Raw genomic sequence first — 102,130 nt, 5'->3', positions numbered from 1 at the left:
CGCCGTTACCATCAACACCCACTTGGTGCGCTGTATCGGTATAAACCACTTCGTCGATCAAAACACGTGCTTTAAGATCGATAGACACACCAGACTGACCAGTCATGTCTGACAGTACTGAATCATCCAAAGACTCAAGTGCGTGAACGGAAGTTAACGGGGCAGCGATTGCAGCTACTAGAGCCAGCTTTTTGAAACCTTTCATGGAAGAACCTCTTTTATTTTTTTAGTTATGAAGTACCAACTTCTATACATACTATACGGGACATTCCGTTCCAAATAACCCAACAATCAGCAAACATTCAATTAAGCTCTAACAAAACACACACCAACCGAAAGTATGGTTTTATCCAGCAACAAGACTTATCAGCCAATAAAATTTGCCAATAAAACAAAACAGGCAATAAAGTAACAACAACTGGAAGGTTTGTAACAAAAAAGCCACCTATTGAAGGTGGCTTTTTTAAATCATTAGCAATACATCAACTAAGAAACTTTCTGAAATGCCTGAACCGCTTTCAGCGCCTGAGTTCGATTCTTAACCCCCAATTTATCGTAAACATTATGCAAGTGCCATTTCACAGTACCAAGTGAGACAAAAATCTTATCGCTGATCTCCTGGTTCGACATACCTTCCGCCGCCAGTTCAAGAATTTGCTTTTCACGCGCCGTTAATGATATTTGCTGATCATCCAATTCCAGCTGACCATTCATTTGTTTAGCATGAATCGCTTTCTCAAGTTTCTCTACGTAAGCAACCAAATCTGAGTCGTGAAAAAGTCCTGAGTTTTTAGATGCATCAATAAACACAATCAATGCTTCTGGCAATTCTGCCAACGCCCGAAGGTAACCTTGTTCGCTGGCCGCTATGATTGCATTTCTGAAAAAAGTAAGTGCGGTATCCTTGTTATCATCCAACCAGTGATACATAGCCATTAAAAGATTTTCTGTGCCCGAACGACTGACTCCGTCATCCCGCTGTACATCATGACCAATTAAATCGAAAATGGCTTTAAGCTCACCAATGGATTGTTTATGCCATGCAACACGAGACCTAGCAGTAATCACCCAGCCATAACCAGAAAGGTACGGAGAAATTCCGATTTGAGGAAGCACCCCCTCTTGAGCCAGACACCATTCAGCTCGATCAAAACGACCATGATCCATCAGCAATTGCGCCTGAGCTGCACGACAAATTCGCCAAGCCCTTTGTTGACCTCGCTGTTTATAATGATTCAGCAGGCGTTCCAACTCATCCAACCCGGACTCTTCATCCCTAAACCAGGAAACAAGTCGGCTTCGTACCGCATATAAACGCGCCTGTAAAAAGCTGGACTGAACCATCCCTTCAGCAACAGGTTTACGATCCTGAAGCATATCCCAGGCATTTTGAAGTTTATTCCCTTCAAAATTTAAAAGCGCATTCACAAGGCGATACCACTCAGTAATCCCCTCTACCTCTTTAACCGATTCCAAAGCAGTAATTTCAGCCCTTGCCGCCTTTAGCATTCCGGTTTCATAAAAGTGATACGCCCGAATGGCCTTAATTAAGCTCTTGGTGAAATCTCCTTTTAGCTCCGCAGCAAAACGCTCAGCAGAACTGATATTATCCCCGCACTCTCCGGGGCGCCCTTGCAACATCAAAATAACAGCAGCCAACACATTAAAATGCGCAGCTAACCAAGGATCAATTTCATCAAAGTAAGGCTGCACTTTATTAATGCTGACATGAGCACTGTCCAAATCATCATTTCGTAAATTAATGAGAATGGACAACAAATAACAAATTGCCTCACGCTCAGATATTCCCACGGGCTGATGGCGCTCATCTTGCTGCATTAAACGCAGCAAAGCCCGCTCGGCCTCTTGATCATAACCATCCCGAATTAATATCCAAATACGCACCAACTGCAGCCTGGGATATTGAAGCGTAATATCGCGCGGAATCTGTTTAACCCAAGCAAATACTTCAGATGCAGAGGACTGATTCAGTAAATCAAAGATACACGCACTGATGAGGCTGGCGGCCATCTCAAAATCTCTGGCAGCAAAAGCATGCTCAATGGCAGATACGCTGTGGTTATGCGTGCTGTACCACATACTTGCGGAAAAATGCAGCTGGATCAAACTTTCAGGCTCATCAACCATGAGACGCTGATGCAGGAACCGGCGATACAATGGATGGAAACGATGTTCACCCAAGCCAACAGGCTCAATATAGAGCTGCTGAGCATTTAACCGCTCAAGTAGAGCATCACTTTCTGTATTACCACTCAGTGTCGAATACAGTTGACTGGTAAACTTCTCAACAATGGAAAGTTGTTTGGCTGCCCGACGAATAGGCTCTTCAAGATGTTGGTAGGCATCATCAGAAAAGTAGCTGAGAAAATCCTGATGATTACCAAAATATTCCTCAAAGCTATCAATCTTCATTTGTTCTTCAGAAGAGATATGATCCAGCGCATTAGAAGCCAGCACCAAGCCTGATATCCAACCATCCAGCGCCGAAATCAACGCATCCCGTTTTTGCACCTTTACAGGAGCATCAATGGCTTCAAGCAACAACCGGCTATCACCCGAAGACAACTTCAAATCATGGTATTTGTATTCAGCAAGTTTTCCCTTTGATCGATAACGACCCACACTGATCTGAGGCTGATGACGACTGGACAAACACAAATGCACATTACTCGGCATGTGCGCTAAAAACAGCGAAATCGCTGCCGTCAAAATAGGGCTATCAAGTAGATGAAAATCATCAATAAAACAATAAATGGGGTCTTCAAACTCTTCCAGGTCAGCGATCAGCTGCTCAGCCAGGCGAAGAAAATTTACGTTGGGCTCATCCTCGAAACGTCGATAAGAAGCATCCAAATCAGGCCAGATTACAGGTTCCGTTCGTTGCAAAGATTCGATGATGTAAGAAAAAAACCGAACAGGATCATTATCATCACGAGAGAGGTTCAACCAGCAAACTTTTTCATCTTTAGCTACCAGCTCATGATACCACTGACTCAGTAAAACAGACTTCCCCGTTCCTGCAGGCGCCGTTACCAACGCAAGTGAGGTATGAGGTTTATTAAATGGATTATCGATCGTACTTCGCTGAATAAAATAAGACTCAAGCGCAGAAGCCTTAATCTTAGATTCAATCAAAGGAATTTGTGTAATAGACTTTCTCAGCTCTTGTAAACTGAAAACAGACTCTGGGCTACCAACCATTCGCCACCCTTAACTCGTTTGAGCATGATGTGCCTTATATATCCAAGGCACTTTAATTATTATTTTTATTCAGCCAACTATTCTGACTAAGCCGCATCTTAGCACAAGGAAAAATGCGACATGAGGTCAATTAATTACCAAATGTAATTTAGCGGTTAACTTCACACTTTAAACTTAACCAGCTTCACTGCAAACACATAAGAATTCATTAAGTTGCGGGAGCCATCAAACCAGCACTTACAAATTTGGCAAGGTATGAAATCATATCCTTAAACTGACTATCTACGGACAAGTCACTTGCAGCCATCGCCTGCAGTGAGTCTACGCTGGACATAGTAAATGCAAGGGTTCCAAGTACGAAGTGAATTCGCCAGAACCACTCGATCGGAGTCATTTCTGGACAAGCCGTCTTCATGGTTCTCATGAAAGGCTTAAACACATCGGAGTAATGCTCTTTTAAATATTCTCTCAAATGACTTTGGGCCTGAGCGTAAGCCAGCCCCATAAGCCTCATAAATACAGCAACACTTTGATCATTCCGTACTGCGACCACTTGAGCAGAGGAAGCAAGAACAGCAATCATATGTGCAATATCAATGTTATCTTCACCGACTTGCTGAATATAGGCATTCAATTGATCACGAAACTCTCGGCTGAACGGGGTTAAAAATCGCGAGAAAGTCGCCTGAATCAAAGCTTCTTTAGAACCAAAGTGGTAATTTACAGCAGCAAGGTTAACTCCCGCCTTACTTGTTATCATACGCAATGAAGTTTCTGCAAAACCTCTTTCGGCAAATAACTCCTGCGCCGCATCCAAAATTTTATCGACCGTATTTCCATTGGCCATCATTGCGTCTCCACATAAAAAAACAACTGTTTGAAACATACGTTTGAAAACTATTTATGTCAAGAAAAGCAAAAATTTAACGTATTGTTGATTAGAGTGTTCAACCTAAAATAGACAAAGAGCCTCCAAAATACCAGATTTCCAAAACAAATCACAAGACAACCAATCGAAACAGGCGTTAAAAATAAACCAGTAAACTCAATACATTATATAGAAGAGTGACACTGCCCCTGCTCTAAAATAAAGTTCATTGGTTCGTAGTTTATCAACACCAGCGAACAACGAATAAAAAGATCCAGATAATACGACTCCGCAAATTATTGAGGCTGAATCCCCCTCAGCCGGGTTTACTCCAACAAGCAAATACTGTATACATATACAAAACTGTATAAAAGGTCAGGTCATGATTAAACTAACCAAACGCCAACAAGAAGTACTTGATGTGATCAAAAACCACATCGATGATACTGGCTACCCCCCTACTCGCGCAGAAATTGCAAAAACGCTGGGCTTCCGATCCGCGAATGCCGCAGAAGAACATTTAAAAGCCCTGGCAAAAAAAGGTGCCATAGAAATGATGCCAGGCACATCCAGAGGTTTAAGAATCCCTGATTACGAACCAAATACACATAACTCTGCAAACGATGATTTAAGTAACGAGCCTCAAGGGCTTCCGGTCATTGGCCGTGTAGCCGCTGGCTCACCGGTATTAGCAGAAGAGCACGTCGATCACATATGTCCGGTTCAACCAGAGTTTTTTAATCCTAAAGCGGATTATCTACTGCGAGTCCAGGGATTGAGCATGAAAAATATCGGCATCCTGGATGGCGACCTGCTCGCTGTGCATAAAACTGAAAATGTGCAGAACGGTCAAATTGTCGTTGCTCGCATCGGTGATGATGTCACAGTGAAACGACTGGACAAACAAGGCAGCATTGTGCGCTTACTGCCTGAAAATGAAGATCTAGAGCCCATTGAAATTGATACTAATCTTGAGCCTGTCTTCATCGAAGGACTGGGGGTTGGCGTCATCCGAAACGAAGGTCTTTAGCCTGACAAACTGAACCAGGTGAGTTGAATCTGACGACGCAAACCTTTAAAAACCACGAAGCAAGCTCACTTACCTTGCTTGCTTCCGTTTTCATATTGATGTCGCTGAGATTGAGTAAGCTTGATTGACAAAAAGCTCACCTGAGATGCCATCTTTTGCTTAACGAAACACTCAGTATGCTCGGTAATGCATCAAATCTCCCGAAATAGGACAAGTAAAATCCAGCTCAACCAATCCGAGTTGCATGACGTCTCGGTCTGTATTTCCTCCAATATACTCATCCCCCAAAACAGGGTAACCTCGCTCCATAAAATAACTGCAGATATCTTTAGATTCACCTTGGTTCAGGTAAAGGTCAACCACGGTACTGTGCGTATGCTCCACGTAACGAACGGGTTCTAACTTCCCTTTTAATGTAAAGTCTTCATCATCAAAATCCAGCTCAGTACTGTCTTCAAACTGACCAGAAACTTCTACCCGATATTTAAATCGAATTTCATTATTTTCCAACATGGCGGTAAACGTCGCGGCTGAGCGACGATGATGAACAATCAACAAAACACCTTTGGAGTCATCTGCCAGCTCATACAACAAGTAGGCATCACGCTCTGAATCATAAGACTGATCAGCCACTCTTAATAACGAAAGGTGATCACCAAACAACTCCCCCTCCAGTGGCATGCCTGCAGGTTTCAACCAAATACTGTATTGTATTTGATCCGTCAGCAATTCAGCTTTCTGGGGTTTCATATTGAGGTAATCCTGATCGTAATACACCTCAACTTTATCCCCGATCTTCAGAGGCGTTTGTGCTTTTCTCAGTGACGAGCGTTCGCCTTTTCGCTCTAAAAAGACTGCGCCTTTTTTCATCGCATCTTTAATACGAGACTTCGAAAGTTGATCAAAGTGACTCCATAAAAAATCAACAGCCACTAAAGAATCCAATTCAGTAACGTCCAGCTCAACCTCAAAGTGCATAAAGTATCCATTTAACTCATTAATAAAGTGACAATTCTATCGAATTTTTAAAACAGAACGAAGAAAACTAAATCGTATTTTTTAAGTTAATGCTTTCATGTATAGATTATCCTCTTTAAAAAAGAAATCTTTACTGTTATTGCTATACTCTGTTCAAAAACAACCAAAGAAGACATTCAATTTTATGAGCCCAATGAAACAAGTGATTAACTACTGGTTTGGTACTCTAGATGAAGACGGGTTTGCACACCAAGAAGAAAAGCAGAAGTGGTGGTCTGCCTCCGATGAAATCGACTTGGAAATAAGTCATAAATTTGGTGACTTAGTCAAACAGGCTCTGAACCACCAGCTCAAGGACTGGCGAGAGTCCACGACAGGAAAACTGGCTTCCATCATTCTGTTGGATCAGTTCACGCGCAACATTTATCGTGGTACAGAACAAGCATTTTCGGGTGACAACAAAGCTTTGAAAATCTGCAAGATGGGCCTCTCATCTGGCGAGGATCTGGATTTAACAGCCGAACAACAAGTTTTCTTTTATATGCCCCTTGAGCACTCTGAAGACCTGGAAGATCAGGAACTGTGCATCCGCCTTCTGGAAGGGCTTAAAAAACGAAGCCCACACCACAAAGAAGAAACCATTGATGGCTACATACGTTTTGCCAAGCATCACAGAGATATCATCGCAGAGTTTGGGCGTTTCCCCCATCGAAACAAGGTTCTGCAAAGAAAGAATACGCCGGAAGAAGAACGCTATCTTGATGGAGAACACACCAGTTTCGGACAATAGTGGAACCTTATGAGTTATAACACCATTAATGACCAGCAACGGCTTGCTGGTTCGTTTTCACACGATACACCGGATAAGGCGCCATTTTACGGACATTATCAGGAAACTTACCTAACACATCATGCAGCGCACTGCAGGTAATATATAAATACCCTTGCGGCCCAAAACTGAATCCATCCGGCCAACGCAGCTTGTCCGTTTTTAATAAGGTAACTCTCTCACCATTCGAATTCATGCGAACCACAGCAGAGTGTTCAATGTCGGTCAGGTAAACATTATCATTTTGATCCGTTGTCATCCCGTCAGTCATCGTTTTGCGACCAACAGGTTCAACAAACCCGGCCAGCACACGATCATTTGCCTGAGCATATTTGAGATGCCGTGTGGGAATCTTATACAACATGTCACCAGACACAGACGCATAAAAGAGGGTTTCGCCATCGCGACTCAAAGCAATGCCATCGACCCCCGGATTAATGGTAAAAATACCGGCAATCGTCATCGGGCGACCCTGCACCACTGGCTCATATTGACCCGCACGCACGGAAATATCACTCTCCAAGATACGACGAGCACTTTGCTTTTCAACACTGTAAACAACCAAAGCGGGGGTTTGCGCAAAAATACTGGCATCTGATATAAAAACGTACAAGCCATCTGGGCTTACCTGAAAATCATTTGCATGCGAGCCAACACCAAACGTTTCAGAACCAAAATCAAACTCATGAACTAACGCTCCGGTATCCAAATCAAACGCCAGGAGTCTCGGCTGACCAACACCATGGGTACCGGCATCCAATGTCCATAGCCTGTTTTGCTGATCCACCCGAAGAGAAAGCACTTGTTGAAATGCCTTGGGTTCCGGCCCACCTGGCTGCCAGCTTCGACCAGGAAACGGTCGAACCTCTCCATCTACCAGCTCAACAACGTTAAACTCAGGCCCGGCATCCGGATGAAACGTTATAAAAATCCGGCCATCAGGAGCAACAGCAATGTTCCCCGGAGGCATGGGTAACTCTGCCACAAGCTCCAGTCTATCTTCTGTCCACAGAGGTGAAGAAGTTAAGTCGGGAAAACGTTCTGTCTCAGCGTATCGCCACCAAATAAACACAACAAAAAGTACAAAAATAGAAATTAATACCGCTAGCTTTTTCATTGTCCGTTCTCATTATAATTTTATAAATAAAAACCCAACATCTTCATCCTGCTCGAAAATGAATTGAGCAACGCCTAAATCTTTGGCCAACAAAACAAGGCCGGATCACCGATCTCTTTTAGTTTGTTAATCAAACCGGGATGAAGAAACCAACGCCCCTGCTTTGGTAATGCGCTTACCGCAATTTCATTCCCTTGATACACAAAATTCAAAGCCCAAGCATGAAGATAGCCCCGGTCTTCATCCGTCTGAGAGCTGGAATAACGTTCATCCCCCAAAACCCCTGATCCTATACTTTTAAGCGCAACCCTAAGCTGATGAGTTTTGCCAGTATGAGGTTTAAGAACAAACAAACGTAAGCCCTTACTTACCTCATCCGTCAGGCTGAATGAGAAGAATTGAGTAATTGCAGGATTGGTGTAAGTCTTCACTAACCGCCAATTCCCACCTCTTGAGGTTTCCATATCCCCTTTAATCAAACCTTGCTTTTTCTTCGGTTTTTGATCTGACAATGCAAGATAGTATTTTGATACAGAACGCCTTTCAAACATACCACTAAGTAAGCGATTACTACGGCTATTCTTAGCAAGAATCAATAACCCGGAAGTCATTTTATCCAAGCGATGAACCAAATACAGTTTCTGATAACCTAAAGCGCGGGCAACAATGTCCACCAGCCCTAACGCTTGATCGTCTTTATGAACACTGATGCCCGCCGATTTATTGATAATCACAAAATCGTCATGATCAAAAACCACATCAAAGCTATCCTCAGCTGTCGTTACATCACTCATACGACTTTGCTAATTTAGCTAACACAGCAACCAGTAGATCCCAGAACCGAGCTACAGAAGCGATATCTACCCGTTCATCCGGTGAGTGTGCTCCTGTAATGGTTGGCCCAAAAGAAATCATATCCCACTCAGGATATATGTCCCCGAGAATACCGCACTCCAGACCCGCGTGAATAACCTGAACACCCGCCTCTTTACCCATTAAGCGTTTATACACCGACTTTGTCAGATTCAATAATTTCGGTTCATCAGAAGGCGTCCATCCGGGATAGGCACCTTCCGCTTTAACTTCTGCATCCACCATTTCAAAACAACTGCGAATACGCTGAACCGTGTTGTCTCGTGCATGGTTTTTCAAACTTCGGGTCATGAACAACAACGAAACAACTTCATCATCAGATGTAATAACCCCAAAATTGCTGGACGTTTCAACCACGCCATCAAACTTGATGCTGTTTCTCATCACGCCATTCGGGCACACGACAATCGCATTCAATAAACCAACGAAGGCCTCTTGCACCATGACCTGTTCTGGCAAATCAACCGACTCAGATTTGATCATCAGATCCGACTCAACCGCTTCGTATTCATCAGAAATATCATCAATCACATCCGACAATATTTGATTAAACTGATCACGGTCAGATTCATGGATCACTAACGTAGAAAACGCCTCTCGAGGAATTGCATTCCTCAACGACCCACCCTCAATGCTGGCTACAGATAACTCAAGGTGCCTGGAAAGCTCAAGCAACGTCCGACAGAGTAACTTGTTTGCATTGCCTCGGCCTTTGTGGATATCAATACCGGAATGCCCGCCCTTAAGGCCAGTAACACTCAGGCTTACGGCACAATATCCAACATCAGGCACAGCCTCATATTCCACAGGCCAACGAACATTTACATCCACACCGCCGGCACAGCCCACATACAGTTCACCTTCTTCTTCGGTATCGAGATTAAGTAAAACCTTGCCCTCAAACCAACCCGGTTTCAGGCCAAAAGCACCACTCATGCCCGCCTCTTCGTCGGCGGTTAACAGCGCTTCCAACGGGCCATGCTCCAGATCACGGTTGAACATAACCGCCAAAATTGCCGCCATACCAATGCCATTATCTGCACCAAGGGTGGTGCCATCGGCAGTCACCCAACTCCCGTCAACGTAAGGCTTAATCGGGTCTGTCAAAAAGTCATGATTCGTAGCAGCATTTTTTTGGGGCACCATATCCATGTGACTTTGCAAAACCACAGGCACTGAATGTTCATACCCTTTTGTCGCTGGTTTACTTAAACGAATGTTACCTAACTCATCCGTTTCAGCGTCAACCCCATGCTTTTCAGCTTCGGCCAAAATGTAGGCAATCAACTCTGCTTCGTGTTTTGAAGGATGCGGAATAGCACAAATATCCGAAAAATATTGCCACAAGCGTTGTGGTTGTAGATGCGATATAGACATGAGAACTCCAACAGAAAACAGCACTTTAGAATGATCAGTACAAATTATTTCCGATTATAAAGAGAAGAAGACTGAAAGCGAGCAATATAAAAGCCAATTCCCCCGCCAAAAGCCTCCACGCCATATTATTTATCAAAATAATGCGCTTCAGCAAAATTCTGCGGCTTGGCCATAGAACCTTAGGTTGCAACACATGAGCGCCTATTCTTTGGATAATGTGAAAAAACAACAACGAAGCCTAAGGATTATTATGACGACATTAGTTCACATCGATTACCCGTTTAAAGGCCCATTCGGCCCAGCACTGACTGAAAAATTTAAATCGCTCGCAGAAGAAACTTCAAACGAACCAGGGCTACTCTGGAAGATATGGACGGAAAATCCGCAACAGGAAGAAGCCGGAGGCGTCTATCTCTTCCAAAACGAGTCTCAGGCTCAAAAGTATCTGGAAAAATACCTCGGAAAAATGATTTCTAACGGAATTACCGAAGTAAGAGCCCGCATTGTTAAGGTGCATTCGGAATTATCTGACATCACCAACGCACCTTTGAGCGGCCAAACTACTATTCAGTCAAGCCAGTAACCAATCAAATCAGGCCTGATCAGCTCAACTGAAAAAATCACTGCCATGAAACATCACAAAAAGTTGCAATTTTTTTGATGCTTTCAACCATACTTCAAGATACAAACGAAGAATGGGTTACACCTCCCTTTCCGGACAATCCTCGGAAAGGTTTTGAGGCTAACCCTAATTCTCGGAGAAGAAAACTTTTCTCCGGTAAACAGCGTTATTAACACCCTATTCTGACTCTTAAGATGGGTTTCAACACCATCATCAGGAATTTTAACGAGGTGGCATATGTTAATCGGCGTTCCTAAAGAAATTAAAAACCATGAATACCGTGTTGGGATGACACCTGAAAGTGTCTCAGAAGCAATTCACCACGGACACTCGGTCATCATTGAGCGCAGTGCCGGACTCGGCATAGGCGCCAGCGATGAGCATTACCAAAACGCAGGGGCGGAAATCGTCGACACTGCCGACGATGTGTTCGACCGCGCTGAAATGATCGTTAAAGTCAAAGAACCGCAAGCTTCAGAAAGAGCCAGATTAAGAGAAGGTCAACTGCTCTTCACGTATTTACACCTTGCCCCTGACCCAAGTCAAACCAAGGACCTGATTGATTCCGGAGCCACATGCATTGCTTATGAAACCATCACTGATCCACATGGAACCTTACCTTTATTAAAACCCATGAGCCAAGTGGCTGGCAGAATGTCCATTCAAGCGGGCGCAACGGCTCTGGAAAAATCCCATCAAGGTAAAGGCTTGTTACTAGGAGGCGTGCCCGGTGTTACGCCTGCCAACGTAGTGATTCTTGGCGGAGGTGTGGTCGGGTTCAATGCGGCGCAAATGGCCGTTGGCCTTCAGGCGAATGTCACCATCATTGATAAAAACCCAGCTGTACTTGAGTCGCTGTCGCACTACTTTGGCAGTAAAGCCAAAACACTGTATTCGACACAATCAGCGCTCCACGAGGCGGTTCTGGCGGCAGATTTAATCATCGGTGCGGTACTCATTCCAGGGGCCGCCGCGCCAAAGCTCATCTCTCAGGCCATGGTTCAGACTATGGAAGCCGGTACGGTCTTAGTGGATGTGGCCATTGATCAGGGGGGCTGTTTCGAAACCTCCAAAGCCACAACCCACGCAGACCCAACGTATGTGGTCGATGAGGTAGTGCACTATTGCGTGGCGAACATGCCAGGCGGAGTCGCCAAAACATCCACCTACGCCCTGAATAATGCCACCCTCCCCTTCATTCTCAAGTTGGCAAACCATGGCTGGAAGAAAGCGTGTCAGCAGGACTCACATCTGTTAAACGGGTTGAATGTCTGGCAAGGAAAAATAACCAACCAACCCGTAGCCGAGTCATTAGGCTATGCTTTTTTCCCGCCATCAAAAGCCATTCAATAATCCACTGTTTGAGCGCTGATGACCACGATGTTCAGCGCTTACTCTTCCTCATCAGGGCAATGTCCCTGTATAACAGCAAATAATATAATAACGTTCCAAAAGCCCGCCAAACGGTAATCTCTGTAAAAAGCTATTGCAACTGCCGGAAACTGAGCCAATACTTCATTTCAAATAAACAATACCTCAACCTTTAGTCATAACTCTTTTTTCAGGAACACATCATGAAAACACGCGCAGCCGTAGCCTGGCAGGCAGGGAAACCTTTAACCATTGAAGAAGTTGACCTTCAGGGTCCGAAAGCCGGCGAAGTATTAGTCAAACTGGTCGCTACAGGCGTCTGCCACACGGATGCTTTTACATTGAGCGGCGAAGATCCTGAAGGCGTCTTCCCGGCGATACTTGGCCACGAAGGTGCAGGCGTAGTAGTTGAGGTTGGTGACGGTGTGACCTCCGTTGAAGTCGGCGACCATGTCATCCCACTTTATACCCCTGAGTGCGGCCAATGTCGTTTTTGCCTGTCCGGTAAAACCAATTTATGCCAGGCCATCCGGGCAACTCAAGGACAAGGCTTAATGCCAGACGGCACCAGCCGTTTTTCTCTGGACGGCAAGCCCATCATGCACTTCATGGGGACATCCACCTTTTCGGAATATACCGTATTGCCTGAAATTGCACTGGCCAAAGTCAATAAAGCCGCGCCTCTTGATAAAGTTTGTCTTCTGGGGTGTGGCGTGACCACCGGCATCGGAGCGGTATTGAATACCGCTAAAGTCGAGCCAGGTTCCACCGTCGCTGTATTCGGCTTAGGCGGCGTAGGTTTGAGTGTTATTCAGGGCGCTGTACTGGCTAAAGCTGAACGCATTATTGCCATCGACATCAATGAAGACAAATTTGAAATGGCCAAACAGCTGGGCGCCACCGATTGCGTTAACCCAAAGAACTTTGATGCCCCTATTCAGAATGTCATCGTCGATATGACCGACGGCGGCGTAGACTACTCCTTCGAAGCCATAGGGCATACTCAAACCATGAGAGCGGCACTTGAGTGTTGCCATAAAGGCTGGGGCGAATCCACGATCATTGGCGTTGCCGGAGCCGGACAGGAAATTACCACCCGTCCGTTTCAGTTGGTTACAGGCCGCGTTTGGCGGGGCAGCGCATTTGGCGGAGTCAAAGGCCGAACCGAATTACCTGGCTACGTTGAGCAATATATGAAAGGTGAGATCAAAATTGATGAATTTGTAACGCACACTATGCCTCTTGAGGACATCAATAAGGCGTTTGATTTGATGCATGAAGGTAAGAGCATTCGCTCAGTAATTTTATTTTAAGCGAAGCGCACCCACTGAATCATCCAACAAATTAATTAAGTGAGATAACTGTGTTAAAAGAAATGACTGAATTGACTGAAATCGGCCGGGTACGCTGTTTTGATGGTTGGCAATTGCGCTACCGTCACCACTCGCCGGTACTGGGGTGCGACATGGTGTTTTCCGTTTACTTGCCTCCACAAGCGGAAAACACTCACCTCCCTCACCTGTACTGGCTTTCCGGGTTAACTTGTGACGACCAGAACTTTGTCACCAAAGCAGGCGCACAACGCTATGCAGCTGAACATGGCGTCATCATCATCGCGCCGGATACCAGCCCGAGAGGAGACGGGGTACCCGATACCGAAGCATGGGACTTTGCCCAAGGCGCCGGTTTCTATTTGAATGCAACTCAGCAACCCTGGTCGAAAAACTACCAAATGGAGAGTTATCTTCTGAATGAGTTGATTCCGCTGATTAATGAAACCCAGCCCGTTATTATCCATAAACGAGGGATTTTTGGTCATTCCATGGGAGGACATGGGGCACTGACTTTGGCGTTAAAGAACCACACGCTGTTTCAGTCTGTTTCTGCATTCGCCCCCATCTGCACGCCCATTCACTGCCCGTGGGGTCAACAGGCGTTCGAGCGTTACCTGGGGGCGGATCAAGAAAAGTGGAAGGATTACGACAGCTGTGAGTTAATAAAGCAGCATGGTTTGCCTTGGCCAATTCGGGTCGATCAGGGACTGGACGATAATTTTCTAGGCGAACAACTGATGACTGAATCTTTGGTCATTGCCTGTGAAAATCAATCGCATAAGCTGACATTAAAAATGCGCGAAGGGTACGATCACAGTTACTTTTTCATTGCATCCTTTATCGGCGAACACATTGCTTACCACGCTCAGCAGCTTGAAGGATAAAAAGTAAATACTGAAACACAGAAACGGATTGATGATACTGGCGGTGCAGAGTGTGACTGGGTACAGAGTGTGGCTGAAAACAAGCTCTTATCCTGCAAACGAGTGCTGGATAACAACTTTCTTAGCCACCAGTTGGTATCATTCCCTAAAAGATAATAAAAAAGGCAAGCATCATGGATTGGATGGAGTTTATTATTGGCTTACTGAATGCCATCAGTTGGCCAATCGTGGTATTAATCACAGTCTTGAGTTTTCGTAAGAACCTGACCAAACTCATGCCGTTCACTCGTAAGCTTAAGTTTAAAGACTTTGAAGTGGAATTCAGCGACGAAATTGATGAGCTGGTTCAAAATGCCCAAACGGCTTTTCCGGATCTAAAATCCGACCCTAAGACACACCTTACTGCAGCCGCCCGTCATCTCCCGAACAGCTGCGTACTCGAAGCCTGGGGATTGCTCAACGTTCAGGCGCAAACCTTGGTAAAGAAACACTTTCCGGAAGCGACCATTAACGAAGATACCCCCTACAAAGACATAGGTTATGTGCTGACAAAGCATGAGGTGCTGGATCTGAAAAAGAGCAAACTCTTTAACGAACTTCGCAGACTGAGAAATAAAGTCGCACACGCTGAGAGTTATGAAGTGGGCGGTTCAGAAGCGATCCAATATGTAGATTTGTGTTTTCGGTTAATTGATTACTTTCAAGAATTAAACAACACCATGGATGACTTGGATAAAGCCCTGGCCGCTCAGACCTAAAACCATGTTAATCCTTGAGTCTGGAGTAAACGCGTTATCACTAACGTTTATGAGATCACATTCAAACAGCTACACTGAGTAACAACAGGCACCTAAGGAGTATTCAAATGCAGCTCGTCATAGGAAATAAAAATTATTCTTCATGGTCACTTCGACCTTGGCTGTTAATGAAACACGCAGGCTTAAAATTTGAAGAAATTCGTATCCCGCTGAATACAGCTACAACTAAAGCTGACCTTGCAGAATACTCACCCACCTTAAAAGTGCCTGTGCTGATTGATCAGGGCAACACCATCTGGGACTCTCTGGCCATCCTCGAATACATTTCTGAAAAGTACATGGACCACAAAGGCTGGCCACAAGATGCCTCTACCAGAGCCGTTGGCCGATCCGCTGCTGCTGAAATGCATTCCGGGTTTCCTGCCATTCGTAATGAGCTCCCGATGAACTGCAAAATCGACATCAAACTGCCGCTTTCGCCTGCGGTACGAGAAGAAGTAGATCGAGTGGAAGCGCTTTGGACCGAACTCAGAGAAGAATTCGCCTCCTATGGCCCCTGGTTATTAGGTGAGTTCAGTATACTGGATTGTATGTTTGCCCCTATGGCCATTCGCTTTTCAGGCTACCAGGTTGATATGAATTCCATCTGCCAAAGTTACATAGATTATCTGCTGTCAGACCCGTATATGGAGCAATGGACCCACGAAGGAAAGAAAGAATCAGAGGTGATTCTTGCCAGTGAAATTTCATATCGGTAGTTTTCAAAATATGATTATTTTATGAATTTTGCTTCACAAGCCAGCAAAATCTGAAAAGCCGTCTAGAGTATATCTATCAAGTTCAAGCCAATGAGCTTGTAGGTGTTTTCCTTGGTGCCCCTTCGGGGGCACTCCCTCCTGAATTTACAGCTAGGTTTCCTGTTTATAGATCTTAAAGCCTCTCGCCTGATAGTTAGCCAAAGCTGAAGGATGATCCAAAGAGCAAGTATGAACCCAAACCCGGCGAATGGTTTCATCATCGTTTAACAGCGTACGAGGCCATGCCCAAGCGGAGCGTATAGCCCGAGTTAACAAGTCACCACCGAAACCCTGACCAATGAACTCAGGCGATAAGCCGAAATACAATATCTCCACATCCAGGCCTTCACGATAAAGTTCATAATAACCTGCAATCGCACCTTGAAAGTAAGCCACCCAGGTTTGGTGCTTATCTGAATTAACCAATGTCAGCCATTGTTCATCAGTCCACTTCAATTTATCAGTCCAGCCCCATTGCTCACCCACCAGCTGGTATAAAAAGCGATTCAATTGAAACTGTTTGATTTCACATCGCTTAACCTCCAGCAGAGGGTTTTCAGGCTTGGCGCACAACTCAGAGGACGCCATCATCTCCAAATAAAAAGTAGTAACAGAATCAACGGACATTTTAAAACTCTAGTCATCGAAATCGGCCATTTTACTGACTAAATACTCAAGAAACAAAATAGATTCACTAAAAGCTCAAACACTCTAGTGCACTCATCTTCACTTATGAGTCTACACTGAAGAGTATGATGATCAGTGTTTTTGATTTATTTAAAATCGGCGTAGGCCCGTCAAGTTCCCATACGGTTGGGCCAATGGTGGCTGCCCGCCGATTCTTGCTACACCTGAAACAACACAACCTGTTTGATAGCACGACCAAAGTGTCGGTCGAACTGCATGGCTCACTCGCTTTAACAGGAAAAGGGCACGCAACAGGAACAGCCATTCTGATGGGACTTCAAGGTGAACAACCTCATTTGATAGAAGCCAGCCTTATCCCGGAAAAACTGAAATCCATCATTAAGTCGCAAACGTTGAAACTGTTAGGGGAGAAAGAAATCCCCTTCAAGAGAAGGCAACAGCTTAAATTCAACATGCAATCAACATTGCCAGAACATCCGAACGGAATAACATTCTCAGCATTCGATCAACACGGCATTGCTTTAAAAGTTCGAAACTACTTTTCGGTCGGTGGCGGTTTTGTTCTCTCTGAAAATGAAATCTCCCAACCGAATAAAAACAAGACCTCATCGGCGCCTTATCAGTTTTCATCCTGCGAACAACTTTTAAACTTATGCGACCAACATCACTTAACCATACCGCAACTGGTCTTGTGCAATGAAAATGCACTGCGCTCAGAATCCGAAACCAGCCAAGGTATTCTTAAATTATGGCAAGTGATGGACGAGTGTATTAGCTCAGGATGCAGTGCATCGGGTTACTTACCTGGGGGCTTACAGGTTCCCAGAAGAGGTAAAAATTTATACCAAAAATTAACGCAGGCGAAGATCTCCGATAACCTGGCATTAATGGATTGGATTAATTTATTTGCGCTGGCCGTGAATGAAGAAAATGCTGCAGGCGGCAGAGTCGTCACTGCCCCCACCAACGGCGCAGCGGGCGTTATTCCTGCGGTGTTAGCCTACTACGTTAAATTCGTTAACCCGGATCAGCCCTTATCCGAAGCACGCGGTATTTGTAAGTTTATGCTTACCGCAACGGCCATCGGGACTCTATTTAAAGAAAATGCTTCCATTTCCGCCGCTGAAGTCGGTTGTCAGGGCGAAGTCGGCGTCGCTTGTTCGATGGCAGCCGCCGGACTCACCGCCGTGCTGGGTGGCTCCAATCAACAAATCGAAAATGCCGCCGAAATTGGCATGGAGCACAACCTCGGCCTGACTTGCGACCCTATAAAAGGGCTGGTGCAGATTCCCTGTATTGAACGAAATACCATGGGTGCCGTCCAAGCCATTAACGCTTCCCGTTTGGCAATGCTCGGCGACGGCAGTCACAAAGTATCACTCGATCAGGTCATTGAAACCATGCGTCAAACCGGCAAAGACATGCAGGAAAAATACAAAGAAACCTCTCAAGGCGGCTTGGCCGTGAACGTGGTTGAGTGCTAATAAATATCCATGAATATCTCCGAAAGCATTTCTTTTTAGATCTTGGCCGCATACCATAAAACATAAATGACTCAAAAACCGGTATCCATTATGAAGCTGCCAGCCCTTATTGATCGAATGTCCACATTGATTGCCTTACCCAGCGTCAGTTGCACACACCCTGACATGGACATGAGTAATTTGCCCGTCATTGAGGCACTGGCAGACTGGTTTGAACGCATGGGATTTGCCATTGAAATACAACATGTGCCCAATCAACCCGGTAAAGCCAATTTAATTGCTACTCTTGGGTCTGGGCCCGGCGGGCTGGTATTGTCAGGCCACACAGACACAGTGCCCTTCAATGAAAACCGTTGGAACAGCAACCCCTTAAAACTCGACCAAAGAGACAACAAACTTTACGGATTAGGCACCTGCGACATGAAAGGGTTTTTCTCGGTCGTGATTGAAGCGGTACTGCCATATTTAGACAAACCACTTCAACAACCTCTGATTGTGCTGGCCACCGCCGACGAAGAAAGTTCAATGAGTGGAGCCCGGGCTCTGGCACAGCAAGGTTACCCTAAAGCGCGATACGCCGTCATTGGAGAACCCACCAGCCTGAAGCCCATTCACATGCACAAAGGCATAATGATGGAGGTTGTCCGAATTCAGGGAAAAGCCGGTCACAGTTCCAACCCGGACCTTGGGAATAACGCATTAGAGGCCATGCACTCGGTCATGGGCGAATTAATCAGTTTCCGGCAAGAGCTGGCCAGCAATTACCAGAACGCAGACTTTCAGGTATCTGTGCCTACCCTAAATCTGGGCTGTATTCACGGTGGCGACAACCCTAACCGAATCTGCGGCCACTGCGAACTTCAATACGACCTAAGAGCCCTGCCCGGGATGAGTAACGATGACTTGCGAGAGTCCATTCGACAGCGACTGATTCCGTTGGGAGAGCAATTTAATGTCAAATTAACGTCTGAGGCCCTCTTTGACGGCGTGCCATCCTTCGCTTCTGAAAAAACCAGTGAAATGGTGCAACTGGCAGAAAAACTTACCGGCCACGATTCTGAGGCCGTTGCGTTTGCAACCGAAGCGCCCTTCCTTCAACAAATGGGCATGGACACCATCGTCTTAGGGCCTGGCTCTATCGATCAGGCACACCAGCCGGACGAATTCATGGCGCTTGATCAAATCAACCCTATGGTTGACGTTCTGAGAGGCATGATTGAAAACTTTTGCCTGCAAAAAACCTAAAGAGTCCGATCAGACAATCAGTCCAGATCGAAAAGAACTAATCTGTGGAACTGGCAGCCACTTGTTCAAACAACCATTGAAAAAAAGCCTGAATTTTAGGTTCCACCAACCGTTCCGGGCGAACCCGGACGGTATACACAAACGAACTTTTTACACGCCAGTCAAACGGAACGATCAAGTGGCCTGCTTCAATCTCTTCCTTCACCAACATATAGTCCGCCACCGTTATGCCGTATCCAGCAACCACAGCTGTAATCGCCATATCCAGAGTTTCAAACTCAGCACCTTTGTTGGCCTCACTTTCGGTCATTCCCACCCGGTCGTAGCCGATGCTCGATAACCATAGGGACCAATCCTGATGCTCCAAAGTAGGATGCACCAAAGTGTGATTCCTGAGTAATTTCGGGTTTGCTATCAGGGCATCAACCCCTTCCAGATTGGGTGAGCATACAGGCACCAGCATTTCATCCCGTAAAAAATGAGAGTAAGCACTCTGTATCGGAAGTTCACCACAATGCACCACTAAGTCGTACATATTCAGGTCTAGCTCTCGGTCACTTGACTCACACTGCCAGGCACTGGTGATATGCAGGGGGACGTCTGGATGAGCTTCTTTGAACCGATTGAGTCTTGGAAACAACCAACGAATCGCAAACGTAGGAGAAACCTTAACCCGCACTTCCGACCGATTCGAAAGCTGAATTTGCTGACTGACCATAACCAATTCATCAAAAATTTGAGTGAGTTTTGGTAATAGCTGAAGCCCCGCCTCCGTCAAAACAAGCTCTCGGTGCTTACGCACAAACAAAGGCATGCCGTAATACTCCTCGAGCACCTTAATTTGCTTACTAACTGCACCTTGCGTGATGAACATTTCTTCGGCAGCTTTAGTAAAGCTCATGTGTCGGGCAGCGGACTCAAACGCTCTAAGGGCATTCAACGGGGGTAACTTACGATTCATCGCGGTATTCCAATCATCTGAATGCTTGATCAAAGCATTACTTTTTCTCATTCAAGACAGAATATAACTCGTTTGAGTCAGGTTTGTCTTCTTCATAAAGTGCACCACTCAATACATCCATCAACATTCGGACATCGAAGGTAATGAGTTCTTTTCAACAAATCATCAAACTGTCACTGCCACTGATTGGCGCCCAACTCGCACAAAGCTCCCTGATGTTCACAGATGCGATATTGATGGGAATGCTGGGCATTTCTGAGTTGGCCGGAGGCGGCCTTGGCGTTGCCGTTTTCCACTTTATCTTCATTGTTGCGACAGGAATACTGGCCGCCACCATTAACTTAGTGGCCTTTGCAAAAGGACAAGATAACCAGGATGAAATCCACCAGACGTTACTGGCCGGTATTTTCTTAGCGGTCATCTTAACCCTTATTACCGGTACCATCATCTGGAATATAGCGCCACTTCTGAGCATTTTGGGGCAGTCTGCTGAAAATACTCAACTTGCCACGATTTACTTACAGGCAGTGGTTTGGTCTTTACTCCCTTCATTTGCCCTGACCGTGCTCAGAAACTTCTCATTAGGAATGAGCAATGCCGGGTCGATTCTTAAAATCAGCCTGATTGGGGCTGTACTGAACTTGCCCGTCAGTTACGTATTAATGAACGGGCTTCTGGAGCCCTGGACAGGTATTCCCGCTTTGGGCCTGGCCGGTATCGGATATGGAACCAGCATCGTTCTTTGCTGTATGTTTACTGCGTTTGCGATAGACCTATACAGAAAACCCGAGTATAAGCGCTTCTACTTTTGGCATGGCTGGAACAGATTTGATATTAATCAACTCACCTGCACCTTAAAACTGGGCATTCCTATTTCAGTCGCTTACGCCATGGAAAGCGGTTTGTTCGCAGCTGCCGCAATTTTTGCTGGCTGGCTTGGGTCCCTGGAACTCGCCACACATCAGATTGCCTTACAAACCATTGTATTAGCCTTCATGTTACCCACGGGTATTTCACAGGCAACATCCGTATTCGTCGGCAACCATTTCGCAAAGAACGACATTGAACAGGTTAAGCGTTATGCCAAGTCCGGCTTAATTCTAGGAGCCATGTTCACTGCAACTTCAGCAGCCATTATGGTGCTGTTCCCAGAGTTTATTATTAACCTGTTTATTAGTGCAGATCATGCAGAACACAAACCTCTAGTGGTGGAAATGGGGATTAAACTGCTGGTGGTCGCTGCGATTTTCCAACTGGTTGATGGCACGCAAGTCATCGCTATGGGCATACTCAGAGGATTAAAAATGTCTACTGCGCCCACCCTGATCACGGCGGTGGGCTATTGGCTGATCGGTTTCCCAAGCGCCTATGTACTCATGGAAACTTACGGGCTGGTTGGGGTTTGGTCTGGTTTGGGCATTGGACTGGCCGCAACGGCTGCAATGCTAATGGTATTATTCAGAAATAAACTGCAAAAAGAGCAAAGAACCGTCGAGACGGTTCCTTGCTCGATCATGCAAAATCAAATAAATCAGGAAGCCTGATTAAGCACAGGAAACCCCTGTTTTTGAATATTTCGTACCCGGGCTTTCACCGAAGCGGCTTCGTCTTCCGAAGCCGCTTCAAACATGACTTCAACTTCAGGCTGCAGATCAGGAAACTGACAAGCCAACTCGAACATGGCGTTATAGGCCCAGGCGCGAACAAACTTATTTATTTCGGTCAAACAGCTGCGAACAAATTCTTCAACGGTATTCCTGTGCTCCAGTGGTACAGCAATATAGGTAAGGCATTGCAGTATATGCAGCTTTGCTTCCCAGTTTTTGAGCAACGGCAACTGATCAAGCACCTCTGAGACCTGAGCATCGGTAAGTGCATGTCTATGCTCCAAGTGATGCTTCAAAAGCCAGCTAGCGCCCCGGTGAATTTCCTCATCGCCCGCTAAAGCAGATACCAGCCGGTCTTCAAAATCCGGCTGATCCACAAGTGCAGTGTAGAGGCTTTCAATATCTTCTGACGACTTCCCATTCCAGCGTCGAATAGCGATAAAAAAATCCATTAGCCAGCTCCTATTCAGCTTTATAATCCAACTGTCGAAAGCAACCATAACTAATATCAAAGGTAGTAAAAATTTCGACTGCGTCACACTTTTAATTTGTTATTGTTTAGTAACTGATCGACTGTCGGCTACCTCTTTAGACGGCAGCTATAGTAGCCGATCACCTCATAACAATATGTAAGAGATCTCTTGAAAACGACAGTAGAAAATCCCTATCGACCTTACATATGGAGAAAAAAATCTCTATTTGTATATACGACAAATTTAACTAGCGGCCAATTCAGAGCCAACAAAAAAGGCCAAGCTACAACTACTTGGCCTTTATTTCTAAACCAGCAAATGAACGTTACTGTTTTACTTGGTGCTCGATGTTTGCAATCACCCGACGGTTCTTTTGACGCCCTTCGGCTGTATTATTATCTGCAACAGGCTGTTCCTCACCATAGCCTACGGCTTTGGCTCGGCTGGCATCGACACCAAATTCACTTGTCAAAACCTGCATCACTGAATCAGCGCGGCGTTGAGAAAGTCGTTTATTATAGCCAGCGTTTCCACGATCATCGGTGTGACCTTCAATGACTACCGTTGTCTTTGGGTAACGATTCATGAAGTCAGCTACACGCTGAATTTCACGATAAGACGACTGAGGAACCACATCCGAATTATTAGCGAAATTCACCGCCAGATTTATGGACTCAGTTTTCATGACCACCAATTCACAACCGGAAGAATCTACCTTGGCACCTTGAGGGCTGTTCGGGCATTTATCCTGATAGTCCGGCACACCGTCGCCATCAGAGTCTAAAGGACAGCCATTTTGAGAAATCGCCACACCTCTTGGAGTGCCCGGACATTTATCCTTATAGTCAGCAACGCCATCACCGTCAGAATCCAACGCACAACCTTTCGAGTCTACCTGAACGCCCTTCGGCGTCGTTGGGCACTGATCTTTCGAATCCATCACACCGTCACCGTCAGAGTCTTTCTCAACCGGTGCTGCAACTACGACAGGGGCAGGCTCTTGGTACACTGCTTTCTTTGGTTCCTGACCGCCAAACGCATAACTGATACCAATACTGACTAACGCATCCCAATCCTCTTCATCCAGACTGTTAATTGCACGCGCTTCCAGGCGCCCTGACCAATCCTTTGAAAATGAATAACGGGCACCGCCACCAAGGTGAAGCTGAGTTTCTTCGTGCTCGGACGAGTCAAAATCAAATTCAGCATGGGTCAGGCCAGCCCCTAAAAACGGCTTCCATTGGCCGGACTCCGGTAAATAATAAAGCGCGCCCAACCGATATTGATCCAGATCCACATCACCGTTGCCATCATCGATATCCGGTGAAGACATCATATACGTCACTTCTGCACCAAACTTAGGCGTTAACACATACTCGCCACCAATAATGGCCGTAAAAGCCTCGTCCAAATTACGGTCGTCATCAAAAGTCTGATAACCAACGGCAGGGTTAATATAAAAACGCCCTTCCTGTTCCGCGCTGGCAGTTTGCACCATGGCTGGCAAAATCAAGGCGGCTAAACCCGTTTGTAACGCTTTAATCTTCATCCTGACCCCTTATACCCTATTTAAAAACCCATTAGATTCGTACCCTTTGTACTAATGTTAACCATCGTTAATGAAATTACCATGATGAATTTTTATAAAATATCTAGGATAATCAAAAAAAATTATCCAGATCCAACATAGAGTTATTTGCATGAGCCAGTTTTGGAGTTCAATTGTTAACACCCTCACCCCTTATGTACCGGGTGAGCAACCTAAAATATCTAATCTGATCAAATTGAACACCAATGAAAACCCTTATGGGCCATCACCCAAGGTGCTGGAGGCGATCAAAGCCCATACGGACGAGAGTCTCAGACTTTATCCCGACCCGAATGCGGATGAAATCAAAGACGCAATTTCAGCGTATTTTACAGCTAAAGGCACCCCGGTTCAGCGTGACCAGGTATTCGTCGGCAACGGCTCTGATGAAGTACTGGCACATACCTTTCAGGCCCTTTTAAAACAAGACGAACCCATACTTTTTCCTGATATCAGCTACAGTTTCTATCCGGTCTACTGCGGACTGTATCAGGTGGAATATAAAAACATTCCTCTGACCGACACATTTGAGATCAACCCTAAAGACTATCGTCAAAGCAACGGTGGCATTATCTTCCCCAACCCTAACGCTCCGACAGGCCGTTTGTTAGCACTGGAAGCAGTGGAAGATATTTTGAAAAACAACAGCAAGTCAGTAGTAGTGGTAGACGAAGCCTACATTGATTTTGGTGGTCAAAGCGCTGTTTCACTGGTAAACCAATACAACAACCTGCTGGTTATCCAAACCCTGTCTAAATCCCGCTCCCTGGCCGGCATACGACTTGGCTATGCCATTGGTCACCCAGCGTTAATTGAAGGACTTGAGCGCGTTAAAAACAGTTTCAACTCATACCCCATTGATAAACTGGCAATCAAAGCGACTGTCGCCTCCTTCGCTGATGAAGTTTATTTTGAGCAGACCTGCGCTCGAATCGTCCGCAGCCGAGACCTGCTTTCGGAGCAATTAACGGCCTTTGGCTTTGAGGTCATTCCTTCTTCCGCAAACTTTGTTTTTGCCAAACATCCTGAGCACAATGCTGAGGCCCTGGCATTGGCGCTACGCGATCGCTCCATCATTGTTCGCTATTTTAATAAGCCCAACATCGATCAACATTTACGAATCAGTATTGGCACAGAAGACGAATGCCAAGCCCTGATACAAGCGCTACGAGAAATCCTCACGCCCTCTTAAATTTACCGTCGAACTAAAAACCGGACGAACAGAGAAGCAATTTCTACCATTGATATTAAACTCAAAGATATCAATGGTTAGGAATTCGCTTGATGCCTAAAGTACCTACCGAAGAACAATACCGTCAACAAAGTCTGTCCAGCATTCGTTATACAGACAATATGACCAGTCAAAACAGCATCAGGCGTTACAACCGTCTTATGGAGTTGTTACTGACCCATGCCCCTTTGCCTTACATTCTTAACGAACTGGTGTTGTTCATCGAGAAGGAAAAGCCTGGCATCATCGGCTCCATCTTACTGCTCAGTGATGATAAAAATCACCTGATTGAAGGCTCGGCCCCTAACTTGCCAGATTTTTACAACCAAGCCATTGATGGTATGGCCATTGGGATTAAAGCCGGCTCCTGTGGCACGTCTGCCTACTTAGGGAAGCGAGTCATTGTCGCCGACATTGAGAGTCACGAGTACTGGACGGACTTTAAAGCCGTCGCGTTACAGGCCGGCTTAAAAGCGTGCTGGTCGGAGCCCATCATAGGTTCAGAAAACTCGGTTCTCGGCACGTTTGCAATGTATTACAAGAGCGTAAAAGTACCCGACGACAGCGACATCAGTCTCATTCTTGAAGCCGCTCGACTGGCCGGTATCGCCATTGAACGTACCAGAGCTGAAAAACATCAGCAGTTAACCAACAACATCTTTGATAACCTGCCCTATGCAATCGCGATCACCGATTGCAACTTTCAGATATTACAAACCAATACCGCATTTGAACGCATTACCGGTTACTCTTTTAATGACATCGAAGGTCTTGAAGCCTTCATGCTGATGGCACCTGGAAAGTCCTCAGAATACTATCGCGAAGAATTAAGTGCCCTGGATGAAACCTCCAGCCGAAAAGAAGAAATCACTTCCCAAAGAAAGAACGGCGAAGATTTTCTCATCGAGCAGACCATCACCGTCCTGAGGGATTCGAGCGGCAAAATTGATCGCTACATTTGGCTGTTTGATGACATCAGTGAACGAAAACAAGCCGAAAGCGTCATTCATCATCAAGCCAATTACGACCTGTTAACCGACCTGCCCAACCGTAATTTTTTACTGGAACGCCTTAACTGGGCCATCAGGCTTTGTAAACGCAGCCAAAGTAAATTTGGGTTATTAGTGTTGGACTTGGATCACTTTAAAGAAATCAACGACTCTTTGGGCCATGAGCTGGGAGACAAACTTCTGATTCATGCCGCCGAGCGGCTTAAATCCCACATTAAAGGTTCAGACACCATTTCCCGGCTTGGAGGCGATGAATTTGCCATCATGATTCCAACCTTAGCAGACCGCAAAAATCTCGAAGTCATAGCCAAAGGCGTTATCCAGGACATAGGTAAACCCTACAACTTAATAGATCAGGAAAACCTCAGCTACACCACCGCAAGTGTAGGCATTGCGGTGTATCCTGATGATGGAGACACCATTGAAGCACTGTTTCGTTCGGCCGACCAAGCCATGTACTCAGCAAAAGAACAAGGCCGAAACTGCTACTGTTTCTTCACCCAGGGCTTGCAACAAAAGGCAGATTCACAAGCAAAGCTGCATCAAGACTTAAAAGTCGCATTAAAAGAAGACCAACTAGAGCTTTATTACCAACCGATACTAAACCTGGAAACCAATCAACTGGACAAAGCCGAGTGTTTAATCCGCTGGAACCATCCTGAACGCGGCATTATTTCACCAGGACTGTTTATTCCCATTGCAGAGAAAACCGGCATCATCAAAGAACTCGGATGCTGGATTCGGGATCAGGCCTGCAGCCAAGTCAAACAGCTCATCAATAACGGCCTGAACATTCGGCTGTCGGTAAACGTTTCCAGGTTGGAGTTTTGGTCCGGAGAGCTGGTTTCCTCGTTTTTGGACAATATGGAAAAATACAGCGTAATCGCCGATTTCTTAACCGTAGAAATCACCGAGAGCCTGTTTTTAAAGAACCAAAAAGAAATGACCCTGGCCCTGAGTAACCTGAGAACTTTGGGCGTAAAAATATCCATCGACGACTTTGGCACCGGTTATTCATCCCTCTCTTATTTGGGCAACTTTCCGTTAGATGAACTGAAAATTGACCGAAGCTTCATTAACGGCATAGAGGGGGAAGAACGGAAGCAATCCTTAGTCGAAGCGATCATCACCCTTTCTCATAAACTCGGGATGAAAGTGGTGGCGGAAGGCATAGAAACAAAAGGACAATTTGAACTTCTGAAATCCAAGGGCTGTGATTACGCTCAAGGTTTTTATTACGCGAAGCCCATGCCTGCCAAAGCCTTTACCGAATTTGCCACCCAGCACTGGATTGAAGCAAACTCAAAATACGCCAAACCACAGAAAGACTGACCATTAGAAACCCTATTCAAAGGGCATTTTTTCAAACACCAAAGTCCACAACGAAAACGCAATTGCCCACATCATGGCACACACTAATATATCCAGCACTCGCCAAGCCATCGGGCGCTCAAACAGTGGCGCCAATTTAGCCGCACCAAAGCTCAGACTGAAAAACCAAATCACAGATGCCAAGGTAGCGCCTACTGCAAATAACCAGCGATCAGGCGCCCCATACTGACCACCAACGCTTCCGATTAAAACCACCGTATCCAGATACACATGAGGGTTTAACAAGGTAATGGACACAGTAATCGCCAACGCCTTTCCCACCGTTTGAATACCCTGAGATTCAGCGACCATTTTTTGCTCAGAAAAAGCAGACATAAAAGCTTTTAGCCCATACCCCGTTAGGAAAACGGCACCAAACACGGCAATGCACCACATCAATATTGGGCTGGAAGAAATCAAAAGTCCCATCCCTGCAATACCGGCAAATATAAGAAGGGCATCAATCGAGCAACAAGTCATGGCAATTTCAAAATTAAACTTCTTTTTAATTCCCTGAGATAACACAAACGCATTTTGCGCCCCTATCGCCATGATCAGACTGATACTGGTGATAAAGCCCGACGTCATCACAGTTAAACTCTCACTCATACCCCATTCCTTAATACCATGTCATTTGCAATCAATGGAGGAAATGATAGGCTGACCAAGATAAGAAGTTAAATTAATAGATCTTATCCATCATTAATTAATTTAATACAAGAATTCTATGAATTTCGATCAAAAACAACTGGCCACGCTGGCGGCAATTATTGAAGAAGAGAGTTTTGACGCAGCCGCCACTAAGTTGTTCATCACCCAATCGGCCGTTTCACAAAGGCTCAGACAACTTGAATCCAGTGTAGGACAAACACTGATAATACGATCCAGCCCTCCAAAACTGACGGACGCTGGTCACGCCGTCTTGCGCTTTTATCAACAAACCACGTTATTACAAAAAGAGTTATTGAACTCGTTAAATCAAAATGCCGATTTCGATCGACAAACCCTGTCCATCGGGGTGAATGCAGACAGTTTGGCCACTTGGTTATTTGATGCCCTGAAACCCTTGCTGGATTCCAATAAACTTCTGATTGATATCAAAGTGGACGACCAGGACAACACAAGGGAACTGCTTACCAAGGGAGAAGTGATTGGTTGCATTACATCCGACAGCGCGCCCATTCAGGGCTGCAACTCTTTTTCACTGGGCGTGATGCGTTATCGCTGCCTGGTTTCACCTGACTTTAAGCATCAGTTTTTCAAAGACGGCGTCACACAGCAAGCCATGCTTGAAGCGCCTGCCGTACAATTTAATAACAAAGATGAGCTGCAAAGCCTTTATATGAAGACTCTGTTTCAAGACAGAAATATTGGTCTCAGACACCGAATACCCTCTACAGAATCCTATTTAGAATTCATTCGAAGAGGTTACGCCTGGGGAATGGTGCCCGATGTACAAAGTCAGCCCCTGCTAACTACGCAGCAAGTGACCGAGCTTATTCCGGGCCAGTACCTGGATATCCCTCTGTACTGGCATATCTGGAACCTGAAAACCGAGCTCAACAAAGAACTGACGGATCGAATTATTCACCATGCGCACAGTGTTCTTAACTAAGTCAATCAACTACTGACTGTCTAAACCATTTCCATAGACATGCGTTTGCTTAAGTTGAATTTGCTGAACGATACGCTGATTATCAAAATTAGTTTTGATCGACCTCACTTCGGAATGGCTATCAATGTCCTCTTGCAGCTCTTCTTCAAAACCAAATTGAGCGTCATAGACTTCCATTTCAGTTTCCGAAAGTTCAACCATTTTTGACATGAATTTTGAGTCAGACTGCTCTTTTGAAACAACTGAGCAACTTAAACTGACAGATAAAAGTGCTATTCCTACCTTGTACACTAGAAGCTTCCTTTATTTTTATAATTATCATTTTTTGGGAATATAACCATACCTAACCAGAGATTTCCATACTGCTGTAATAGATACCAAAGAAAAAGCCCCTATTTGCATAGAGGCTTTTAATATTGGTCTTAAAGTCTAAGGCCAGAAACCTGACGCACTGACCTGATTAAATAATATAACCACGCTCATCGTGCTCATTGATATCCAAACCTTCGGTTTCAATATCTTTATTTACTCGAAGGCCAATCATCGCATCGATTAATTTAAGTAAGATGTAGGAAATCACAGCGGTATACACAAACGTAGCCACGATACCCACAAGCTGAACACCCACTTGCTGACCCATAGAAGTAATACCATCCGCGAAGCCTTGACCACTGAACACGCCTAACTCAGTCGAAGCAAATATACCTGCAAGGAAAGTACCCAGAATGCCACCTACGCCATGAACCGGAAATACGTCCAATGAATCGTCAATCTTAAGACCATTCTTAATCCAGGCCGTCATGAAGTAACACACGATGCCCGCAGTAAAGCCAATGATGACCGCGCCGCCAGGCCCTACAAATCCTGAAGCAGGCGTGATTGTTCCTAGACCGGCCACCATACCGGTAACAATGCCCAATACTGACGGCTTACCGTGTCTGATCCACTCAATGGTCATCCAAGCTAACGAACCACAAGCAGCAGAAATATGCGTTACTAACATCGCCATACCGGCATCACCATTAGCACCCAATGCACTGCCGGCATTAAACCCAAACCAACCGACCCAAAGCATACCGGCACCGGTCACAGTCATCGTCAGATTATGCGGTGGCATGGCGGTTTTACCGTAACCGTTACGATTACCCAGTACGATAGCGGCAACCAATGCCCCAACACCCGCTGTAATATGAACAACAGTACCACCGGCAAAATCCAGTAAGCCCATTTCTTGCAGCCAACCGCCGCCCCACACCCAATGAGTGACCGGTACATACACCAACAGCAACCAAACCGCACTGAACAACAGCATCGCGGAGAACTTCATACGCTCCGCAAAGGCACCAACCATCAGTGCCGGTGTGATGATCGCAAAGGTCATCTGAAACATAACAAACACGGATTCAGGAATGTCTCCGGATACGGTTTCTTCCTGCACACCGGCCAAAAAGAAATTACCCAGACCACCAATGACACTATTCAAATCTCCGCCATCAGTAAAAGCCAGAGAATACCCAGCGATCATCCAGATCAAAGAAGCAACACAGGCAATGGCAAAGCACTGCATCAATACTGAAAGAACGTTTTTGACACGAACCAAACCCGCATAAAACAATGACAAGCCAGGCAAAGTCATCATCAGAACCAAAGCCGTAGCAGTTAAAATCCACGCAGTATTTGCGCCGTTGACTTCATCGGCCATCACCACTGAAGGCATTAATGCCAAAATAAAAACGAAAACTTGCTTAATAAAATTCAAAGTACTTCCCCTAAAACATCTACTTCAATACTTTTCTTAACCATTTCGATTGACCACCTTAACAACTACGCACCAATTTAATGCATAAGTAATTAAAGCGCTGAATCATCCTGCTCCCCGGTACGAATTCGAACCACACGTTCAAGCTCGGCCACGAAAATTTTGCCATCGCCAATCTTATTGGTGTTGGTTGACTCAATGATTGCTTCGATGACGGCGTCTGATTGCGCATCGGAAACAGCGATTTGAACTTTTGCTTTAGGAACAAAGTCGATAATGTATTCTGCGCCACGGTATAATTCCGTATGCCCTTTCTGACGACCAAAGCCTTTCACCTCTTCAACGGTTAAGCCCTGAACACCAATTTCAGACAAAGCGTCTCTAACATCATCAACCTTAAAAGGTTTGATAATTGCGGTTACTAACTTCATGCCTCCCCCATAGAGTGCACTATTCTTAAGTTATTATTAAAATGCTTCAAAATAGCGCATACAAGAATAAGGCCAACTTCTTAAAACCACCATAAATCAGTAAAATATTAAATTACACGCATTAAAAAGGCGCACAAAGTGCGCCATAAAAATACATACAAACAAAGCAAGCACCAAATTAATGCATTAAATGAAATCCAAATTCACTCTCTTAGTGCTTTATTAATATCAATTATTGGCCATCGAAGTGTTCTTCGACATCAACTCTGATCCCAACATCATCATTCGCAACTGACAAATCAAGTCCTCGCCAATCGCCTTTTTCTGAGCTTTACTTAAATCCACCACATCCGCCCCTTGGTTGAATACCAAGGACACCATGGCATGGGCAACCATTTCATGACGATAAAGCGTCTTGCCCCTGGCCACGGCCTGAGCACTGAGATGCTCAGCAAGCTCAGATTCAAAATGATCCACTTCCCGTTGAATAGCACGACGAAGTTCAACTGAGATGCCCGCTTTTTCACGCAATAATAAACGAAATAAATTGGGGTTTGAGTTTAAAAACTCGATAAAGGTTTCCACCGATGTTCTGATCGCAGTACCGTTCTCAGCAATGCGCTTCCGCGCCTTACGCATCAGTTGCCGGAGAGACAACCCAGCTTCATCAACTAACGCCAGCCCCAGCTCATCCAAATCCTGAAAGTGCCGATAGAAAGAGGTCGGAGCAATTCCGGCTTCTCTGGCTACCTCTCTCAAACTCAAGTTTGAAAACGCTTTATCCTGCCCGATCTGCTTTAAAGCAGCCTCCATAATGGCACGACGTGTTTTTTCCTTTTGCTCTGCGCGGATTGACATAATTCTTCCAATTAAGCGTAAATTTTGACGAAACCAAATAACTTTAACGCACTAAAATTATTTCACTTCCACAATATCAATTTTTTGGCCCATCTGTTCATTAAACAAGCTGCCCGATTCTAAATACGCCGATGTATCGGCCTCAACCATCGTCGGGAACTCAAGCGGATCAAACGCAGTGTCGCCATCTTTCACCGGGCGGCCCGTGATCTCCAGATTTTTAAAATCAAACTTATCCGCATCCACCATATGTGAAAGCGTGATGTTCTGCATGGCACTGAACATCGTTTCTAAACGTCCAGGGAAGTCTTTATCCCAGGTTTGAAGCATCTGTTTAACAGCCTGACGCTGAAGGTTCTCCTGAGAGCCGCATAAGTTACATGGAATGATAGGAAAGTCTTTCATGCCTGAGTAACGTTCAATGTCTTTTTCACGACAATACGACAGGGGTCTGATGACAATGTGCTTTCCATCGTCTGAAAGCAGTTTAGGCGGCATGCCTTTCATCTTACCGCCATAAAACATGTTCAGCATCATGGTTTCAAGAATATCGTCCCGATGGTGACCTAACGCAATTTTGGTTGCACCAATTCGCTCAGCAAAACCATACAGCGTTCCTCGTCGTAAACGGGAGCACAACGCACAGGTAGTTTTACCTTCCGGCACTTTCTCTTTAACAATGCTGTAGGTGTCTTTATTGATGATGTGATAGCGAATGCCCAGTTCATCCAGGTATTTCGGTAACACATGCTCGGGAAAGCCCGGCTGTTTCTGATCCAGATTTACGGCAATGATTTCAAACGAAACCGGCGCACTTCGTTGAAGGTTCATCAGGATGTCCAGCATGGTGTAGCTGTCTTTACCACCTGACAGACAAACCATCACACGATCACCTTCTTCAATCATATTGAAGTCTGCTATCGCTTTCCCCACATCTCGTCTCAAACGTTTTTGCAGTTTGTTTAACTCCAAACGAGCCTTAGGGTCAGTTGAATTAGCAGCAGTCATGTTGGCCTCTTGATACATCGGAAGGAAGACGCCAGTTGAGCTTCAAATGACGTTTAAAATTTCAAAGGGCGTTTTACCGAAAACAGGTTGAAAAGTAAACTAATTCCCTTGAATGATGATAAAGTGTCTTAAATTATATTATTGATTTTGTTGAACATGACCAACTCTGCTTCCGCATCACAACAGTATTCTGAATATCAAAGTGCATTCGTCACCGTATCCGAGACGATCGTTCAGATTTTAGAAAGTGAACCCGGCGGTATCAGTCTGTACGATCTAATTAAACGTTTAAGTCACCCGCCGCATAGCTTATTGGATGAGCAGGCACTAAGAGAGCCTGTATCTCTGTTTCAAACCAATTTTGTGGTGATGAATGCCCTCTACCAGCTACAGGCACAATCAACGACTCACAACTATGTCATCTCTTCCTTAAAGATTCAGCAGTTTTCAAAATCCGTACGCGCCACTCAAGACATGGTCATCGACGATGCTCTGGCAAAATACTATCTGGATTGGGCCAATTTCAATCAAACCGAGGAAGACGTCAACCAGCTTTTGAATTCGTTTTGGGAGACGATGCTGGTCATGGATTTTCGGGATGAAGACCTCAGCACCTTGGAAATTCAGGGGGCCACCACGATGAAAGCGATCAAAAAACAATATCGGAACTTATCTCAACAGCATCATCCGGACAAAGGTGGCGATCCGGAAAAGTTCATTCAGATTCAACAGGCGTACGATCGTCTGTCCACTCAGAGGCGGTATCAATAGAGCCGGCCTTCCGGCCTAGCTCTATTATCTAGCAGGTTCTGTTTTGATAGGTCGGTTATTTATTAACGCGATCATCAATCAGAGCTTGAACCACCGAGGGGTCCGCCAACGTGGAAGTGTCACCCATGTTTTCCAGCTCATTGCAGGCAATTTTACGAAGAATACGACGCATAATTTTTCCTGAGCGGGTTTTAGGCACCACAGGTGCCCACTGAATGATGTCCGGCACAGCAAGACCACCGATTTCAGAACGAACAAATGACTTCAGTTCATTGATCAAGTCATCCGACGTTTCGTAGCCCTGTTTCAGTGTCACGTAAGCGTAAATCCCCTGACCTTTGATATCATGAGGATAACCAACCACCGCCGCTTCAGATGTGGCAGGGTGCGCCACCAAAGCACTTTCTACTTCCGCTGTTCCCATTCGGTGACCGGAGACATTGAGAACGTCATCCACACGGCCGGTAATCCAATAATAACCATCCTCGTCTCGGCGAGCCCCGTCTCCAGAAAAATAATAGCCCTTATAAGTCGAGAAATAAGTATCAATGAATCGCTGATGATCTCCGTAGACCGTCCGCATTTGCCCTGGCCAGCTGTCTTTAATCACCAGGTTACCTTCGCAGGCACCTTCCAGAAGATTCCCTTCATTATCCACAATGCCGGGTTGTACACCAAAGAATGGCCGTGTTGCCGACCCGGGTTTGACATCCGTCGCCCCAGGTAAAGGGGTAATTAACACGCCGCCTGTTTCTGTTTGCCACCAGGTATCCACAATGGCACAACGCTCGTCACCCACCACATGAAAATACCACTCCCAAGCTTCCGGGTTGATCGGTTCGCCGACGGTGCCGAGTAAACGTAAACTCTCTCTCGACGTTTGCTTCACAGGCGCATCTCCGGCCTGCATCAAGGCACGGATAGCGGTCGGGGCGGTGTAGAAAATATTGACTTTGTGTTTGTCCACCACCTGCCAACAGCGGGACACATCCGGATAAGTAGGCACACCTTCAAACATCAAAGTGGTCGCGCCATTGGCCAGCGGGCCATAAACAATATAGCTGTGGCCGGTAATCCAGCCTACATCCGCTGTACACCAATAAATGTCACCCGGATGATAATCAAAAATATACTGATGCGTCATGGAGGCGTACACCAAGTAGCCACCGCAGGTATGCATTACCCCTTTTGGCTTACCCGTAGAGCCTGAAGTATATAAGATAAATAATGGGTCTTCGGCCGACATTTCTTCCGCTGGGCAATCGGCCAAGGCGGATTCCGTAATCTGGTGATACCAAACATCACGCCCTTCGTTCCAGTCGATCTCACCTCCTGTTCTTTGCAGAACCACAACCGTTTTCACAATATCAGTGCCAGCTTTAGACAAGGCTTCGTCAACGTTCGCCTTTAATGGAATTTTCTTGCCGCCACGAACGCCTTCATCCGAGGTAATGATGCAGTTGGACTGACAGTCAACCACCCTTCCGGCAATAGACTCAGGAGAAAAGCCGCCAAAAATCACAGAGTGAATCGCACCGATACGAGAACAGGCCAGCATAGCCACGGCAGCCTCCACCACCATCGGCATATAGATGGTAACAACGTCCCCTTTTTTAATTCCCTGCACTTTCAACGCATTGGCCAAACGACAGACTTTGGCATGGAGCTCTGCATAAGTGACGGTGGCATCGTCCGTGGGCTCATCACCTTCCCAAATAATAGCCGTTTGATCACCGCGTTCTGCCAGGTGACGATCAAGACAACTGATGGTTGGATTGAGGGTGCCATCTTCAAACCAGCGAATGTGCACATCGTCGTGACGATAAGAAACGTCTTTAATCTTTGAATAGGGTTTCATCCAATCAATGCGTTTACCATGTTCAGCCCAGAAGGCTTCAGGATCATCAATGGAGGATTGATACATCGCCAAATATTGATCGTTATTCAATAGTGTTCGATCAGCAAAATATTCATTTACCGGATAGGTCTTAATTTCACTCATGGTTAGTTTCCGAGTCTTAAATTTTTGTTGTTATTTAAAGCATGACGCATTACTTATTATTTTTAATTTTTAAAAAAATACCGCAAAAAGACCAATGATTACCTAGCATAGAAATAGATAAGGGCCATTTCCTATGCTATTGCGCTCTCGTTCAACCATTGTTGCAACTTATTACTGAGTTCGTCTTTTTTGACAGGCTTAGCAATGAAGTCATTCATACCTGCCATCTCGCAACGCTCCTGGTCGTATTTCAGGGCATTGGCGGTGATCGCAATCACAGGTGTCTCTTTTAGATTATTGATCTGCTCAAATAACCTGAATTGCTTGGTGACTTCGTAACCATTCATTTTTGGCATTTGGACGTCCATCAACACCGCATCATATTGTTGATTTTTCAGCTTTTCGAGAGCTTCCGCCCCATCGGAAGCGATATCAACCTTATGCCCCCACTTAAGAAGCATCGTTTCAGCCACTTTTGAATTCACCGGGTTATCTTCCACCAGCAATATCTGACCTTTAATGCTCTGCAAATGACGGGTATATATTTTACTTGGTGTCATGTTAGCCGGTTGTGCTATCGGCCAGATAAATAACAATTCAAAACTGGAGCCTTCACCCAAGACACTGTCTACGTGCACTGTACCTCGCATCATATCCACCAAACGCTTGGTAATTGAAAGCCCCAGACCGGTTCCGCCGAATTGACGGGTTGTAGAGGTATCGGCCTGACTGAAAGCATCAAAAATACTGGTCAACTGCTGTGGAGAAATCCCGACCCCGGTATCAACCACCTTAATTTTAAACTTGGTGATTTCTAAAGACCGATCAACTTCAAGACACTCAACTATGACGCTCACCTGACCAGACTCAGTAAACTTAATGGCATTACCAATCAGGTTCATCAAAACCTGCCGTATTCTCAATGAATCGGCCTCAACAAATTCAGGCATGGCCGCATCAATTTGATAATTGAGCTTTATGTTCTTTTCCATCGCCGAGCCACGCAAAAGATTCACCACATGCTGAATCACCACTTCAAGGTTGGTCGACTCCAGGTGCAAAGCCATTTTACCGGCTTCAATTTTCGATAAATCCAGAATGTCGTTGATCAGTGACAGCAAACCCTGACCTGAATCGTTAATTTGATTGACGTAATTAGCTTGCTCACTGGTTAACTGAGTGTCTTCCAAGATCTGAGCCATGCCCAACATACCGTTCAAGGGCGTTCTGATTTCATGACTCATATTAGCCAGGAAGTCCGACTTTGCCCGGCTTGCAATTTCGGCTTGTTTCTTAGCTTGTTCTAATTGCCAGGCAGATTCTTGCAAAGAGCGGGTACGTTCGGAGACTTTGGTTTCCAGGTTCTTTTTATTGTCTTCCACCTCTCGGTAAGCAGCATGAATATTCGCCACCATGGTATGAAAGCTTTGATACAAGGTAGCAATTTCATCTTTACCTTCGTACTGTAAATTCACGTGCCACTCGCCTTGACCTACATGCTCACTTACCTGACTCAAGGCCCTGATTGGACGAACAATAAAGTAGTCCATGATCAAATAGATCAGAACATAAGAGGCCACTAAAACAAGACCGGCAACCACCAACAACAAAATACCATGCTGCTGGCCCAAGATCGCTATTTCTTCATCATCGACACTCACCGCCAGCCATAAATCACGTCGTAACTGACTGACCTTAATCTGATGATTCACATCATCAACTGTTTTCAACACACTTTTATTTTTAATTGCGTTCAAACAATCAATTTCGGGGTGTGCATGCATCTGATGATTGGCGTTTAAAATCACTTCACCGGAAGAACTGCATAGCATGACATGGGACTGAGAGGTTACCGCCACTTCTTTTAATATTTGACTGACTTCATCCAACCTGACGCCAAACATCACAAACAGCGCTTCACCCGTTGCGGGTTGAGTCACTTTTTGAGCTTTCAATATAAAATATCGGCCGGAGTCCGGATCAAAGAAGTTCATGGATTGAATGCCGTCTTTATCTGCCAGTTGCTCGATCAGCACATCACGGTGTAACTCATTGACCTGAGAGGGGTCAGAAATCGCAATCGGCTCACCCCGGTGATTAAACACCGCTAAATAACTCAGACTCGGAAATGTTTCTGCGGCACGCTTAAACCGAGCATCCAGTACAGCACTGGTTTGGTGTTTCTTTTTAAAGTCCAGAGACGCCACATAACTCTGAAAGTGAGTATCGTGAATAAAGAAATCTATTTTGTATTCAACTTCTCTCTCAAGTTGATTAATTAAGGTCGAAGCCTCACTGATCACCGAGTTGATTTGAGTCTCTCTGACCTGGTGTATTTGTTCCTGTAAATGATCCAGAGAAATTTTTCCCAATAAAATTAACGGGAGTACCACCAGCGGCATAAGGATCAATGCTAATTTAACTCTCAGCGGCATATATAAAATTCCGTTGCTACCATTACAAACTCGACTATTGTGTCTTTGTTGTTGACTGTATAATCACTTTTTATTGTCACAAATACCATACACTGTTTAAGGCGAATCATGTCCATTCACCAAGCCCAGCAAGTTATTGAAGAAATACTTACCTTACCAGAATTAGAAGAAGATGCCCTAGATTATATGGGTTGCCTAGGTGCTCTGGCTGCTTTTGTCATTATGCCAAAAGATTCTGACGGTCAATTAATGGCCAATCACATATTAGATGAAGCGGTAAAAAGCCTCCCATCAGATAAATTAAACAGTTTCATTGAGGCAATCAATGTTCAATGTTGGCACCTGAAAAATGAGCTGGAAGGGGATGATGGCGTTATTTTACCTTGGATGGAAGAGGACGAAGAAGACGATGAAGACGATGAAGCCCTTATTTCCTGGGCTTCCGGCTTTGTAGAAGTGGTGTTTGACCACGAAGAGCAATGGTTAAACAGCAAGTTTGAAGAAGAAGCAACGCAATTACTGATGCCGATCATCGCAATTTCCGGCATTTTAGAAGAAGAAACAGCGGACATTACGGACAATGATCAGCTGTTCAGTCAGTGGATTGATGAAATTCCGGATTTGCTGGTCGATTTATTCCTCATGTACCGTGTCATTGATGACAAAGGCGGTAAACCCAAAGCCCAGACAAAAGGAAGCAATCAAAAAAAGCGCGGCTCAAGAGGGAAAAAGCCTGGCGCTAAACGGAAGTAAGTTCTTATCTAAGAGGCGTCCAAGACCAGGAAACCTGCTCTTGAGCGCCTAATAAACCAAAACGGTTATTCACTGAACCCGTCGCTAAAGGTTAAATCTGGCCCGCACGGAGGTACCGCCTTTTAAGAATTCAACGGATTGGCAAAGGTAGCTGATCAGGCCAAGTCCCCGACCGTAGCTCAGGGCATCATTTTCAGGCCGGGTGGTGACTTCTGCCACATCAAAGCCATTGCCGGAGTCTGACAATTCAATGTCGAGATAAGGTTTTCCCATCTCAGACTTTAAATGAGTGACAATATTGACCCAGTCCGATGCCTTGAGACCCAGCATGCGCTCAGCCCTTAACTGTTCGTATTGGTTCATACCGTCATCCATGTCTTTCAACTTGGAATCCAATTGCAACACACCGTGCTCCAATGAATTGCTGTACATTTCATTCATGACAATACGAAGCAGATCTTTTCTCACCGCTTCGGTAAAAAACGGCTCAACCATTGCAATGATGGAATCCGCCATTCTTAAATCTGCTAACTGTTCACCCTCTAAACGCCAATGCATGGTACAAGGTGATACTTTCTGATCCGCTGTTTCTTCGGTATCCGGTTCATCTTCCCATTCCACAAAACCACAGCGTAACTCCACTAAAGAAACATCGTCATGCTCTTGCTTCTCGTCACAGAAAGATTTCCAGTTTTGCAGAATGCCCGCCAATCCACTTTCGCTGTTTTCAGCAACCGTTTGAGACAGGCGATCCAAGCCGAACATTTCTCCGTCTGGCGATACCGCTTCCGTAATCCCATCCGTATAGGCATAAAGTACATCGCCGGATTCAACGGTAATCAGCTTCACCTCTTCCTCGAAGTCAGCATCATCAATCATACCCAGTGGCAGGTGCAACGGCTCATACTGCTTTAAGCTGGAGACCTCATCGTCACTCTGGTCCTGAGACTTAGAAACCAACAACAAATCCGGTAAGCCGCCCTGCCAAGTAGTGATCTGGTTTCCATGTTTATTGATCTCCAATACCGCCGCCGCAAAAAACATATGGCTCGGTAAAATGGCAAACAGCTCGCGATTTATTTCCCGGGCAATGTCACTGACCGCCGCCCCTTTGGAGGACATATGAAAGAATATTTGAGAGGTAGGAATGGCACCAATGGCGGCAGGCAAACCATGACCGGTGAAGTCGCCCAAAAGCATATACAAACCACCGGAAGGACTCCGGTTGTAGAGAAATAAATCACCACTGAATACCGACGCCGAAGATAAATAGTGCCTCAGGTTGGCACAGTGATTTGGATTTTTGGTCATGACATTGTCAAAAACCCTTTGCGCCATCAATTGCTCTTGCTGAATACGGGTGTTGTGAATCACCAGTGCATCGTTCTTATCATTTAACTGCCGATACAAATCAGCCACACGGCGATGAGCCCGGATTTTGGCCTTCAGAATCACTTCATTAAAGGGTTTGGTTAAAAAGTCTTCACCGTCGTCCAGGCAGCGAGATAGCGAGTCCAGATCCGTTTTGGCCGTCAGAAAAATGATCGGAATATGCCGACGACCGGCCTCAGCTTTAATACGTCGCGCGGCTTCGTAGCCGTCCATGCCCGGCATCATGATGTCCATTAAAATCAGGTCGGGCCTTTCTTCGGAATACAAGTTGATGGCCTGTTCGCCATCCGACGCCATGCTGTATTGATAGCCTTCATCTTCAAGAATAAAGCTGAGTAGTGTTCGATTGATCTCTTGGTCATCGACAACCAACACTTTCATTCTTACCTCCATGTAATGATGTTTTCATATTCCCAAGGGAATTTTATGACTGGCCGTTAAATAACGGAACGGAATCCGTTTAACAGAATCAGACAGGCACAACTGTGGATCATTGCTTCAACTGCCGGACACCCTCACAACCAGCTCTTGATCTACTTTAACCATTGATAAGATCTGGTTCGGGATACTTACTTTATTAAGATAGACAGCATTAATCGACTTGTATTGTTTGTCAACTTCAATAGACTGGAATCTTTATGGACAGACTGGTAAGTAACTTGGATAAAAGGAAACACCCTGTCATTCACTGGACATTATTAATCGTTGGATGGTCCGCCGTCATTTTAGGCGTGCTCGGAATATTCCTGCCTATCCTACCAACAACGCCCTTTCTGTTACTTGCTGCAGCGTGCTTTGCCAGAACTTCAGATAAATTTTATTACTGGCTGATTCATCACCCGAAACTGGGGACATTTATAGCAGCGTATCTGGATGGGAAAGGCATACCTTTAAAGGCGAAATGCTACACCTCTGCACTGATGATCACCATGATGACCATCAGCGCCTATTTGGTTCAACCGCCCATTTGGGCCATCATCACCATGTACCTGATCGCCGTTTGTGTGTCGGTCTACTTGTTCCGTTTGCCCACTCTGGAAGTAAAGAAAACGGAATCACAGAACCGGAATAACTCTGAAGTTTAAGAAAATGAAATTTAAGAAAATACAGTGTAAGCAAATAAAATTTTAGTGTCAGAAAAAGTACTGGTAAACCCAGCTCAGACGGCTTGACGATCACCGTATAAATTCGCGTATAAACCGCCTTTTTCTACTAATTGCTGATGAATTCCCTGCTCACAAATCCGCCCCTCATGAAACACAAAAATCTGATCTGCTTGCTTAACCGCACTGAGCCGATGAGCAATTATAATGGTGGTTCTGTCTTTTAAATATTCAGCCAGGGCCTCATGCAAATTGGATTCTGTTTCTGTGTCCAGCGCAGAGGTTGATTCATCAAGAATAACCACTTTGGGATCGGTCAGTGCCATCCGGGCTATCGCTAACCGCTGTCTTTGTCCGCCCGATAAGCGAATACCGTTTCTGCCCACAATAGTATCTAACTGCTGTGGTAACTCCCGAACGACCAAGTCCAGTTGAGCCACTTCAAGTGCCGCCCAAAGCTGCGCTTCAGAATAGCGTTCCCCCATTGATAAGTTCTGACGCACGCTGGCGTTAAACAAAGCCGGGCTCTGAATCACCGTACACACATGTTTACGAACTTCAGCCCATCCAATCCGGTTTACATCCACGTTATCGTAACGAATGGAACCAGAAGAAAGCGGATACATGCCTGTGAGTAGCTGTACCAAGGTGGATTTGCCACCACCGCTTGCCCCCACAAACGCTACTGTTTTGCCTGCGTCAATGGTCAATGACACATCCCTCAGAACCGGTTTTTCGTCTAAATAACCGAACGAAGCATGTTCAATCTCCACTTTTACGCCGGTGCCTGCTCGTGAAAACGGGTTAACTTCTTCCATCATTGAAGGTTCTTTTTGAAGATCAAATGCACCATTGATTCGCTGCAATGCCGCTTTTGCACTGTAATAGGCATATTGCATGTTCAAAATCTCTTGTACCGGCGCCATCATAAACCACAGATAACCAAACACGGCAAACATCTGTCCGATGGACAAATCAGAAAAAACCACCATTAACATGGATAACATGCGAAACAAATCGAAACCGATTAAAAATACATTAAAGCTGAACCGAGAGGCCGCATCACTGCGCCACTCAAAAGCAATTGAACGGTTCTTAACGGACTCAGCAAACGCTTTTAATCGCTGGTGATAATACTGCTCCCGATTCACTATTCGAATCTGGTGCACGGCATCCAGGGTTTCAGTCAGCGCTTGCTGGAAGGTCTCATAGGCCGAGTTTTCACGCTTCTTCAGAGTCTTTACTTTCTTGCCCAAAACCATGGTGCAATAAATCACCACCGGGTTTAAAAACAAAATAAACAGAGCCAACGGCCAGTGCATCCATAATAGAATCACGGCCGTGCCGACAATGGTTAATACCGCCACCAACAAACGACTGACAGAAACACTGACAAACCGATCAATCGTATCCAGATCCGTCACAAATTTACTGGCTAAACCACCGCTGCCCAACAATTCATATTCACGCATAGATACCCGGCTTAGTTGATTAAGTAACCTCACGCGCATACGGAAAATCAGATCTTTTGAAACGATGGTTAATTGCCGACTTTGCCAAACATTTAACAGCATGCTGGCCACCCTCAGGACGATACTGATCACCGTCATCGCGACAATGAATCCGGCAGGAGCATGCCAAGAGGAAGGCAGAACCGATTGCAGAAAATCAATGGCCCCGGCCGGTTTATCCAGTAGAACCTCATCAACCAACACGGGCAATAACAAGGGTAATGGCACCGCAATGACGGTTGCTACAATAGCGATCAGGTGGGCGTAAATCAGTTCTTTACGGTGCTTCAGCAGCAAGTTCTTAAAGAAAGTCTGATCAAATTTCGAAGGTACCTCAGACACATTTAAAGAGGATGAACTACCTTGATTGACCGAATTAGAATCAACAACAGAGTTTGTCAACGGAGAAATCTCTACTACAAAATGATCAGAACATTATTACCAATTCCCAACAATTTATCGACTCTATTTTAAAGTAATGAGGGGCTTCAAGCCGCACGATTCTAAGGCAGTACTTACTTAACCATAATGTTAAAAAAGCATTCAGAAAACCATTAAACCGTAGGTAAGGCAGGGTTTGAAAGGCCTAGAAAAGCAACACCACTTAAAAAAATCTGACCCAAAATACAGACTTCAAAACCAAACACATCGGATTTGGCTGAACCTAGTGTGTCATTTTCTTGTCAAAGTGATTAAGCAAAGAGATATTTTGGTCTTTACATTTAACACCAAAAATCTGGGCTACACTTTAAATCAGAGACTTAAGATTGTCTCTTAGAGTAATGGCATAACAAATGCAAAAGAACATTATCGGGTGAAATTGTTCAATAACAATTTACCCGGCTGGGTGATTAGGAAGAATCACCTGAGCCTGACAAAGCTATATTGAAAACCTACCCAGGAGGCCATATGAGCATATTCGACAGGTATCAGGATCGTTACATCGCTAAGCAAGAGGATGAGCTGACACTCGAAGAGTATCTGCAATTGTGTAAAGAAGAGCCAAGTACCTATGCAAATGCAGCAGAGCGTTTGTTGATGGCAATTGGCGAACCTGAAATTATTGAAACATCCAAAGATCCGCGTTCATCACGCATCTTTTCAAACAAACTCATCAAACAATACCCTGCTTTCAAAGATTTTTATGGCATGGAAGAAGCCATTGAGCACATCGTTTCCTATTTCAGGCACGCCGCGCAAGGTCTGGAAGAAAGAAAACAGATCCTCTACCTTTTAGGTCCGGTCGGTGGTGGTAAATCATCATTGGCGGAAAAACTAAAAAGCCTGATTCAACAAGTACCTTTTTATGCAATTAAAGGTTCGCCCATTCAGGAATCACCTCTGGGCTTATTTAATCCGGAAGAAGATGCAGCCATTCTGGAAGAAGATTACGGCATTCCTCACCGTTATTTGAAAGGCATAATGTCACCCTGGGCAGTGAAGCGTTTGCACGAATTTGGCGGCGATATCTCCAGGTTCAAAGTCGTAAAAGTTTATCCATCGATATTGGATCAAAAAGCCGTGGCCAAAACCGAGCCAGGCGATGAAAATAACCAGGACATCTCCAGCCTGGTCGGGAAAGTCGACATCCGAAAACTGGAAGATTATTCCCAGGACGATGCCGATGCTTACAGCTTTTCCGGCGGCCTGTGTCGCGCAAACCAAGGCATTCTTGAGTTTGTGGAAATGTTTAAAGCCCCCATTAAAGTGCTTCATCCTTTATTGACGGCCACACAGGAAGGCAACTACAACGGTACCGAAGGTCTCAGTGCGATACCCTTTGATGGCGTGGTCTTAGCGCACTCCAACGAATCCGAGTGGCAAACATTTAAAAACACCAAAACAAACGAAGCCTTCATTGATCGTGTTTACATCGTAAAAGTGCCTTATTGCAAACGCGCCACCGAAGAAATTCATATTTATGAAAAACTGCTTGAACACAGTTCTTTAAATAAAGCACCGTGTGCGCCCGATACTCTAAGAATGCTGGCTCAATTTTCCGTGCTTTCACGACTGCGCGAACCGGAAAACTCCAGCGTTTACTCCAAAATGCGAGTCTACGATGGCGAGAATTTAAAAGATACCGATCCGAAAGCCAAAAGCCATCAGGAATACAAAGACACCGCTGGTGTTGACGAAGGTATGGACGGTTTATCCACCCGTTTTGCTTTCAAAATATTATCAAAAGTATTCAACTTTGATCCGGAAGAAATTGCAGCAAACCCCGTACACTTGTTGTACGTGCTTGAACAGGAAATCGAGCAGCAACAATTCCCGCCAGAAACCCATGAACGCTTATTAAAATACGTTAAGGAATACCTGGCGCCGAAGTACATTGAATACTTAGGAAAAGAAGTTCAGACCGCCTACTTAGAATCCTATTCAGAATACGGTCAAAACATTTTCGATCGTTACGTCACTTACGCGGACTTCTGGATACAAGATCAGGAATACCGAGATCCGGACACCGGCGATATTCTTGACCGCATTGCAATCAATGAAGAGCTGGAGAAAATTGAAAAACCAGCAGGCATTGCCAACCCGAAAGATTTCCGAAATGAAATCGTCAATTTTGTACTGAGAGCCCGCGCAAACAATGCAGGCAAAAACCCCAGCTGGTCCAGTTACGAAAAAATGCGTTTGGTCATCGAGAAGAAAATGTTCTCAAACACGGAGGATTTGTTACCCGTTATTTCCTTCAATGCCAAAGCATCCAGTGACGACCAGAAGAAACACAACGAGTTTGTGAAACGAATGATTGACCGAGGCTATACAGAGAAACAGGTTCGGTTGTTATGTGAGTGGTATATCCGGGTACGTAAGTCTCAATAAATCATTCACTGATGCAGATTTTTCACCAACCTAGAGTTTGGCTCTAGGTGGTTATCTGCGTCCAAAGAGTTTGGAGGGCCTATGACCCATATCATAGACCGACGTTTAAATGGCAAAAATAAAAGCACTGTAAACCGACAGAGGTTTCTTGACCGCTATAAAAAACACATTAAAGAAGCGGTGAACCAGACCATCAAACAACGCAGCATTCAGGACATGGAGCAAGGCACTGAAATCAGCCTGCCCAGTCGCGATGTATCAGAACCCATATTTCATCATGGTCCGGGCGGCGTAAATACGCGTGTACATCCGGGCAATAAAGAGTTTCACCAGGGCGATCATATTGCCCGCCCTCCTTCAGGCGGTGGTGCAGGCGGAGCAGGCGAAGGCAAAGCCAGCAATCAGGGCGAAGGCATGGATGACTTCGTATTTCAAATCAGCCAGGAGGAGTTTTTGGACTATATGTTCGAAGACCTCGAACTTCCGAACCTGATCAGAAAACAACTGAAAGATGCCACCAGTTTCGAATATCACAGAGCAGGTTTCACCAATTCCGGCACACCGGACAAACTCAATGTGGTCCGCTCATTGCGCAACGCGCACGCCCGACGAATCGCGTTAGGCGGTAAGAAGCGTAAACGGGCTAAAGAAATTCTCATGCAGCTGAAAGCCTTGGAGGAGGAGCAAGAAGCAGGCAAAACCAACGATGATCTTGAAGTCATTCGTAATGCGCTTATACAAGAGTTGGAAGAGCTTCGTCATAAGCTCGGTAAGCTGCCTTTCATTGATGATTTCGACCTTCGTTATCACAATTTAGTCAAAGTGCCTTTGCCCAGTACCCGAGCGGTGATGTTCTGTGTGATGGACGTATCAGGCAGCATGACCCAAGCCATTAAAGATATCGCCAAGCGGTTCTTTATCTTGCTGTTTCTCTTCTTAAAGCGGAATTACAAGCAAATCGACGTTGTTTTCATTCGCCACCACACCACCGCTCAGGAAGTCGACGAAGAAACCTTCTTTTATTCACGGGAAACCGGCGGAACCATTGTTTCAAGTGCACTGGATTTAACCGCCGAAGTAATCGAGCAAAGATACAACCCTGCTGACTGGAACATTTACGTGGCACAAGCCTCGGACGGAGACAATTGGGACGATGACTCCATCAAGTGCGCCAAGTTATTGATGGAAAAAATTATGCCCCTGGTTCAATACTTTGCCTACGTAGAAATCGGCTCCCGTTTTCATCAAAATCTGTGGGAAGAATACAAACAGGTGGCGACGACCTTTCCTGATCAATTTGCCATGCAGGATTTAACCGATGCCGCAGACATTTATCCCGTATTCAGAGAGCTGTTTGAGAGGAAAGAGGCATGATAAAAAAACAAAAACGCCCCTTCAAAACACAATACTTATCAGAGGGTTCAGAGTGGAGCTTTGAGCTTCTTGCTAAGTACGACAGTAAAATCAGTGAGCTGGCAGAGGAATTTGGGCTAGACACCTACCCCAATCAAATTGAGGTTATATCCTCCGAACAAATGATGGATGCATATGCGTCCATCGGTATGCCATTAATGTACAACCATTGGTCTTTCGGAAAGCACTTTTTAGGAACACATAAGAACTACAAACGCGGCACCATGGGTTTGGCTTACGAGATTGTGATCAACTCATCGCCCAGCATTTCGTACCTGATGGAAGAAAACACCATGGCCATGCAGGCACTGGTCATTGCCCATGCCTGCTATGGTCATAACTCTTTCTTCAAAGGCAACTATCTGTTTCGCGCCTGGACGGACGCAACGGCCATCATTGACTATTTATTATTCGCTAAACAATACATTCAACGCTGTGAAGAACGCCACGGTACAGCGCAGGTTGAGCAGCTACTCGACTCTTGCCACGCCCTGATGAACTACGGCGTCAATCGCTACAAAAGGCCTGTGCCGCTCTCACCGCAACAGGAGGAAGCGCAACAAGCAGCCAGAGAAGAATACCGCCAAAGGCAGCTCAATCAACTGTGGAACACCATTCCGAAGACCAAAAAGAAAAAGAACGCCAAAGTACAGCGATTCCCGGCGGAGCAAGAAGAAAATATTCTGTATTTCATTGAAAAAAATGCGCCACTGCTGGAAACCTGGCAACGGGAAATCATCCGGATTGTACGCAAGTTATCACAGTATTTTTACCCTCAGAAACAAACTCAGGTGATGAATGAAGGCTGGGCCACCTTTTGGCATTACACCCTGATCAACGAGCTGTACGACCGGGGTTACATCACCGAAGGCATGTTACTCGAATGCATGCAGTCACATACCAATGTCATTTTTCAGCCCGACTTTGACAGTCCCTATTACAGTGGTATTAACCCATACACACTGGGTTTTAATATGATGCGGGACATCAAACGCATTTGCGTATCACCCACCGATGAGGATAAACAGTGGTTTCCTGACATCGCCGGTTCAGACTGGATCAAGACCCTCGATAACGCCATGAGGAACTACAAAGACGAGAGTTTTATTCTTCAGTTTTTGTCGCCGAAGGTCATGCGGGATTTACACTTATTCGGCATAAAAGACGATCACTCACAGGATCACCTGAAAGTCACTGCGATACACGACGAAATGGGCTACCAGGAATTAAGAGAAGAGCTTTCCGCGCAATACAACATTGGTAACAGCGAGCCAAATATTCAGGTCTACAATGTTAACGTGCGGGGTGACCGGGCCTTAACATTAAGGCATTACATGCACGATAAAAAACCGCTGAGCAAGGAGTCTACCGATGAAATGCTCAAGCACATCCATTCGCTGTGGGGGTTTCCAATCAAACTCGAATCCATGGAGGATAAAGTGGTCATTCAAAGCTGGGAGTGCCCGGACAAAACCACCGATGAGCTGCTAGGAAAAGCAGGTTAAAGCAGTCATTGAATTCACGGATCACCAGAGCGGCCCATCCCCCTGCCACTCTGGTTGAGAAAATCTGTTTGCTAATTTATTCAAAGACCAATTCAGGCCTAAGCACATCAAGCAGAGTCATCACCGATTACAAAATTCCTTCCCACTTCCTTCGCTCGGTAAAGGAGCTCATCGGCGGTTGCTATCATACTGTCCAGGTTATCCCCTTTCATACTGGTAACACCAATACTGATGGTGGCCTGAATGTATTCATCCCCTAAATACATGCCTTCATCTTCAAAACGCGTCCGAAAGTTATTCATTAGGGTGTACGCCTGATTTTGAGAGAGCCCGGGCAGAAGCACACAAAACTCTTCACCGCCCATACGGGCAACCAGAAACCGGCTGAACGACTCTTTCAACAACTGACCAACATGCACCAACATCGCATCACCAGCCTCATGCCCATAATTATCATTGAACGCTTTGAAATGGTCGATGTCCATCAATGCCACGGCAAACGGTTTATTAGGTTGGGCATGGTCATATTGCGCGCCGCCTACATCAAATAAATAACGTCGATTGTAAAGCTTGGTCAGATAGTCACTGTTCGCAGCATCGTTCAGAGCCTGTATAAGCTCAATGGATTCCAGGTTATGAATGACCCGGCAGTGCAGCTCCTCCGGAAAAAATGGTTTTTGTAGAAAATCATTCGCGCCATTTTTGATGAACTTGGCCGATAAAGCGCTCTTTTCAACCGAAGACAGCCCAATAATAGCAAGGTCGGTTTTATCACTTTGCCCACGGATTTCACGAACCAGCTCAAAACCATCCATTTCAGGCATATGGTAATCCGTAATGATAAGCCGGATTTCAGGATGCTGTTTGTAAATATCCAAAGCCTGAAGGCCATTTTCAGCCTCTAACACCTGAAATAAATGCTGTTCAAGTAACCCTTTCACATAGTTACGGGCCGTGGTGGAGTCTTCAACCACCAGCACCTTAATAAATTCATTCAATGCTAAACGATTCACCAATTTAACGGCGTAGGCGTATGAAAAACGGCTTTCTTTAACAACATAGTCGACAATGCCTAATTTGAGCAGGGACTCCCTTCGCTCTTCACTGTATGTACCGGTCAAAACAATGCAAGGAATGCCTTTTGCAAGAACACTATCCACCACTTCACCATTTGGCGCATCGGGTAAATTTAAGTCCGCTAATGCCGCAAAATAGGTGTGCTCTTCCATTAACTGACTGGCCGCAGCCATTGAATCAACAAAATCGACCTCGTACAGACTCTCATCCAACTCCTGTCGAACCATGTGCCCAATGATTTTCAAAACAATCGGACTGTCTTCAACCACTAATACCCGTTTTTTCTTTCCTGTCATAGTTAAGCACACCTGATTTTTTAATATTATTCGGTAAACCTATAACGCAAAAACAAAATTCTACATGTTAGTATAATCCTAAATTCTAATAATAAAGATAAAAACAGGATTCAGAACCTTGAGTTTTTTTAACGTCAAAACACGTTCTGCGTGGCTTTGCCTAGTCATCGGTACATTCATCGGATTTTATTCAGCGCATTTGTCTGCGGCACCCTTGCTGGACCTTTCAGGTGCCGACTTTTCAGAACAAAATGTCCACCCGCTCGACACCGAATGGGGAATCATTTGGAATCGGTTTTCTTCACCAACAATCGTACCCGAAACCACTCAACCTTACGTTATTCCCTCCGTTTGGAATAACGTGGTTCGGCCAGATGGTCAGCAAGGTCCCTTAGGCGCAGCAACGCTTTATTTGGATTTAAAACTTCCAAAAAATATTGAGGGAGTCTACCTAAAACTGTCCGACTTACCGTCAGCCGGAGTTGTGTGGGCCAACGGGATCAAAGTTATCGAACAAGGAACGCCAGCACTGTCTGCCGAGCTGGAGCAGCCTGGATATTCGTCAAAAACAGCCTATATCTCAGCCAAGCAAGAGCGTATCCGGTTAGCCATACACACCTCCAATTTTCATTACAAGGAAGGCGGTTTCTGGAGTTCACTGCTGATTACCGGCCCCTCCGGATTAAATCAGCTGGTCACGCTGCCCACCATTCTGGATTCGGCATTGACCGTTTTATTACTGATTTTCGGTGGCTTATTCATTTCGTTGTATCTGGCTCGTAAAAAAGAAACTGCAGCGCTATTTTTCGGTTGCTTCTGCTTAGCGGTGGGTTTTCGAAACGGCATTACCGGCGAACACATTTTAAACAACCTGCTGCCTGTCCTTACTTGGAACATCAGTGAACGGCTGGAATATATTTGTTTTTACATCAGCGTCCCGCTGTTCATTGCGTTCGTAAACCGGCTGTATCCTCATTACCAATCTCACAAAACAGAAATAGTATTTAGCGCCATTGCCGTCACCTTTTCGATTTTGACGCTGGCACTACACTCAACTCAATACACTTTATTAGCGATTCCCTACCAGGCCATAGCGTCGGTTGCGGTGATTTATATTTTACGCATTGCCATTCTGGCCTTCCTGCACAAAAGAAAGTCAGCCATTCTGTTCGGGTTAAGCTGTCTTATTTTTATTGTCAGTTTTATTCTGGACCTTCTAACTCACAACATGATTTTGCAGTTACCTATGGTCACGGAATGGGGCGTTACAGCCTTTCTCATTCTTCAGGCATGGTTGCTTAACCAAAGATACGCATTTAGCCTGACCAACGAAGAATTACTCAGCGAAAGACTGCAACGTCAAAACATTCAGCTGCAGAAAATTGATGCAATGAAAGATGATTTTTTGGCTCAAACCTCTCATGAACTGAGAACCCCAATCCACGGGATTTCAGCCCTGTCCGACTTGGTTCTGAAACAAGAACAAAACATCGATAAAGACTCCCAAACGAATCTAAGACTGATTCACTCCTCTTCCATTCGCCTTGCGAATCTTGTTAATGACATCCTCGACCTGTCCAGCATCAAACATAATAACCTGAAGCTGTCATTAACATCGGTGTCAGTTGCGCCTCTTATTGAGCAAGTGACCACCAGCCTACGGCCTCTCCTCAAAGGCCGCCCAGTCACCCTTCAAACCAAAATACCAGATCAAATTCCTAACGTAATGGCGGATGAAGACCGGCTGCAACAGATTCTGTTTAACCTGATTGGCAACGCCATTAAGTTCACCTCAAATGGCCACATCAACGTAATTGTTGAACAGGAGCCCAACGAAAAATTAAAAATCAGCATTCGAGATACAGGTTTAGGCATCGATCATTCAGAAACCAGTGAGATTTTCGAAGCGTACAAGCAAGGCCAACAACAAGGTGAAGTGCTCGGTGGCCATGGTCTCGGTTTAACCATCACCAAAGATTTATTAAGCCTTCATAACAGTGAGTTGCAAGTCCGCAGCATACCTGGCCACGGCAGCACCTTTTACTTCACTCTGGACACCACCACCTATTTACCCAAGTCTGTCACCGCCATCACCAAAAAGGACACAGCCTCCACCGCTGAGGATCGAAGGGAAACCTACCGCCCCGACATGATCCCGGAAGCGCAGGCTCAACAACCCCAAAGCCAGCATGCACTTGTGGTTTGGGCCGTGGATGATGAGCCCATCAATTTGCAAATCATTCAAAATCAATTAACCACCTTTGGTTATCAGTGCAGGTGCTTCAGTTCGGGCCAACAAATACTTGAGGCCCTGCCAGAGTATGAACAGCCCGATTTAGTATTACTGGATATCATGATGCCCGGCATGAGCGGCCTTGAGGTCTGTAGGGCGATTCGCAAGCAGTTTTCAGCTCTTGAGCTTCCGATCATTATGCTCACAGCCTTGCAACAAACCCAAGACATCGTTCAGGCATTTGAGGCCGGAGCTTCCGACTACATTACCAAACCATACAACCAGCCGGAGCTTCACGCCAGAGTGGAGGCGCATTTGAAAGCGTCACTCAGCCATGAGTTAGCCCAGAACAACGAGCGCCTGATCTCGGAATTGGAAGCCAAAGAACAACTGGAGACCCGCCTTCAAAAATTGGAGTCGGTATTGAGCCATCTGAGCATTAGCCAGTTTCCTGACCAAACTTCCAATCAGCTACCCAGCCAAACCGCCAATGAATCCTCTGTTTCAGCCTCCCCTGAATCTGACATTAATCTAGCCCCTGGCTTAAACCGTGCGACCAAGAACAGAATAAACTTAGTCAAAGCCGCCAGACTGGCCATTCGGGTATGGGAAAAACACACAGGCAAGACCAAAGCGTCTTTGGCTGAAGAAAGCAAAATCTGGCGTGTCTATATTGATGGTGGGTCAATCAAAACCCGCACCTTAGACAAATACCTGAATGAACAAACGCTACCTAAGAATCCGAGGTGGCGCTCAGTCATTAAGACCATCGACTTTGTACTCTTAAATTGCGATTTGGAAGAAACTGAGAAATCAGAACTGACCAGCTACATCTCTTTAATAGAACAAAGTCAGATGTAAAGCGGTTGATAAATAGAAAAAAATCTCAACTTCGAAGAAAAGTTCAATGATGAAACATTAAATCAGCGTTATATTCTTAGAACATTAGGTTTTAGCCCTTTGGTACCTGAAAGTACTTTTCATTATAAAAAATATCCGTACTATACAGTCCCGAGTGAACACAAAAGCGACCACGTACTCATATGGATTTGGGTACATGCCTGTGACACCTCTTATACCCCCTGTCGCTGGCGTGTTCACTCACCCTTTCTGTTTACCTTAGCTTCTCTGACGCTAACACGACCCAGAAAACAACTAAGCCACCACTATTTCTTTTAGCATTTCTTTAAAGAATGACGCTTCAACCGGTGGGCTGTATAAATAGCCCTGATACCTGTGACAACGGGTTCCTTTAAAGAACAGGTAATGCTCTTTGGTTTCAATGCCTTCAGCGACAACTTCCAGATCAAGGCTGATCGACATCGCTAAAATGGCTTCCACAATGGCTTTATCCGTTTTATCCACCGTTACATCACGAACAAAAGACTGATCAATCTTCAGAACATCCAAAGGAATTCGTTTTAAATACGACAATGAAGAATAGCCCGTACCAAAGTCATCCATCGCCACCCGAATCCCATGAGAACGAAGTTTCTGCAGTTTCTTGATGGTGTTTTCTGTATCCCCAATGACAATCCCTTCAGTGATCTCAAGCTCAAGACATTCAGGCTTAACCCCAGTGATCTTCAGCGCCGCCAACACATCATCAACAAAGCTTGGATTGTAAAATTGATTCGGGCTCACATTCACCGATAGCCAAGCATCTTCCTGCCAAAGCCCCTGATTTTGCCAGTCCCGAATGCATTGACACGACTCAAAAATCAACCACTTGCCTACCTCCTGAATCAACCCGGAAGATTCCAACACCGGAATAAACTCAAAAGGCGGTACGACACCGCGCTCGGGGTGCCGCCAACGGATTAATACTTCTGCACCCTGAATAACGCCTTCCTGAACGCCTACCTGGGGTTGAAAAACCAAAAAGAACTGCTGTTGACTGACCGCTTGCCTGAGTTCATTTTCTAATGAGTAAGCCAGCTCCACCCGACTGGCCATATCCGACTCGAAAAAGACGTGCTGACTGCGCCCTTGTTTTTTAGCTTCATACATCGCCGTATCAGCAAACCGCATGACCTCCGAGACGTCATTGCAATCCACAGGGTACATCGCCACCCCGATGCTGGCAGACGCCACCCAATCCCGGTTTTTTACAAAAAATGGTGTCGCGATTTTCTCGGTCAGCATAGTAGCAATGTCTTTGGCCCGGCTCTTTGCTTCCAACAGATCACTCGATAATTCGGGAATGATGATCAAAAACTCATCGCCACCAAGACGGGCTACCGTATCAACGGCTCGTAACGAGCCTTTTAACTGGGTCGCCACATGTTGTAAAACCTGATCCCCCACCGCATGACCAAACGAGTCATTGACCGCTTTGAAGTTATCCAGATCAATAAATAACAACGCACCTATTGAGTTGTGCCGCTCCGCCCTTTTCATTTCAAGATTCATTCGGTCTATCAATAAATTCCGGTTAGGCAACCCGGTTAATGAATCATAAAACGCCAGTTCAATGACTTTTTCTTCAGCCGCTTTTCTTTCAGTAATATCCACCGACACAGCCAACACCGTATCTTCACCAAAGTACTGAAAAGGGACTAAAGAGGTCTGAACGTAGTGCAAGTTGCCATCACAATCGGTGATTGCGTGATCCGGCATAAAATAAGGTTGGCCGGTAGAAAGGACTTGTTGATCTGCAATTTGAATTTCCTGACTTTCTTCCTTATGAATCCGGTCATGAATGTCAAAATAGGACACCGACTCCATCGTCTTGGCATCCATATTATAAAAATCGGCAATGGCCTGATTCACAAACAGTAACTGACCATCTTTATTCCGCGCACATATTTGATGCGGCACGTTATCTATGATTTGACGAGTCTGCTTTAAGCTGTCTGATAATTTATTATCAGAGGCCTCACGCTCCTTGATGCTTTCTTCGATGGTTTGAAAAAACTCGTTAGTCACCCCCGCGATGGCACCCAATTCATCACCCCGGTTAACAAGCGCCTTGCTTAAACGAATGCCTCCCGGGGCCAAAGGATTAACCCGCCGCATCACCTGAGCGACCCGAGTCATCGGGGCCGTTAACATTGCATAAAACACATAAAACAATATCAATGCCAGTAACATGTTCCGAATAAAACCACTGGACACCACGTAAACCAAGCGTTGATAAAAAGGACCCAACGCCACGTCTTTATCAATGCCAATAATCAACTGTCCGAACTGAGAGCTTTGATCCTGATCCACAGATAATTGATGAACGTAAGTCTTTTCACCGGGTTCCAGCCACTCAGTAATCCAATAAGTAGAAGAGTGAGGAGCCAACGCTCGTTCCGACTCAGCCAACACCACCCCAAGATCATCAACGATCTGAACCTCATGAATAAACTCGTAATGCATCAACCCATTTACCACTTCTTCCGCCAGGTTATTATCAAGCGTTCTTACTGAGCGAGAAGCAGACCCCAAGGAAACAGACAACAGCTGCTCTATGTTTTGATCAAATGAAGATCCATGGTTTTGATAATCCAGATAAACCTGTAAAGAACTCAACAATGCACCCAGTAAAAACGCAATGGCCACCGTTTGCTTTGCTAAACGTGTTGATATTTTATTTTTAAACGATACGCCCATACTCTCCACTTGCGCCTTTATGGCGATCATTTCGGTCACAATAGACAGTATAGAAGCATGATGACGCATTAATGCGTATGAAATGACCCATTCTATGTGGGAAATTACCCACAGAACAAAATGTAACCAAATGCCGGAAATAAGACGCACTTATGTCCGGCATTGAAGTCGAGCTACCCACCCAGAAGAAGCGTTTACCCGAACAGAACAAGCTTAAGGTTTAACATGAGGCATGAAGTTACAAGGACGATGGCGGTTATCCAACTGTTCTTGCAGTATTTTCGTCCAAGCCGTTTTACATGCGTTAGTGGAACCAGGCATACAAAAAATTGCGGTGCCATTAGCAAAACCGGCTAATGCTCGGGACTGAACCGTCGAAGTACCAATTTCTTGATAAGACACCTGACGGAACAACTCACCAAAGCCTTCAATTTCACGATCAAACAACGGCCTCATTGCCTCCGGCGTCGTATCTCTGCCAGTGAACCCGGTGCCGCCCGTGATCAGTACAATTTGTATTTCTTCGGAGGCGACCCACTGGGAAACCACCGCCCTCATTTGATACACATCGTCGATGATGAGTTTTCGATCCGACAACGAGTGTCCGGCTTCCGTCAGGGCGTCCACCAAATATTGGCCAGAAGTGTCTTCCGCTAAGGTACGAGTATCTGAAACCGTCAACACAGCAATACGTGCCGCTTTAAATTCCTTCGCCGATGAATGTCCCATAAATCAGATTCCGCCTTAAAAAGTTAATGCTAAATAGTTTGAACTCATAAAAAAACCGCCCAAAGTTGGGCGGTTAATTTAACCAGAGGATCGAGCTAATTCAAGTCATTCTAATTACCAGCCCTCAACACCTTTCATGTCAGGAAGGTGGTGGGCAATCCCCTTATGGCAGTCAATACAGGTTTTCTCGCCACTGGCCAAGGCCGTTGAGTGCTGCTCCATGGCCCGCTTGCTTTGGCGAGTAAAGTCCATAAAGTCAAAGTTATGGCAGTTACGGCATTCTAGAGAATCGTTCGCTTTCAACCGTCGCCACTCGTTTTCAGCCAAACGTCTTCTGTGCTCCTGGAACTTTTCACGCGTATCAATGGTGCCGAAAATTTTGCCCCACACCTCTTTCGAAGCCTGCATCTTACGAGCAATTTTATCCGTCCAGTTATGCGGAACGTGACAGTCTGAACACGTTGCCCTTACGCCCGAACGGTTGGTGTAGTGTATGGTTGTTTTTAGCTCCTGAAATACGTTATCGCGCATTTCATGACAACCCGTACAAAACGTCTCGGTATTGGTCGCTTCCAGGGCGGTGTTAAACGCCCCCCAGAAAATGATACCTGCAATAAAACCGCCCAAAGTCAGGAAACCCAAACTGTAATGCACGCTTGGTCTGTTAAGGACCTTTAAATATTTTTTTATGGCATTCATTCGTGTCTCCTCAGGCTACTTCTTCTCACCAATTATTTGGTAAACATCCTGGAACTCATTTTCAACCAATGGCTTGGTATCCAACTGAACCACATGACACTGATTACAGAAATAACGTCTTGGAGAAACTTCTGCCAGGAAATTTCCATCACGGTTCATATAGTGGGTCACACTCACCATCGGTGCCTGAGACTCTTCCGCACGATCGCGAGCATGGCAAGACATGCACTTGTTCGCATTCTTATTCACCGGATAGTTATCCACTTTATGTGGAATGGTCGGTGGTTGCATCGGATACGCACGCTGACGCTTGATATCCTCATTCTCCACCTTAGCCATGACTGGCGCTTTTTCTTCCTGGTTCAGTTTTACTTCGCCACGCAACGTAGAGATGTATTCCTGACCTGCGCTCGCAGAAGAAGCAAAAAGAACCGAGCTGACCAAAGCAACACCAGTTACTACCGCTTTGACAGATTTTTTAACTGAATTCAATGTAGTCATGATCCTTCTCCCCTTATGCTTTCTCAATCTTCACAGCGCACTTTTTATAGTCCGTCTGCTTAGAGATTGGATCGGTTGCATCCAGTGTCACTTTGTTGATCAACTGAGACGCATCAAACCAAGGAACAAACACCAAACCTACCGGTGGCTTATTTCGTCCTCGGGTTTCCACACGAGTTCGAATATCGCCTCGACGAGAGGTCACTTTGATTTCATCACCACGACGTAATCCACGTTTCTTGGCGTCTTCCGGGTGCATGTAACATACCGCGTTTGGCACGGCCTTATACAGCTCAGGAACACGTTGAGTCATAGACCCTGAATGCCAGTGTTCAAGGACACGGCCAGTACATAACCAAAGGTCGTATTCGTTATCCGGCGCTTCAGCGGCAGGCTCAAAAGGCAACGCAAAAATAATCGCTCTGTTGTCTTTCTTACCATAGAACTGATAACCCGTGCCTTCTTTCACATACGGATCTTCGCCTTCAATGTAACGCCACTTGGTTTCTTTGCCGTTCACAACCGGCCAGCGCAAGCCCCGCTCTTCGTGATAACGATCAAACGGCGCCAAATCATGACCATGATCTCGCCCAAATTCAGCGTATTCTTCAAACAAGCCTTTCTGGATATAGAAACCAAAGTCTTTTGCTTCAACGTTGTTGTAATCTTTACTGGTTTGTTCAAGCGGATACTTATCCACATTACCGTTCTTATACAGTACCTCGTAAAGCGACTTACCTTTGTAAGAAGGGTTTTCTTTCAAAACTTCTGCTGGCCAAACTTCGTCCGTCGTAAAGCGCTTAGAGAACTCAACCAACTGCCATAAATCTGATTTCGCTTCTCCCGGTGCGTCCACCAACTGATGCCAGAACTGTGTACGACGTTCTGCGTTACCAAAGGCGCCTTCTTTCTCAACCCACATTGCCGTTGGTAGAACCAAGTCTGCGGCTTGTGCCGTCACCGTTGGATAGGCATCTGAAACCACGATAAAGTTGTCTGGATTACGATAACCCGGAAGCGTTTCTTCGTTCAGGTTAGGTGCTGCTTGCAGGTTATTATTCACCTGAATCCAGTAAGCATTGATCTCACTATCTTTCAATTTACGATTTTGCAGAACCGCATGATATCCAGGCTTAGCAGGAATGATGTCCTTCGGTAGCTTCCAGATTTTCTCAGCCAAAGCACGGTGTTTAGGGTTCTTAACCACCATGTCCGCTGGTAAACGGTGAGCAAACGTACCTACCTCACGAGCAGTACCACACGCTGACGGCTGGCCAGTCAATGAGAACGGACTGTTACCCGGTGTTGCAATCTTACCGGTTAACAAGTGAACGTTATAAATCAGGTTATTCACCCAAACCCCACGTGTATGCTGGTTAACACCCATCGTCCAGAACGAGGTGACTTTGGTGTTCGGATCGGCATACATCTTAGCCAAAGCAATCAACTTATCTTCAGACACACCAGAAAGCTTACTCGCTTTTTCAACGGTGTATTCACTGACAAATTCTTTAAACTCATCAAAGCTCATCGGGGTAGAACCACCCGCTTTGTCTGCGTTCTTCGCTTTTTTCTGTAGCGGATGTTCTGGGCGCAAGCCGTAACCAATGTCCGTATTACCACGACGGAAATTGGTGTGCTTATTCACAAAGTCCCAATTCACGGCATCGTTTTCAATGATGTAATTTGCAATAAAGTTAAGAATTGCAAGATCAGACTGAGGTTCAAACGTCATTGGCATATCAGCCAAGTCGTAGCAACGGTGCTCATAGGTTGATAACACAGCGACTTTAACATGCGGTGCACTCAAACGACGGTCAGTGACACGCGTCCAAAGAATCGGGTGCATCTCAGCCATGTTAGAACCCCACAGAACAAATGCATCCGCATTTTCCATGTCGTCATAACAGCCCATTGGCTCATCAATACCAAAAGTACGCATGAAACCAGCAACCGCTGAAGCCATACAGTGACGAGCATTGGGTTCGATGTTGTTGGATAAGAAACCTGCCTTCATCAGCTTGGAAGCGGCGTAGCCTTCCCAGACAGTCCACTGACCTGAACCGAACATACCAATCGCTTTCGGGCCTTTTTCTTTCAACGTCTTCTTGAACTTTTCTTCCATGATATCGAAGGCTTCATCCCACGATACAGGTTCAAATTCACCGTTCTTATCAAACTTACCGTTGGTCTTACGAAGCAATGGCGTGGTCAAACGATCCTTGCCGTACATGATCTTCGATAAGAAGTAACCCTTCACACAACTCAGGCCTTTATTGACTTCCGACTTAATGTCTCCGTGGGTAGCAACCACTTTGCCTTTTTTGGTTGCAACGTGAATGCTGCAACCCGTACCACAAAATCGACACGGCGCCTTGGACCACTTAAGTTCAGTTTCCTTTGAACTGGTAATCACATTACTGGCCTGTGCCGGTAACGAAATTCCAGCTGCAGCAGCAGCCGTAGCTGCTGCTTGTGCCTTAATATAATCACGACGAGTTAGTTTCATCTCTCACCCCAAGCTTATGCTGAGTTATCATTTTTAAATTACAAAAAATCTTTATTCGTTCTCATCGTCAATCTGGTGATACACCAGAGAAACATTGACAACACCATCGACATCTTTAATTTGGTCTATCACGGAGACCATGCCACGTTCTGTTTCACTCTCAACCACGACAACCAACTTACCTTTGTCTTGATCCGTTGCGCTTATTTCTGCGCCTTCAAGTTCCCCGATTTGCTTATTCACACGGCACATAAGCTCGGGTTTAAATTGCACGATGGCACTGGAAATATGGTATTCCCCATCCAAAGCGCTGATGTATTGCTCAGGCGATCGCATAACTCGCGTTCTCTCCTTTAGAAGTGGTAGGCTGACCGGGCATGGATATCATATGAATTGCTGCAGTTGGGCAAGTTGAAACACATGCGCCGCACCCATTACATACGTCATTATTAATCACAGGTTCAGGCATCGAAGCCTGGTTGTATTTCATATTGATCGCTCTTACATCACACACATCTTTGCAGCTCTGGCATACAATGCCTTTTTGAACCATGCAAACCCCATCCAAAGAAACGGATTGATGTTGCGATGCATCTGTAATCTCTGCGATTAAATCCCAAGGCGATTCAGACTGATCGTTAAAGATAGGTTCTGGGCAAACAGTCACACAATCCCCACAGAATGTGCATTCACCCTGATTAAAATTGACAGTAGGAAAGCCACCATCCCCCTTCACAATGACTTGCTCTGGGCATGCTTCAGCGCACTTATTGCAACGTGTGCACTGATCCAGAAAAACATCATCACTCAATGCCCAGGGCATATGAATCACTTGTGTTTCTGCTGCCTTTTTCGAAGCAAAGCGACCTCGAAATAAGGCACGACGGGCTTTATCCATGTTAAGCTCCCGGAGGCCCCATCAGGATCTGGCTGATCCAAACCATGAAGCCATAACCGCCAACAATCGCCACAGATAGAATTGGGAAAAGAACCACAGTCATGAACAAAAACATGTTCCGTTCATCTTTTTTTTCGATATCGTCCATACTCATCATCTCGCTTACTAATATTTAATTTTTTAGCGTAGACTAACTATGAAGGTATTGTATTACCCTTAGGACGATCGACTTGTTGATCAAGATCAATAGAAGGATAGGAAATGACTTTATTTAAAGGACGTAATTCAATTGTCACATCACTCACGCTTTCTATGACTGCGTTTGCTGCCGGGTGCACTTCCCTCTCCAGCGCCGCCGAGTTAACCTGGTCGGTCAGCCATGCGTCAGCCCAATGTTCTATTTCTGAACCAGGCGTCCAACTTTTTGACTATAAACAGGGCCAGCAATACCTCAATCAACTTCAAAAAAAGCAACAACAGCGCGTGATTGGTAAACCTAAAATGAAACACCATGTCGCTCAAGAACAAGCCGTGTTAGCAATCAATATGGGGCAACGATCCAGCGGGGGTTATGGCGTTATCGTTCAAAAAGCCGCTCTCAGCGAAAATACATTAAATGTGCATGTTAAATGGGTTACTCCCGGCCCGGACAGTTTCACTTCATCCGCGTTGACCAGCCCCTGTACTGTTGTAACGATTGACCACCCTATTTCAAAAGAAGAATCAGACAGCATTCGGATTAAGGTTTACGATCAAAACAACAATTTAGTCTTACAATCCTAACCAGAGCACATGAAAGGCTGGACGCTAAAAAAAACAGGTATTCACCTCAGCCTCTTGCCTTGGGTGATACCTTTTATAAGCTGAACTTCCCTTACTTTTTAAAGCACCATAAAAAGGCAATTTTTACCAAAAAGTGCACTTCCGCACCAATTTCAAACAATCGTTGAATTGAATAATTAATTTCCCCTGACGGGCAGGGCCTACCAATTGTATTCATGACCTGAATCAAATAAAATTTGGCTAAGTGGCACGCTATTCGCTTACGCCTATTTATTATATGTTCTGTCTCCTATGCATTGATAAATAGAGTTCATTACGTATTTCTCGATAGCAACGCATCTCCGAGCATTCACCATATACTTGAGAATTGCACTAGAGGACCTCAAAAGGGTTAATTATGACAAAGGTTATAAGACAAAAAGTTACCTTCACTAATTCTGACAATCTTCGCCTTGATGGCATGCTTGAAAGTCCCGAAGACCCTAAAGCCTACGCATTGTTTGCGCATTGCTTCACGTGTTCAAAAACCAGTGTTGCAGCCAGCCGAATTGGTCGCGAACTGGCACAACGAGGTGTTGCCGTACTGCGATTTGATTTTACCGGCCTGGGAAGCAGCGAAGGCGACTTTGCCAACACCAACTTTTCTTCCAACATTGAAGACTTAGTGGCTGCTGCCAGGTTCCTTGAAGAAGAATACGAAGCGCCTACCTTATTGATTGGTCACAGCTTGGGCGGAGCTGCCGTGCTTGCATGTGCAGACCAAGTGCCTTCCGCCAAAGCGGTGGTTACCGTTGGCGCACCGAGTGACCCGGCTCACGTTGCTCACCTTTTTGAAGCACACCGCGAAGAAATTGAAGACTGCGGATGCGCATTGGTGAAATTGAGTGGTCGTGAATTCACCATCAAACAACACTTCCTGGAAGACATTCAGGAACAAAAGCTGGATGAAAAGATTCGCAAGCTGAAAAAAGCACTGCTGATCATGCACTCGCCAATTGATGACACCGTTGAAATTGAAGAAGCGGCCCACATCTATCAGGCGGCCATGCATCCAAAGAGTTTTGTGTCTCTTGACCAGACAGACCACCTGATCACTCGTAAAGAAGATGCGGAGTATGTGGCAGAAACTATTGGCGCATGGGTAACCCGTTACATCAAACAACCGCTTGCGGCTTAACAGTGACCAATTGAGGCGCTGAGTTTAAGCCTTTTTGTATTGTAATGCGGCCCTATTAAATGGAGCAGCATTACAATACAAACCGAGTGTAGTGCGTTACTCCACCAACTGCGTCCCCTCTTTCCCTCACTTCATCATTTGACGAAAGCGGCTTTAATGCTGACCCTATTATTGATAAATGATGAATGGCGATATTGAGCCCATCTATGCTATGAGCCGGAAGCCGTTAGGGGCTTATCTCTAATCAGAAGAACAGTTTGTTAAGTATTATTTTCTCGGCGAAAAGGTTCACTAACATGTAAAAACCGAGTCAATATATCACGAGGCGGATTCACAGACGCCGCCCGAATGATTTGACCGACCTGACCCCGATGATAACCGCCATGAGTAATAACATGAAGCAGCATTTCTTCACGATTCATTATGCCGGTTTCGCCGTCAGTAAACTCAAATTGCAAAGACTCGTGAAGTGCTTCATTAGATAGATTGGATGCATACCAACAATACCAAGCATCCAATTCTTGCACCTTTGAAAAAAGCGTTTGTATGCTTGGCGTTTCTTCAGTGTTGGTGGCCACGTAGTTATGTGATGTTTTTTGAAGGTGGCTCTTAAATATATCATCAACGACAAACGCGTGATTTAGAACACGAGCGGCTGAGTGAATTACTTCATGATATTCGTTCTGGTCAATAGTGAGTACCAAATTGAAAAGCTCTTCATTTGCCCAAGCTTTATACTTGAAGAGAGATTGAGTTCCATTTGACGATAGCAATTTCGTTTCCTTAAATTAATAAACGCTCTTCAATAAATTATCTGCTTAACCGTTTTATATCAACTAAACACAGAGAACTGGACTGCACTGATCATAAACCCAATGACCGCACCAATCAGAATAAGCGTAGTCTCATCTTGCTCCACCACAATGCGAAGCACACGTTCGAACTTTTCTTTAGGCAGTTGTAGCAGATTTTCAGTAATCAACTCAGACACCCGGTATCGAGGAGCAAGCAATCTTTCAAACTCTACCGACAACTCTTCTTGAACATGCAGCTTTTTCTGATAAAAAAGGTCTACCGCTTTGTTGGCTATCCACTCTGAACTGACGTCGTCAGGCAAGTGACTGCGATAATTTTCAACGATGCGAGTCAGCCAACGTTTAGATGTGTCTTCAAGTTCTCCGATGAAATCCTGTTGTTGAAGGGTTGCCATAATTTCCTCCACTAGCGCAGATACCGGTAAAACATGAGTTGCACCAATCTCACCAAACTGAACAGCAATTTCACTTTGCCGCTTAGGAAACAACCCTTGATACTTGAATCCCAAAATATTCACAGGATGTCTGGGTTTAAAAATCATTTCAATGGCTAGCCAGTTTGTGAATGCACCAATCAAGATGCCAAAAATAAAAATCAGCCAATTGAGTTCAAACATACTAAAGAGCAAGGCTTCGGCAGCGCCAATCAAAAAGCCAAAATACAGACCAAACACTTCAATGCGTTTCAGCTCCGGCCTCGCAATGTCACCGTAGAGCTTTGCTAATAAGTGGGAATCATTGGATAACCTACGTGTGACCACCGCCCTCATGTCGAATCGTTCGATGAACTTTTGTCGGGTCATTTTAATGATTTCAATAAACAATGAACGGCTATCAAATCGAATTTGCATCGACACCATTTGTCGCTGCATCGGCGACATTTTCTCCCATTGTTCACCTAATAAATCCGGCAACAGCTGACCACTTTCTATTTCATTCCATAACTCTGGGAAACGATCAATAAATTCATTGGCGATTTTAGGGTCGACTTCCGGTATCAAAGTATCCGACTGTAAAATTTGTTCCGAAACCTGCTTTCCAACCACTCGAGCAAAGCCGTCGGCTTTACGATGAATAATTCCTTGCCAACCTAAGTGAAGCCGACCTAGTCTTATGCCAAGGTATTTTTTTGGATAAAAAATCATTTTGATGGCTAACCAGTTGGTAAACCAGCCGATAAAACCTGCGACAACCGGGATGACAAGCAGCCATTCAAGTGGAATATCTTGAGAGAGCAAGGGCGTTTCCTTTACTTATTTTTGTATTTTATTGGGCAGCATTAAAACGGGCGCGTTAAAAGGTACGATTTAACAAGACCGGTTGTCAAAAAGATTAAGGGCCAAGACCGTGATCTTATTGCCTGAAAAAGTTCACCGACATCAATCAAAGCTCATTTTAGTAGCCATTACCTTGGTAACCGCTGCAGCGATTATTACGCTTAACTTATCCCGGACAAAAGTTAAAACGTCACCACCTGTGGATAAGTATTGGGATGTCGAAGGCTTTATCATTAATCAAGGTTCATATTCCCCAACCATTCGTTTGTTTGGATCAATCCATTCTTCAGCCACGACCACCCTCACTTCCCGGGTTTCTGGTGTTGTGCAGGCAACCCCCAAACAGGACGGTCATTTGGTTCAAAATAAAGAAACCCTTGTCACCATCGATCCCTCCGAGGTCGATCGAATCCTCCAACAACGTTTGTCTGATCTGGAAGAAGCCAAAGCCAACTTAGCCGTCGAGATCATCCGGCACGAATTCAATCAACGTAATTTAGTCCATGAGAAAGCCCAGTTAAAACTGGCCGATAATTCCGTTGCGAGACTCAAAACCTTAAAACAGAAAAACCTGTCAGCCGAATCAGATTTGGAAGCAGCACTGATCAATCAAACCCAACAGGCTTTAAAGGTCAGTAATAGCCAACTCAACATTGCCAATCATAAAAATCAGGTGGCCATTCTCAAAGCCAGGGTCAACCGGGCCGAAGCCGCTTTTAATCAAACTGAAGACGATGCTGCCAGCACCCTTGTCCAGTCCCCTTTTAATGGTCGTATCAGCCAAGTACATGTTGCGGTAGGAGACCGGGTTAACAAAGGCTCTCCTCTCATTACCCTTTACTCAACCGAGCACCTAGAATTAAGAGTGCATGCTCCGGAGCTGACAGCCAATCGAATCCGGGAGCAAATCACCACCTACCATCAAACGCCCCAAGCTATCTTCGCTCATACTGTCATTCATGGAATCCAATATCGCTTACCATTCGAACGGTTAGCCGGCAAAGTATTGCAAGGGTCCGGCGGTATCGACGCTGTTTTTTCATTTCAGCAACCACTAAAACAACTTCCTTTAGGAAAAACCCTTGCTGTAGATATAGTACTCCCAGGCATTCCCAATACTTTGGTTGTCCCGGCGTCTTCCATTTATCAACAAAAGTACGTCTACCTGATTACTGATCAAAAATTGCAGTCTGTCGCTATTAAACGGCTGGGCGTTTGGGCAAACCCCAGCCAACCAACACTCAGCTTCTGGGTCGTTGAAGGCAAGCTCTCTTCCGGGGATACCATTCTCAGCTCTTTACTGCCCAATGCGATTGATGGCTTAAAGGTTCGGGTGCATGAGCAATAACCTACCCGAGCCTTCTGCAGAACAGCCTCATCAAGGCGTCAAAGCCTTCATCCACTTGCTGGCTACGCATAAAGTTGCAGCCAATTTACTGATGTCTCTCTTCCTTTTGCTTGGGCTTTGGTCTTTAAGTCGAATAACAACCCAAATGTTCCCTTCTTTTGAGATAGACGTAGTCACCATTGCCGTTAGTTGGCGCGGGGCGTCGGCGGAAGATGTTCAAGCGTCAATTACCGTACCCATTGAACGCGAGCTTAAGAACATCCCAAACATCAAAGAGGTGTATTCTAAATCCGGTATTGGCTCATCCGTCATTCGGGTTGAAGTACTCGAAGACGCAGATTTAACCAAAGTGTTAGATGACGTAAAACAACGAGTAGGTAACATCCGTAACTTGCCAAAAGACGCCGAACGACCAGAAATCAACCGCATCGTTCGTTACGACCTGGTCTCCAAACTCATGATTCACAGCCCGGCGCCCTTTGAAACAATGCGCCCCCTAGTGAAGCAATTCGAACGGGAACTCCTTGCCTTGGGCATACAGCGGATCAATATCGTCGGTTTGCCTGAGCAGGAAATTCGAATTGAAGTGCCCTCCTACCGACTGCAGCAAACAGGCTTGAGTGTTGCTCAGATCGCTCAGCAAATCCAACAACAAAGTGTCGACTTGCCCGTAGGATTAATCGGCCATAACGACGGCTCAAAATTAGTTCGCAGCATGAACCTTCAGCGAGACGAAATCGGTTTTGAACAGATTACTATCACGACCGCCAGCCAGGAAACCAGCTACTTGGGTGACATTGCTCACGTCATTAAAAGCAATGCCGAGGGCGCGCCTTACCTCACCTCCGAAGGACAAGCCGTCATCAGCATGGAACTGTACCGTTCAGAAAATGAAGATGCACTGCACGTTGCTGAAACCGTTCACCATTGGTTGAAGCAGACAACCGCAACCTTGCCGGAAGGCATAACCATCACCCCCTACCAGGAGTTTTGGCGCTACCTGCAGGACAGGATTGACTTACTCATCAAAAACGGCTTGGGGGGATTGGTTTTGGTCGTTGCGATTCTCTTTCTTTTTCTCAATAGCCGGGTGGCCATTTGGGTTGCTGTGGGTATTCCGGTTTCATTCATGGGTGCCATCGCCATCCTTTACAGTTCAGGCGGCTCTATCAACTTAATCAGCTTATTTGCGTTCATCATGGCCTTGGGCATCATAGTGGACGACGCCATTGTGGTCGGAGAAGATACTTTAAGTCATTTCGAGCAAGGCGAGTCCGCTGAAAAAGCAGCTATTGGCGGAGCGAACCGGATGCTAGCGCCTGTAGTCAGCTCCTCTTTAACCACCATTTGTGCCTTTATCCCGTTATTAATCATTGGTGGGGTAATTGGCAATATTCTGAAAGACATTCCCATCGTGGTCATATGCGTCATCTTAGCCTCGCTGCTGGAATGTTTTATCATACTTCCTGGCCATTTGCGTCACAGTATGAAACGAGAACAGCATTCAATACCGGGTTGGCGAAAGTCTTTCGATGAAGGCTTTGATCACTTTCGCGACCACAAATTCAGGCAAACAGTGCATTGGGCCATCAGCCACAGAGGCATCACAGTCGCCGCGATCCTGGCGACATTTATTCTGGCCATCACTTGTTTAATGACCGGATATTTAAAGTTTTTGTTTTTCCCCAAAATTGACGGCAACAACGTGTTCATCAATATCCAGTTTCATCCAAACACCAGTTCACTGGATAAAAGTCGTTACCTCCAATCCTTAGAAGCTGCGATTAAACCGACACTGAACGATTTAGGGCATGGGCCAGACAGCATTCAAACCTTAATCAGCACTCACAACATGGAGGCCAATCTAAGTGGCAGCCCAGGTCGGCAAAGCACCCAACGAGGTGAAGATTTTTCCTCGATCATGATTGAGTTCGTCAGCGAAGAAAACCGGGATTTCAGCCTGGATCAGTTTTTAACAACCTTCAAAAAACGGGTGCCGGACTCGGGGAGGATTACAGAATTGATCATAGAAAAACAACAGTCTGGCCCTCAGGGCAAACCTTTCTCCTTAAAACTGGTCGGTCAGAACATTCAAAACATCAAGGCGGCATCAACGGAACTTCAGAATATTCTCAGAAGCTATGACGGGTTATACAACATATCAGACGACCTCCCCTTCGGCAGAGAACAATGGGTATTCTCTCTGACGCCATTGGCTCATTCACTCGGACTCACCACCACGGATATTGGACGTCAGTTGCGAGACGCGACCGACGGTTATCTGGTACAGATTTTAAATGACCTGGATGACGAGATCGAAGTCAGAGTACAACTGCCGGAAACAGAGCGCCGAATTCAGGCAACCATAGAGCAGTTTCCAATTCTGTTAGCCAACGGCAGTACCGCACCGTTACAAAACCTCGCCACTTTTCACAGCCGATCAGGAATGGACATACTGAGAAGCGTAGGCGGTGAACTGGCCATTCAAGTTTCAGCCAACCTCGACCGGCACCGCACCAACGCCAACGAAGTGATGGCCGATCTTAATAAGAGACACCTGCCTCGCATACAGGATAAATACAATATAAACGTAGGCCTGGAAGGGCTGTCTAAGGAGCAACAACAAACAGGTCAGGACATGATTTTCGGTGCAGCCATTGCCTTAATCCTGATTTTTATTGTGCTCGCCTGGGTGTTTGAGTCTTACAGTTGGCCCGTTGCTATTATGGCCGCAATTCCTTTTGGCATCACGGGCGCTATTTTCGGCCATTTGACGCTGGGCATTGAGCTCACCATTTTATCGACGTTCGGCTTATTTGCCTTATCGGGCATTGTCATCAATGACTCTATTGTACTGATTACCTTCTATAAGCACCTGAAACGCACCGGTTTAAACGTTCAGGACGCAATCGTTCATGCCACCTGTTTACGACTCAGGGCGGTGTTACTTACCAGCCTGACAACCATAGCAGGACTCACACCGATCCTCTTTGAAACCTCGTTACAGGCACAATTTTTAATCCCTATGGCCACCTCTATCGTATTCGGGTTAGGCTTTGGCACCGTGATTATTTTACTTCTGGTGCCTTGTTTATTGTCTTACATAGAATCATTCAACCATCGTCATCACAGGCAACCAGCGGATCAGGCTACTCACAATCAGGACACCATCAACACCACGCAATGACGTCCGAAAATACATAGCCGATACCACCGCTCACCAAGGCAGTCACCAAAATAATAAGAGCAAATTTCAACAGCGGTCCCCAGTCTCCCGAAGTCAACGTTTGACTCTGTTGTTCAGCCAGTATTTCATCCCGCTCCAGCTGACGGCCAACAGTTAATAACAACTGCACCTCAGGCGATGCCCGTTCAATCACATACTCAGCAGCCTCTTTCCAACGAGGGTGCTTTTTACCGGCTCGCAATACACTGATCGCTGCATTGGTCGAAAAGAAACTCATACGAAAAGTAAATTCCTTATAGATGTGAAACTGTCCTTCAGTTTCAATGTCCAACTGTTTTCAATCTTAAAATCATTAACGGATGCATTCTAAGCAATCTAACGTTAGGATAGTCCGTCACACCTTGCATGTATCAAGAAACACACAGGGATACGTTGATGAATTCAAAGTTCAGTTTAATCAGTATTGGTATTCTAGCTATTATGGCAGTTGCATATTTCTCACTTAAAAACTCTCAGTTTGATCCAAACATAGTTGTCACCCCCGACACCGACAACAAAACTTACCAATATCTGGAGCTGAGCAATAAGTTAAGGGTGTTACTGATTTCTGACCCTGAAGCCGATAAAGCCTCCGCCGCGCTGGACGTGCACGTTGGCAGTTTACGAGACCCAGAAGGCCGTGAAGGTTTAGCCCACTTCCTGGAGCACATGCTGTTCTTAGGCACGGAAGACTTCCCAGAAGCCGGTGAATACCAGCAGTTCATCACAAAACACGGCGGCAGTCACAACGCTTTCACCGCCAGTGAACACACCAATTATTTTTTCGAAATTGATAAAGATCACTTAGCTCCGGCTCTGGATCGGTTCAGCGCGTTTTTCAAAACTCCGCTGTTTACTGAACAATACGTGGACCGGGAAAAAAATGCGGTTCACTCCGAATACCAGGCCAAGCTGAAAGACGACGTGCGTCGTAATTACGAAGTCATTCGCAGCGTATTTAATCCCCAGCACCCGGCGTCTCACTTCTCAGTCGGTGCACTTGAAACGCTTTCAGATCGCCCTGAAAGCACCATTCAGGAAGATTTAAGAGCTTTTTATGACAAGTACTACTCAGCCAACCTGATGACCTTGGTGGTCTCCGGTAAAGAAGACACTGAAACTCTGAAGAAGTGGGTAGAGGAGAAGTTTTCGGCCATTCCGAACAAAACAGTAAAACTGGACGCCATCAAAGTGCCTCTGTTCACCGAAGGTACGCTGCCCGCCGAAGTGTTCATCAACCCAATCAAAAACACCAGAACACTTTCGCTGGTTTTCCCAATCAAACCCTTAGCGCCTTATTACCGAGAAAAGCCAACGCAATACATTTCCAACCTGATCGGTCATGAAGGTGAAGGCAGTTTATTATCCACCTTAAAAGAACAAGGCCTTGCCGATGGGCTCAGTGCTGGTGCTGGTTTTAATACACTGGAATACGCCACCTTCCATATCTCAGTCAAACTCACTGAAAAGGGCTTAGCCCAATACAATGATGTCACCCAAGCAGTTTTCTCTTACATCAACCTGTTAACTGCAAAAGGGCCGGATCAAAATATTTACGACGAACAGTCAAAACTGAACAACATCGCTTTCCGGTTCCAGGAACAACGCTCAGCCAGCCAAACCACCTCACATCTGGCAGGCAATTTACAAAAATACTTACCTCGCGAAGTGATTCGTGGGCCTTACTTAATGGCTCGTTACGATGCCAAAATTATTGAAGAATACCTCGCTTATCTCACCCCAAGTAATGTGCTGATCACCGTTGCAGCTCAAGACTTACCCACCAATCAAACGACCAAGTGGTATCAAACGCCGTATTCGTTACAGCAAATAAGCGATGAAACACTGGCCGCCTGGAAGTCCGCTCCTTTACTTGAAGGCCTGAGCCTACCGGAAGAAAACAAGTTTGTGCCTGAGCACTTGTCTTTACTGGAAATGCCAAGCGACGCCACAGATAAGCCGACTCAGCTCATTGATGACGAAGGGTTTGAACTTTGGCATCGAACCAACACCGAGTTTCAAAGCCCTAAGGCGGACATCTACATTAATATCCGCAGTCCGAAAGCCAATAACAGCCCCATCGCCGGGGTTGAGGGCAACCTGTTCGCCAAATTGGTGAACGACAGCCTTAATGAGTACTCCTATCCCGCTTATCTGGCTGGGCTGGACTACACCTTTTATCGCAACTCCCGTGGCGTAACCATAAAAGTCTCCGGCTACAGCGAAAAATTAGAGACGCTGTTAAACACCGTACTGGACGCTGTTTTTAACGCCCCACTGGAACAAAAGCGCTTTGATATTTATAAAGAAGAGATGGTAAGAGCGTACCGTAACGAAGCAAAAGACAAGCCTTACAGCTTGGCTTATAAAAGTTTGATGAGCGTACTCATGAGTTCAACCTGGTCTCTCCCGGATCGTTTGAACGCAGCTGAGCAGGTTACCTTACCTGACTTGGTCAGCTATCGTCAGGAGCTTCTGAAAGAAATTGAAGTTGTTATGTTAACTCATGGTAACTTAACCAAGGATACCGCGAAGACGTTAGCGTCCAATGTTAAAGACTCATTATTCAAAAGCAGTACGCCCACGGTTGTACCAGCAAATAAAGTGGCCCAACTGTCCAAGGGAGAAGTGGCCGGTTTGGATCTTGAAACCAAACATAATGATTCCGTCCTGCTGACCTATTACCAGGGCAAAGAAATTTCGGACCTGGAACGAGCTTACGCCGGTTTGTTAAGCCAGGTGGTTTCAACGCCGTTCTACAACCAGATCAGAACAGAAAAACAACGCGGTTATATCGTGTTTGCCACACCTATTCCGTTGGCTCGTGTTCCGGGCTTCACTTTAATTACCCAGTCGCATGTGGTCAGCCCGAAAACGCTGGCAAATGATTACCAATCTTTCTTGCTGGAATTCAGAGACACATTAAGCAATATGTCAGCGGAAGACTTTGCACAACACAAAGCAGGTTTAATCAGCAAACTGAATGAAAAACCTCAGCGCTTAAGCCAGCTTTCCGACTTATATTGGCAACAGCTCGACCAGCAACAAACGGACTTCAACACCCGGGAACGATTGGTCAAAGCGATTGGTGCAATCACTCAACCTGAACTGGTGAGCTTCTATGACCGTTTCTTTTTTGGTGATGAAAGCCGTGAGCTGGTGATTCAATACCAAGGCCAAAGTATTGAGTCCGAAGAGCCGGAATTATTAAAAGTAAACAACCCGATCAAGGACGTTAACCAGTTCAAACTGAACCGCCCGACGTTTTAATTGACCGACGCTGTAAATGCACAGAGGCTACCGTTAAACCGTATTCAGATCACTAGCCTATAAATAGTCACATGCCCGTTGTAAAATACTTACTACCATGGGCATGTTGTTTCTGCACGAATGAACCGTTACTTTTCTCCGTAAAGAAACACATCGAATATTTATATGCCAATTCAGTCTAAAGCTAGCTGTTCTTATAATGCTTTATTTTTTGATATAGTTCTGTCCATATCAAAAAAATGCCCACAACTTACTTAGGACATTACGAGACAAACCATGTCTGACTATAATCTTACGCACTTGAAGGAGCTGGAAGCAGAGAGTATTCACATCATTCGTGAAGTCGCTGCTGAGTTCGAAAATCCAGTAATGCTTTACTCCATCGGTAAAGACTCTGCAGTAATGCTTCATCTTGCAATGAAAGCGTTCTACCCTGCTAAACCACCTTTTCCTCTGATGCATGTGGACACCACATGGAAATTCAAGGAAATGATCACCTTCCGTGATGAGATGGTCAAAAAGCTGGGTCTTGACCTGATCGTACACACAAACCAGGAAGGTGTTGAACAAGGCGTTGGCCCGTTCACTCACGGCAGTGCAAAACACACAGACATCATGAAAACCGCTGCTCTTAAACAAGCACTGGATAAGCATGGCTTTGATGCTGCATTTGGTGGTGCCCGCCGTGATGAAGAAAAGTCTCGTGCTAAAGAACGTGTCTACTCGTTCCGTGATAAGAACCACCGTTGGGACCCTAAGAGTCAGCGTCCTGAACTTTGGAACATCTACAACGGTAAAGTAGATCAAGGCGAAAGTATTCGTGTATTCCCTCTGTCTAACTGGACTGAATTGGACATTTGGCAGTACATTTATTTGGAAGAAATTCCAATTGTTCCTCTTTATCTCTCTGCAAAACGCCCTGTCGTAGAACGCGATGGCGTAATGATCATGGTAGACGATGAGCGTATGCCACTGGAGCCAGGTGAAGTGCCAGAAATGAAGAACGTTCGTTTCCGTACTTTGGGATGCTACCCACTGACCGGTGCTGTTGAGTCTGAAGCAGCGACGTTGCCTGACATCATTCAGGAAATGCTGCTAACGACCACTTCTGAACGCCAGGGACGTGTTATCGACCACGATAGCGCTGCGTCCATGGAGAAGAAGAAGCAAGAAGGTTATTTCTAAGGCATCTAACAGAGATAGGAAACAAACATGTCACACCAATCTGACTTGATCGCCGAAGACATTCTGGCGTATCTGAAAGAACACGAAAATAAAGAACTGCTGCGCTTCTTAACCTGCGGCAGCGTTGACGACGGTAAAAGTACACTGATCGGTCGTCTGCTTCACGACTCAAAAATGATCTATGAAGATCAACTGGCAACGATCAAATCCGACAGTGCCAAAATGGGCACAACGGGTGAGAAGCTCGATCTTGCATTACTGGTTGATGGCTTGGCCGCTGAGCGAGAACAAGGCATTACGATTGACGTAGCCTACCGTTATTTCTCAACCAACAAGCGTAAGTTCATCATCGCGGATACTCCGGGACACGAACAGTACACGCGTAACATGGCCACTGGTGCTTCCACTTGTGACCTGGCAATCATTCTTGTGGATGCCCGTGAAGGTGTTAAGACCCAAACCAAGCGACACAGTTACATTGCATCTTTGTTGGGCATTCGCCACGTTGTTGTTGCGATCAACAAGATGGATCTGATTGATTTCGATGAAGCTAAATACAACGAAATCAAAGAAGATTACCTGCAGTTCTCTGAACAGCTGAACATCACCGACATTCAGTTCGTTCCTATGTCGGCACTGGACGGTGACAACGTTGTTAACCGCAGCGAGCGTTCTGCCTGGTATCAGGGTCAGACTCTGATGGAAATGCTTGAAACGGTCGAAATTGCAGAAGATCAAAACCTTGACGATTTCCGTATGCCGGTTCAAATGGTATGCCGTCCGAATCTTGACTTCCGTGGTTTCCAAGGCACGATTGCATCCGGCATCATTAATGTTGGCGATGAGATTAGCGTTTTACCTTCTGGCAAAAGCAGCAAAATCAAAGAAATCGTGACTTACGATGGCAACTTAGAGCAAGCTTTCGCTCCAATGGCCGTGACGCTGACCTTTGAAGATGAAATCGACTGCAGCCGTGGCGACGTTATTGTTAAATCTGACAACCAGCCAGCCAGTGCAGAAAAGATTGATGCACACCTTGTTTGGATGTCTGAAGAAGCCATGACACCGGGCAAAGAGTACATCATCAAGCACAACACCAATAATACTACCGGCCGTATTTCAACACTACGCCACCGGGTTGACGTCAATACACTGGAGCACAAGCATGCTGCACAGTTGGCGTTGAACGAGATTGGTCTGTGTGAAATCACATTGAGCAAACCAATCAGCTTTGATGACTACCAGAAAAACCAAGGCACTGGCGCATTCATCATCATCGACCGCATGTCCAACATCACTGTTGGTGCCGGCATGATTCATGTTTCTGAAAACACAGAAAGCATCAATCTTGATGAGCTTAGCCCGGTCACTCTGGAAGAACGCGAAGCTCGATTCGGTCAAACCGGCTCCATCGTTTTGCTTTCTGAAGAGCAAGCACAACTGGCAAGCGCACTGGAGCGCCTTCTGTTTAATCAGGGTCGTGCCGTTGCAGTGGTTAATGAAGACACAGCAGGTTCAGACGCAGCGCATAATGCTGCAATTGCTTCTGAATTTGCTAAAGCTGGTCTCATTGCCATCTGTGCGCTTGAAGAAGGGTTCAGTGATGAGCTGATTTCATCTGCATTTGAAGGACAAAAAGTTCTAAGTGCAACCGATGAAGGTTCAGACGAAGAAAGCTTAAAGAAACTCCTAAACGAGTTCTAAGTTTTTGACCGATATAAAAAAACCTGCTTCGGCAGGTTTTTTTATGCAATCAAATAGAGCCGACCACGCCCTCGACAAACCAATTCATTCTGGCTAAATCAGAATCATCTAATACCTTATCTTTACGCACTTTCCTTCGTCCTTGATGGTTCTTAATCGGCCCGGTAAAAATTCGCAATTGGCCTTCCACGATCTCATTTTTTATTTGATCAACCTGACGCATCACAGCTTTAGGAATCGCCGAGCTTACAGAAGACAGTTCAGACGTTCCTTCTTTCAGACCGGGCCAAAAATCCTGCGCAGTCCAGGCGCCATTTTCAAGAGCAGCAATTCGTTGCTCATAAATTCTTCCCCAATGATGGGTGACCGAGAGTAAGTGAGTTTTTGGCCCATACTTTGACATGTCGGTATGAAAACCAATGGCATACACCCCTCTTGATTCAGCCACTTTTACAGGCTCTGATGTATCAGTATGGTGAGTAATTAAATCAGCCCCATCATCGATCAATTTATTGGTTATATCCGCCTCCACCTGAGGGGCATACCATTTCTTAGTCCACTCTACTGCGACTTCAGCGGCAGGGTTGACCGAGCGAACACCTAAAGTGAATGCATTAATGCCTCGAATTACTTCAGGAATGGGATGCGCTGCAACGTAACCAATTCGGTTGGATTTAGTCATTCTGCCTGCAACAACACCGGATAAATACCTCGCCTGATACGCTCGCGTTGAATACGCAGACAAATTATCACCCCAACGAAGGCCGGTTGCGTGCTCAATCTTCACTTCAGGGTAGTTCTTAGCCACTTTCTCGCTGGAAATCATATAACCCCAGGATGTGGTAAAAATTATGTCATTACCATCCTTCGCCAATTGCTCAATCACTTCTCTTGAGTCTTTGCCTTCAGGAACCGAATCAACAAAACTGGTTTCAACCCTGTCGCCATATACCTCTTCAAGGTACTGCCTTCCCTGGTCATGGGATCGGGTCCAACCTACGTCGCCCACCGGGCTGACATACACAAAAGCAACCTTAATTGGCTTTGCCCATGTAGCACCGGATAAACAACTCAATAAAACAGACATAATCAGAATACTAAAACGCATTGAACTCCCCCCATTCAAAAGGAGTGCATCTTACAGCAATTTTCTGATCAATTAGTCAGATTTAATGCTTTATTCTGAAATATGAGACTTGATCGTTATTCCTGCAACAACAATATCTCACCCCCCAAAACTTTACCCTCTGGATAAAATGCCCGCAGTAGGAAACAAACGTAAGCTTTATCCTCGGTCGGCAAAACCTTTTTAGAAAAAGCCCCAAAACGAAAAAAGGCACTCCAGAGGAATGCCTTTTTATATAGACGATAAAATTTTTAAATTATGGCTCTAACCGAACCCACACAAAACGACGCATACCTTTACGAATGACCAACATCGGCAAATTTCGCCCGGCAGGCAATTCAGCTATAATTTTATTAAACTCGTCAACGTCTGAAATCCAACGATGATTTAACATGGCAATGATATCCCCGGGACGAACACCTTTTTTAGCCACCACACTGTCCTGAGCCACCTGTTCAACGATCACACCTTTATTAATATCCGCACTTCGACGCTGCTCGTCCGTCATATCAGAGACAACCACACCCAATGGGTTATTATTGCTTGGAGACTTGGACGGACGATTACCAGAAACTAACTGATCTTCCGTCGGCAACTCACCCACTTTAACCGTTAGTCTCTTCTCTTTCCCTTGACGATTGACCACAACACTGGCTTTTTCACCGGGCGTGACCAGACCGACCAAATGCGGTAAATCAGAAGAAAGAATAATGGGCTCGCCATTGAATTTTACAATGACATCACCCGCTTCAATTCCGGCATCCGCCGCAGGTTCATTCTCATAAGCCTGAACAACCAAAGCTCCGGCCGGCTTTTCAAGTCCAAACGCTTCAGCCAATTCTTTATTGACTTCCTGAATCCGAACCCCTAAATAACCTCTGCTCACATAGCCTTTATCTTTCAACTGATCGGCCACTTTCATCGCTACATTGACCGGAATGGCAAAAGAAACCCCCATGAAACCGCCTGAGCGGGTATAAATCTGGCTGTTAATACCCACAACTTTACCATCCAGGTCAAACAAAGGACCGCCTGAGTTACCAGGATTGATGGCCACATCGGTCTGAATAAAAGGCACATAGTTTTCATTTGGCAAGCTTCGACCTTTGGCACTCACAATGCCGGATGTAACCGTATAATCAAAACCAAAAGGAGAGCCGATGGCCAACACCCACTCACCGACTTCCAACTCATCCGAGTCACCCAGTTTTACATAGGGCAAACCACTTTCTTTGACTTTAAGCAGCGCAATGTCTGAACTCTTGTCGGCACCAATCAATTCCGCAGTCAATTCGCTGCGATCACTCAGACGAACAATGATTTCATCCGCACCTTCGACTACGTGATTATTCGTCAGAATGTAGCCATCTTCAGAAATAATAAATCCAGACCCCAAAGACTGGGCATCTCGTTGACGAGGTTGTGCACCCTGACCTCCTCGGGGGCCATACTGAAAGAAATGACGGAAAATTTCCGGCATTTGCTCATAACCTGGAGGCAAACCGCTCTGACTTACTCTGGAATGAGTGACCGTACTGATATTCACAACCGCTGGGGACTGATCTTTTACTAACTCCGTAAAGTCCGGCAAGCTCCTTGCTGAAACCTGCAAAGAAAGCCCCATCAACAAAGCAACACAGACCATCAAAGATTTATGAAATAAGCGCATCCATATCCTCACAAATAATTTTATTTATTAAGAAAGCTTTGATCTATTCAGCAACTAGCGAGCAGCTACAAAGGGTCCAGAACGGACAGACAGTAAAACTGGTGTTGTTTCAAAGTTGCTGAACTGACCAACCCAACGAACTAAAAAGAAACCTAAAACTAAACCTGAAACACCCAGCAAAGCACTTGCCGGTTCCCCAAGCCATAACTTACCCAGCACCGCACCTGCTATCAACAGAACTAAAGGCATTAGATAGCAAATAACAGAAGCTTTAAGCAAAGAGTCTTCTGGAATGCCTATTGTTACTTCATCGCCCAATTGCACTGACGCTGAATTTAAAGGTATTTCCAAACGAAATGCTTTGCCTGGATTGGCCTTGTTCATCAGCCCATGACCACACCCTTTCTGAGCTGAGCAAGCATCACATGCACTGGTTCGGATCGTTTCGACCCAGGCTTTATCGTTATCCACCGCCACAACACGGCCTATCTCTTCAATCAATGACTTATCCTATACAACAACGAGTAGTTATAGATAACTTCAGCATAGAGACTGAAAGGTAAAGGTGTTAGTTAATCATAGTAACGGAACTGGCAACACGCTTGGCCGTTTCAACCGGAATTTCACCAACCAATGTAATGCCCCAGATCTCACCGTCTTTCGTTTTAATCACTCGAGACACCGCTACCGTTGCACCACCGCCCCGACCTTCCATTTCAACAAACTGGTCATTAATTTCTTCTCTGAACAAAGAGAAAGACGATAAACCATCACTGTATGTGTAAGCTTCCAGGTATTTCTTGCTTTCATCACCAATAATTTTACCTGTCAAAGTAAAACCACCTGGCAACCAGTCCGGTCTCCAGTTATCAGCAAATGTTTTTCTTTCCATCCAATGGTTGCGATCAAATACCGTTCGCTTACCACTGATCGTAGGTTGCAGCTTTTCGTCCAGGTTGTCTGGGTCAATTTCAATCTGAGAAAATTGAGCCAACTCCAATGAACGACCGTCCGGACCAATAATTTCTGTTTTTAGCAACAGGCCCGTTTCTAAGTCAACGCCATAGCGGCGGACGAAGCGATCATGAAACTTGGAACGGACCTCAATAACTACCGCCTCGCGGCCTGCGATTCTGGAATAGGTCAAAATATTGTATTCAAACCAAGCCTGAAGACGCTCCCAGTTAACATCATCAGCAGGCACCAAAGGCGTTAACGGCGGAACCTGATCCCACCTGGAACCTTCTCCTTCGGGGTGAATACAAGTAACGCTTTCGCCATCGCGTAAGATTTCTCTGGGTGATCCATCAAGGCTCTTTAATCGTTCATGCAATACGCCGTCCCGGGCACCATGAACAATACTGAAACTGCTCATACTGTCGCCACGACGATGTATAAAAGTACCGGTAAAAGAGTTTTTCATACGGGCTTCGTCTAACATTGACAACAACTCCAGAGGAGTCATGGCAGAACTGGAGGCGGAAAAAGCCATCAATGAAAGAATTATTGCCACTGAGCGCATAAACGCCCAATTATGAAAGTTAAATGAACGATCAACCATACTTAACAGACACCTTACTCATCATCCAAACAGAGGCTATTTTTCAGCCTGTTTAGCCTGCTCAACTTCAAAACTGACCACACGAGCATAAGGCATTACATCACCCACCAAGTCATCCGGTGAATTTTCAGCATGTTGTTGCATATATGAACGCAACTTATCTTGCAGCGCCTTATATTGCTCAGGAGACATGTCGCCTGCGGCTAAACGAGTTTCACCCACATCCGCAGCTGGTTCTGATTTTTCAGTAGCAACTGGCTGATCGTTCGTTACCAACTGACCGCCCGCTTCCGAACCAAAATCATTGTTTTGGACACCAATGCCCACCACAGCCAAAGCAACAGCAGCAGCCACACCCGCACCACCTAACCAGTTTTTCCAGCCAGAAGCGGCAGGTTTAGGTTGGGCAACAATCTCTTCATCTGCAATACCGGCACGAATGCCATCCAGAATATTAATCGACTGATGCGAGACGTTCTCTTTGTGCAAACCTTGCTTCATTGCACACATGCGAGCCCAGGTATCCAGATCTTCGTCGGTCATGGTTTTGGTCAAACGACGCACATCCAGCTCTGTTGCCTCGTTGTCCAAAAGAGCAGACAAACTTTCCGCAATTTTATCGCTCATAATTTCCTCTCTAACAAAATACTAAATCACAATTTAATTAAGATAACTTGTCTATTAACAATTGACAGTCGATTCCAGGATTGGTTCAAGCTGTTTATCAATCGCTTCACGCGCTCTGAAAATCCGAGAACGAACGGTGCCCACAGGGCAGTCCATCACTTGGGCTATGTCTTCATAACTCAAACCATCAAACTCTCTTAACATCAAAGCCGTTCGCAAATCATCCGGCAAAGCTTCAAGAGCCTTAGACAAGGTTTGCTCGACTTGTTCCTTATGGAGACTCGCTTCCGGGCTATCTATATGACTTAATTCACTCATACCACCATCGGCATGGACTTCGTCCACATCAATATCAGTACCAGGCGGACGGCGCCCCCGGCTGATCAGGTGGTTTTTAGCTGTATTCACAGCAATACGATAGAGCCAGGTATAAAACGCACTTTCACCTCTAAAGTTCGCCAGGGCTTTGTAAGCTTTAATAAAGGCTTCTTGCGCAACATCCATTGCTTCATGAACATCTGACACATAACGACCAATTAAACTTAAAACTTTACTTTGGTATTTGATTACCAGCAGATCAAAAGCGCGTTTATCACCCTTTTGAACACGCTCTACTAATAACTGATCTGATTCCACTGTTGTTGTCATTCTTTCTCCGTGGACGTTACAACGGTTTCGAATTGGATTCGACAATAAATAAATTTTTTTGTTCCCTCCAAGTATGACATATCTGTTATTCTTGCCAACGAAATAAAGCGAATTACGTGAATTTTATGCCAACTGAACAATCAAGCACTCAACACTTTGATGTTGTCATTATCGGGTCCGGAGCAGCAGGACTGACAACTGCGTTACAGCTGCCTAATCACTTAAGCATTGCCATCATATGCAAGCAGGCACTTAAGAGTGGCGCAACACCCTGGGCACAAGGTGGCGTCGCTGCGGTACTGGACGAAAAAGACAGTGTAGAGAGCCATTGTTCAGACACCATGGCAGCCGGTGCACACCTGAACAATGCAAAAATGGTGAAAAGCATCATTGAAGACAGCACCGAGAGTATTCACTGGCTGATTGAACAAGGCGTTCCTTTTACCCGCGAAGATAAAGAACAAATCACCAATGACAAAGAAGGCTTCCACTTAACGAAAGAAGGCGGCCACAGTTTCCGGCGTATCATCCACGCTGCAGACGCGACGGGAGCCGCCATCACCTCCACTCTGATCGACCGTGTCTTAGAACGTAAAAATATTTCCGTCTTTGAAAACCGGATCGCCGTTGATTTAATTACCTCGCCGGATAATCACGGCCAGTCCGCTTGCGTTGGATTATACGTCCTGAATCTGGACAAAGATCAGGTAGAAGCCTTTCAAGCCGGAAGCACTGTGCTTGCCACAGGCGGCGCCAGCAAAGTATATCTGTACACCAGCAACCCGGATGGCGCCAGTGGCGACGGCATCGCAATGGCTTGGCGTGCCGGTTGTCGCGTCGCCAACATGGAGTTCAATCAATTCCACCCGACGTGCCTCTACCACCCCCACGCCAAATCGTTCTTGATCAGTGAAGCATTACGCGGTGAGGGCGCTCATTTAAAGCTGCCTAACGGCGAACGCTTCATGCATAAGTTCGATGAGCGAAAAGAGCTTGCTCCACGCGACATCGTAGCCCGTGCTATTGATCATGAAATGAAACGCCTGGGCTGTGACCATGTCACTCTGGACATCAGCCACAAACCCGCAGACTTCATTAAAAGTCACTTCCCTACAATTTATGAGCGATGCCTGAAATTCAATATAGACATCACCACCGAAGGCATTCCTGTGGTTCCTGCCGCGCATTATACGTGTGGCGGAGTGGTCATAGACCACAAAGGTCGCACAGATGTTCGTAACCTTTATGCCATTGGCGAAGTGGCCCACTCAGGCCTTCACGGTGCCAACCGATTGGCCAGCAACTCTTTATTAGAGTGCATTGTGCTAGGAAGAGCGGCAGCTAAGAACATTGAAAAGCACCACCAAGAAGCGTCTGGCTACCCCAAGCTCAACATTCCAGCCTGGGATGACAGTTTAGTCACAGACTCGGATGAAGATGTCATCATTTCGCATAACTGGGATGAATTGCGTCGTTTTATGTGGGATTACGTGGGCATTGTAAGAACCACCAAGCGATTGGAGCGAGCCAAGCATCGTGTAGATTTACTCATGAGAGAAATTCACGACTACTACAGCAATTACAAAATTGGACGGGATTTAATCGAGTTAAGAAACTTAGTCTTGGTTGCAGATCTGATTATACGCTCTGCACTCCAGCGAAAAGAAAGCCGGGGACTTCACTTTACATTGGATCACCCTGAAATACTTGCAACCGCAAAAGACACGTTACTCACCCCACCACCTAAGCAACCAACCTGGCGTTAGGCTATTTAATACGATCAATAAAACTGAGTACTCAGTTTTATTGATCGTATTAAATGGTGAAACTCCTCTCGGTCACACTGATCCGGAAATACCATTCGCTGTCGCTGCTTGAAAACCGAGCCTTGTTCGTCATGCAAACACAGCAAAATATAATTAGGTAATAACACAGTATTAGGCTGAATACGGAATCTCTGGCCATTCCAGGAGAGCTCACCATTCTTCCGAACAGAGACCGAATGCCCAGCCTTTAGATATCTAAAACACCATCCAACAAAAATGAGCAAACCAAACGCAGATAAAATCAACAAAAGGAAAAGTTCTTCAATTAAATAATGAAGTAACCAAAAGAAAGAGAACAAGACAGCAGCATTAAGCACCACTGCCTGCTTGGAAGGCTTTAAATAGAAATCAGCCTGGCTGAACACGTTCTAGAATATAATCTACGATTGCTGCAATTTCCGTGTCCTGAGGTCTGCTTTTTTGCATAAACCACTGAAACATGTCCTGATCTTCACATTCCAGCAACTTAATATAACGAAGCTGATTATCATCATCCAAAGTCGGGAAGATTTCTTTTGCAAAAGGCATCAAAAGTACATCAAGTTCCAACATACCACGACGACTGTGCCAGTAAATTCGGTTTAATTCTTGATCAGTATATTTCACGAAACTTCCTCAAAAAACGCAACTTAAATGATCCTGACAAAAACAGCCCTACCATGAACAAGAGTCTCTGAAAGGAGTCGGCATTATACACGTCAATGCCATCACTGATAAATCCGAATAAAGGAATATGTCAAAACCAAGCATTTTGATATGATTTATCTCAACAATACAATCCAATCAAACACTTCAGGACACTGCTGAATGAGAACGGCACTAGACTCTATTACATCATCGGTTCCAAACACCCAAATTCTTCAAATTGAAAACAAAGTTCCTACATTCGCGCTTATCGATCAAACTGAAATACTTAACGATGCCCCAAGCATGACACTGTGCGCCAATAAAAGCGTGTTAAGCATTACAGGTGAACAACGTCTTAAATTTTTACAGGGACAAGCCACGTGCGACACAACGGAGATTAACGAACAACAAGCCCGTTTTGGCGCATTTTGTAATCTGAAAGGCCGAGTGATTGCCAACTTTCTAGCCTATGATGACGCCCAGTCCACTCACCTCATTATGAGTGAAGATCTGGTCGCCCCCCTTATCGCACACTTAACAAAATTTGCCGTATTCTTTCGTGTAACGTTAACGGAAAATGAAGACACCGTGGTATTAGGCGAACAAACTGGTTCTAACGATTTATCGTTCATGTCGGTAACAAGTCAAGATACCAGCCGAACCATTAACGTTGCTGACAACCGACGCCTTCACGTTACAACAGCCGACAATGCCGTCAAGTTACTAACCAATGCTGATCACCTCAGCAATGAGTCCAATTGGAACATTAAAGACATCCAAAACCGAATAGCCTGGACAAACACTCAGACCTCCGAAGAGTTTCTGCCTCAGCTACTTGGCCTGGAAGAAATCAAAGGATTAAGTTTCAGCAAAGGTTGTTACACAGGACAAGAAATTATTGCCCGCATGAAATACCGGGGCCAACTCAAAAGAGAGCTGCAACAAGTTCAGATCATTACAGAAAATGCAGCCCCGCTTTCTGAAGGCACTAAAATTGATGCACCTGAAAAGAAGAATGTAGGCCAAATCATCACCGCTCTGGCATCAGCAAACACTTACACAGCACTGATCACTCTGGAAAACGACTATAAGGATACTGAAGACTTCATCATTAATGGCGCTCCCGTAACTTTAGTCATAAATTAATGGCATTTTACTTCTGTAAAGTCTAAATAACCGGATGAAAAACCCGCGCGTATGTGAAGTCTGTACTAGTATTATAAAACCTAACAATTCAATACTTTACATGACGATTGAAGGTCGCTTTAATTGATACAAAAGACAACTTTAAGGATCGATCACGATGTCTTCCGTATTTGAAACCGTATTTTCAGATTTAAAAACGCGTATTAAAGAAGATACGTTAACCCTACCTACTTTACCTGAAGTGGCCTTTCAGATACGAGACACGGCTGAAAATGAAGACAGCACAATGAATGACATCGTGCGGGTTCTTCAAAAAGACCCGGCCGTCTGTGCGGAGCTGGTACGCTGTGCCAACAGCGCACTCATGAGAACCGTAAATCAATGCCGTGATGTCAGTGGCGCGGTAAACCGAATGGGCGTAGACACCACCGTTAACGTTGCTATGTCACAAGCCATGAAACGCATGTTTCAGGCCACAACCGATGCCGTAGACAGCAGAATGAGAAACACCTGGAACAAAGCTGTTGAAGTGGCTGCCATGTGTTATGTGTTAGCTCAAACCCGAAGAAAACTCGGCCTTAAACCAGACCAGGCCGCTCTGGCTGGCCTGATGCACAACATTGGCTCTTTGCCGATCCTGATGTACGCAGAAGAAAACACCCAGTTATTAAACGACAGCTTTGCGCTCGATAAAACCATAGAGAAACTCCACCCAATCCTGGGCAAGTATTTATTACAAAAATGGAATTTCACTCTGGACTTGATCGCAGTGCCTTATCAATATTTGCAATTTGACCGAGAAGGCAATTTCGCAGATTACGTCGACTTAGTGCAAGTATCCTATCTCCACACGTTAGGTGGCACCAACCACCCGCACACCAAACTGGATTGGGACTCAGTGGGTTCATTTAAACGTTTGGACATTGACCCCAACACCTTCATTAAGAAAAATGATGAACTTGAAGAGCAGGTCCAACAAGCCAAAGACATGCTTGGTGAACACTAGAAAGTACTCTGAAAACCCCATTAATCTCAACTCAGAAAACACACACCTGTAGAGTTATTCCTTTTGCTTCAAACATAAAAAAGGCCGTATCTTACAACAGATACGGCCTTTTATTTAAGAGACGTTATCGTCTTTTACTTTCTAGTCTTCCGACTGAGACTTCAAAGGACGCATATGTGGGAATAAAATAACATCTTTAATCGTTGGGCTGTCGGTTAACAACATCACCAAACGGTCAATCCCGATTCCTTCCCCTGCCGTTGGCGGCATACCGTATTCTAATGCCTGAATGTAGTCAGCGTCGTAATGCATTGCTTCATCATCACCCGCATCTTTCTCTTCCACTTGCTTACGGAAACGAGCAGCCTGATCTTCAGCATCATTCAACTCCGAGAAACCGTTCGCCAATTCACGACCACCCACAAAGAACTCAAAACGATCAGTAACAAACGGATTCGTATCATTACGACGAGCCAACGGTGAGACTTCCCACGGATACTCAGTGATGAACGTAGGTTGATCCAGCATGTGCTCAGCTGTTTCTTCAAAGATCTCACAAATGTACTTACCTGGCCCCCAAGCCGCTTGCTTAGGAGAGTCGGCGATGCCCACTTCTTTTGCGTAAGCTTTAAGCTGTTCGATGTTATTTTCAGGGTCTGCAAACACTGAAGCATCGAAGCCCGGGTTATATTTAAGCACAGCATCCACCATACTTAAGCGCGTGAACGGCTGTTCAAAGTCATACGCTTTTTCTTCAACCACATTTCCATCATTGTCACGAACGGTATTTTTAATCAACGTCGTGCCAAGAACATCCTGAGCGACAGTTCGCAACATCTCTTCCGTGATGTCCATCAGGTCGTTGTAATCCGCATACGCCTGATAAAATTCAATCATAGTGAATTCTGGGTTATGACGGGTTGAAAGACCTTCGTTACGGAAGTTACGGTTAATTTCGAAAACTCGCTCAAAGCCACCCACGACCAAACGCTTCAAGTACAACTCAGGCGCAATACGAAGATACATATCAATATCCAACGCGTTGTGCTTGGTAATGAACGGACGTGCTGTCGCGCCGCCAGGAATCACCTGCAACATAGGCGTTTCAACTTCCATGAAGTTGCGATCGCTCAGGAATTTACGAATACCTTCGATGATTTTTGAGCGTACCAAAAATAAATCACGAGTGTCTTGATTGATGATCAAATCCACATAGCGCTGACGATATTTGGTTTCCTGATCCGCCAAACCGTGGAATTTTTCAGGCAACGGACGCAAAGACTTCGTCAGGATCACCAAGTCCTCAACGTTTTCCACGTTAACATACAAAGCACCCTTTCCTGATTTCAATACCGTGCCACGAGCACCAACGATATCACCCAGATCCAGCAGCCCCCATGCTTCCATTTCTTTTTGAAGCTTCTTGCCAACATACACCTGGATAGAATCCGTTGCATCCTGAATGCCAATAAAAGGACCACCACGGCGTAGCATACGGCCCGCCACACTGACCTGTTTACCAATCGCTTCAATTTCTTCTTTTTCTTTGTCTGCCAACTCCGCTTGGATATCACCAGCAAAGTGTTCACGGTGAAAGTCATTGGGATGGCCATTGGCTTTGCAGCTTTCACGCAATTTCTCAAGCTTCGCACGGCGTTCAGCAATCAACTTATTTTCATCACGAGGTTGTTCAGACATTTTTTAACCTTTAATCCTTAGTTCGGATTTCAATTATCAATAAATAATGTGTTTTCAAATTTATAACGCTTGGTTTACAAACCGGCTTTCAGGCTGGCCTCAATGAACGGGTCTAAATCCCCATCCAAAACAGCTTGAGTATTGCGATTCTCCACACTGGTTCTTAAATCTTTAATTCGGGAGTCATCCAGCACATAAGAGCGAATCTGACTGCCCCAGCCGATGTCCGCTTTGTTATCTTCCATCGCTTGCGATTCGGCATTACGCTTTTGCAGCTCTAACTCGTACAACTTAGCTTTCAGCTGCTTCATCGCCTGATCTTTGTTCTTATGTTGAGAACGATCATTCTGGCACTGGGTCACTACGTTGGTCGGCAAGTGAGTAATACGCACCGCAGATTCTGTCCGGTTAACGTGCTGACCACCAGCCCCCGATGCTCGATACACGTCAATACGCAAGTCGGCCGGGTTAATTTCAATATCAATGTTGTCGTCCACTTCCGGAGAAATAAACACGGAAGCAAACGAAGTATGACGACGATTGCCCGAATCAAACGGCGATTTACGAACCAAACGGTGAACACCGGTTTCCGTTCTTAACCACCCGAACGCGTATTCGCCATCCACCTTGATGGTTGCACCTTTAATGCCCGCCACTTCACCATCAGTGACTTCCATCAACTCGGCCTTAAAGCCTTTCGCTTCACACCAACGAAGGTACATACGCAACATCATGTTTGCCCAGTCCTGCGCTTCGGTTCCGCCAGAGCCCGATTGAATTTCCACATAGGCATTGTTCGCATCCATTTCACCGGAGAACATGCGACGAAACTCAAGCTTCTCAAGAATTTGCTTCAAGCCTGAAAGTTCTTCTTCAACCTCCACAACCGTATCCGGATCATCTTCTTCAACGGCCAGCTCCAACAAACCTTCAACGTCTTCCAGGCCGGACTCCATATTTTCTATGGTGTCCACCACCGCTTCCAGCGCTGAACGTTCTCGTCCTAGCGCCTGGGCACCTTCAGGATTATCCCAAACAGCCGGATCTTCAAGCTCTCGGTTAACTTCTTCTAGTCGTTCTTTCTTCTCAGGATAGTCAAAGATACCCCCTAAGAACGCTGGTTCGTTCTTTCAGGTCTTTGATGGTTTGAACAATCGGATTAACTTCCAATTTAGCCCCCAAATTCAATCAATCAGGGCCCTGACAACTGCACCAGACAAAACACCAGTCAATAAGCAGTAATTTGCATGCTTAAGCGTAAACAAGACCGGCAGGCACTGATGTAAGTATTAATAAGGGCCGCACAAAAATAAAAGTTGCGAAATTGTACACGAATTAATAAGGACTTTCAGTCTGATTCACGATTAATACGCCATCATTTTTGATTCGTCATCAAGCCAGTCTACCGTCTGCTAAATCAAAGCCGCATCAGAGGCGCAGTCATATTTCTTTAACACATCGGTCACATTCTTGTTACTTCAAAACCGTAGATTGGCCACATAAAAGGTAACCCGGTTACGCATAATCAAGCCACATAAAAGCAAGCGAGTGGAATTAACAATGGCATATCAAGTAATTTCCAGACCAAACAACACATTTTGGCTTATGACCAGCAGCGGAAACTGGATTTCATCACACCACAGCCGCGATGAAGCCGTTGCCGCCTGTCGAGTGTGGTTTAAGTGCTCTCCAATTATAAGACAGCTGAAAGATCACAAGAAAAACCAAGCGCCCCGCTTTCCATTTTTGACAATGATAAAAGCCCACATGAGAACGCTGGTCATTGCTCTGTATGAAATTAATAAAAAAGCGGCTGAGCGATATCAATTGGAAAAACTGAATAAAGTTCGTCACTGATTGAATTTATTTTTGCTACGTGAATCTGGTCACAGCCTGCATAAATAGCAGCTGCGAAACATACTAAATTCCCTGTAAGATATCTCGTACAAGAATAAAAAGGAAATCCACCATGCTCTCAGACGTAAAAAACCAACGAAATGCAGCCCGCTTTAAAACACGTCAAACAACAACTTGCAGAGACCAGACCAACAGACTCATCGGTCGAGTAATGAACTTAAGCGAATCAGGATTCATGTTAATGAGCAATAAACCCGCTCAAGTAAATGATTCATGGTTATTAAAGTTGGATTTACCTCTCACACCAAGTCATCAGATTTCCATCTCAGGCGAAATCATCTGGTGCCAACAATCCAGTTTTAGCGATGAATATGGCATAGGCATCCAGATCACCAAGATTGATGATCTGGCCAAGACGGTGCTATGCCGATACCTAAAAGAAATTACGAATGCGACAGCGGCTTAGCCGTTGATCGCTTCATCTACCGTATTAAACGACTGAAACAGCTTATCCATACGCGTAATTCGGAACAGCTCCTGAACGGCACCTTGAGCGCCTGCAACACGTAAGTAGCCTTCATTCCCGGCCAACTTCTTGCACGCAACGATTGCCCCCAGGCCACTGCTGTCCATGAAATCCAATCCGGTGAGATCTACAATGATACGATCCCTGCCCTTCCCAATTAAATCAGCCACATAGTTTCTTAAATTGGTCGCGTTAACTGCATCTAATCGTTTTTCACCAATTTTAATTACCGCTACTTGTCCGTCAGCTAGTTGATGAGACACGCTCATTCCTGGTTCCTCAGTCAAAAATTTACAATTCACCCACAATACAACGTATTTCTGAACTTCACTATAGCGTATATTATCCAAAGTCAGAAAATTGTTAGATGCTTACCTATACTATAGTCAACTGAACAAAAGATCGAGCAAACGGACGCGTGACATACTTTAACAGTACAAATAAAAATTCACACAAAACCGTTCCTGAGAGCAAATACAAAGAATTGCAAAAACAATTCTCTGGTTTGATCGAAAACGCGCGTCTGAATGAGCAGCTATTCAAGCGATTCTCACAATTCGAAGCTCGCCTCATGGAGAGCAAAGACTTAACAACATTGCTTAACGCCATGACCACCGAATTCGGCGACTATTTTGAAGTCCCCTATTTAAAACTGGTTCTGGATCGGAAAATATTTGATCAACTCCGCGTCACCCCTTTAAATTTGAACGACTTCGAAGGAATTCTGACCTTTGACTTAACAAATTGTTCACACCTGCTGATTAATAAAAGCGGCTCACTTTATATGGGCGCAACCCCGAAACGAATCAGCAGCGAAATACACATCCCGATCAACACATTGTCGTTCGCGCAGCTACCGCTCATTCGTAATAACACTTTGTTGGGCATCCTCAACCTTGGCAGCCCGGATCAGGAGCGCTTTCGGCCAGATATGGCCACAGACTTTCTGGAACGCATGGCCCTTATAACCGCACTGTGTCTGGAGAACGCCTGCAATATGGAGCAGGTTCGACAGCTGAGCCTAATAGACGGATTAACCGGTGTATGCAATCGCAGAGCATTTGACGACATCATCATTCAGGAAACATCGAGCGCGGTACGACACCAACGCCAACTGTCCTGTTTATTCATCGACATTGATCACTTTAAACGAATTAATGACCATTACGGCCATCAGGTCGGTGATGAGGCCCTCAAACAACTGTCAGCTCAGGTTAAACCCCTGTTAAGGCGCTCGGATCACCTGGCCCGATATGGCGGAGAGGAGTTTGCGATAGTATTACCGGAAACGGATCTACAGCATGCAAACCTAATTGCCGAGCGTATTCGAAAAAATATTGCTGAGTCCGAATTTTCAATGCTCGGCCAACAATTAAAAATGACGCTGTCGATCGGCGTCGCCAGCCTGAATGGCTCAACTGCAGAAAAACTCAACATTGAAGACACTGCTCATCAACTCATCAAAAGTGCAGATGAGCAGGTATACGAAGCGAAGAAAACAGGCCGGAATCGCGTTTGTTGCTAACTGTCTGCAGACAGCGCTTACAACTTCGTTGCAATAAATTCTGTCAAACCATCCCAAAGCCCAAGATAATCGAGCATATCGACTTTAACACCGGGGTGCTGTTCTCGGAACGCTTCAATAATCTCTGGAATATCGTCTCTCACATGCCGGCCTTCGGCCAAAAAGTGCGGGTAAATCACTAACTCAGTGGCAGAGTCTTCGGCCAACTGCTGTATAACTTTGTCAAATTTAGGCTCCGTTAACTCCAAAAAACACGGAACAACTTCGTCATAACGAGCACCAAGTTTCTTTTTCAGGTTATCAGCCAATGTTACGGCTTCCTGATTCGATTTAGCAATGCGACTTCCGTGCGCCAATACAACTAAAACTTTCATAATCGACCTTCAAAGCACTGTAAATGCCCAGCATTGTACCTTACTCGCTGATCAGAAGAACCATAACAATCAACCAGCAGGTCGAATTCTTAGCGTGAATATGTTCAGTTCGTAAAGAGTGATATAAACTTGGTATAACTCTTACCTTCAAACCAAGGTAAACATTCTGACAATCACCTATTGTCAAAATCGTTAGGGAACGACAATGAACAAAACCAAGTTGATAGCTTTATTCAGTGCATTACCACTGGCGGTTGCCATCACCAGTGCCATTGAAGCGAAAACATACAGTGACGAGTTTCTTCAATGGAAACAGCAAACCATGACAAGTTATCAACAATATAAAGACGAGCGGGACAAAGCTTTCACTGATTTTCTGAAAAAACAGTGGAAAGAGGTGGATACAGAAGAAGGTGTGGTTCGAGATGCCACACCAAAACCTGTGGACATGCCGATCGCAAAGCCAAAGCCAGTAAAAATAAAAGAGCCATTACCGGTTGTAAAGCTGCCGGAAACAGTAAAACCTCTGCCTCCTAAGCCTGTCGTGACCGCACCCACCACCGATATACCTGTGGTCTCAATGCCAGTGGACAAGAAGCCACAAAAAGAACGGCCTGTATTTGATCAACCGTTAGCAGATCTACCAAAAATTGATCTTCCCGATGTCAGCCAGCCTGAACTAAAGAAGCCGGAAACAGAAAAACCCATTATCGAACAACCTAAGCTCGACCAGCCTGTGGTGAAACAACCGGTCATCATCGAAGAGCCTAAGATTCAAAAGCCAACTATAGAACAACCAGTTATTGAGCAACCTGTTATTGAGAAACCTGTTATTGAGAAACCTGTAGCTGAGCAACCTAAAAAACCCATCACTACACCCATTGTTATTGCAGACCCTAAAAAGAAACCTCTGCCAAAATACTCTGGGGTAAAACATACATTTAACTTTTTTGGTCGCAAGACCACCATCTACGCGGACAGAAAACTGTCCAAAGGACTGGGCCACAAATACAACAGCAAAACCATCGCGGATGGCTGGTCCAATCTAAGCCTGACCGACTATGAACCCGTACTGGAACAGCTCTCCCACATCGCAAACACACATAACCTGGGCGACTGGGGAAAGGTTCAGCTTGCTTTTGCGCTCACCAAGAAGCTGTACCCATCGAACATCAACAACCAAAGCTTCGCAACCTGGTTTCTGCTGATCAAACAAGATTATCAAGCCAGGCTGGCCTATAACGACAAAGGCGTTTATTTATTAATTCCTGCCAATGAATCACTTTATGAGGTCACGTTCTTTACATTTGGCGGTAAACGCTTCTATGCCGTATCTCCGGATGGAAAGTCCAAAGATTTAGGCCGGGTATTTACCTATGATGGAGAATACCCAAGAGCAGTCGAGCCCGTCAGCATGAAAGACAACTTAGCCTTCAGCGACGAAACCAACTACAAACAACGCAGCTTTAAATTCTCTTTTGACAAACGACAGCATAGAATCACACTGAATGTGAACCCTAGCCGTGTGAATTATTTAGCCAGTTATCCACAGATGGACATTGACCAATACTTTGTCTCACCGGTGGATACTGTTACGGCCAACGATGCTCTGGCTCACTTCAGACCATTACTTGAAGGTAAAACCGAGCTGGAAGCTGTAAATATGTTACTTCGCTTCGTCCAAACCGGTTTTGAATACCAAACAGATGATCAACAGTTTGGCTACGAAAACTACCTGTTTGCCGAGGAGACTCTGACCATGCCAGCCTCCGACTGCGAAGACCGCTCGGTGTTATTTGCCTGGCTGGTTCGTGAACTTCTTGGCCTGGAGGTCGTCGGACTAGACTACCCGGGCCATATTGCTGCAGCCGTACACTTCAGTAAGCCAGTGCCAGGAGATAAAGTTGCCTGGAACGGGAAGGACTACACGGTCACCGACCCAACCTATATCAACGCAAACTCAGGCATGACCATGCCGGAAGTGGCAGCACACAAACCCAAAGTAGTGGCAATCCAATAAGATTGCCTTTATTAGTTCATCCTTTATTAAGAAGAAATCATGATTAAAGAAGTTTTTATTAAAAGCCTTAACAGTAAGTCCCACTCTTTTCAGGAAACCATGGATTACATCGAAGCGAACTACCGCTTCACCCCCGTTGCCTTCACTGTAGGGGAACAAGTCAACGAATCAGGTACCAATCAAGGATCATGTAAGATTTTCTGCTTGGGCAAAGACCTTAATCTTTCTGAAGAACAAGTACTTGAGTGTTTCGGTGACTTCTATCGCAACGACGTATTAAAAAACCCGGAAGGCGACGATCACCAAAACATTCGAAACTTTATCAAACACGGCTGGTCCGGCGTTAAAATCGAAGCAAATGCACTTACATTAAAATAATTACTTCTTCGGATTAAAAATAACATGACCAGCAATGCCTTTGCTTTAAAGAGCCAAATGATTCCGCTCACAGTAATAGAGTTTACCTCGAATGATGAGCAAGCCTTTGAACAACAGATCGCACAAAAAGTGGCCACCAGCCCGGCTTTGTTTGATCGAATGCCTGCCATTCTAGGTCTTGACGAATTAGAACCTGTTACCGAATCACTGGTTCAGAAATTGTTGTTTATTATTCGTAAAAACAACATTCTGCCCATTGCTTTAAGAGGGTCCGATACGCTTCAATCACTTGCCCAGAAGCTCGACCTGGCCTGGATTCCTCCTGGCCGTAAAAAGCTTCAAAAACAAGCGCAGAAAGCAAAGGCCAGCATAGAGGCGAATGAAAGCTCGGAAAAGAGCGGCGAAGGCATTGAAAACACCCCATCGCCCAAAATAGAAGAAGCGGTTGCATCAACCCCCACTGAACAACTGGAGTTAAGCTCGCCCGAAGCGTCCTCGGTAGAAGACACTCCGGAAGCCCCCCCTGCCGACAGCCGTTCATCGGAAGTACTCATACAAAATACTCATATTCCGGCCAAAGTAATCAGCACGCCAGTGAGATCTGGCCAACAAATCTATGCAAAAGACACAGATTTAATTATTTTGTCACAGGTCGGTCAGGGCGCTGAAGTAATTGCCGATGGCAATATCCACATCTATGGAACCCTCAGAGGTCGTGCGATTGCAGGGGCCAGCGGCAATCAACAAGCCAGAATTTTCTGCCAATCATTGCAGGCCGAACTGGTCTCAATCGCCGGAATTTACAAGGTAAGCGATGATCTTCCGAGCGATCAACTGGGGCAAAGCTGCCAGGTTGGCCTCAAGGAAAACAACTTGCATATAGACACGCTTTAACCAATAATCGCCAGAAACATAAAATTCCGCCCGTAGGGATAGAGAGAGTAAATACAGGACTTACATGGCTAAAATAATTGTTGTCACCTCTGGTAAAGGGGGCGTTGGTAAAACTACCTCCAGCGCTGCAATCAGTACCGGTCTCGCATTAAATGGACATAAAACTGTTGTCATCGATTTTGATGTAGGTCTTCGTAACCTGGATCTGATTCTTAACTGTGAACGCCGAGTCGTTTTTGACTTTGTTCAGGTACTGAATAAAGAAGCAACACTGAAACAAGCGTTAATCAAAGACAAACGTTGCGAGAACCTTCATATCCTTGCTGCCTCTCAAACCAGAGACAAAGACGCACTGACCAAAGAAGGCGTAGGCGAAGTATTGGATGAGCTGTCAAAGGAATTTGACTATATCATTTGTGATTCTCCTGCAGGCATTGAGCACGGTGCTCTTATGGCCCTGTATTTTGCAGATGAAGCCATCATTGTGACCAACCCGGAAGTTTCTTCAGTACGGGATTCAGACCGAATCATCGGCATACTTCAGAGCCGATCCCGTAAAGCTGAAGCCGGAGAAACGGTCAAAGAACATCTGTTAGTCACCCGCTATAACCCGGTTCGAGTTGAAAAGGGTGAAATGTTATCGGTAGAAGACGTAGAAGAAATCCTGGCTGTTCCACTATTGGGCGTCATTCCTGAGTCCGAGTCGGTTATTCGTAACTCAAACCAGGGCACGCCTGTTATTCTGGATGAAAAAAGCGATGCCGGTTTGGCCTACAAAGATATGGTTTCTCGTCTGCTTGGTGAACAAGTTGACTATCGCTTCCTTGAAGCAGAGAAAAAAGGCTTTTTGAAAAGAATGTTTGGTGGCTAAGAGATGAGTATTTTTAGCTATTTCAAGAAGGAGCAAAAGGCCTCTGCTTCCATTGCCAAAGAACGCCTACAAATCATAGTGGCACATGAGCGTACCACCAGAACACAACCGGACTATTTACCTAAAATGCAAAGGGAAATTCTGGAAGTGATTCGTAAGTACGTGCCCATTTCAGAAGAAGACGTTCAGGTTCAGCTGGAGAACTCTGATGAGTGCTCGGTACTCGAGCTTAATATCACTCTGCCTGAAGCCTAAGTATCAACCATAAAAACACAATCTGAACAGGTTGTGTTTTTATATTCATTTATGGCTATACATCACCACTTGGCATAATGATCTTCAGCAAACCCAGGTTGGTTTTTTAACTGAATTTCCTCTCCTTGATCTGTCACTAAACTGCCACTGTAATAACCAAACATTTGCTTAAAGTTTGAAGCCAATACCCCTACATTTACTTTTTCTGTGCGCTTTCCTTCAGGCTGAAACGTCAACTTTACTCGATCACAATCTGACTCAACACGCCAGGGCTCCTCAGGCGAATGGCGATTAAAAGAAAATCGAACAGGCCCAAGCTTATGCAGCGTACCATCAACCCAAAAACCATTCTCGGTAATGCCTGTTTCATTCACCCCCGAAGCCAGGTTCAAGCCGATTTGTCGAGCTTCAGCGTCTCTGCCGGATAAACAAGCCCAGTTCCAGGCCGTCTCTCGGCGCATAAAGCCACAACTCCAATCAGCACTCCCCAGTACATCCATCTTTGAAAGTTCGAAGTTATGATCTTTCACATTCAAATAGCCGCTGCAATCCAAGCCTGCCGTCTTTTGAGTAAACACCCAACCGTTATAACCCGCTTGCGAACAAACCCTCAGTGGTTGATAACCTTTGTTTTGGGTTAATGTCAGCTCGGCATTGACATGTTTTGTTTTTAAACGAACGCGGGTAACTTCATTATGCTGCTCAAAATAACACTGAGTGCCGGGCAACAAAAATCGTGACGCCCCCAAATCAGGTGAAGTTCCAATGTTAGTACCTAGCCCCATAGGTGCCAACTTACTTTCTTCCACCAACAAACCATGCTCTTTATGCCACACATAATAAAAGCAGTTGCTAACCAACTTTAAATTCACAATGGCAATACCTGCCATGAAATCAGGGCCTAGCAAACCAATAAAATGAAACTGATTAAATTTGAAGTTTTTACGCCAACCGTTAACTTGATTATCCATTGTATTTTGTAGCGGATAATCCTGAAAATTAACTTCGCTGACGGGTTCCTTGAGCCACCCGAACCTTGGAGCGCCACTGTGACTGACTAAGTTGGTCATTTGTTCTTACCTGTACTGAGATAAAAAATATTACCTTAAAGAATCCGGTGAGTAATTGCTATATCCAAACTATCTATCTAGGATGGATATTTATTCGTATTTATAATTAACACAGAAAGGGAACTTCATAATAGTGAATAAGTTGGCCACTACTTTAGGTACTCTAACCCTCCTGACTCAGTCCGCAAACCTTTATGCCGAAAGCCAGGAGCCAATACAAAGCCACTTCTCTTCGCCAATTGAAGGCTTATTTAACATCCCCTCCTTTTCCGGTACAAATATTCAAGCAGAAGGCTCCAAACAATTTGCCCTAAGAGCGGAAATCATCAGTAACGCGGTAGCCATGAGCAACTCAAAAGAAAGCGTACGCTTTGATGGAGAAACCTGGCGGCTAACCCCACGCTGGCGTTATGGGTTCAAAGAAAATTGGCAGTTTTCTCTGGAGCTGCCCCTGATCCGACACACCAGTGGTTTTTTGGACAGTTCGATTGATACCTTCCACGAGACATTCCAGTTAAGAGAAGGCAGCCGTGACGACTTTGATCGCAACGAATTACTCTACGGCTATTCCAACCAAGGCAGCCTTGACTATCGCTTAACCGACAACACCAATGGCATCGGCGACTTAAAACTCAAAATCAGCCATCAACTTCCTACCAACATGCCATTAACCGCTCACATACACCTAAAAGCACCGACCGGTGATGAAGATGACCTAATGAGCAGTGGCAGCTGGGATACAGGGCTAAGCTTGAGTTACTTAAAGCCTGCGCTTTTCAACGTTGAGTCGCTGACTACCGCCCTTGAAGCAGGCCAGCACTACCTGAGCAGCAGCGATCAGGTTCGCCACCAAAACAATTGGATGACCACGTTAAATGCAGGTCTGTTTTGGGGTATTAGCGAGTCGGTCACCCTTAAAAGCCAACTCGAAGCACACACCGCCATTGCAGACAGCGACTTAGAACCCCTAGGCAGCGAGGCATTGCAGCTTACCGCTGGAGTCACCTGGCAGTCTTCACCAGATACCGCCTGGGATTTTGCACTTATTGAAGACATTCGTACCGACTCAACATCCGACGCATCCTTCCTGGTCGAGTGGTCTCAATCCTATTAGCCTTAAAATATATAAGGATTATATTTAGAACCCCACCTTTACCTGATACAGATCAATACAGCCCAATGAAACGAACGTTTGAGTAAAACGGGCGTTTCTTTAGTTGATCCAAATCAATGCCTTACTACCCCTAACTCATAAACTACGCCTAACCAATTCAAAACATACTTCTATTCGGTGACTTGGAGAAAGCGAATGAAAATGAATAAGTTAGGTGCTGCAATCATTGCCGCCACAGTAACATTAACAGGTGCAACAACCACGTATGCACACGAAGCAGGTGATTTTATAATTCGCGCAGGTGCTGCAACTGTCGCTCCAAAAGACTCCCCAAATAATAATGTTGATCAAATTTCTGCTTTGGGTGCAGGGTCAAACATTGAAGCAGATAATGACACCCAATTAGGTTTGAACTTTGTTTACATGCTAACCGATAACTTCGGTTTAGAGGTGTTGGCTGCATCACCATTTGAGCACGATATTCAGGTGTCATTATCCGGTGTTGAAGGTGTTACAGGCATTCCTGACGGCAAATACGATGTGGGTTCAACGAAGCAATTACCTCCTACGGTATCACTTCAGTATTATATGCTGGACAAAACATCAAAGGTTCGCCCATACGTTGGTCTAGGCATTAACTATACAATGTTCTTTGATCAAAGCTCTTCTGGCCCATTTGATAATCTAGACCTTGATGATTCAATGGGCATATCCGCTCAAGTTGGTGTCGATGTGATGGTAACAGACCAAATTTTATTTAACGCATCTGCATACCGTATGGACATTGACACGGATGCTACTGTCGACTTGAATGTCCCTGGAGGAGCAGCGGCAGGTCAAACATTGAGACTCACTTCAGACGTAACCATTGATCCTATGGTTTATATGGTCAGTGTTGGTTACAAGCTTTAACCTGTAACCAAAGACGTAAAAAAATGCCGAATCAATGATTCGGCATTTTTGTTTTTGGATCATAACCCGTTTTACTGTTTATTCCCCTTGGGTAAGGTCTTATGCAAAACCAAAAAGCCCACCACCGAAGAAAGTAAAGAACCCAGCAAAATACCCAATCGGTCATTAAATAAGTTCTGGTTACCACCCCCTTGCTCAAACGCCAACGCACCAATGAACAAACTCATTGTAAAACCAACGCCACACAAGATGGATACACCGTACAACTGCGCCCAAGTAACACCTTTAGGTAACTTAGCAAATCCGGCCTTAATCACCACCCATGCAAAAGTAAACACACCCACCTGCTTACCAACGAATAAGCCCATAGCAATACCTAAAGGCACAGGGTGAAGTAATCGATCCAGAGAAATGCCTCTCAGATCCACCCCTGCGTTTGCAAAAGCAAAAAGAGGAATAATCAAAAACGCTACAGTGGGGTGAAGGTCATGCTCAAGACGTTTTGCAGGAGAAGCACCGTCTTCGTCTTCCGCCCTTAAAGGAATAAAGAAAGCCATCAGAACACCGGCTAGCGTTGCATGCACACCCGACTTCAGTACCGAAACCCAGAGTACAATACCCACCAAAATGAACGGAGTAATGTTCGTTACGCCCTTTTTATTTAAGACAAAAAGAATGGCCAAACTGACAGCTGAAATAACCAAAGATTGAACAGACAAATCACTGGTATAAAAAAGCGCGATAATAACAATGGCGCCAATATCATCGATAATGGCTAAAGAAACCAAGAAAACTTTTAGAGCAACGGGAACACGGCTGCCCAACATCGCTAAAATACCAAGCGCAAAAGCAATATCCGTTGCAGCAGGGATCGCCCAACCGGTTAGTGCTCTCGGGTCATCATAGTTAAAGAAAACATATACCAGGGAAGGGATCGCCATCCCACCAACGGCTGCAGCAGCTGGCATTATGACCTGCTTAGGGTCAGATAACTCGCCTTCGATCAACTCCCTCTTTAGCTCTAAACCAATTAGAAAAAAGAAGATCGCCATCAAACCGTCGTTAATCCATAACAACAATGGCTTAGTTATTTCGAACGTTCCAACCGAAATTCCCATCTTGGTTGAAAGAAACATCTTATAAAAGTAATCCAACGGCGTGTTGGCAAAAATCAAAGCCAGTGCAGTTGTTAGCATCAACAAGATGCCTGGCGCAGCTTCCATTTTAAAAAACTTATTAACCAAATTTGATAGCATTAATTAAACCCTATATAAACTCAGAGAGGCCATATTTTATATAACTTAAAATAATATACCACGACATCTATATAATTAATTTGACAGTACATATGCCTTTTTAATCGTCTATCAGACCAAGTCAACAAGCTGACCACTCACCTGACGAAGCCTTTGACTCATCAAACTTGAGATCTTCCATAAAATCTTAAAAGCCAGCTTAGGCTGCTTATCCGACATTTCAAGAAACTTTTCTTTCGACAACAATAAACAAATACAATTGGATGTGGCCTGCACCTCTGCCGATCTTGGCTGGCCATCAATCAAACTCATTTCTCCAAACGTTTGCGGGCTTTTCACCCGGGCAATGGACTTTTTCTGATTATTCGCCGAAGATTTAAAAATCTCAGCCGTACCTTCGACAAGAATTGCCATCGTTTGGTTCAGTTGTCCTTCCGAAAAGAGCACTGTGTTCATTTTCACCTTAAACGCCTGGATAAACTTGCCTAAGTTGATCAACTCATCCCAGGAAAAATCATTACCCCACGTTGTTTTATCAAGCAACTTTGCCAATTCTTCAGGATTCAGTGGGATTCTTTCAATGTTTTTGTCCTTAGCAGACATGCTTTGCCCTCTAACCATACAACTCTCTGATTTACAACTAACACAGTATAACGCCTGATCGTTTAGCAATTCTGCTTAAACTCGATAATTTAAAAAAATTGCCGACGAAGTAAATTCAGCAATTTTTCAACTCCATTCCTAAGGTATA

General features: G+C 45.3%; 89 protein-coding genes. 41 read left to right on the top strand and 48 right to left on the bottom strand.

Going from position 1 to position 102,130, the window contains the following annotated elements; translation table 11 throughout:
• From ABD744_RS16350 to ABD744_RS16340, 3 genes are all read right to left on the bottom strand, one after another.
• Positions 1–205 (bottom strand): DUF6160 family protein (locus ABD744_RS16350; RefSeq protein WP_344799608.1); only part of this gene is annotated, 205 nt, incomplete at its 3' end.
• A gap of 281 nt (positions 206–486) precedes the next feature.
• Entirely contained in the window at positions 487–3,222 is a 2,736-nt protein-coding gene (locus ABD744_RS16345) for a LuxR C-terminal-related transcriptional regulator (protein WP_344799607.1), read from the bottom strand.
• A gap of 208 nt (positions 3,223–3,430) precedes the next feature.
• Positions 3,431–4,072 (bottom strand): TetR/AcrR family transcriptional regulator, encoded by a 642-nt coding sequence (locus ABD744_RS16340; RefSeq protein WP_344799606.1) that lies wholly within the window; start codon positions 4,070–4,072, stop codon positions 3,431–3,433.
• Positions 4,073–4,472: 400 nt separating this feature from the next.
• On the opposite strand from ABD744_RS16340, the gene lexA reads away from it, so the two are divergent.
• The gene (gene lexA, locus ABD744_RS16335) at positions 4,473–5,120 is read left to right on the top strand and encodes a transcriptional repressor LexA (protein WP_344799605.1); all 648 of its coding nucleotides are present in this window, start codon (positions 4,473–4,475) and stop codon (positions 5,118–5,120) included.
• A gap of 171 nt (positions 5,121–5,291) precedes the next feature.
• Here lexA and ABD744_RS16330 read toward each other — a convergent pair whose 3' ends face one another.
• Complete coding sequence (locus ABD744_RS16330; RefSeq protein WP_344799604.1) at positions 5,292–6,098, bottom strand: pseudouridine synthase; 807 nt, start codon at positions 6,096–6,098, stop codon at positions 5,292–5,294.
• A gap of 184 nt (positions 6,099–6,282) precedes the next feature.
• Between ABD744_RS16330 and ABD744_RS16325 the strand changes: the two genes are divergently transcribed.
• Positions 6,283–6,888, top strand: a complete 606-nt coding sequence (locus tag ABD744_RS16325) for a DUF924 family protein (RefSeq protein WP_344799603.1) — start codon at positions 6,283–6,285, stop codon at positions 6,886–6,888.
• A 25-nt stretch (positions 6,889–6,913) separates the two neighbouring features.
• Here ABD744_RS16325 and ABD744_RS16320 read toward each other — a convergent pair whose 3' ends face one another.
• The 3 genes from ABD744_RS16320 to ABD744_RS16310 form a co-directional block, all read right to left on the bottom strand.
• Positions 6,914–8,044, bottom strand: coding sequence for an L-dopachrome tautomerase-related protein (locus ABD744_RS16320; protein WP_344799602.1), 1,131 nt, complete (start codon positions 8,042–8,044; stop codon positions 6,914–6,916).
• Between the two features lie 74 nt (positions 8,045–8,118).
• Positions 8,119–8,838, bottom strand: a complete 720-nt coding sequence (locus tag ABD744_RS16315; protein ID WP_344799601.1) for a TIGR01621 family pseudouridine synthase — start codon at positions 8,836–8,838, stop codon at positions 8,119–8,121.
• Complete coding sequence (locus ABD744_RS16310; protein WP_344799600.1) at positions 8,831–10,294, bottom strand: aminoacyl-histidine dipeptidase; 1,464 nt, start codon at positions 10,292–10,294, stop codon at positions 8,831–8,833. The genes ABD744_RS16315 and ABD744_RS16310 overlap by 8 nt, the downstream gene beginning before the upstream one ends.
• Before the next feature lie 193 nt (positions 10,295–10,487).
• On the opposite strand from ABD744_RS16310, the gene ABD744_RS16305 reads away from it, so the two are divergent.
• The 6 genes from ABD744_RS16305 to ABD744_RS16280 all read left to right on the top strand — a co-directional run bounded on the left by ABD744_RS16305 (position 10,488) and on the right by ABD744_RS16280 (position 16,021).
• Entirely contained in the window at positions 10,488–10,877 is a 390-nt protein-coding gene (locus ABD744_RS16305) for a monooxygenase (protein WP_344799599.1), read from the top strand.
• A gap of 276 nt (positions 10,878–11,153) precedes the next feature.
• Entirely contained in the window at positions 11,154–12,269 is a 1,116-nt protein-coding gene (gene ald / locus ABD744_RS16300) for an alanine dehydrogenase (protein ID WP_344799598.1), read from the top strand.
• A gap of 221 nt (positions 12,270–12,490) precedes the next feature.
• A complete protein-coding gene (locus ABD744_RS16295) occupies positions 12,491–13,600 on the top strand; it encodes an S-(hydroxymethyl)glutathione dehydrogenase/class III alcohol dehydrogenase (RefSeq protein ID WP_344799597.1) in 1,110 nt (369 codons plus the stop codon).
• Positions 13,601–13,662: 62 nt separating this feature from the next.
• Positions 13,663–14,505 carry an S-formylglutathione hydrolase gene (fghA, locus tag ABD744_RS16290; RefSeq protein WP_344799596.1) on the top strand — a complete coding sequence of 281 codons (843 nt, stop codon included), beginning with the start codon at positions 13,663–13,665 and terminating at the stop codon, positions 14,503–14,505.
• A 173-nt stretch (positions 14,506–14,678) separates the two neighbouring features.
• Positions 14,679–15,263 carry a hypothetical protein gene (locus tag ABD744_RS16285; protein WP_344799595.1) on the top strand — a complete coding sequence of 195 codons (585 nt, stop codon included), beginning with the start codon at positions 14,679–14,681 and terminating at the stop codon, positions 15,261–15,263.
• A 107-nt stretch (positions 15,264–15,370) separates the two neighbouring features.
• The gene (locus ABD744_RS16280; protein WP_344799594.1) at positions 15,371–16,021 is read left to right on the top strand and encodes a glutathione S-transferase family protein; all 651 of its coding nucleotides are present in this window, start codon (positions 15,371–15,373) and stop codon (positions 16,019–16,021) included.
• Positions 16,022–16,171: 150 nt separating this feature from the next.
• Here ABD744_RS16280 and ABD744_RS16275 read toward each other — a convergent pair whose 3' ends face one another.
• The gene (locus tag ABD744_RS16275) at positions 16,172–16,687 is read right to left on the bottom strand and encodes a GNAT family N-acetyltransferase (protein ID WP_344799593.1); all 516 of its coding nucleotides are present in this window, start codon (positions 16,685–16,687) and stop codon (positions 16,172–16,174) included.
• 125 nt (positions 16,688–16,812) lie between these two features.
• Here ABD744_RS16275 and ABD744_RS16270 point away from each other — a divergent pair, with 125 nt between their 5' ends.
• Both ABD744_RS16270 and argE read left to right on the top strand, forming a co-directional pair.
• Positions 16,813–18,192: an L-serine ammonia-lyase gene (locus tag ABD744_RS16270; RefSeq protein ID WP_344799592.1), complete on the top strand. Its 1,380-nt coding sequence runs from the start codon at positions 16,813–16,815 to the stop codon at positions 18,190–18,192.
• Between the two features lie 90 nt (positions 18,193–18,282).
• Complete coding sequence (argE, locus tag ABD744_RS16265) at positions 18,283–19,437, top strand: acetylornithine deacetylase (RefSeq protein WP_344799591.1); 1,155 nt, start codon at positions 18,283–18,285, stop codon at positions 19,435–19,437.
• 37 nt (positions 19,438–19,474) lie between these two features.
• Here the strand turns inward: argE and ABD744_RS16260 are convergent, their stop codons facing one another.
• Complete coding sequence (locus tag ABD744_RS16260; RefSeq protein WP_344799590.1) at positions 19,475–20,398, bottom strand: LysR substrate-binding domain-containing protein; 924 nt, start codon at positions 20,396–20,398, stop codon at positions 19,475–19,477.
• Positions 20,399–20,541: 143 nt separating this feature from the next.
• On the opposite strand from ABD744_RS16260, the gene ABD744_RS16255 reads away from it, so the two are divergent.
• Positions 20,542–21,942 carry an MATE family efflux transporter gene (locus tag ABD744_RS16255; protein ID WP_344799589.1) on the top strand — a complete coding sequence of 467 codons (1,401 nt, stop codon included), beginning with the start codon at positions 20,542–20,544 and terminating at the stop codon, positions 21,940–21,942.
• On the opposite strand, the gene ABD744_RS16250 is transcribed toward ABD744_RS16255, so the two are convergent.
• A complete protein-coding gene (locus ABD744_RS16250; RefSeq protein WP_344799588.1) occupies positions 21,930–22,457 on the bottom strand; it encodes a hypothetical protein in 528 nt (175 codons plus the stop codon). The genes ABD744_RS16255 and ABD744_RS16250 overlap by 13 nt on opposite strands.
• Positions 22,458–22,803: 346 nt before the next feature.
• Positions 22,804–24,027, bottom strand: coding sequence for an OmpA family protein (locus tag ABD744_RS16245; RefSeq protein ID WP_344799587.1), 1,224 nt, complete (start codon positions 24,025–24,027; stop codon positions 22,804–22,806).
• Positions 24,028–24,178: 151 nt separating this feature from the next.
• Between ABD744_RS16245 and hisC the strand changes: the two genes are divergently transcribed.
• The gene (gene hisC, locus ABD744_RS16240) at positions 24,179–25,258 is read left to right on the top strand and encodes a histidinol-phosphate transaminase (protein WP_344799586.1); all 1,080 of its coding nucleotides are present in this window, start codon (positions 24,179–24,181) and stop codon (positions 25,256–25,258) included.
• Positions 25,259–25,350: 92 nt separating this feature from the next.
• Positions 25,351–27,639: a bifunctional diguanylate cyclase/phosphodiesterase gene (locus tag ABD744_RS16235; protein WP_344799585.1), complete on the top strand. Its 2,289-nt coding sequence runs from the start codon at positions 25,351–25,353 to the stop codon at positions 27,637–27,639.
• 12 nt (positions 27,640–27,651) lie between these two features.
• On the opposite strand, the gene ABD744_RS16230 is transcribed toward ABD744_RS16235, so the two are convergent.
• A complete protein-coding gene (locus ABD744_RS16230; protein ID WP_344799584.1) occupies positions 27,652–28,287 on the bottom strand; it encodes a LysE/ArgO family amino acid transporter in 636 nt (211 codons plus the stop codon).
• 118 nt (positions 28,288–28,405) lie between these two features.
• On the opposite strand from ABD744_RS16230, the gene ABD744_RS16225 reads away from it, so the two are divergent.
• Positions 28,406–29,293, top strand: a complete 888-nt coding sequence (locus ABD744_RS16225; protein WP_344799583.1) for a LysR family transcriptional regulator ArgP — start codon at positions 28,406–28,408, stop codon at positions 29,291–29,293.
• Between the two features lie 9 nt (positions 29,294–29,302).
• On the opposite strand, the gene ABD744_RS16220 is transcribed toward ABD744_RS16225, so the two are convergent.
• The 5 genes from ABD744_RS16220 to ttcA all read right to left on the bottom strand — a co-directional run bounded on the left by ABD744_RS16220 (position 29,303) and on the right by ttcA (position 33,349).
• Positions 29,303–29,470 (bottom strand): hypothetical protein, encoded by a 168-nt coding sequence (locus tag ABD744_RS16220; RefSeq protein ID WP_344799582.1) that lies wholly within the window; start codon positions 29,468–29,470, stop codon positions 29,303–29,305.
• A 283-nt stretch (positions 29,471–29,753) separates the two neighbouring features.
• Positions 29,754–31,052, bottom strand: coding sequence for an ammonium transporter (locus tag ABD744_RS16215; protein WP_344799581.1), 1,299 nt, complete (start codon positions 31,050–31,052; stop codon positions 29,754–29,756).
• Between the two features lie 92 nt (positions 31,053–31,144).
• On the bottom strand, positions 31,145–31,483 hold the full coding sequence (locus ABD744_RS16210) for a P-II family nitrogen regulator (RefSeq protein ID WP_344799580.1): 339 nt from the start codon (positions 31,481–31,483) through the stop codon (positions 31,145–31,147).
• 228 nt (positions 31,484–31,711) lie between these two features.
• Positions 31,712–32,341 carry an HTH-type transcriptional repressor FabR gene (fabR, locus tag ABD744_RS16205; RefSeq protein WP_344799579.1) on the bottom strand — a complete coding sequence of 210 codons (630 nt, stop codon included), beginning with the start codon at positions 32,339–32,341 and terminating at the stop codon, positions 31,712–31,714.
• A gap of 57 nt (positions 32,342–32,398) precedes the next feature.
• Entirely contained in the window at positions 32,399–33,349 is a 951-nt protein-coding gene (gene ttcA / locus ABD744_RS16200; protein ID WP_344799578.1) for a tRNA 2-thiocytidine(32) synthetase TtcA, read from the bottom strand.
• Between the two features lie 156 nt (positions 33,350–33,505).
• Here ttcA and ABD744_RS16195 point away from each other — a divergent pair, with 156 nt between their 5' ends.
• Positions 33,506–34,120: a DNA-J related domain-containing protein gene (locus ABD744_RS16195; RefSeq protein WP_344799577.1), complete on the top strand. Its 615-nt coding sequence runs from the start codon at positions 33,506–33,508 to the stop codon at positions 34,118–34,120.
• 55 nt (positions 34,121–34,175) lie between these two features.
• On the opposite strand, the gene acs is transcribed toward ABD744_RS16195, so the two are convergent.
• Both acs and ABD744_RS16185 read right to left on the bottom strand, forming a co-directional pair.
• Complete coding sequence (acs, locus tag ABD744_RS16190) at positions 34,176–36,122, bottom strand: acetate--CoA ligase (RefSeq protein ID WP_344799576.1); 1,947 nt, start codon at positions 36,120–36,122, stop codon at positions 34,176–34,178.
• A 131-nt stretch (positions 36,123–36,253) separates the two neighbouring features.
• Positions 36,254–38,557, bottom strand: coding sequence for a hybrid sensor histidine kinase/response regulator (locus ABD744_RS16185; protein WP_344799575.1), 2,304 nt, complete (start codon positions 38,555–38,557; stop codon positions 36,254–36,256).
• 108 nt (positions 38,558–38,665) lie between these two features.
• On the opposite strand from ABD744_RS16185, the gene ABD744_RS16180 reads away from it, so the two are divergent.
• On the top strand, positions 38,666–39,310 hold the full coding sequence (locus tag ABD744_RS16180; protein WP_344799574.1) for a YecA/YgfB family protein: 645 nt from the start codon (positions 38,666–38,668) through the stop codon (positions 39,308–39,310).
• 84 nt (positions 39,311–39,394) lie between these two features.
• Here ABD744_RS16180 and ABD744_RS16175 read toward each other — a convergent pair whose 3' ends face one another.
• Entirely contained in the window at positions 39,395–41,083 is a 1,689-nt protein-coding gene (locus ABD744_RS16175; RefSeq protein WP_344799573.1) for an ATP-binding SpoIIE family protein phosphatase, read from the bottom strand.
• A 257-nt stretch (positions 41,084–41,340) separates the two neighbouring features.
• Here ABD744_RS16175 and ABD744_RS16170 point away from each other — a divergent pair, with 257 nt between their 5' ends.
• Positions 41,341–41,787 (top strand): YbaN family protein, encoded by a 447-nt coding sequence (locus tag ABD744_RS16170; protein WP_344799572.1) that lies wholly within the window; start codon positions 41,341–41,343, stop codon positions 41,785–41,787.
• A gap of 74 nt (positions 41,788–41,861) precedes the next feature.
• Here the strand turns inward: ABD744_RS16170 and ABD744_RS16165 are convergent, their stop codons facing one another.
• Positions 41,862–43,718, bottom strand: a complete 1,857-nt coding sequence (locus ABD744_RS16165; RefSeq protein WP_344799571.1) for an ABC transporter ATP-binding protein — start codon at positions 43,716–43,718, stop codon at positions 41,862–41,864.
• A gap of 507 nt (positions 43,719–44,225) precedes the next feature.
• On the opposite strand from ABD744_RS16165, the gene ABD744_RS16160 reads away from it, so the two are divergent.
• The 3 genes from ABD744_RS16160 (at position 44,226) to ABD744_RS16150 (ending at position 49,066) form a co-directional block, all read left to right on the top strand.
• The gene (locus tag ABD744_RS16160) at positions 44,226–46,148 is read left to right on the top strand and encodes a PrkA family serine protein kinase (RefSeq protein ID WP_344799570.1); all 1,923 of its coding nucleotides are present in this window, start codon (positions 44,226–44,228) and stop codon (positions 46,146–46,148) included.
• Between the two features lie 81 nt (positions 46,149–46,229).
• On the top strand, positions 46,230–47,522 hold the full coding sequence (locus ABD744_RS16155; RefSeq protein ID WP_344799569.1) for a YeaH/YhbH family protein: 1,293 nt from the start codon (positions 46,230–46,232) through the stop codon (positions 47,520–47,522).
• Positions 47,519–49,066 carry a SpoVR family protein gene (locus ABD744_RS16150; RefSeq protein ID WP_344799568.1) on the top strand — a complete coding sequence of 516 codons (1,548 nt, stop codon included), beginning with the start codon at positions 47,519–47,521 and terminating at the stop codon, positions 49,064–49,066. Before ABD744_RS16155 ends, ABD744_RS16150 begins: the two co-directional genes overlap by 4 nt.
• 107 nt (positions 49,067–49,173) lie before the next feature.
• Here ABD744_RS16150 and ABD744_RS16145 read toward each other — a convergent pair whose 3' ends face one another.
• Positions 49,174–50,439, bottom strand: coding sequence for a diguanylate cyclase (locus ABD744_RS16145; protein ID WP_344799567.1), 1,266 nt, complete (start codon positions 50,437–50,439; stop codon positions 49,174–49,176).
• 118 nt (positions 50,440–50,557) lie between these two features.
• Between ABD744_RS16145 and ABD744_RS16140 the strand changes: the two genes are divergently transcribed.
• Positions 50,558–53,533, top strand: a complete 2,976-nt coding sequence (locus tag ABD744_RS16140; RefSeq protein ID WP_344799566.1) for a response regulator — start codon at positions 50,558–50,560, stop codon at positions 53,531–53,533.
• 294 nt (positions 53,534–53,827) lie between these two features.
• Here ABD744_RS16140 and ABD744_RS16135 read toward each other — a convergent pair whose 3' ends face one another.
• The 8 genes from ABD744_RS16135 to napE all read right to left on the bottom strand — a co-directional run bounded on the left by ABD744_RS16135 (position 53,828) and on the right by napE (position 61,756).
• A complete protein-coding gene (locus ABD744_RS16135) occupies positions 53,828–56,302 on the bottom strand; it encodes a putative bifunctional diguanylate cyclase/phosphodiesterase (RefSeq protein WP_344799565.1) in 2,475 nt (824 codons plus the stop codon).
• A 183-nt stretch (positions 56,303–56,485) separates the two neighbouring features.
• The gene (moaB, locus tag ABD744_RS16130) at positions 56,486–57,001 is read right to left on the bottom strand and encodes a molybdenum cofactor biosynthesis protein B (RefSeq protein WP_344799564.1); all 516 of its coding nucleotides are present in this window, start codon (positions 56,999–57,001) and stop codon (positions 56,486–56,488) included.
• A 114-nt stretch (positions 57,002–57,115) separates the two neighbouring features.
• The gene (locus ABD744_RS16125; RefSeq protein WP_344799563.1) at positions 57,116–57,700 is read right to left on the bottom strand and encodes a cytochrome c3 family protein; all 585 of its coding nucleotides are present in this window, start codon (positions 57,698–57,700) and stop codon (positions 57,116–57,118) included.
• Positions 57,701–57,715: 15 nt separating this feature from the next.
• A complete protein-coding gene (locus tag ABD744_RS16120) occupies positions 57,716–58,201 on the bottom strand; it encodes a nitrate reductase cytochrome c-type subunit (protein WP_344799562.1) in 486 nt (161 codons plus the stop codon).
• A gap of 13 nt (positions 58,202–58,214) precedes the next feature.
• Positions 58,215–60,710, bottom strand: coding sequence for a nitrate reductase catalytic subunit NapA (gene napA, locus ABD744_RS16115; protein WP_344799561.1), 2,496 nt, complete (start codon positions 60,708–60,710; stop codon positions 58,215–58,217).
• A gap of 51 nt (positions 60,711–60,761) precedes the next feature.
• Positions 60,762–61,046 carry a chaperone NapD gene (locus ABD744_RS16110; protein ID WP_344799560.1) on the bottom strand — a complete coding sequence of 95 codons (285 nt, stop codon included), beginning with the start codon at positions 61,044–61,046 and terminating at the stop codon, positions 60,762–60,764.
• Positions 61,033–61,608 (bottom strand): ferredoxin-type protein NapF, encoded by a 576-nt coding sequence (napF, locus tag ABD744_RS16105; protein WP_344799559.1) that lies wholly within the window; start codon positions 61,606–61,608, stop codon positions 61,033–61,035. The genes ABD744_RS16110 and napF overlap by 14 nt, the downstream gene beginning before the upstream one ends.
• Before the next feature lies 1 nt (position 61,609).
• Positions 61,610–61,756: a periplasmic nitrate reductase, NapE protein gene (gene napE, locus ABD744_RS16100; RefSeq protein WP_344799558.1), complete on the bottom strand. Its 147-nt coding sequence runs from the start codon at positions 61,754–61,756 to the stop codon at positions 61,610–61,612.
• 113 nt (positions 61,757–61,869) lie between these two features.
• Here napE and ABD744_RS16095 point away from each other — a divergent pair, with 113 nt between their 5' ends.
• On the top strand, positions 61,870–62,391 hold the full coding sequence (locus tag ABD744_RS16095) for a protease complex subunit PrcB family protein (RefSeq protein WP_344799557.1): 522 nt from the start codon (positions 61,870–61,872) through the stop codon (positions 62,389–62,391).
• Between the two features lie 397 nt (positions 62,392–62,788).
• Complete coding sequence (locus ABD744_RS16090) at positions 62,789–63,568, top strand: alpha/beta hydrolase family protein (RefSeq protein ID WP_344799556.1); 780 nt, start codon at positions 62,789–62,791, stop codon at positions 63,566–63,568.
• A gap of 260 nt (positions 63,569–63,828) precedes the next feature.
• Here the strand turns inward: ABD744_RS16090 and ABD744_RS16085 are convergent, their stop codons facing one another.
• Both ABD744_RS16085 and ABD744_RS16080 read right to left on the bottom strand, forming a co-directional pair.
• On the bottom strand, positions 63,829–64,341 hold the full coding sequence (locus ABD744_RS16085) for a DinB family protein (protein WP_344799555.1): 513 nt from the start codon (positions 64,339–64,341) through the stop codon (positions 63,829–63,831).
• Positions 64,342–64,400: 59 nt separating this feature from the next.
• On the bottom strand, positions 64,401–65,621 hold the full coding sequence (locus tag ABD744_RS16080) for a DUF445 domain-containing protein (RefSeq protein WP_344799554.1): 1,221 nt from the start codon (positions 65,619–65,621) through the stop codon (positions 64,401–64,403).
• Positions 65,622–65,730: 109 nt separating this feature from the next.
• On the opposite strand from ABD744_RS16080, the gene ABD744_RS16075 reads away from it, so the two are divergent.
• A complete protein-coding gene (locus tag ABD744_RS16075; RefSeq protein ID WP_344799553.1) occupies positions 65,731–67,008 on the top strand; it encodes an efflux RND transporter periplasmic adaptor subunit in 1,278 nt (425 codons plus the stop codon).
• Positions 66,998–70,195: an efflux RND transporter permease subunit gene (locus ABD744_RS16070; protein ID WP_344799552.1), complete on the top strand. Its 3,198-nt coding sequence runs from the start codon at positions 66,998–67,000 to the stop codon at positions 70,193–70,195. Before ABD744_RS16075 ends, ABD744_RS16070 begins: the two co-directional genes overlap by 11 nt.
• Here ABD744_RS16070 and ABD744_RS16065 read toward each other — a convergent pair.
• The gene (locus tag ABD744_RS16065; RefSeq protein WP_344799551.1) at positions 70,179–70,472 is read right to left on the bottom strand and encodes a hypothetical protein; all 294 of its coding nucleotides are present in this window, start codon (positions 70,470–70,472) and stop codon (positions 70,179–70,181) included. The genes ABD744_RS16070 and ABD744_RS16065 overlap by 17 nt on opposite strands.
• Before the next feature lie 158 nt (positions 70,473–70,630).
• Between ABD744_RS16065 and ABD744_RS16060 the strand changes: the two genes are divergently transcribed.
• From ABD744_RS16060 to cysN, 3 genes are all read left to right on the top strand, one after another.
• The gene (locus ABD744_RS16060) at positions 70,631–73,504 is read left to right on the top strand and encodes an insulinase family protein (protein WP_344799550.1); all 2,874 of its coding nucleotides are present in this window, start codon (positions 70,631–70,633) and stop codon (positions 73,502–73,504) included.
• A 276-nt stretch (positions 73,505–73,780) separates the two neighbouring features.
• Positions 73,781–74,689 carry a sulfate adenylyltransferase subunit CysD gene (gene cysD / locus ABD744_RS16055; protein ID WP_344799549.1) on the top strand — a complete coding sequence of 303 codons (909 nt, stop codon included), beginning with the start codon at positions 73,781–73,783 and terminating at the stop codon, positions 74,687–74,689.
• A 27-nt stretch (positions 74,690–74,716) separates the two neighbouring features.
• On the top strand, positions 74,717–76,393 hold the full coding sequence (cysN, locus tag ABD744_RS16050) for a sulfate adenylyltransferase subunit CysN (protein ID WP_344799548.1): 1,677 nt from the start codon (positions 74,717–74,719) through the stop codon (positions 76,391–76,393).
• Between the two features lie 49 nt (positions 76,394–76,442).
• On the opposite strand, the gene ABD744_RS16045 is transcribed toward cysN, so the two are convergent.
• The 6 genes from ABD744_RS16045 to rpoE form a co-directional block, all read right to left on the bottom strand.
• On the bottom strand, positions 76,443–77,501 hold the full coding sequence (locus ABD744_RS16045; RefSeq protein ID WP_344799547.1) for a BMP family ABC transporter substrate-binding protein: 1,059 nt from the start codon (positions 77,499–77,501) through the stop codon (positions 76,443–76,445).
• A gap of 274 nt (positions 77,502–77,775) precedes the next feature.
• Positions 77,776–79,188 carry a DegQ family serine endoprotease gene (locus ABD744_RS16040; protein ID WP_344799546.1) on the bottom strand — a complete coding sequence of 471 codons (1,413 nt, stop codon included), beginning with the start codon at positions 79,186–79,188 and terminating at the stop codon, positions 77,776–77,778.
• Positions 79,189–79,242: 54 nt separating this feature from the next.
• Positions 79,243–79,689, bottom strand: coding sequence for a SoxR reducing system RseC family protein (locus tag ABD744_RS16035; RefSeq protein WP_344799545.1), 447 nt, complete (start codon positions 79,687–79,689; stop codon positions 79,243–79,245).
• Positions 79,690–79,756: 67 nt separating this feature from the next.
• Positions 79,757–80,749 (bottom strand): MucB/RseB C-terminal domain-containing protein, encoded by a 993-nt coding sequence (locus ABD744_RS16030; RefSeq protein ID WP_344799544.1) that lies wholly within the window; start codon positions 80,747–80,749, stop codon positions 79,757–79,759.
• A 36-nt stretch (positions 80,750–80,785) separates the two neighbouring features.
• Complete coding sequence (locus tag ABD744_RS16025) at positions 80,786–81,376, bottom strand: sigma-E factor negative regulatory protein (RefSeq protein ID WP_344799543.1); 591 nt, start codon at positions 81,374–81,376, stop codon at positions 80,786–80,788.
• 54 nt (positions 81,377–81,430) lie between these two features.
• A complete protein-coding gene (gene rpoE / locus ABD744_RS16020) occupies positions 81,431–82,024 on the bottom strand; it encodes an RNA polymerase sigma factor RpoE (RefSeq protein ID WP_344799542.1) in 594 nt (197 codons plus the stop codon).
• A 125-nt stretch (positions 82,025–82,149) separates the two neighbouring features.
• Between rpoE and nadB the strand changes: the two genes are divergently transcribed.
• The gene (gene nadB, locus ABD744_RS16015; RefSeq protein WP_344799541.1) at positions 82,150–83,790 is read left to right on the top strand and encodes an L-aspartate oxidase; all 1,641 of its coding nucleotides are present in this window, start codon (positions 82,150–82,152) and stop codon (positions 83,788–83,790) included.
• A gap of 14 nt (positions 83,791–83,804) precedes the next feature.
• Here the strand turns inward: nadB and ABD744_RS23185 are convergent, their stop codons facing one another.
• Positions 83,805–84,215: a protein YgfX gene (locus tag ABD744_RS23185; RefSeq protein ID WP_425562181.1), complete on the bottom strand. Its 411-nt coding sequence runs from the start codon at positions 84,213–84,215 to the stop codon at positions 83,805–83,807.
• Positions 84,199–84,456, bottom strand: a complete 258-nt coding sequence (locus tag ABD744_RS16010; protein WP_344799540.1) for an FAD assembly factor SdhE — start codon at positions 84,454–84,456, stop codon at positions 84,199–84,201. The genes ABD744_RS23185 and ABD744_RS16010 overlap by 17 nt, the downstream gene beginning before the upstream one ends.
• Positions 84,457–84,657: 201 nt before the next feature.
• Between ABD744_RS16010 and ygfZ the strand changes: the two genes are divergently transcribed.
• Together ygfZ and ABD744_RS16000 are read left to right on the top strand one after the other, a co-directional pair.
• Positions 84,658–85,623: a CAF17-like 4Fe-4S cluster assembly/insertion protein YgfZ gene (ygfZ, locus tag ABD744_RS16005; RefSeq protein ID WP_344799539.1), complete on the top strand. Its 966-nt coding sequence runs from the start codon at positions 84,658–84,660 to the stop codon at positions 85,621–85,623.
• Positions 85,624–85,780: 157 nt separating this feature from the next.
• The gene (locus ABD744_RS16000) at positions 85,781–86,629 is read left to right on the top strand and encodes an HDOD domain-containing protein (protein WP_344799538.1); all 849 of its coding nucleotides are present in this window, start codon (positions 85,781–85,783) and stop codon (positions 86,627–86,629) included.
• A 141-nt stretch (positions 86,630–86,770) separates the two neighbouring features.
• Here the strand turns inward: ABD744_RS16000 and lysS are convergent, their stop codons facing one another.
• Together lysS and prfB are read right to left on the bottom strand one after the other, a co-directional pair.
• Entirely contained in the window at positions 86,771–88,327 is a 1,557-nt protein-coding gene (gene lysS / locus ABD744_RS15995; RefSeq protein ID WP_344799537.1) for a lysine--tRNA ligase, read from the bottom strand.
• A gap of 74 nt (positions 88,328–88,401) precedes the next feature.
• Positions 88,402–89,497 (bottom strand): peptide chain release factor 2 gene (prfB, locus tag ABD744_RS15990; protein WP_344799535.1). Its coding sequence is split into 2 segments (ribosomal slippage): positions 88,402–89,424 and positions 89,426–89,497, totalling 1,095 coding nucleotides; the frame shifts between segments, so codons are not numbered across the junction.
• 390 nt (positions 89,498–89,887) lie between these two features.
• Here prfB and ABD744_RS15985 point away from each other — a divergent pair.
• Positions 89,888–90,184: a hypothetical protein gene (locus ABD744_RS15985; protein WP_344799534.1), complete on the top strand. Its 297-nt coding sequence runs from the start codon at positions 89,888–89,890 to the stop codon at positions 90,182–90,184.
• Positions 90,185–90,296: 112 nt separating this feature from the next.
• Positions 90,297–90,650: a PilZ domain-containing protein gene (locus ABD744_RS15980; protein WP_344799533.1), complete on the top strand. Its 354-nt coding sequence runs from the start codon at positions 90,297–90,299 to the stop codon at positions 90,648–90,650.
• Here ABD744_RS15980 and ABD744_RS15975 read toward each other — a convergent pair.
• On the bottom strand, positions 90,647–90,973 hold the full coding sequence (locus tag ABD744_RS15975) for an STAS domain-containing protein (protein WP_344799532.1): 327 nt from the start codon (positions 90,971–90,973) through the stop codon (positions 90,647–90,649). The two genes, ABD744_RS15980 and ABD744_RS15975, sit on opposite strands and share 4 nt — an antisense overlap.
• A gap of 155 nt (positions 90,974–91,128) precedes the next feature.
• On the opposite strand from ABD744_RS15975, the gene ABD744_RS15970 reads away from it, so the two are divergent.
• Entirely contained in the window at positions 91,129–92,235 is a 1,107-nt protein-coding gene (locus tag ABD744_RS15970) for a DUF484 family protein (protein ID WP_344799531.1), read from the top strand.
• Positions 92,236–92,252: 17 nt separating this feature from the next.
• Here ABD744_RS15970 and ABD744_RS15965 read toward each other — a convergent pair whose 3' ends face one another.
• The gene (locus ABD744_RS15965; protein ID WP_344799530.1) at positions 92,253–92,609 is read right to left on the bottom strand and encodes a sirohydrochlorin chelatase; all 357 of its coding nucleotides are present in this window, start codon (positions 92,607–92,609) and stop codon (positions 92,253–92,255) included.
• A gap of 205 nt (positions 92,610–92,814) precedes the next feature.
• On the opposite strand from ABD744_RS15965, the gene ABD744_RS15960 reads away from it, so the two are divergent.
• The 5 genes from ABD744_RS15960 (at position 92,815) to minE (ending at position 97,027) form a co-directional block, all read left to right on the top strand.
• Positions 92,815–94,629 carry a hypothetical protein gene (locus ABD744_RS15960; RefSeq protein WP_344799529.1) on the top strand — a complete coding sequence of 605 codons (1,815 nt, stop codon included), beginning with the start codon at positions 92,815–92,817 and terminating at the stop codon, positions 94,627–94,629.
• A gap of 39 nt (positions 94,630–94,668) precedes the next feature.
• Positions 94,669–95,007, top strand: coding sequence for a HopJ type III effector protein (locus ABD744_RS15955; RefSeq protein ID WP_344799527.1), 339 nt, complete (start codon positions 94,669–94,671; stop codon positions 95,005–95,007).
• 24 nt (positions 95,008–95,031) lie between these two features.
• Positions 95,032–95,901, top strand: coding sequence for a septum site-determining protein MinC (gene minC, locus ABD744_RS15950; protein WP_344799526.1), 870 nt, complete (start codon positions 95,032–95,034; stop codon positions 95,899–95,901).
• Between the two features lie 64 nt (positions 95,902–95,965).
• Positions 95,966–96,772, top strand: a complete 807-nt coding sequence (gene minD / locus ABD744_RS15945) for a septum site-determining protein MinD (protein WP_344799525.1) — start codon at positions 95,966–95,968, stop codon at positions 96,770–96,772.
• 3 nt (positions 96,773–96,775) lie between these two features.
• Positions 96,776–97,027 carry a cell division topological specificity factor MinE gene (minE, locus tag ABD744_RS15940; protein ID WP_344799524.1) on the top strand — a complete coding sequence of 84 codons (252 nt, stop codon included), beginning with the start codon at positions 96,776–96,778 and terminating at the stop codon, positions 97,025–97,027.
• Positions 97,028–97,089: 62 nt separating this feature from the next.
• Here the strand turns inward: minE and ABD744_RS15935 are convergent, their stop codons facing one another.
• Positions 97,090–98,097: a DUF2804 domain-containing protein gene (locus tag ABD744_RS15935; protein WP_344799523.1), complete on the bottom strand. Its 1,008-nt coding sequence runs from the start codon at positions 98,095–98,097 to the stop codon at positions 97,090–97,092.
• A gap of 133 nt (positions 98,098–98,230) precedes the next feature.
• On the opposite strand from ABD744_RS15935, the gene ABD744_RS15930 reads away from it, so the two are divergent.
• Both ABD744_RS15930 and ABD744_RS15925 read left to right on the top strand, forming a co-directional pair.
• Positions 98,231–99,211: a DUF3187 family protein gene (locus ABD744_RS15930; protein ID WP_344799522.1), complete on the top strand. Its 981-nt coding sequence runs from the start codon at positions 98,231–98,233 to the stop codon at positions 99,209–99,211.
• Positions 99,212–99,406: 195 nt separating this feature from the next.
• Positions 99,407–100,123, top strand: coding sequence for an OmpW/AlkL family protein (locus tag ABD744_RS15925; protein ID WP_344799521.1), 717 nt, complete (start codon positions 99,407–99,409; stop codon positions 100,121–100,123).
• A 71-nt stretch (positions 100,124–100,194) separates the two neighbouring features.
• On the opposite strand, the gene nhaA is transcribed toward ABD744_RS15925, so the two are convergent.
• Positions 100,195–101,379, bottom strand: coding sequence for a Na+/H+ antiporter NhaA (nhaA, locus tag ABD744_RS15920; protein WP_344799520.1), 1,185 nt, complete (start codon positions 101,377–101,379; stop codon positions 100,195–100,197).
• 111 nt (positions 101,380–101,490) lie between these two features.
• Positions 101,491–101,982, bottom strand: a complete 492-nt coding sequence (locus ABD744_RS15915; protein WP_344799519.1) for a Crp/Fnr family transcriptional regulator — start codon at positions 101,980–101,982, stop codon at positions 101,491–101,493.
• Between the last annotated feature and the right edge of the window lie 148 nt (positions 101,983–102,130).

Origin of the sequence: Litoribacillus peritrichatus (assembly GCF_039537985.1) — a bacterium.
GTDB classification, from domain to species: domain Bacteria; phylum Pseudomonadota; class Gammaproteobacteria; order Pseudomonadales; family Litoribrevibacteraceae; genus Litoribacillus; species Litoribacillus peritrichatus.
This window is presented reverse-complemented; position numbering and strand designations above follow the sequence as displayed.

Bases quoted from the DNA above. Each gene is read 5' to 3' on its own strand.
- ABD744_RS16345 (WP_344799607.1), bottom strand. From the start codon at position 3,222: ATGGTTGGTAGCCCAGAGTCTGTTTTCAGTTTACAAGAGCTGAGAAAG.
- ABD744_RS16340 (WP_344799606.1), bottom strand. From the start codon at position 4,072: ATGATGGCCAATGGAAATACGGTCGATAAAATTTTGGATGCGGCGCAG.
- lexA (WP_344799605.1), top strand. From the start codon at position 4,473: ATGATTAAACTAACCAAACGCCAACAAGAAGTACTTGATGTGATCAAA.
- ABD744_RS16330 (WP_344799604.1), bottom strand. From the start codon at position 6,098: ATGCACTTTGAGGTTGAGCTGGACGTTACTGAATTGGATTCTTTAGTG.
- ABD744_RS16325 (WP_344799603.1), top strand. From the start codon at position 6,283: ATGAGCCCAATGAAACAAGTGATTAACTACTGGTTTGGTACTCTAGAT.
- ABD744_RS16320 (WP_344799602.1), bottom strand. From the start codon at position 8,044: ATGAAAAAGCTAGCGGTATTAATTTCTATTTTTGTACTTTTTGTTGTG.
- ABD744_RS16315 (WP_344799601.1), bottom strand. From the start codon at position 8,838: ATGAGTGATGTAACGACAGCTGAGGATAGCTTTGATGTGGTTTTTGAT.
- ABD744_RS16310 (WP_344799600.1), bottom strand. From the start codon at position 10,294: ATGTCTATATCGCATCTACAACCACAACGCTTGTGGCAATATTTTTCG.
- ABD744_RS16305 (WP_344799599.1), top strand. From the start codon at position 10,488: ATGAGCGCCTATTCTTTGGATAATGTGAAAAAACAACAACGAAGCCTA.
- ald (WP_344799598.1), top strand. From the start codon at position 11,154: ATGTTAATCGGCGTTCCTAAAGAAATTAAAAACCATGAATACCGTGTT.
- ABD744_RS16295 (WP_344799597.1), top strand. From the start codon at position 12,491: ATGAAAACACGCGCAGCCGTAGCCTGGCAGGCAGGGAAACCTTTAACC.
- fghA (WP_344799596.1), top strand. From the start codon at position 13,663: ATGACTGAATTGACTGAAATCGGCCGGGTACGCTGTTTTGATGGTTGG.
- ABD744_RS16285 (WP_344799595.1), top strand. From the start codon at position 14,679: ATGGATTGGATGGAGTTTATTATTGGCTTACTGAATGCCATCAGTTGG.
- ABD744_RS16280 (WP_344799594.1), top strand. From the start codon at position 15,371: ATGCAGCTCGTCATAGGAAATAAAAATTATTCTTCATGGTCACTTCGA.
- ABD744_RS16275 (WP_344799593.1), bottom strand. From the start codon at position 16,687: ATGTCCGTTGATTCTGTTACTACTTTTTATTTGGAGATGATGGCGTCC.
- ABD744_RS16270 (WP_344799592.1), top strand. From the start codon at position 16,813: ATGATGATCAGTGTTTTTGATTTATTTAAAATCGGCGTAGGCCCGTCA.
- argE (WP_344799591.1), top strand. From the start codon at position 18,283: ATGAAGCTGCCAGCCCTTATTGATCGAATGTCCACATTGATTGCCTTA.
- ABD744_RS16260 (WP_344799590.1), bottom strand. From the start codon at position 20,398: ATGAATCGTAAGTTACCCCCGTTGAATGCCCTTAGAGCGTTTGAGTCC.
- ABD744_RS16255 (WP_344799589.1), top strand. From the start codon at position 20,542: ATGAGTTCTTTTCAACAAATCATCAAACTGTCACTGCCACTGATTGGC.
- ABD744_RS16250 (WP_344799588.1), bottom strand. From the start codon at position 22,457: ATGGATTTTTTTATCGCTATTCGACGCTGGAATGGGAAGTCGTCAGAA.
- ABD744_RS16245 (WP_344799587.1), bottom strand. From the start codon at position 24,027: ATGAAGATTAAAGCGTTACAAACGGGTTTAGCCGCCTTGATTTTGCCA.
- hisC (WP_344799586.1), top strand. From the start codon at position 24,179: ATGAGCCAGTTTTGGAGTTCAATTGTTAACACCCTCACCCCTTATGTA.
- ABD744_RS16235 (WP_344799585.1), top strand. From the start codon at position 25,351: ATGCCTAAAGTACCTACCGAAGAACAATACCGTCAACAAAGTCTGTCC.
- ABD744_RS16230 (WP_344799584.1), bottom strand. From the start codon at position 28,287: ATGAGTGAGAGTTTAACTGTGATGACGTCGGGCTTTATCACCAGTATC.
- ABD744_RS16225 (WP_344799583.1), top strand. From the start codon at position 28,406: ATGAATTTCGATCAAAAACAACTGGCCACGCTGGCGGCAATTATTGAA.
- ABD744_RS16220 (WP_344799582.1), bottom strand. From the start codon at position 29,470: ATGGAAGTCTATGACGCTCAATTTGGTTTTGAAGAAGAGCTGCAAGAG.
- ABD744_RS16210 (WP_344799580.1), bottom strand. From the start codon at position 31,483: ATGAAGTTAGTAACCGCAATTATCAAACCTTTTAAGGTTGATGATGTT.
- fabR (WP_344799579.1), bottom strand. From the start codon at position 32,341: ATGTCAATCCGCGCAGAGCAAAAGGAAAAAACACGTCGTGCCATTATG.
- ttcA (WP_344799578.1), bottom strand. From the start codon at position 33,349: ATGACTGCTGCTAATTCAACTGACCCTAAGGCTCGTTTGGAGTTAAAC.
- ABD744_RS16195 (WP_344799577.1), top strand. From the start codon at position 33,506: ATGACCAACTCTGCTTCCGCATCACAACAGTATTCTGAATATCAAAGT.
- acs (WP_344799576.1), bottom strand. From the start codon at position 36,122: ATGAGTGAAATTAAGACCTATCCGGTAAATGAATATTTTGCTGATCGA.
- ABD744_RS16185 (WP_344799575.1), bottom strand. From the start codon at position 38,557: ATGCCGCTGAGAGTTAAATTAGCATTGATCCTTATGCCGCTGGTGGTA.
- ABD744_RS16180 (WP_344799574.1), top strand. From the start codon at position 38,666: ATGTCCATTCACCAAGCCCAGCAAGTTATTGAAGAAATACTTACCTTA.
- ABD744_RS16175 (WP_344799573.1), bottom strand. From the start codon at position 41,083: ATGAAAGTGTTGGTTGTCGATGACCAAGAGATCAATCGAACACTACTC.
- ABD744_RS16170 (WP_344799572.1), top strand. From the start codon at position 41,341: ATGGACAGACTGGTAAGTAACTTGGATAAAAGGAAACACCCTGTCATT.
- ABD744_RS16160 (WP_344799570.1), top strand. From the start codon at position 44,226: ATGAGCATATTCGACAGGTATCAGGATCGTTACATCGCTAAGCAAGAG.
- ABD744_RS16155 (WP_344799569.1), top strand. From the start codon at position 46,230: ATGACCCATATCATAGACCGACGTTTAAATGGCAAAAATAAAAGCACT.
- ABD744_RS16150 (WP_344799568.1), top strand. From the start codon at position 47,519: ATGATAAAAAAACAAAAACGCCCCTTCAAAACACAATACTTATCAGAG.
- ABD744_RS16145 (WP_344799567.1), bottom strand. From the start codon at position 50,439: ATGACAGGAAAGAAAAAACGGGTATTAGTGGTTGAAGACAGTCCGATT.
- ABD744_RS16135 (WP_344799565.1), bottom strand. From the start codon at position 56,302: ATGATCGCCATAAAGGCGCAAGTGGAGAGTATGGGCGTATCGTTTAAA.
- moaB (WP_344799564.1), bottom strand. From the start codon at position 57,001: ATGGGACATTCATCGGCGAAGGAATTTAAAGCGGCACGTATTGCTGTG.
- ABD744_RS16125 (WP_344799563.1), bottom strand. From the start codon at position 57,700: ATGAATGCCATAAAAAAATATTTAAAGGTCCTTAACAGACCAAGCGTG.
- ABD744_RS16120 (WP_344799562.1), bottom strand. From the start codon at position 58,201: ATGACTACATTGAATTCAGTTAAAAAATCTGTCAAAGCGGTAGTAACT.
- napA (WP_344799561.1), bottom strand. From the start codon at position 60,710: ATGAAACTAACTCGTCGTGATTATATTAAGGCACAAGCAGCAGCTACG.
- ABD744_RS16110 (WP_344799560.1), bottom strand. From the start codon at position 61,046: ATGCGATCGCCTGAGCAATACATCAGCGCTTTGGATGGGGAATACCAT.
- napF (WP_344799559.1), bottom strand. From the start codon at position 61,608: ATGGATAAAGCCCGTCGTGCCTTATTTCGAGGTCGCTTTGCTTCGAAA.
- napE (WP_344799558.1), bottom strand. From the start codon at position 61,756: ATGGACGATATCGAAAAAAAAGATGAACGGAACATGTTTTTGTTCATG.
- ABD744_RS16095 (WP_344799557.1), top strand. From the start codon at position 61,870: ATGACTTTATTTAAAGGACGTAATTCAATTGTCACATCACTCACGCTT.
- ABD744_RS16090 (WP_344799556.1), top strand. From the start codon at position 62,789: ATGACAAAGGTTATAAGACAAAAAGTTACCTTCACTAATTCTGACAAT.
- ABD744_RS16070 (WP_344799552.1), top strand. From the start codon at position 66,998: ATGAGCAATAACCTACCCGAGCCTTCTGCAGAACAGCCTCATCAAGGC.
- ABD744_RS16065 (WP_344799551.1), bottom strand. From the start codon at position 70,472: ATGAGTTTCTTTTCGACCAATGCAGCGATCAGTGTATTGCGAGCCGGT.
- ABD744_RS16060 (WP_344799550.1), top strand. From the start codon at position 70,631: ATGAATTCAAAGTTCAGTTTAATCAGTATTGGTATTCTAGCTATTATG.
- cysD (WP_344799549.1), top strand. From the start codon at position 73,781: ATGTCTGACTATAATCTTACGCACTTGAAGGAGCTGGAAGCAGAGAGT.
- cysN (WP_344799548.1), top strand. From the start codon at position 74,717: ATGTCACACCAATCTGACTTGATCGCCGAAGACATTCTGGCGTATCTG.
- ABD744_RS16045 (WP_344799547.1), bottom strand. From the start codon at position 77,501: ATGCGTTTTAGTATTCTGATTATGTCTGTTTTATTGAGTTGTTTATCC.
- ABD744_RS16040 (WP_344799546.1), bottom strand. From the start codon at position 79,188: ATGCGCTTATTTCATAAATCTTTGATGGTCTGTGTTGCTTTGTTGATG.
- ABD744_RS16030 (WP_344799544.1), bottom strand. From the start codon at position 80,749: ATGGTTGATCGTTCATTTAACTTTCATAATTGGGCGTTTATGCGCTCA.
- ABD744_RS16025 (WP_344799543.1), bottom strand. From the start codon at position 81,376: ATGAGCGATAAAATTGCGGAAAGTTTGTCTGCTCTTTTGGACAACGAG.
- rpoE (WP_344799542.1), bottom strand. From the start codon at position 82,024: ATGACAACAACAGTGGAATCAGATCAGTTATTAGTAGAGCGTGTTCAA.
- nadB (WP_344799541.1), top strand. From the start codon at position 82,150: ATGCCAACTGAACAATCAAGCACTCAACACTTTGATGTTGTCATTATC.
- ygfZ (WP_344799539.1), top strand. From the start codon at position 84,658: ATGAGAACGGCACTAGACTCTATTACATCATCGGTTCCAAACACCCAA.
- ABD744_RS16000 (WP_344799538.1), top strand. From the start codon at position 85,781: ATGTCTTCCGTATTTGAAACCGTATTTTCAGATTTAAAAACGCGTATT.
- lysS (WP_344799537.1), bottom strand. From the start codon at position 88,327: ATGTCTGAACAACCTCGTGATGAAAATAAGTTGATTGCTGAACGCCGT.
- ABD744_RS15985 (WP_344799534.1), top strand. From the start codon at position 89,888: ATGGCATATCAAGTAATTTCCAGACCAAACAACACATTTTGGCTTATG.
- ABD744_RS15980 (WP_344799533.1), top strand. From the start codon at position 90,297: ATGCTCTCAGACGTAAAAAACCAACGAAATGCAGCCCGCTTTAAAACA.
- ABD744_RS15965 (WP_344799530.1), bottom strand. From the start codon at position 92,609: ATGAAAGTTTTAGTTGTATTGGCGCACGGAAGTCGCATTGCTAAATCG.
- ABD744_RS15960 (WP_344799529.1), top strand. From the start codon at position 92,815: ATGAACAAAACCAAGTTGATAGCTTTATTCAGTGCATTACCACTGGCG.
- ABD744_RS15955 (WP_344799527.1), top strand. From the start codon at position 94,669: ATGATTAAAGAAGTTTTTATTAAAAGCCTTAACAGTAAGTCCCACTCT.
- minC (WP_344799526.1), top strand. From the start codon at position 95,032: ATGACCAGCAATGCCTTTGCTTTAAAGAGCCAAATGATTCCGCTCACA.
- minD (WP_344799525.1), top strand. From the start codon at position 95,966: ATGGCTAAAATAATTGTTGTCACCTCTGGTAAAGGGGGCGTTGGTAAA.
- minE (WP_344799524.1), top strand. From the start codon at position 96,776: ATGAGTATTTTTAGCTATTTCAAGAAGGAGCAAAAGGCCTCTGCTTCC.
- ABD744_RS15935 (WP_344799523.1), bottom strand. From the start codon at position 98,097: ATGACCAACTTAGTCAGTCACAGTGGCGCTCCAAGGTTCGGGTGGCTC.
- ABD744_RS15925 (WP_344799521.1), top strand. From the start codon at position 99,407: ATGAAAATGAATAAGTTAGGTGCTGCAATCATTGCCGCCACAGTAACA.
- nhaA (WP_344799520.1), bottom strand. From the start codon at position 101,379: ATGCTATCAAATTTGGTTAATAAGTTTTTTAAAATGGAAGCTGCGCCA.
- ABD744_RS15915 (WP_344799519.1), bottom strand. From the start codon at position 101,982: ATGTCTGCTAAGGACAAAAACATTGAAAGAATCCCACTGAATCCTGAA.